This window comes from Micromonospora sp. NPDC049139 (genome assembly GCF_055586845.1).
In genome coordinates this window covers 562720-674764 of record NZ_JBVJHK010000002.1, presented here as the reverse complement: position 1 = coordinate 674764, position 112045 = coordinate 562720, and the positions used below count along the sequence as shown (strand labels likewise).

Annotated in this window: 112 protein-coding genes, 4 tRNA genes, 2 pseudogenes and 1 riboswitch (2 of these 119 running past the window's edge); of the genes and pseudogenes, 98 read left to right on the top strand and 20 right to left on the bottom strand. The window is 71.4% G+C overall.

Going from position 1 to position 112045, the window contains the following annotated elements:
- Together moeZ and ACZ6Q9_RS06705 are read left to right on the top strand one after the other, a co-directional pair.
- On the top strand, window positions 1-1114 hold the 3' portion of the coding sequence (gene moeZ, locus ACZ6Q9_RS06710) for an adenylyltransferase/sulfurtransferase MoeZ (RefSeq protein ID WP_393450381.1). Its footprint begins 68 nt before the window's first position; the window shows 1114 of its 1182 coding nt (coding positions 69-1182); its start codon lies off the left edge, out of view; it ends in the stop codon at window positions 1112-1114.
- A 182-nt stretch (window positions 1115-1296) separates the two neighbouring features.
- Window positions 1297-2130 (top strand): prenyltransferase/squalene oxidase repeat-containing protein, encoded by an 834-nt coding sequence (locus tag ACZ6Q9_RS06705; RefSeq protein WP_396830279.1) that lies wholly within the window; start codon window positions 1297-1299, stop codon window positions 2128-2130.
- Here ACZ6Q9_RS06705 and ACZ6Q9_RS06700 read toward each other — a convergent pair.
- From ACZ6Q9_RS06700 to proB, 5 genes are all read right to left on the bottom strand, one after another.
- Window positions 2114-2629, bottom strand: a complete 516-nt coding sequence (locus tag ACZ6Q9_RS06700; RefSeq protein ID WP_396830270.1) for an SUKH-4 family immunity protein — start codon at window positions 2627-2629, stop codon at window positions 2114-2116. The genes ACZ6Q9_RS06705 and ACZ6Q9_RS06700 overlap by 17 nt on opposite strands.
- 29 nt (window positions 2630-2658) lie before the next feature.
- Window positions 2659-3276, bottom strand: coding sequence for a hypothetical protein (locus ACZ6Q9_RS06695; protein ID WP_396830269.1), 618 nt, complete (start codon window positions 3274-3276; stop codon window positions 2659-2661).
- Window positions 3273-3584, bottom strand: coding sequence for a hypothetical protein (locus ACZ6Q9_RS06690; protein WP_396830268.1), 312 nt, complete (start codon window positions 3582-3584; stop codon window positions 3273-3275). Before ACZ6Q9_RS06690 ends, ACZ6Q9_RS06695 begins: the two co-directional genes overlap by 4 nt.
- Window positions 3585-3619: 35 nt before the next feature.
- Complete coding sequence (locus ACZ6Q9_RS06685; protein WP_396830267.1) at window positions 3620-4864, bottom strand: glutamate-5-semialdehyde dehydrogenase; 1245 nt, start codon at window positions 4862-4864, stop codon at window positions 3620-3622.
- A gap of 72 nt (window positions 4865-4936) precedes the next feature.
- The gene (proB, locus tag ACZ6Q9_RS06680) at window positions 4937-6094 is read right to left on the bottom strand and encodes a glutamate 5-kinase (protein WP_393264917.1); all 1158 of its coding nucleotides are present in this window, start codon (window positions 6092-6094) and stop codon (window positions 4937-4939) included.
- Between the two features lie 13 nt (window positions 6095-6107).
- On the opposite strand from proB, the gene ACZ6Q9_RS06675 reads away from it, so the two are divergent.
- From ACZ6Q9_RS06675 to ACZ6Q9_RS06665, 3 genes are read left to right on the top strand one after another with little or no spacing between them, the layout of a single operon-like run.
- Window positions 6108-6422, top strand: coding sequence for an MGMT family protein (locus ACZ6Q9_RS06675; RefSeq protein ID WP_350711609.1), 315 nt, complete (start codon window positions 6108-6110; stop codon window positions 6420-6422).
- 32 nt (window positions 6423-6454) lie between these two features.
- Entirely contained in the window at window positions 6455-7957 is a 1503-nt protein-coding gene (locus ACZ6Q9_RS06670) for an MFS transporter (protein WP_393450396.1), read from the top strand.
- Window positions 7954-9462, top strand: coding sequence for a pyridoxal phosphate-dependent decarboxylase family protein (locus ACZ6Q9_RS06665; protein ID WP_393450399.1), 1509 nt, complete (start codon window positions 7954-7956; stop codon window positions 9460-9462). Before ACZ6Q9_RS06670 ends, ACZ6Q9_RS06665 begins: the two co-directional genes overlap by 4 nt.
- 37 nt (window positions 9463-9499) lie before the next feature.
- Here ACZ6Q9_RS06665 and ACZ6Q9_RS06660 read toward each other — a convergent pair whose 3' ends face one another.
- From ACZ6Q9_RS06660 to ACZ6Q9_RS06650, 3 genes are read right to left on the bottom strand one after another with little or no spacing between them, the layout of a single operon-like run.
- Entirely contained in the window at window positions 9500-10363 is an 864-nt protein-coding gene (locus ACZ6Q9_RS06660; protein WP_396830266.1) for a hypothetical protein, read from the bottom strand.
- Window position 10364: 1 nt separating this feature from the next.
- Window positions 10365-11003: a SigE family RNA polymerase sigma factor gene (locus ACZ6Q9_RS06655; RefSeq protein WP_393264928.1), complete on the bottom strand. Its 639-nt coding sequence runs from the start codon at window positions 11001-11003 to the stop codon at window positions 10365-10367.
- 5 nt (window positions 11004-11008) lie between these two features.
- The gene (locus ACZ6Q9_RS06650; RefSeq protein ID WP_393450405.1) at window positions 11009-11938 is read right to left on the bottom strand and encodes a hypothetical protein; all 930 of its coding nucleotides are present in this window, start codon (window positions 11936-11938) and stop codon (window positions 11009-11011) included.
- 222 nt (window positions 11939-12160) lie between these two features.
- Here ACZ6Q9_RS06650 and ACZ6Q9_RS06645 point away from each other — a divergent pair, with 222 nt between their 5' ends.
- Together ACZ6Q9_RS06645 and ACZ6Q9_RS06640 are read left to right on the top strand one after the other, a co-directional pair.
- Window positions 12161-12751 (top strand): NADH-quinone oxidoreductase subunit B, encoded by a 591-nt coding sequence (locus ACZ6Q9_RS06645; RefSeq protein ID WP_350711598.1) that lies wholly within the window; start codon window positions 12161-12163, stop codon window positions 12749-12751.
- A gap of 98 nt (window positions 12752-12849) precedes the next feature.
- Entirely contained in the window at window positions 12850-14166 is a 1317-nt protein-coding gene (locus ACZ6Q9_RS06640; RefSeq protein ID WP_393264936.1) for a DUF2252 domain-containing protein, read from the top strand.
- A gap of 6 nt (window positions 14167-14172) precedes the next feature.
- Here ACZ6Q9_RS06640 and ACZ6Q9_RS06635 read toward each other — a convergent pair whose 3' ends face one another.
- Window positions 14173-15219 (bottom strand): glucose 1-dehydrogenase, encoded by a 1047-nt coding sequence (locus ACZ6Q9_RS06635; RefSeq protein WP_396830265.1) that lies wholly within the window; start codon window positions 15217-15219, stop codon window positions 14173-14175.
- Window positions 15220-15367: 148 nt separating this feature from the next.
- Between ACZ6Q9_RS06635 and ACZ6Q9_RS06630 the strand changes: the two are divergent.
- Both ACZ6Q9_RS06630 and ACZ6Q9_RS06625 read left to right on the top strand, forming a co-directional pair.
- A pseudogene (locus ACZ6Q9_RS06630) lies at window positions 15368-15967 on the top strand (NADH-quinone oxidoreductase subunit C); the annotation flags it as partial.
- Between the two features lie 323 nt (window positions 15968-16290).
- On the top strand, window positions 16291-17253 hold the full coding sequence (locus ACZ6Q9_RS06625) for a complex I subunit 1/NuoH family protein (protein ID WP_350818982.1): 963 nt from the start codon (window positions 16291-16293) through the stop codon (window positions 17251-17253).
- Between the two features lie 69 nt (window positions 17254-17322).
- On the opposite strand, the gene ACZ6Q9_RS06620 is transcribed toward ACZ6Q9_RS06625, so the two are convergent.
- Entirely contained in the window at window positions 17323-18342 is a 1020-nt protein-coding gene (locus ACZ6Q9_RS06620) for a glutathione S-transferase family protein (protein WP_396830278.1), read from the bottom strand.
- 212 nt (window positions 18343-18554) lie between these two features.
- Here ACZ6Q9_RS06620 and ACZ6Q9_RS06615 point away from each other — a divergent pair, with 212 nt between their 5' ends.
- Window positions 18555-18989: an ester cyclase gene (locus tag ACZ6Q9_RS06615; RefSeq protein WP_396830264.1), complete on the top strand. Its 435-nt coding sequence runs from the start codon at window positions 18555-18557 to the stop codon at window positions 18987-18989.
- On the opposite strand, the gene ACZ6Q9_RS06610 is transcribed toward ACZ6Q9_RS06615, so the two are convergent.
- Window positions 18970-19542 (bottom strand): Uma2 family endonuclease, encoded by a 573-nt coding sequence (locus ACZ6Q9_RS06610; RefSeq protein ID WP_393450414.1) that lies wholly within the window; start codon window positions 19540-19542, stop codon window positions 18970-18972. The genes ACZ6Q9_RS06615 and ACZ6Q9_RS06610 overlap by 20 nt on opposite strands.
- Before the next feature lie 93 nt (window positions 19543-19635).
- Between ACZ6Q9_RS06610 and ACZ6Q9_RS06605 the strand changes: the two genes are divergently transcribed.
- The 8 genes from ACZ6Q9_RS06605 (at window position 19636) to ACZ6Q9_RS06570 (ending at window position 28823) form a co-directional block, all read left to right on the top strand.
- Entirely contained in the window at window positions 19636-20262 is a 627-nt protein-coding gene (locus ACZ6Q9_RS06605; protein WP_393450417.1) for a NuoI/complex I 23 kDa subunit family protein, read from the top strand.
- The gene (locus tag ACZ6Q9_RS06600) at window positions 20259-20837 is read left to right on the top strand and encodes an NADH-quinone oxidoreductase subunit J family protein (protein WP_393264949.1); all 579 of its coding nucleotides are present in this window, start codon (window positions 20259-20261) and stop codon (window positions 20835-20837) included. Before ACZ6Q9_RS06605 ends, ACZ6Q9_RS06600 begins: the two co-directional genes overlap by 4 nt.
- Window positions 20834-21295, top strand: a complete 462-nt coding sequence (nuoK, locus tag ACZ6Q9_RS06595; protein ID WP_396830263.1) for an NADH-quinone oxidoreductase subunit NuoK — start codon at window positions 20834-20836, stop codon at window positions 21293-21295. The genes ACZ6Q9_RS06600 and nuoK overlap by 4 nt, the downstream gene beginning before the upstream one ends.
- Window positions 21292-23229 carry an NADH-quinone oxidoreductase subunit L gene (locus ACZ6Q9_RS06590; RefSeq protein WP_396830262.1) on the top strand — a complete coding sequence of 646 codons (1938 nt, stop codon included), beginning with the start codon at window positions 21292-21294 and terminating at the stop codon, window positions 23227-23229. The genes nuoK and ACZ6Q9_RS06590 overlap by 4 nt, the downstream gene beginning before the upstream one ends.
- Window positions 23226-24731: a NuoM family protein gene (locus ACZ6Q9_RS06585; protein ID WP_396830261.1), complete on the top strand. Its 1506-nt coding sequence runs from the start codon at window positions 23226-23228 to the stop codon at window positions 24729-24731. The genes ACZ6Q9_RS06590 and ACZ6Q9_RS06585 overlap by 4 nt, the downstream gene beginning before the upstream one ends.
- A gap of 40 nt (window positions 24732-24771) precedes the next feature.
- Complete coding sequence (locus tag ACZ6Q9_RS06580; protein ID WP_396830260.1) at window positions 24772-26307, top strand: NADH-quinone oxidoreductase subunit N; 1536 nt, start codon at window positions 24772-24774, stop codon at window positions 26305-26307.
- Window positions 26308-26542: 235 nt separating this feature from the next.
- Window positions 26543-27418 (top strand): zinc metalloprotease HtpX, encoded by an 876-nt coding sequence (gene htpX, locus ACZ6Q9_RS06575; protein WP_350711578.1) that lies wholly within the window; start codon window positions 26543-26545, stop codon window positions 27416-27418.
- Between the two features lie 145 nt (window positions 27419-27563).
- Complete coding sequence (locus ACZ6Q9_RS06570) at window positions 27564-28823, top strand: MFS transporter (protein WP_396830259.1); 1260 nt, start codon at window positions 27564-27566, stop codon at window positions 28821-28823.
- 102 nt (window positions 28824-28925) lie between these two features.
- Here the strand turns inward: ACZ6Q9_RS06570 and ACZ6Q9_RS06565 are convergent, their stop codons facing one another.
- Window positions 28926-29369 (bottom strand): MarR family winged helix-turn-helix transcriptional regulator, encoded by a 444-nt coding sequence (locus ACZ6Q9_RS06565; protein ID WP_396830258.1) that lies wholly within the window; start codon window positions 29367-29369, stop codon window positions 28926-28928.
- Between the two features lie 75 nt (window positions 29370-29444).
- Between ACZ6Q9_RS06565 and ACZ6Q9_RS06560 the strand changes: the two genes are divergently transcribed.
- On the top strand, window positions 29445-30707 hold the full coding sequence (locus ACZ6Q9_RS06560; RefSeq protein WP_396830257.1) for a multidrug effflux MFS transporter: 1263 nt from the start codon (window positions 29445-29447) through the stop codon (window positions 30705-30707).
- Window positions 30708-31183: 476 nt separating this feature from the next.
- On the opposite strand, the gene ACZ6Q9_RS06555 is transcribed toward ACZ6Q9_RS06560, so the two are convergent.
- Complete coding sequence (locus ACZ6Q9_RS06555) at window positions 31184-31678, bottom strand: YajQ family cyclic di-GMP-binding protein (RefSeq protein ID WP_396830256.1); 495 nt, start codon at window positions 31676-31678, stop codon at window positions 31184-31186.
- A gap of 148 nt (window positions 31679-31826) precedes the next feature.
- Between ACZ6Q9_RS06555 and ACZ6Q9_RS06550 the strand changes: the two genes are divergently transcribed.
- From ACZ6Q9_RS06550 to truA, 66 genes are all read left to right on the top strand, one after another.
- Window positions 31827-31910 (top strand) — tRNA-Tyr (locus ACZ6Q9_RS06550).
- Between the two features lie 923 nt (window positions 31911-32833).
- Window positions 32834-33364: a hypothetical protein gene (locus tag ACZ6Q9_RS06545; RefSeq protein ID WP_396830255.1), complete on the top strand. Its 531-nt coding sequence runs from the start codon at window positions 32834-32836 to the stop codon at window positions 33362-33364.
- 7 nt (window positions 33365-33371) lie between these two features.
- Window positions 33372-35807 carry a hypothetical protein gene (locus ACZ6Q9_RS06540; protein WP_396830254.1) on the top strand — a complete coding sequence of 812 codons (2436 nt, stop codon included), beginning with the start codon at window positions 33372-33374 and terminating at the stop codon, window positions 35805-35807.
- Between the two features lie 50 nt (window positions 35808-35857).
- Window positions 35858-36526 carry a hypothetical protein gene (locus ACZ6Q9_RS06535; RefSeq protein WP_396830253.1) on the top strand — a complete coding sequence of 223 codons (669 nt, stop codon included), beginning with the start codon at window positions 35858-35860 and terminating at the stop codon, window positions 36524-36526.
- Window positions 36527-37278: 752 nt separating this feature from the next.
- Window positions 37279-37854, top strand: coding sequence for a DUF2637 domain-containing protein (locus tag ACZ6Q9_RS06530; RefSeq protein ID WP_396830252.1), 576 nt, complete (start codon window positions 37279-37281; stop codon window positions 37852-37854).
- Between the two features lie 154 nt (window positions 37855-38008).
- Window positions 38009-38422, top strand: a complete 414-nt coding sequence (locus ACZ6Q9_RS06525; RefSeq protein WP_396830251.1) for a hypothetical protein — start codon at window positions 38009-38011, stop codon at window positions 38420-38422.
- Window positions 38423-38475: 53 nt separating this feature from the next.
- Window positions 38476-39210 (top strand): DUF6518 family protein, encoded by a 735-nt coding sequence (locus ACZ6Q9_RS06520; protein WP_466021393.1) that lies wholly within the window; start codon window positions 38476-38478, stop codon window positions 39208-39210.
- Window positions 39211-39625: 415 nt separating this feature from the next.
- Entirely contained in the window at window positions 39626-40684 is a 1059-nt protein-coding gene (locus ACZ6Q9_RS06515; RefSeq protein ID WP_396830249.1) for a hypothetical protein, read from the top strand.
- A gap of 963 nt (window positions 40685-41647) precedes the next feature.
- The gene (locus ACZ6Q9_RS06510; RefSeq protein ID WP_396830248.1) at window positions 41648-42460 is read left to right on the top strand and encodes a tyrosine-type recombinase/integrase; all 813 of its coding nucleotides are present in this window, start codon (window positions 41648-41650) and stop codon (window positions 42458-42460) included.
- 839 nt (window positions 42461-43299) lie between these two features.
- A complete protein-coding gene (locus ACZ6Q9_RS06505) occupies window positions 43300-44520 on the top strand; it encodes a low temperature requirement protein A (protein ID WP_396830247.1) in 1221 nt (406 codons plus the stop codon).
- A gap of 611 nt (window positions 44521-45131) precedes the next feature.
- On the top strand, window positions 45132-45272 hold the full coding sequence (locus ACZ6Q9_RS06500; protein ID WP_350711563.1) for a hypothetical protein: 141 nt from the start codon (window positions 45132-45134) through the stop codon (window positions 45270-45272).
- A 51-nt stretch (window positions 45273-45323) separates the two neighbouring features.
- Window positions 45324-47852: a putative bifunctional diguanylate cyclase/phosphodiesterase gene (locus tag ACZ6Q9_RS06495; protein WP_396830246.1), complete on the top strand. Its 2529-nt coding sequence runs from the start codon at window positions 45324-45326 to the stop codon at window positions 47850-47852.
- A gap of 96 nt (window positions 47853-47948) precedes the next feature.
- A tRNA-Thr gene (locus tag ACZ6Q9_RS06490) sits at window positions 47949-48021 on the top strand.
- Window positions 48022-48046: 25 nt separating this feature from the next.
- Window positions 48047-48119, top strand: a tRNA-Met gene (locus tag ACZ6Q9_RS06485).
- Window positions 48120-48251: 132 nt separating this feature from the next.
- Window positions 48252-48419 carry a 50S ribosomal protein L33 gene (gene rpmG / locus ACZ6Q9_RS06480; protein ID WP_013288652.1) on the top strand — a complete coding sequence of 56 codons (168 nt, stop codon included), beginning with the start codon at window positions 48252-48254 and terminating at the stop codon, window positions 48417-48419.
- Window positions 48420-48544: 125 nt separating this feature from the next.
- Entirely contained in the window at window positions 48545-48991 is a 447-nt protein-coding gene (locus ACZ6Q9_RS06475; protein WP_357692569.1) for a MaoC family dehydratase N-terminal domain-containing protein, read from the top strand.
- A 1-nt stretch (window position 48992) separates the two neighbouring features.
- Complete coding sequence (locus ACZ6Q9_RS06470) at window positions 48993-49385, top strand: MaoC family dehydratase (protein WP_393450474.1); 393 nt, start codon at window positions 48993-48995, stop codon at window positions 49383-49385.
- A gap of 126 nt (window positions 49386-49511) precedes the next feature.
- Window positions 49512-49584: transfer RNA gene (locus tag ACZ6Q9_RS06465), tRNA-Trp, on the top strand.
- Window positions 49585-49796: 212 nt separating this feature from the next.
- A complete protein-coding gene (gene secE, locus ACZ6Q9_RS06460; RefSeq protein ID WP_357692566.1) occupies window positions 49797-50189 on the top strand; it encodes a preprotein translocase subunit SecE in 393 nt (130 codons plus the stop codon).
- A 38-nt stretch (window positions 50190-50227) separates the two neighbouring features.
- On the top strand, window positions 50228-50950 hold the full coding sequence (gene nusG, locus ACZ6Q9_RS06455) for a transcription termination/antitermination protein NusG (protein WP_393105632.1): 723 nt from the start codon (window positions 50228-50230) through the stop codon (window positions 50948-50950).
- 184 nt (window positions 50951-51134) lie between these two features.
- Window positions 51135-51566, top strand: coding sequence for a 50S ribosomal protein L11 (gene rplK / locus ACZ6Q9_RS06450; protein ID WP_350681614.1), 432 nt, complete (start codon window positions 51135-51137; stop codon window positions 51564-51566).
- Window positions 51567-51646: 80 nt separating this feature from the next.
- Window positions 51647-52363 carry a 50S ribosomal protein L1 gene (gene rplA, locus ACZ6Q9_RS06445; protein WP_393264980.1) on the top strand — a complete coding sequence of 239 codons (717 nt, stop codon included), beginning with the start codon at window positions 51647-51649 and terminating at the stop codon, window positions 52361-52363.
- A 77-nt stretch (window positions 52364-52440) separates the two neighbouring features.
- On the top strand, window positions 52441-53274 hold the full coding sequence (locus ACZ6Q9_RS06440; protein ID WP_396830245.1) for an ABC transporter ATP-binding protein: 834 nt from the start codon (window positions 52441-52443) through the stop codon (window positions 53272-53274).
- A complete protein-coding gene (locus tag ACZ6Q9_RS06435; protein ID WP_396830244.1) occupies window positions 53271-53960 on the top strand; it encodes a hypothetical protein in 690 nt (229 codons plus the stop codon). The genes ACZ6Q9_RS06440 and ACZ6Q9_RS06435 overlap by 4 nt, the downstream gene beginning before the upstream one ends.
- 338 nt (window positions 53961-54298) lie before the next feature.
- The gene (gene rplJ, locus ACZ6Q9_RS06430) at window positions 54299-54844 is read left to right on the top strand and encodes a 50S ribosomal protein L10 (protein WP_091102532.1); all 546 of its coding nucleotides are present in this window, start codon (window positions 54299-54301) and stop codon (window positions 54842-54844) included.
- 54 nt (window positions 54845-54898) lie between these two features.
- A complete protein-coding gene (rplL, locus tag ACZ6Q9_RS06425) occupies window positions 54899-55282 on the top strand; it encodes a 50S ribosomal protein L7/L12 (protein WP_393264986.1) in 384 nt (127 codons plus the stop codon).
- 572 nt (window positions 55283-55854) lie between these two features.
- Window positions 55855-59286: a DNA-directed RNA polymerase subunit beta gene (gene rpoB, locus ACZ6Q9_RS06420; RefSeq protein ID WP_393264987.1), complete on the top strand. Its 3432-nt coding sequence runs from the start codon at window positions 55855-55857 to the stop codon at window positions 59284-59286.
- An 80-nt stretch (window positions 59287-59366) separates the two neighbouring features.
- Complete coding sequence (locus tag ACZ6Q9_RS06415) at window positions 59367-63254, top strand: DNA-directed RNA polymerase subunit beta' (protein ID WP_393265052.1); 3888 nt, start codon at window positions 59367-59369, stop codon at window positions 63252-63254.
- A gap of 98 nt (window positions 63255-63352) precedes the next feature.
- Complete coding sequence (locus tag ACZ6Q9_RS06410) at window positions 63353-63724, top strand: hypothetical protein (RefSeq protein WP_393264989.1); 372 nt, start codon at window positions 63353-63355, stop codon at window positions 63722-63724.
- A 470-nt stretch (window positions 63725-64194) separates the two neighbouring features.
- The gene (locus ACZ6Q9_RS06405; protein ID WP_393265054.1) at window positions 64195-64542 is read left to right on the top strand and encodes a hypothetical protein; all 348 of its coding nucleotides are present in this window, start codon (window positions 64195-64197) and stop codon (window positions 64540-64542) included.
- A gap of 495 nt (window positions 64543-65037) precedes the next feature.
- The gene (gene rpsL / locus ACZ6Q9_RS06400) at window positions 65038-65412 is read left to right on the top strand and encodes a 30S ribosomal protein S12 (protein ID WP_007465318.1); all 375 of its coding nucleotides are present in this window, start codon (window positions 65038-65040) and stop codon (window positions 65410-65412) included.
- Between the two features lies 1 nt (window position 65413).
- Entirely contained in the window at window positions 65414-65884 is a 471-nt protein-coding gene (rpsG, locus tag ACZ6Q9_RS06395) for a 30S ribosomal protein S7 (RefSeq protein ID WP_013735957.1), read from the top strand.
- 75 nt (window positions 65885-65959) lie between these two features.
- The gene (gene fusA / locus ACZ6Q9_RS06390; protein WP_393264992.1) at window positions 65960-68056 is read left to right on the top strand and encodes an elongation factor G; all 2097 of its coding nucleotides are present in this window, start codon (window positions 65960-65962) and stop codon (window positions 68054-68056) included.
- A gap of 220 nt (window positions 68057-68276) precedes the next feature.
- Window positions 68277-69470 (top strand): elongation factor Tu, encoded by a 1194-nt coding sequence (gene tuf / locus ACZ6Q9_RS06385; protein ID WP_357692539.1) that lies wholly within the window; start codon window positions 68277-68279, stop codon window positions 69468-69470.
- A gap of 350 nt (window positions 69471-69820) precedes the next feature.
- Window positions 69821-70129, top strand: coding sequence for a 30S ribosomal protein S10 (rpsJ, locus tag ACZ6Q9_RS06380; RefSeq protein WP_007073037.1), 309 nt, complete (start codon window positions 69821-69823; stop codon window positions 70127-70129).
- A gap of 11 nt (window positions 70130-70140) precedes the next feature.
- The gene (gene rplC / locus ACZ6Q9_RS06375) at window positions 70141-70806 is read left to right on the top strand and encodes a 50S ribosomal protein L3 (protein WP_357460245.1); all 666 of its coding nucleotides are present in this window, start codon (window positions 70141-70143) and stop codon (window positions 70804-70806) included.
- The gene (gene rplD / locus ACZ6Q9_RS06370) at window positions 70803-71453 is read left to right on the top strand and encodes a 50S ribosomal protein L4 (RefSeq protein WP_396830243.1); all 651 of its coding nucleotides are present in this window, start codon (window positions 70803-70805) and stop codon (window positions 71451-71453) included. The genes rplC and rplD overlap by 4 nt, the downstream gene beginning before the upstream one ends.
- Complete coding sequence (rplW, locus tag ACZ6Q9_RS06365) at window positions 71450-71752, top strand: 50S ribosomal protein L23 (RefSeq protein WP_076466668.1); 303 nt, start codon at window positions 71450-71452, stop codon at window positions 71750-71752. Before rplD ends, rplW begins: the two co-directional genes overlap by 4 nt.
- 12 nt (window positions 71753-71764) lie before the next feature.
- Window positions 71765-72604 carry a 50S ribosomal protein L2 gene (rplB, locus tag ACZ6Q9_RS06360; protein ID WP_393264995.1) on the top strand — a complete coding sequence of 280 codons (840 nt, stop codon included), beginning with the start codon at window positions 71765-71767 and terminating at the stop codon, window positions 72602-72604.
- A gap of 12 nt (window positions 72605-72616) precedes the next feature.
- A complete protein-coding gene (rpsS, locus tag ACZ6Q9_RS06355) occupies window positions 72617-72898 on the top strand; it encodes a 30S ribosomal protein S19 (RefSeq protein WP_007073032.1) in 282 nt (93 codons plus the stop codon).
- Between the two features lie 40 nt (window positions 72899-72938).
- Window positions 72939-73397: a 50S ribosomal protein L22 gene (gene rplV / locus ACZ6Q9_RS06350; protein ID WP_091102565.1), complete on the top strand. Its 459-nt coding sequence runs from the start codon at window positions 72939-72941 to the stop codon at window positions 73395-73397.
- A complete protein-coding gene (gene rpsC / locus ACZ6Q9_RS06345; RefSeq protein ID WP_091102569.1) occupies window positions 73397-74251 on the top strand; it encodes a 30S ribosomal protein S3 in 855 nt (284 codons plus the stop codon). Before rplV ends, rpsC begins: the two co-directional genes overlap by 1 nt.
- 3 nt (window positions 74252-74254) lie before the next feature.
- Complete coding sequence (rplP, locus tag ACZ6Q9_RS06340; protein ID WP_073834927.1) at window positions 74255-74680, top strand: 50S ribosomal protein L16; 426 nt, start codon at window positions 74255-74257, stop codon at window positions 74678-74680.
- Window positions 74680-74916: a 50S ribosomal protein L29 gene (rpmC, locus tag ACZ6Q9_RS06335; protein WP_013288628.1), complete on the top strand. Its 237-nt coding sequence runs from the start codon at window positions 74680-74682 to the stop codon at window positions 74914-74916. The genes rplP and rpmC overlap by 1 nt, the downstream gene beginning before the upstream one ends.
- A complete protein-coding gene (rpsQ, locus tag ACZ6Q9_RS06330) occupies window positions 74913-75188 on the top strand; it encodes a 30S ribosomal protein S17 (protein WP_088998356.1) in 276 nt (91 codons plus the stop codon). The genes rpmC and rpsQ overlap by 4 nt, the downstream gene beginning before the upstream one ends.
- A gap of 97 nt (window positions 75189-75285) precedes the next feature.
- A complete protein-coding gene (gene rplN, locus ACZ6Q9_RS06325) occupies window positions 75286-75654 on the top strand; it encodes a 50S ribosomal protein L14 (protein WP_007465279.1) in 369 nt (122 codons plus the stop codon).
- On the top strand, window positions 75651-75971 hold the full coding sequence (gene rplX / locus ACZ6Q9_RS06320) for a 50S ribosomal protein L24 (protein ID WP_172896341.1): 321 nt from the start codon (window positions 75651-75653) through the stop codon (window positions 75969-75971). The genes rplN and rplX overlap by 4 nt, the downstream gene beginning before the upstream one ends.
- Complete coding sequence (gene rplE / locus ACZ6Q9_RS06315) at window positions 75971-76540, top strand: 50S ribosomal protein L5 (RefSeq protein WP_350681992.1); 570 nt, start codon at window positions 75971-75973, stop codon at window positions 76538-76540. Before rplX ends, rplE begins: the two co-directional genes overlap by 1 nt.
- Before the next feature lies 1 nt (window position 76541).
- Complete coding sequence (locus ACZ6Q9_RS06310; protein WP_007073023.1) at window positions 76542-76727, top strand: type Z 30S ribosomal protein S14; 186 nt, start codon at window positions 76542-76544, stop codon at window positions 76725-76727.
- A gap of 73 nt (window positions 76728-76800) precedes the next feature.
- The gene (rpsH, locus tag ACZ6Q9_RS06305) at window positions 76801-77208 is read left to right on the top strand and encodes a 30S ribosomal protein S8 (protein ID WP_013288624.1); all 408 of its coding nucleotides are present in this window, start codon (window positions 76801-76803) and stop codon (window positions 77206-77208) included.
- Window positions 77209-77224: 16 nt separating this feature from the next.
- Window positions 77225-77767: a 50S ribosomal protein L6 gene (gene rplF / locus ACZ6Q9_RS06300; RefSeq protein WP_350711533.1), complete on the top strand. Its 543-nt coding sequence runs from the start codon at window positions 77225-77227 to the stop codon at window positions 77765-77767.
- Window positions 77764-78153, top strand: a complete 390-nt coding sequence (rplR, locus tag ACZ6Q9_RS06295; RefSeq protein ID WP_466021392.1) for a 50S ribosomal protein L18 — start codon at window positions 77764-77766, stop codon at window positions 78151-78153. The genes rplF and rplR overlap by 4 nt, the downstream gene beginning before the upstream one ends.
- A 33-nt stretch (window positions 78154-78186) precedes the next feature.
- A complete protein-coding gene (gene rpsE, locus ACZ6Q9_RS06290) occupies window positions 78187-78801 on the top strand; it encodes a 30S ribosomal protein S5 (RefSeq protein WP_007073019.1) in 615 nt (204 codons plus the stop codon).
- Window positions 78801-78983 carry a 50S ribosomal protein L30 gene (rpmD, locus tag ACZ6Q9_RS06285; protein ID WP_007073018.1) on the top strand — a complete coding sequence of 61 codons (183 nt, stop codon included), beginning with the start codon at window positions 78801-78803 and terminating at the stop codon, window positions 78981-78983. Before rpsE ends, rpmD begins: the two co-directional genes overlap by 1 nt.
- On the top strand, window positions 78983-79426 hold the full coding sequence (gene rplO, locus ACZ6Q9_RS06280) for a 50S ribosomal protein L15 (protein WP_350711532.1): 444 nt from the start codon (window positions 78983-78985) through the stop codon (window positions 79424-79426). Before rpmD ends, rplO begins: the two co-directional genes overlap by 1 nt.
- A 235-nt stretch (window positions 79427-79661) precedes the next feature.
- A complete protein-coding gene (gene secY / locus ACZ6Q9_RS06275) occupies window positions 79662-80990 on the top strand; it encodes a preprotein translocase subunit SecY (RefSeq protein ID WP_357692533.1) in 1329 nt (442 codons plus the stop codon).
- Window positions 80991-81644 (top strand): adenylate kinase, encoded by a 654-nt coding sequence (locus ACZ6Q9_RS06270; RefSeq protein WP_357460255.1) that lies wholly within the window; start codon window positions 80991-80993, stop codon window positions 81642-81644.
- 93 nt (window positions 81645-81737) lie between these two features.
- Window positions 81738-82589, top strand: a complete 852-nt coding sequence (gene map / locus ACZ6Q9_RS06265) for a type I methionyl aminopeptidase (RefSeq protein WP_393450486.1) — start codon at window positions 81738-81740, stop codon at window positions 82587-82589.
- Between the two features lie 425 nt (window positions 82590-83014).
- A complete protein-coding gene (infA, locus tag ACZ6Q9_RS06260) occupies window positions 83015-83236 on the top strand; it encodes a translation initiation factor IF-1 (protein ID WP_007073013.1) in 222 nt (73 codons plus the stop codon).
- Between the two features lie 93 nt (window positions 83237-83329).
- On the top strand, window positions 83330-83443 hold the full coding sequence (gene rpmJ / locus ACZ6Q9_RS06255) for a 50S ribosomal protein L36 (RefSeq protein WP_012184307.1): 114 nt from the start codon (window positions 83330-83332) through the stop codon (window positions 83441-83443).
- A 263-nt stretch (window positions 83444-83706) separates the two neighbouring features.
- On the top strand, window positions 83707-84087 hold the full coding sequence (rpsM, locus tag ACZ6Q9_RS06250; RefSeq protein ID WP_043965541.1) for a 30S ribosomal protein S13: 381 nt from the start codon (window positions 83707-83709) through the stop codon (window positions 84085-84087).
- 18 nt (window positions 84088-84105) lie between these two features.
- Complete coding sequence (gene rpsK, locus ACZ6Q9_RS06245) at window positions 84106-84513, top strand: 30S ribosomal protein S11 (RefSeq protein WP_007073011.1); 408 nt, start codon at window positions 84106-84108, stop codon at window positions 84511-84513.
- Window positions 84514-84527: 14 nt separating this feature from the next.
- Entirely contained in the window at window positions 84528-85154 is a 627-nt protein-coding gene (gene rpsD / locus ACZ6Q9_RS06240) for a 30S ribosomal protein S4 (protein ID WP_350711525.1), read from the top strand.
- 98 nt (window positions 85155-85252) lie between these two features.
- On the top strand, window positions 85253-86275 hold the full coding sequence (locus ACZ6Q9_RS06235) for a DNA-directed RNA polymerase subunit alpha (protein WP_091079335.1): 1023 nt from the start codon (window positions 85253-85255) through the stop codon (window positions 86273-86275).
- Between the two features lie 34 nt (window positions 86276-86309).
- Window positions 86310-86870, top strand: a complete 561-nt coding sequence (rplQ, locus tag ACZ6Q9_RS06230) for a 50S ribosomal protein L17 (protein WP_350711523.1) — start codon at window positions 86310-86312, stop codon at window positions 86868-86870.
- 69 nt (window positions 86871-86939) lie between these two features.
- Window positions 86940-87770 (top strand): tRNA pseudouridine(38-40) synthase TruA, encoded by an 831-nt coding sequence (gene truA / locus ACZ6Q9_RS06225; protein WP_350712718.1) that lies wholly within the window; start codon window positions 86940-86942, stop codon window positions 87768-87770.
- A gap of 180 nt (window positions 87771-87950) precedes the next feature.
- Here the strand turns inward: truA and ACZ6Q9_RS06220 are convergent, their stop codons facing one another.
- Window positions 87951-88871: a hypothetical protein gene (locus tag ACZ6Q9_RS06220; RefSeq protein ID WP_396830242.1), complete on the bottom strand. Its 921-nt coding sequence runs from the start codon at window positions 88869-88871 to the stop codon at window positions 87951-87953.
- A gap of 532 nt (window positions 88872-89403) precedes the next feature.
- Between ACZ6Q9_RS06220 and ACZ6Q9_RS06215 the strand changes: the two genes are divergently transcribed.
- From ACZ6Q9_RS06215 to ACZ6Q9_RS06205, 3 genes are read left to right on the top strand one after another with little or no spacing between them, the layout of a single operon-like run.
- Window positions 89404-90009: a class I SAM-dependent methyltransferase gene (locus ACZ6Q9_RS06215; RefSeq protein WP_393450495.1), complete on the top strand. Its 606-nt coding sequence runs from the start codon at window positions 89404-89406 to the stop codon at window positions 90007-90009.
- Window positions 90010-90050: 41 nt separating this feature from the next.
- A complete protein-coding gene (locus tag ACZ6Q9_RS06210; RefSeq protein WP_396830241.1) occupies window positions 90051-91730 on the top strand; it encodes an ABC-F family ATP-binding cassette domain-containing protein in 1680 nt (559 codons plus the stop codon).
- A gap of 29 nt (window positions 91731-91759) precedes the next feature.
- Window positions 91760-92722 (top strand): aldo/keto reductase, encoded by a 963-nt coding sequence (locus tag ACZ6Q9_RS06205; protein ID WP_393450498.1) that lies wholly within the window; start codon window positions 91760-91762, stop codon window positions 92720-92722.
- A 266-nt stretch (window positions 92723-92988) separates the two neighbouring features.
- On the opposite strand, the gene ACZ6Q9_RS06200 is transcribed toward ACZ6Q9_RS06205, so the two are convergent.
- Entirely contained in the window at window positions 92989-93921 is a 933-nt protein-coding gene (locus ACZ6Q9_RS06200; protein ID WP_393450501.1) for a DUF559 domain-containing protein, read from the bottom strand.
- A gap of 122 nt (window positions 93922-94043) precedes the next feature.
- A riboswitch (TPP riboswitch) is annotated at window positions 94044-94152 on the top strand.
- Here ACZ6Q9_RS06200 and thiE point away from each other — a divergent pair.
- From thiE to thiC, 7 genes are all read left to right on the top strand, one after another.
- Window positions 94147-94773, top strand: a complete 627-nt coding sequence (thiE, locus tag ACZ6Q9_RS06195) for a thiamine phosphate synthase (RefSeq protein ID WP_393265010.1) — start codon at window positions 94147-94149, stop codon at window positions 94771-94773. It overlaps the preceding riboswitch by 6 nt.
- The gene (thiO, locus tag ACZ6Q9_RS06190) at window positions 94767-95996 is read left to right on the top strand and encodes a glycine oxidase ThiO (RefSeq protein ID WP_396830240.1); all 1230 of its coding nucleotides are present in this window, start codon (window positions 94767-94769) and stop codon (window positions 95994-95996) included. Before thiE ends, thiO begins: the two co-directional genes overlap by 7 nt.
- Window positions 95987-96187: a sulfur carrier protein ThiS gene (gene thiS, locus ACZ6Q9_RS06185; RefSeq protein ID WP_396830239.1), complete on the top strand. Its 201-nt coding sequence runs from the start codon at window positions 95987-95989 to the stop codon at window positions 96185-96187. Before thiO ends, thiS begins: the two co-directional genes overlap by 10 nt.
- A 4-nt stretch (window positions 96188-96191) precedes the next feature.
- On the top strand, window positions 96192-96962 hold the full coding sequence (locus ACZ6Q9_RS06180; RefSeq protein WP_357692509.1) for a thiazole synthase: 771 nt from the start codon (window positions 96192-96194) through the stop codon (window positions 96960-96962).
- 68 nt (window positions 96963-97030) lie between these two features.
- A complete protein-coding gene (locus ACZ6Q9_RS06175) occupies window positions 97031-97798 on the top strand; it encodes a thiamine phosphate synthase (protein WP_396830277.1) in 768 nt (255 codons plus the stop codon).
- Window positions 97795-98583, top strand: a complete 789-nt coding sequence (gene thiD, locus ACZ6Q9_RS06170; protein ID WP_396830238.1) for a bifunctional hydroxymethylpyrimidine kinase/phosphomethylpyrimidine kinase — start codon at window positions 97795-97797, stop codon at window positions 98581-98583. The genes ACZ6Q9_RS06175 and thiD overlap by 4 nt, the downstream gene beginning before the upstream one ends.
- Window positions 98584-98600: 17 nt before the next feature.
- Window positions 98601-100193, top strand: coding sequence for a phosphomethylpyrimidine synthase ThiC (gene thiC / locus ACZ6Q9_RS06165; RefSeq protein WP_393265060.1), 1593 nt, complete (start codon window positions 98601-98603; stop codon window positions 100191-100193).
- A 66-nt stretch (window positions 100194-100259) separates the two neighbouring features.
- On the opposite strand, the gene ACZ6Q9_RS06160 is transcribed toward thiC, so the two are convergent.
- The 4 genes and pseudogenes from ACZ6Q9_RS06160 to ACZ6Q9_RS06145 form a co-directional block, all read right to left on the bottom strand.
- A complete protein-coding gene (locus ACZ6Q9_RS06160; RefSeq protein ID WP_396828006.1) occupies window positions 100260-103175 on the bottom strand; it encodes a hypothetical protein in 2916 nt (971 codons plus the stop codon).
- Between the two features lie 76 nt (window positions 103176-103251).
- A pseudogene (locus tag ACZ6Q9_RS06155) lies at window positions 103252-103380 on the bottom strand (cupin); the annotation flags it as partial.
- Between the two features lie 11 nt (window positions 103381-103391).
- Window positions 103392-104342, bottom strand: a complete 951-nt coding sequence (locus ACZ6Q9_RS06150; RefSeq protein WP_393261705.1) for an LLM class F420-dependent oxidoreductase — start codon at window positions 104340-104342, stop codon at window positions 103392-103394.
- A 2-nt stretch (window positions 104343-104344) separates the two neighbouring features.
- Window positions 104345-105130, bottom strand: a complete 786-nt coding sequence (locus ACZ6Q9_RS06145; protein ID WP_393261630.1) for an ABC transporter ATP-binding protein — start codon at window positions 105128-105130, stop codon at window positions 104345-104347.
- A gap of 311 nt (window positions 105131-105441) precedes the next feature.
- Here ACZ6Q9_RS06145 and ACZ6Q9_RS06140 point away from each other — a divergent pair, with 311 nt between their 5' ends.
- Both ACZ6Q9_RS06140 and ACZ6Q9_RS06135 read left to right on the top strand, forming a co-directional pair.
- On the top strand, window positions 105442-106470 hold the full coding sequence (locus ACZ6Q9_RS06140) for an ABC transporter substrate-binding protein (RefSeq protein WP_396828005.1): 1029 nt from the start codon (window positions 105442-105444) through the stop codon (window positions 106468-106470).
- 97 nt (window positions 106471-106567) lie between these two features.
- Window positions 106568-107467: an ABC transporter permease gene (locus ACZ6Q9_RS06135; protein WP_393450513.1), complete on the top strand. Its 900-nt coding sequence runs from the start codon at window positions 106568-106570 to the stop codon at window positions 107465-107467.
- 156 nt (window positions 107468-107623) lie between these two features.
- Here ACZ6Q9_RS06135 and ACZ6Q9_RS06130 read toward each other — a convergent pair whose 3' ends face one another.
- Window positions 107624-108805: an ABC transporter substrate-binding protein gene (locus ACZ6Q9_RS06130; protein ID WP_393261622.1), complete on the bottom strand. Its 1182-nt coding sequence runs from the start codon at window positions 108803-108805 to the stop codon at window positions 107624-107626.
- Between the two features lie 447 nt (window positions 108806-109252).
- On the opposite strand from ACZ6Q9_RS06130, the gene ACZ6Q9_RS06125 reads away from it, so the two are divergent.
- Window positions 109253-112045, top strand: the 5' portion of a protein-coding gene (locus ACZ6Q9_RS06125; protein ID WP_393261620.1) for a sensor histidine kinase. 351 nt of this gene lie beyond the right edge of the window; 2793 of the gene's 3144 nt are visible here — the first part of the coding sequence; its start codon is at window positions 109253-109255; its stop codon lies off the right edge, out of view.

The window sequence follows — 112045 nt, the reverse complement described above, 5'->3', positions numbered from 1 at the left end:
CCACCTGATCATTCCGGACGTCGGGGTCGAGGGGCAGAAGCGGCTGAAGAACGCCCGGGTGCTCTGCGTCGGCGCCGGCGGTCTCGGCTCGCCGGCCCTGATGTACCTGGCCGCCGCGGGCGTCGGCACCCTCGGCATCATCGACTTCGACACCGTCGACGAGTCCAACCTCCAGCGCCAGATCATCCACGGCGTCTCCGACATCGGCCGCTCCAAGGCCGAGTCGGCCGCGGCGTCGATCCGGGAGATCAACCCGCTGGTCGACGTGGAGATCCACAACACCGCGCTGGACCGGGACAACGTCCGCGACATCTTCTCCCGGTATGACCTGATCGTCGACGGCACGGACAACTTCGCCACCCGCTACATGGTCAACGACGCGGCGGTGCTGCTCGGCAAGCCGTACGTCTGGGGGTCGATCTACCGCTTCGACGGCCAGGCGTCGGTGTTCTGGGCCGAGCACGGCCCCTGCTACCGCTGCCTCTACCCGGAGCCCCCGCCGCCCGGCATGGTCCCCTCCTGCGCCGAGGGCGGGGTGCTCGGTGTGCTCTGCGCGTCGATCGGCTCGATCCAGGTCAACGAGGCGATCAAGCTGCTCGCCGGCATCGGGGAGCCGCTGGTCGGCCGGCTGATGGTCTACGACGCCCTGGAGATGAGCTACCGCAAGATCAAGGTCCGCAAGGACCCGAACTGCGTGCTCTGCGGCGAGAACCCGACGGTCACCGACCTGCTGGAGGACTACGAGGACTTCTGCGGCGCGGTGTCGGTGGAGGCGCAGGAGGCGGTGGTCGACTCGACCATCACCGCGCTGGAGCTCAAGGAATGGCAGGACGCCGGCAAGGACATCTTCCTCGTCGACGTCCGCGAGCCGGCCGAGTACGAGATCGTCCGGATCCCCGGCGCGACGCTGATCCCCAAGGGCGAGATCATCTCGGGCGAGGCGCTGGCCAAGCTGCCGCAGGACCGGCAGGTCGTGCTGCACTGCAAGTCCGGGGTCCGCTCCGCGGAGGCGCTCGCCGCGCTCAAGGCGGCCGGGTTCCGCGACGCGGTGCACGTGCAGGGCGGCGTGCTCTCCTGGATTAAGCAGATCGACCCGTCACTGCCCGCGTACTGACCGGTCGCACCAGAGGCCCTTCCGCCCGCGCGGGAGGGCCTCTGTGCCGTGCCGCCAGCCCGGCACACCGGACCCGGTCCGCACGTCGCGCCGGTCGACGGTGGCTGCCCGGTGGACCCGGCCGAGCCGTTTCCCGGAGGCGGGACCGACTTTTCGCAGGTAGCGTGTCCGCCGTGATCGACATGGACGCCGCGATCGGCTTCGTCGTGGCGCACGGGGACGCGGTGGACCGCGCCCGTCTCTCCCGGTTGCGCACCGGCGCGCCGGTGCCGGTGGAGCTGCTCGACGAGGCCGAGGCCGGGCAGGCGCCCGGCGGTGGCTGGCCGGCAGTGCTCGGCGGCGAGGTCGCCTCGGTCGACGCGACCTGCTTCCGCCTCGCCGAGCTGGACGACCTCGGCGCGCTCGGCCGTCCCGCCGCCCGGCACGCGCTGGACTGGCTCGCCGCCCGGCAACTGCCCGACGGCGGCTGGGAGGAGGACCCGCGGCTGGCCGGCCTGGCTCCGGAGTGGGCCCGCCCCGGTGACCCGGAGGCCCGGCTCTACCTGACCGCCAACGCCGGCTACTGGCTGACCGTCGCCGGGCTCGACGCCCGGGCCGCCGGCCCGCTGGACCACCGGGTCGGCGGGGCGTACGCCGGGGTGGTGCAGGCGGCGGCGCACGCGCTGGCCGCGGCGCTCGCCCCCGACGGCAGCTGGCCGTCCTTCCTGCCGGCCGGCTGGCTGAGCGCGGCCGTGCTGCACCGGCAGCAGATGTACGACGAGTCGGCGCGTATCCAGGCGGTGCTGGCCGAGCGGGTGCCGAAGATGTCCCCGGCCGACGTGGCCTGGCTGGCCGCCACGCTGCGCCGGGTCGAGGTGGGCGAGGAGCAGTGGTTGCTGGTGTCCGCCCGCAGGCGGCTCACCGAGACCCAGCGCAGCGACGGCGGCTGGGACAGCGACGACGGACACCAGTTCGACGTGCACACCACCCTGACCGCGATCCGGGCCTGCCGCCCGGCGGTCACTTCAGATGGCTGATCACCAGCGGCCACCAGCCGTCCGGGGTGAACGCGGCCGGGTCGATGCTCTCCAGCACCATCCGTAGCTGCTCCGCCCGTTCGGCGCGGCCCGGCTTGCCCTCGTCCGCCTCGACGAAGAGCGCGAACTGGTAGAGGAACTCGAGGAAGGTGCGGAAGTTGCCGTTCACCGGCTGCACGTCCGGCTGCTCCAGGTCGCACTGGAGGATCTCCCCGGTGCGCGGGTCGAGCACGTAGAGCAGGTCGGTGTTGTCGGCCACCGCGCCGACCACGATCAGCCGGACGTCCAGCGAGCCGTCCTCGGTGGTCAGCTGGATGGTGTCGTACAGCTCGATGTCGCCTTCGAGGAAGGCGGTGAAGACCACCGCCACGTCGAGCGGGATCTCGTCGCCCTCGGGGAGCATGTCGGGGGTGAAACCCCCCTCCAGCCACGCCTCGCGCGGGTAGGGGATGAGCTCGTCCTCGTTCCACAGCGCGGTGAACCGGGGATCAGCAGCCATGACGGTCCTTCGCAGGGTCGACGGGTGGGTCAGGAGGACAGGCCGGCGGCGATCAGCAGCCGCCGCCAGTTGTCGGCGTACTCGCCGGCGTGCCGGCCCTTGCGTAGCCGCTGCTCGGGAGCGGCGGGACCGAAGACGGCGGCGACCAGCTCCGGATAACGGGGGCCGAGCACGTGCTCGTCGAAGAACGTGGCGACATCGGGGGCGATGACGGCGAACTCGACGTCCTCGTCGGGGTGCTCGTACTGGTAGACGTAGGCGGTGGACTCCATGTAGTACACGTCCAGGTCTTTCCGGTCGAGGTAGATCGGATCGCCGCCGCGGATCTCGGCGCGTAGGCCGGAGGGGACGCTGTCCATCTCGTAGCCGACGATCAGCGGGCTGCCCATCGGGTCGTTCGGGTTGACCTCGTCCTCCTCCCACGTCTGCGGGGTGAGGATCTCCTTCGGCGCGTGGAACCGGAAGTTGTCGCCCCCGATGCGCCGGAACAGGCTGTAGACCTCGGCGACGCCGGGCAGCTCGGCGATCGGCTCCAACGGAGCCGGCCCCTCGATGCGCACGCCGAAGCCGTGCTCGGCCTCCACCCGGGTGAGCAGCTCCAACTTCTCGGCGATCCGGGCGAGGACGGTCGGGTCCGGGCGGGTCACGCCAGGACCTTCACGACGACCTTCGTGCCCGGGTCGACGTCGCGCAACGCCACGGAGATCTCGCGGCCGATCTCGCGGTTGGTCCAGGCGTCCATCGGCCTGAGGTTAGCGTATTCGTCCTTTCTGTCGAGTTGCAGCTCGTGGACGTGGTCCGGGTCGAGTCCCTCGCCTCGGGCGCTGACCGGCCCCCGGCCGCCGTAGAGGCGGTCGACGAGGTCCTTGTTGGCCAGGTACTGGTTGGTCTCCGGGGTGCCGTGCTGCTGGGTCAGCCGCTTGTTCCCCGTGGCGGCCGTGCCAACCGGGCCCAACGTGGCGATCCGGGACAGCTCTCCACTACGGAGGGTCAGCCGCGCAGGTGGCCGTCCCCGGTGACCACGTACTTGGTGGAGGTCAGCTCGGGCAGGCCCATCGGGCCGCGGGCGTGCAGCTTCTGCGTGGAGATGCCGATCTCGGCGCCGAAGCCGAACTCCCCGCCGTCGGTGAACCGGGTCGAGGCGTTGACCATCACGGCCGCCGCGTCCACCCGGGCCACGAACTCCCGGGCGGCGGCGGCCGAGTCCGTGACGATCGCCTCGGTGTGCCCCGTGCCGTACCGCCGGATGTGCGTGACCGCCGCGTCGAGCGAGTCGACGACGGCGACCGAGATGTCCGCGGAGAGGTATTCGGTGGCGAAGTCCTCGTCGGTGGCCGGCACCACCGCCGGCGAGTGGGCCGCGACACGGTCGTCGCCGTGCACGGTCACGCCCGCGTCGGCGAACGCGGCCAGCACCGGCGGCAGGAAGGCGTCGGCCACCGCCGCGTGCACCAGCAGCGACTCGGCCGTGTTGCAGGTGGACAGCCGCTGCGTCTTGGCGTTCAGCGTGATCGCGACCGCCTTCGCCGGGTCGGCGGCGGCGTCGACGTAGACGTGGCAGTTGCCGACGCCGGTCTCGATGACCGGCACCGTCGACTCCTCCACCACCGTGCGGATCAGGGACGCGCCGCCGCGCGGGATCAGCACGTCAACCAGGCCACGGGCGCGCATCAGTTCCTTGACCGAGTCGCGGCTGCTGGCGTCGAGCAGTTGCACCGCGTCCGCCGGCAGGCCCGCGCCGGAGACGGCGTCGCGCAGCACCGCGACCAGGGCGGCGTTGGAGTGCGCCGCCGACGACGAGCCGCGCAGCAGCGCCGCGTTGCCGGACTTCAGGCAGATGCCGGCGGCGTCGACGGTCACGTTCGGCCGGGCCTCGTAGATGATGCCCACCACGCCGAACGGCACCCGGATCTGGCGCAGCTCCAGCCCGTTGGGCAGGGTCGAGCCGCGGACCACCTCGCCGACCGGGTCCGGCAGCGCGGCCATCTGCCGCAGCGCGTCGGCGATGCCCGCCACCCGCCCCGCGTCGAGGGCGAGTCGGTCCAGCACGGCCGCGCTCAGCCCGGCCGCGCGCCCGGCCGCCAGGTCCGCCTCGTTCGCCGCCAGGATCTCCGGCGTACGCGCCACCAGCGCGTCGGCCATCGCGACCAGCGCGGCGTCCTTGGCCGTACGCGTGGCGACGGCCAGCGCCTCCGCCGCCGTACGCGCCCGCCGGGCCTGCTCGCTCACGCTCATCGCCGCACTCATCTCCTCAGTCGTTAGGAAGGGCCCCTTGCTATACAGAATCCGATAACAAGGTGCCCTTCCTTACAGCAGTACCAGGTCGTCGCGGTGGACGACCTCCCGTTCGTACGCCGGGCCGAGCGCCGCGGCGAGTTCCGAGGTCGACCGGCCGAGCAGCCCGGGCAGCTCGACCGCGTCGTAGTTGACCAGCCCCCGGGCGACCGGCGCGCCCTCGACGTCCACCAGGTCGACCGGGTCGCCGGCGGTGAACGCCCCGTCCACGGCCGTGATCCCGGCGGGCAACAGCGACTTGCGCCGGCCCACCACCGCGGCGACCGCGCCCGGGTCGAGGTGCAGCCGCCCCCGGGGCGAGGTGGCGTGGGCCAGCCAGAAGAGCCGGGCCGCCGGGCGCCGGCGGCTCGGGTGGAACAGGGTGCCGACCGGCTCGCCGGCCAACGCCGGGGCGGCCAGCGGCGCGGCCGTCAGCACCACCGGGATGCCGAAGCCGGTGGCGATCCGGGCCGCCTCCACCTTCGTCACCATGCCGCCCGTGCCCACCCCGGCCCGCCCCGCGCCGCCGATGTCGACGCCGCTGAGGTCCCGCTCGTCGCGCACCTCGCTGATCCGGCTGGAGCCCGGGCGGGTGGGGTCGCCGGTCCAGAGGGCGTCCACGTCCGAGAGGAGCACCAGCAGGTCGGCGTGGACCAGGGCGGCGACGAGGGCGGCCAGCCGGTCGTTGTCGCCGAACCGGATCTCCTCGGTGGCCACCGTGTCGTTCTCGTTGACGATCGGCACCGCCCGCAGGTCGAGCAGCTTGCGCAGGGTGCGGTACGCGTTGCGGTAGTGCGCCCGCCGGGTCACGTCGTCGACGGTGAGCAGCACCTGCCCGACGGTCAGCCCGTGCCGGGCGAAGGCGGTCGCGTACCGGCCGATGAGCAGGCCCTGCCCGACGCTGGCGGCGGCCTGCTGGGTGGCCAGGTCGCGCGGACGCCGGGCCAGCCCGAGCGGGGCGAGGCCGGCGGCGATCGCGCCGGAACTGACCAGCACGACCTCGCGGCCGTCGGCGGCGAGCGCCCCGAGGGTGCCGACGAGCGCGTCGACCCGCTCGTCGTCCAGCCCGCCGGCGGCGGTGGTCAACGAGGAGGATCCGATCTTGACGACGACCCGTCGGGCCGCCGTGACTGCGTCGCGCACCCGCCTATTCTGCGTGGTCGGTGCGGGCGCGCCCCGTCGCGTTCTCATATCGTGGCCGCTCGTGAGACCTGACGAGTACGTCGAGGCGGTGCTGGAACTGGTCGAGCGGATCCCGCCCGGCCGGGTGATGTCGTACGGGGCGGTCGCCGACGCGCTGGCCGAGCGCTCGGGGCGGGCGTCGGCCCGGCTGGTCGGCTCGATCATGGCGCGGCACGGCGGCGGGGTGCCCTGGCACCGGGTGGTGAACGCGGCCGGCCGCCTGCCGCCCGGTCACGAGCGGGAGGCGCGGGCCCGGCTGCGCGCCGAGGGCACGCCGCTGCGCGGCGACGGGGTGGACATGCGGGCGGCGGGCTGGTCCCCGGAAGAGGGGATGTGACCAACGCCATAACGTGAGTAACATTCGGCCCCATGGACGCGCCGCCGGGTGGAGCCGGCTCCCCGGGCGTGGCCGCGCCGGCCGTCCCGGTGCCGCCGGCCGCCGGCCCGCCCGCGCCGGGTGGGCTGCCGCGCCGGGTGCACGCGGGGTACGCGCTCGGGTCGCTGGCCACCGGCGCGTTCGGCACCGTGCCCGGGCTGCTCCTGCTGCCCTACCTGACCGACACCCTCGGGGTCGCGGCGGGCGCGGCCGCCCTGCTGGTGCTCCTGCCGAAGGCGTGGGACGTGCTGGTCAACCCGGTCGCCGGCCGCGTCTCCGACCGCACCCGGTCGCGCTGGGGCGCCCGCCGGCCGTACCTGCTGGGCGCCGGGGTGGCGCTCGGCGTGCTCTTCGCCGCCATCTTCGCCGCGCCGTTCGGGGCCGGGCCGGCCGCCGGGGCGTACGTCGCCGTCGCCTTCCTCGCCACCGCCACCGCGTTCGCCTTCTTCCAGGTGCCGTACGTGGCGATGCCGGCCGAGCTGACCGGCGACCACGCGGAACGTACCCGGCTGATGAGCTGGCGGATCGCGGTGCTGGCGCTGGCCATCCTCGTCTCCGGGGCGGTGGCCCCGCTGGTGCGCGACGCGGGCGGCGGTGGCGTCGCGGGGCACCGCTGGATGGGGCTCTTCGTCGCCGGGCTGATCGTGGCCGGCGCGCTCGGCGCGTTCCTCGGCACCCGGTCCGCCCCCGAGGGCACGGTGGGGGCGAGCGAGCCGACGCTGCGCGCCCAACTCGCCGTCGCCGGGCGCAACCGGCCGTTCCGGGCGTTGCTGGTCTGCTTCGTGGTGCAGTCCGCCGGGGTGGCCACGATCCTCGCCGGGGTCAACTACTTCGCCGACCAGATCCTGCGCGACCCCGAGGGCGGGCCGACCGTCCTGTTCGCCTGCTTCGTCGGGCCGGCGCTGCTGGTGATGCCGGTCTGGACCCGGGTCGGCGCGCGCGTCGGCAAGCCGACCGCCCTGGTCGCCGCGTCGCTGACCTTCGCGGCGGGCGCGCTGGCCCTGGTCGCCGCGCCGGTGCTGCCGGGGGCGGCGGTCTACCTCCTGGTCGCGCTGGTCGGCGTCGGGTACGCGGGCCAGCAGGTCTTCGCCCTCGCCATGCTCCCGGACTGCATCGCGTACGACACGGCGCGCACCGGCCGGCGGCAGGCCGGCGTGTTCACCGGCCTCTGGACGGCGGGAGAGACCCTCGGGCTGGCCCTCGGTCCGGGCATCTTCGGCCTCGTGCTCCAGCTCAGCGGCTACGTCTCCGCCGACACCGGCACCGCCGCCGCCCAGTCCGACGGCGCCCGCCTCGGCATCCTGCTCGGCTTCACCGTCCTGCCCGCCCTCCTGGTGGCCCTGGCCGTTCTCCTCCTGCGCCCCTACGACCTCACCCCCGCCCGCCTCGCCGAAGCCGAGGCCCAAGCCCAGGCCGCCCGTCGCCCCGCCGTCGATGCGGTCGGGGCGGGGACAAAAGCCGCTGAATCCCACGGAAAGGGCATTACGACTCCATGATCGACGAGAGGTCGGGCCGGAGCGCGCTGCCCGGGAGCGGGGTGCCCGCCGAGCGGGTGCTGGCCGAGCTGCGGGCGCTGCGGGGCGCCGACCGGCCCACGCACGGGGGGCGGCTCTTCGCGTACGTCTACGACCCGGCGGTGCCGGGGCTGGACGAGCTGGCCGCCGCCGCGCACGCCGGGAGCGCGCACGTCAACGGGCTCGACCCGACCGCCTTCCCGTCGCTGTTGGCGATGGAGAACGCGCTGGTCGGCGCGGCGGCCCGGCTGCTCGGCGGCGGCCCGGGCGGCACCGCGCCGGACGCCGTCGGCAGCGTCACCAGCGGCGGGACGGAGTCGCTGATCCTGGCCGTGAAGGCCGCCCGGGACGCCCACCCGGCGATCACCGCGCCCCGGATCGTGGTGCCGGCCAGCGCGCACGCCGCGTTCGCCAAGGCGGCGCACTACCTGCGGGTCGCGGTGGACCCGGTGCCCGTGTCGGCGGCCACGCTCCGGCCCGCCGCCGCCGACGTGGCCGCCGCCATCGGCCCGGAGACCGTCCTCGTGGCCTGCTCCGCCCCCTCGTACGCGCACGGCGTCGTCGACCCGGTCACCGAGATCGCCGGGGCGGCCGCCGAGGCCGGGGTGCGCTGCCACGTCGACGCCTGCTTCGGCGGCTGGACCCTGCCGTACCTGCGCCGGCTCGGGGCGTCCGTGCCGCCGTTCGACTTCGCCGTCCCCGGGGTCACCTCGATCTCGGTCGACCTGCACAAGTACGCGTACGCCCCGAAGGGCGTGTCGGTGCTGCTGCACCGCGACCCGGCGCTGCGCGCCCCGCAGTACTTCGCGTACGCGGACTGGCCCGGCTACACGATGGTCAACCCGGTCATCGCCTCGACCCGCTCCGGCGGCCCGATCGCCGCCGCGTACGCCACCCTGCGCCACCTCGGCGACGACGGCTACCTGCGGCTCGCGGCGGCGACGCGGGACGCCGTGGCCGGGCTGGCCGACGCCGTCCGGGCGGTCGACGGGCTGCGGCTGATGGCCGAGCCGGAGTCGACCGTCGTCTGCTTCACCGCCACCGACCCGGGGCTGGACCTCTTCGTGCTGGTCGACGAGCTGACCGCCCGGGGCTGGCACACCCAGCCCCAGCTCGCGTACGCCGACCTGCCGCCGAGCGTGCACCTGACCGTGACCGCCGCGGTGGCGCCCCGGGTGGCCGAGTTCGGCCCGGCCCTGGCCGACGCGGTGGCCGCCGCCCGGGCGGCCGGGCCGGTCGCGCTCCCCGGCGAGCTGCTCGCCCTCGCCACCACGCTGACCCCCGACGCGCTCACCCCGGACCTGGTCGCCGGACTGGCCGCGGGGCTGGGCCTGGGCGACCCGGCCCCGACCGGTGCGGACGCCCCGGCGCGCCCGGTGCCGGGGCGGACGGCGGTGGTGAACACGCTGCTCAACGCCGCGCCGCCCGCGCTGCGGGAACGGCTGCTCGTGGAGTTCGTCGGCCTGCTGCAACGCCCGACCTGGTGACCGGCAACGCCGCCGGTCACCCACGCGGCCGACGCGGTCACGCGGCGGGCAGCCTGAGGTCGGTCGGAGCGGTGTTGTCGGCGGGGGTGCGGTCGGCGGGGAAGGCGCCCCGCACGTTTGCCCGGACGGTCAGCGCGAAGCCGGTGAGTGTGCGCGCCGGCCCGCCCGGCGCGACGTCCACCCGCACCCGGAACCGGTACGACCGGGAGCCGCCCGCCGGGATCTGGCTGTCCCCGGTGCAGAACATCGTCTTCGTGTCGTCGTCCCCGCCCTGGTGGAAGCAGCCGCCGACGCCGGTGCCGTCGAGGTTGATCGTCGCCTCCACCGGCAGCACCACGATCAGGTCCCCGCTGTCGTAGGCGCGGGTGCCGGCGTTGGCCATGGTGACGTCGAGCCAGCCGGCGTAGGCGCCGCCGGACGGTTGCAGGGTGAGGGTGCGCGGGGCGTCGATCGACAGGTCGACGTACCGGGCCGAGGTCGCCGACGGCGTGCCGCCGGGGCGGGGCCCGGACGGGGCCGGCGCGCCGGTGGTCGGCGCCGGCGTCGCCGTGCGGCTCGGCGTCGCCGAGGGGGTGCCGCTCGGGGCCGCGGACGGGCTGGACGGTGACGGGTCGGGCGGGGTCGATCCGGTCGAGGGCCAGGCGGAGGGAAGGTCGGTGGGGTCGGTCGCCGTCACCGGCGCGGGCGGCAGACGGACCGCGCTCCCGGCCAGCCCCACCGCGCCGGCCAGCAGGACGACCGCCGTCGCCACCGCCGGGACGGCGGTCCGGTTGCGCAGTCGGCGGTACGCCCGACGGCGCGGCTCGTCCGGATCAGGGTCGGTGACCTGACGCAGACTGGCGGAGCGCAGTTCGGCGAAGGCGCCCGCCAGCCGGTCAGGACCCAGGTCCCGCTGGTCCATCTCAGTCCACCGTCCTTCGGGTCGGGGGTGCCGCCGGGCGGCTGCCGTCCGGATGCTCCGGGCCGTTGTCGGAGAGGCTGGCGGCGAGTGTCGTGCGGGCGCGGTGCAGCCAGGACTTGACCGTCCCGGGGGCCACCGCGCATTCCTCGGCGATCTCGCCGACAGTCAGTTCGGCCAGGTAGTACAGCACCACCGCGCGTCGCTGCTGGGCCGGCAGCGTACGGAGTGCGGTGGCGAGCGCGACCCGGTCCGGGCCCGGACCGTCCACCACCTCCAGCCGTTGGCGCTGGTGGAACAGCCGGGCCGTGCGCAGCCGGCGCCACCGGCTGACGCCCGCGTTCCAGGCCACCCGGCGGACCCAGGCCACCGGGTCGTCGTAGCGGGCGATCCGGTGCCAGCGCGGCCACGCCCGGCTGAACGCCTCCTGCACCAGGTCCTGGGCCTCGCCCATGTCGCCGACGAACGCGTACAACTGCACCACCAGGGGCTGGAAGTGGTGGCGGTAGACGTCGTCGAAGCCGGGACCGGCATCCTCCACCACCGCGGCCCTCACCTCGATCGTCGGTCGCTCCGTCCCGCGTGGCGGAGGGGTGGTGCGCGGCCGTGGGGTCACCCACGGCCGCGCATCGGTCTGCGTCATTGTCGTCAGTCGACGGCGGTGACGGTGAACGCGGCGGTGTTGTCGGCCGGGTCGACGTCGAGCCGCTCGCCGTCCCAGCCGAAGACGGCGTACAGCCGTACCGAGCCCGTGCCCAGGTCGCCCGGGGCGACCTCCGCGGGCGCGCGGAGCAGCAGCGACACGGTGCGCTCCTCACCCGGCACGAACCGCCCGCCGGGCACGGTGCAGGCGCCGGCGCAGGTCTCCTCCGGCTCGATGCCGGCGAGGCTGACCCCGGCCGGCAGCGTCGGCTCCAGCCAGTACGCGTCGTGCGCGGCGTCGCCCGCGACCCGTACGGTCACCGGCAGCCGGCCCCGCCAGCTCCCGTCCTCCTGCCGGGTCATGGTTGCCGCCCCCACCGCCAGCGACGCGTCCGTCAGGGTGTCCCAGACGTACGGCTGCGGGTCGCGCAGCGAGCCGGTGGTGGAGCGGAACAGCGTGCTGAACTCGCTGGTGTCGTTGGTCGGGTTGGCGTCCCCGGTCTCCACCGTCACCCGACCCGCCGGGGCGGACATGGCGTGGTCGCGCAGGGTGGTCGACACCCGGAAGTCGACGGTGAACCGTCGGCGCTCACCCGGCTGGAGGGCTCCGCCGGGAACCGTGCAGTAGATCGTGCGCACCGGGTTCGGGCTGCCGGAGAAGCACGGTTCCGCCGGGGTGAGCCCGGCAAAGGCGCCCGGCACCGGTTCGGTGACGGTCAGGTTGAGAGAGCTCGCCTGGGCGCCCCGGTAGGTGACGGTCACCGGCAGGCCGCCGGCGTACCCACGATCGGTCGGTTCGAGCACCAATTGGCCGACCGACACCGACGTGTCGGCGGGCACGGCTGCGGCCTGCGCGGCGGGCGCTGCCGCGCCGAGCAGGGCGAGCCCCGCGCCCAGAACGCCGGCGGCGAGCCGACGGGCGATGGTACGTGCCATGTCCGTGTCCTCCAGTTCCCCGTGGTTCCGCCCGCGGCCCTTGCCGTCGGGCGGTGTTACGGGCAAGACACCTGCCACCCCCGGGAACGGTTGCGGCCGGACGAACACGAACCGACGTCGCCTAGCCGACAGTGGGCGGCCGAGGTCGCGCGGACCGAGCGACCGGTCGGCGTGCCCCGGGGCTGTGGTTGACTGGTGGCGGGCTCGGGGAAGGGGGCGGTCGTGCAGGTGCCGGGAGTGCTCGGCGAGCCGATCCGGTTCGTGCTGAACTGGGGCCGCCGCTACTCGCTCTGGGTCTTCAACTTCGGCCTGGCCTGCTGCGCGATCGAGTTCATCGCCACCAGCATGGGCCGGCACGACTTCATGCGGCTCGGCGTGATCCCGTTCGCGCACGGCCCCCGGCAGGCCGACCTCATGGTCGTCTCCGGGACGGTCACCGACAAGATGGCCCCCGCGATCAAGCGGCTCTACGACCAGATGCCCGAGCCGAAGTACGTGATCTCGTTCGGCGCCTGCTCCAACTGCGGCGGCCCCTACTGGGACTCCTACTCGGTGACCAAGGGCGTCGACCAGCTCATCCCGGTCGACGTCTACGTGCCCGGCTGCCCGCCCCGGCCAGAGGCGCTGCTGCACGGCATCCTGCGCCTCCAGGAGAAGATCGCCGCCGAGCAGTCCGGGATCGGCGGGGTGCCCCGGCCGGACGCGCTCGCCGCGCCGGTCGACGCCCCGCCCGCCGACGCCGGGTCCACCGGCGCGGTCCCGCGCTCGGCGGAGTCGTTGACCGCCCCGCCGGTCCGCCCGCCCACCCGCTGAGGCGCGTCCCCGCCCGCGCCGACTCCGGCCGTCGGGTCGGGAAGGCCGGTCGGTCGGACGACACCCCCGGGTGGTCGGCGGGGGCTAGCCTGCGCACCATGAGCCAGTCCGCGGACCAGCGTTCCGCCCACATCGTCCACGTGCTCACCGAGGAGTTCGGCGAGTCGATGGCGCTCGACCCGGCCGCCTTCCGGCGCAAGTTCCGCAAGATGGCCGCGTCGCCGTTCGCCTTCTACCGGGGCAGCGCCTCGCTGTTCTACGCCGACCAGCTCGGCGACTTCGCCGACGACCGGTTCCTCGACGAGCGGACCAGCCGGGTGTGGATCCACGGCGACCTGCACGCGGAGAACTTCGGCACGTACATGAACGCCTCCGGGCAGCTCGTGTTCAACGTGAACGACTTCGACGAGGCGTACGTCGGGCCGTTCAGCTGGGACCTCAAGCGCCTGGCGGCCAGCGTGGCCCTGCTCGGCTACGCCAAGGCGCTCTCCGACCGGGCGATCAGCGACCTGGTCGCCGGCTTCGCCGGGTCGTACCTGACGGAGCTGCGGGCCATCGCCGCCGGCGGCGACGACGCGATTGGCTCGATCACCCTGGACAACGCCGACGGGGTGCTGCGCCGGGTGCTCCAGCAGGCCCGGCTCAACACCCGGGTCGACCTGCTCGCCACGCAGACCACCATCGACAACTACGAGCGGCGGTTCTCCCTCGGCGACGGCGTCTTCGAGGTCGACGGTGAGACCCGGGCGAAGGTGTGCGCCGCGTTCGAGCACTACCTCGGCACGTTGCCGGTCTCCTCGGCCCGGCTGCGCCCGGTGGCGGCACACATCAAGGACGTGGTGCTGCGCAAGGGGGTGGGCATCGGCTCGGCCGGGCTGCCGTCGTACAACCTGCTGCTGGAGGGGCACACCCAGGCGCTGGAGAACGACGTCGTCATCTACATGAAGCAGGCCCAGGTGCCGGCGGTCGCCCGGCACATCGCCGACGAGTCGATCGCGGGCTACTTCCAGCACCAGGGGCACCGCACCGCCGAGTCGCAGCGGGCGCTCCAGGCGCACGCCGACCCGTGGCTGGGCTTCACCGAGCTGGACGGGGTCGGCCAGCTCGTCGCCGAGGTCTCCCCGTACGCGGCCGACCTCGACTGGGCCGACGTGAACGAGCCGGAGGAGCTGGCCGGGGTGCTGGCCGACCTGGGCCGGGCGGTCGCCCGGATGCACTCGGTCGCCGACGACGAGTCGAGCCACGACCTGGTGGACTACTCCACCGAGGAGGCCATCGTGGCGGCGGTGGACGCCGACGAGGCGGGTTTCGTCGCACACCTCGTCGACTTCGCCCACGCGTACGGGGTGCGGGCCCGGCAGGACCACCAGCTCTTCGTCGACCTGTTCCGCAACGGCCGGCTGCCCGGCCTCTGAGCGGCGTCAGGAGGCGAACTCCAGCACCACCTTGATGTCGTCCGGTTCGGAGGTGTACGCCTCGGCGTACACCTCCACCGGCACGCGGCGGGTGATCAGCGAGCTGAGCCACGACTGGTCGGCGCGGGTCAGCGCCTCCGCGGCCATGTCCCAGTGCCGCCGGTTGGCGTTCACCGACCCGAACACCACGTTGTTCTCCAGCACCAGGGCGCGGTTGAGCGCCCCCGCGTCGAAGTCGATGGTCCGCCCGCCGCTGGACACCCCGGTCAGGCAGACGATGCCGGTCGGCCCGGCCTGGCACATCACGTCCAGGACGACGACCGGCGCCCCGGTGCACTCCAGCACCACGTCCGGTGCGAAGTCCAGCTCGCTGACCGGCCCGGTGTGGTAGGTCGCCCCGAGCGCCCGGACCAGCTCCGGCTTCGGCCCGGTGGTGCTGCGGTCCAGCACGTGCACGGCGAGCCCGCGCTGCGTGGCCAGCAACGCGGCCAGCAGGCCGATCGGCCCGGCCCCCGTGACCAGCACGGTCTGCGGTTGCCACTCGGCGCGGGCGCCGATCCGCTCGATGTGGTCCCACGCCTTCGCCACCACGCTGGTCGGCTCCAGCAGCATGCCGACCGGGGCGAGCGCCCGGTCCAGGCCGACGGCGAACCGGGGTTGCACCCGCCACCGGTCCCGGGCGAAGCCGGGCAGCGCCTTGATGCCGTGCTCGGTGAACTGCCCGTTGCGGCACATGTCCCACTCGCCGACCGCGCAGTTCGGGCAGGGCACCGGGTCGGGGTGCCGGACGATGCCGGCCACCAGGTCACCCGGTTGCAGGGTGCCGGTCGGGTCCTCCAGCACCCGGCCCAGCGACTCGTGCCCCAGCACCAGCCGGTCCGTGCCGGGCGGAGCCTCGCCGTACTCGCCCGCGATGATCTCGTGGTCGGTGCCGCAGATCCCGACCGACAGCGCCTCGACCAGGATCGAGCCCTCCTCGGGCGACGGCTCGGGATGGTCCTCCACCAGCCGCAGGGAGTCGGCGACACCAGGGGCGACAGTCACAGCACGCACGGCCTCATCCTCTCCCGCCGGCCGGCCAGCCGCCGGGCAAAGCGGCCAGATCGCCCGCGAACCGGCGGGACCGGCCGGGGCCGTCCGCCGTCCGGGGGCCTCGGCTCGCTCCGGCGGGCCCCACGGGAGAGGCCCTAGGATCAGCGGCATGACTCCGGAAGAGGTCGGCCAGCGGATGGTCGCGCTGCTCGCGCCCGCCGAGGCCACCCCGTCGGTCTCCGGCGGTCAGGCGCACGCCCGCGCCACCGTCGACGTACCCCCGGCGACCTGGCCGGACGCGCTCCGCGCGGCCCGCGACGACGCGGAGCTGGCCTGCGACTTCTTCGACTGGCTCTCCGCCGTCGACGAGCTGGCCGGCGGCTTCGACGTGGTGGCGCACCTCTGGTCCACCACCCACCGGCACGGCCTCCTGCTGCGCACCCGCGTGCCCCGCGAGGCGCCGGCCGTCGCCTCGGTGGTCGACGTCTACCCGGGCGCCGCCTGGCACGAGCGGGAGACGCACGAGATGTTCGGCATCGACTTCCCCGGCCACGCCGGGCTGGCGCCGCTGCTGCTGCCGCCCGAGTTCGAGGGGCACCCGCTGCGCAAGGAGTTCGTCCTCGCCTCGCGGGTGGCCAAGCCGTGGCCGGGTGCCAAGGAACCGGGCGAGTCCGAGGCCGGAGGCGGGCGCCGACCGATCCGCCCGCCGGGCGTACCCGCGCCGGGGGAGTGGGGGACGACGCCGACGCCGGCCGGCGCGGGCGGCGCCGGCGAGGGTCCGCGCGGCGGCGTCCCGGCCCGCCCGGCCCGGGAGCGGCCCGCCCGGCCGGCCCCGGGGGCCCGTCCGGCCCGTACCGCCCGGCCCGCCGGCGCCGCCGACGGCCCCGCGCCGGCCGGCCCGACCGCCGAGGCTCCGGCGCCGGCCGACCAGACCGCTGCCGACGGTCCGGGGGCAGCCGGCCCGACCGGTCCACTGCCGGGTGCGCCCGGCGGTCGCGGCGAGGGGGCCGCCCGCTCCGGACCGCCGGCCGACCGGCCGTCCCGGCAGGGCCCGGCCGCGACCGAGCGGGCCGACGACGGAGGTACGCCCTGATGCCGCTGTGGTTGGAGCTGGTGATCCGGGTGGGCGGTGTGCTCGTCGCCTTCCTGACCCTGCCGCTGCTGGTCGGCCAGGCCGAGCACAAGGTGATGGCGCACATGCAGGGCCGGCTCGGCCCGATGTACGCGGGCGGCTTCCACGGCTGGGCCCAGTTGGTCGCCGACGGCGTGAAGTTCGTGCAGAAGGAGGACGTCACGCCCCGGGAGGCGGACCGGGCGGTCTTCCGGCTCGCCCCGGCGGTCGCCCTCGTGCCCTACCTGCTGGTCCTGCTGGTGATCCCGCTCGGCCCGGACGACCTGGTCGGGCAGCCGCTCGACATCGGCCTCTTCTTCGTGCTGGCCGTCGTCGGGGTGGGCGTGCTGGCGGTGCTGATGTCGGCGTGGGCGTCGGCCAACAAGTACAGCCTGCTCGGCGGGCTGCGCGGGGCGGCCCAGCTGCTCGGCTACGAACTGCCGCTGGTGCTGGCCGCCGCGTCGGTGGCGATGGCGGCCGGCACGCTCAGCCTTTCCGGCATTGTCGAGGCGTGGCAGCCGTGGTGGCTGCTCTGGCAGGCCCCCGCCATGGTCGTCTTCTTCCTCGCCGGGCTCGCCGAGATCCGCCGCCCGCCGTTCGACATGCCGGTCGCCGACTCGGAGCTGGTCTTCGGCTACATGACCGAGTACACGGGCCTGCGGTTCGCCTTCTTCCTGCTCGCGGAGTACGTCGGCATCGTCGTGATCGCCGCGCTCACCACCGTGCTCTTCCTCGGCGGCTGGCAGGGCCCGTTCGCCGACGCGCAGCTCGGCTGGCTGTGGACCCTGCTGAAGGTCTTCGCCGTCTCCTTCGTGATCATCTGGCTCCGGGTGTCCTATCCCCGCCTGCGCGAGGACCAGCTCCAGCGCCTCTGCTGGCTCGTCCTGGTCCCCGTCTCCCTGGGCCAACTCGTCCTCACCGCCGCCGTCCGCGTCGCGCTGTAAGGAAGGGCACCTTCCTAACGTATTCGGTATAGGAAGGGCCCCTTCCTTACACCTCGGCCGGGTGCCGGCTCAGCGCAGCGGGGTGTGGGCGGGGTCGACCCGCTCCTCGGGCGGGGGCGGCGGGGGCGGGGTGCCGTCGCCGAAGGGGCGACCGCCGAGGGCCTCCCGGCCGTGCGGGGTGAGCCAGCTCGCCAGGTCAGGGCCGAGCGGCACCACCCCGGTCGGGTTGATGTCGCGGTGCACCTCGTAGTAGTGCCGCTTGATGTGGTCGAAGTCGACCGTGTCGCCGAAGCCGGGGGTCTGGAACAGGTCCCGGGCGTACGCCCAGAGCACCGGCATCTCGGTCAGCTTGCTCCGGTTGCACTTGAAGTGGCCGTGGTAGACCGGGTCGAAGCGGACCAGCGTGGTGAACAGCCGCACGTCGGCCTCGGTGATGGTGTCGCCGACCAGGTAGCGCTGCCCGGCCAGCCGGTCGCTCAGCCAGTCCAGCCGGTCGAAGAGCCGGTGGTACGCCTTCTCGTACGCCCCCTGGTCGCCGGCGAAGCCGCACCGGTAGACGCCGTTGTTGACGTCCCGGAACAGGATCGCGCTCAGCTCGTCGATCTCGTCGCGCAGCCGCTCCGGGTAGAGCTCGGGCGCGCCCGCCCGGTGGTACGCCGTCCACTCGGTGGACAGGTCGAGGCTCATCTGCCCGAAGTCGTTGGTGACCACCTGCCCGGTCGGCACGTCCACGATCGCCGGCACGGTGATGCCGCGCTCGTAGCCGGGGAACCGCGCGAAGTACGCCTCCGCCAGCCGCTCGATGCCGAGCACCGGGTCGCGCCCGCCCGGGTCCAGGTCGAACGTCCAGCTCCGCTTGTCGTGGGTCGGGCCGGCCACCGCCATCGAGATCGCGTCCTCCAGGCCGAGCAGCCGCCGGACGATGATCAGCCGGTTCGCCCACGGGCAGGCGCGGCTGACGGCGAGCCGGTACCGGCCGGGCTGCACCGGCCAGCCGTCCCGGCCGTCGGCGGTGATCCGGGTGGCGATGTAACGCTGGTCCCGGGTGAACTCGCCGCCCGGCTCGACGTACCTGCCGCCGGTCCGCATCAGCACCTCGTCGCCGCTGGCCGTGCCGCCGCCGCGGTCCTCGGTGGTGTCGCCCACGCCCGCTCCCTCCGCCGTCGCCTGTCGCTCGTCCCATCATGGCGGGTTCCGCCGCCCGCCGGTGTACCGAGCGCCAGCCCACTGCGCCCGCGGGCTCCTCCCCGGTGCGGCCGGCGTCCGGGTCGGGCGGCGCGGCCGGCGGTTACGCTGCCGCGGTGACCGATGTGGAGGCGACGGCCCGGCGCTTCATCGCCGACGTGTGGAACGCCGCGCGGGAGGAGTCGGCGTACGAGCTGGTCGCGCCGGAGTGCCCGGGGCTGGGCGGCGCCGGCCCGGAGGCGACGCTCGCGTGGCACCGGGAACGCCGCGCCGCCTTCCCCGACCTGCGCTACAAGATCGTGGACGTGGTGGCCGCCGGGGACCGGGTGGCGGTGCACTGGCGGGCGGCCGGCACCCAGGTCGGCCGGTTCGGGCCGGTGCCGCCGACCGGACAGGTCGTCAGCTACTCGGGGGCGAGTTTCCTGCGCTTCGACGACGCCGGCCGGATCGTCGACGTGTGGAGCTGCAACGAGCTGTTCCAACTCCTCCAGCAGCTCGGCGTCGAGATGCTCCCGCCCGCCGCGGGTGGGATCAGCGGGACCTCGGCATGATCCTGCTGAGCGGGATGTCGATCTCCCAAGGCTCCGGAACCAGGATGCCGTCGGTCATCCGGGCCTGCTCGACGTAGACGCGCTTCGCCGGGTCGAGCTTGTGGGCATGCACGACGATCCCTGACTCGGTCTCGATGCGCCAGAAGTAGGGGATGTCCGCCTCGGCGTAGAGCGCGGGCTTGAGCACCCGGTCGATGCTCCGCGATCCCTCCGAGACGATCTCGACCACCAGCATCACCTCGTGGGGCCGGTAGTGCGAGGGGTTGCGCGAGGCCGCGTCCAGCTCGGTGACCAGCACGTCGGGGATGAACGCGCGGGTCCGGGACAGTCGCACCTCGACGGCCTGGGTGACGTCGAGGTCGGCGGGGCAGCTCTCCTGGAGAGCAGCACCGAGCATCAGGGCGATCGACTGGTGGAGTCGCGTGGGGGAGGGCGACATGATGAGGTTTCCGTCCAGGAGTTCGTGGCGGCGGCCGTCGTCGGGCAGGCGGTCGAGATCGTCGGCCGTCCACTCGCCCGGCGGCGGAAAGTCGTCGTGCAGCGCGGCGGTCATGGCGAGCCCTTTCCGGTGCGTCGTTCTCCCCACGCTCACGGTACGCCGGTCAACCCCGGGTGGTGGTCGCGCGCGCCGGGGCCACAGGGCAGGATGGTCGGCATGACCGACCGCAGCGAGCGCAGCGAGCCGGGCGGCGCCGGCCCAGATCGTGGCCTGCCGGGCGCGGGCCTGGTCAAGGGGCTCGCGGTCACGCTGAAGACGATGACCCGCCGCTCGACCACCCAGCAGTACCCGGACGTCGCCCCCGAGCTGCCGCCCCGCTCGCGCGGGGTGATCGCGCTGCTGGAGGAGAACTGCACGGTCTGCATGCTCTGCGCGCGGGAGTGCCCGGACTGGTGCATCTACATCGACTCGCACAAGGAGGAGGTGGCGGTGCCCGGCGCCGCCCGCCCCCGCCAGCGCAACGTGCTCGACCGGTTCGACATCGACTTCTCGCTCTGCATGTACTGCGGCATCTGCGTGGAGGTCTGCCCCTTCGACGCGCTCTACTGGTCGCCCGAGTTCGAGTACGCCGAGTACGACATCAAGGACCTGCTGCACGACAAGGACCACCTGGGGCAGTGGATGGGCACCGTGCCGCCGCCGCCCGCGCACGACCCGAACGGCGAGCCGGCCAAGGAGGAGACCACCGCCGCGCGTAAGGCCGCGGTCCCGGCGGCCCCCGCCGCCCGTCCCGCCGCCCCGCCCGTACGCCCCGAGCCCGAGGCCGGCGCATGACCGGTGCGGACGTGCTGCTGCTCGCCCTCGGCGCGGTGGCGGTCGGTTCGGGGGTGCTGGTGGTGGCTACCCGGCACCTGGTGCGGGCCGGCCTCTACCTCGTGGTCTGCCTCGGCGCGCTGGCCGGGATGTACCTGGTGCTCACCGCCGAGCTGGTGGCCTGGGTGCAGGTGCTCATCTACGTCGGCGCGGTGGTGGTGCTCCTGCTGTTCGCGGTGATGCTCACCCGCGCCCCGATCGGCGCCTCCGACGACCTGGACCGGCCCGGCTGGCCCGCGGCGCTGATCGGCGGTGGCACCGGGTTGGGCCTGGCGGCCCTGCTGGTCGACGCCTACCGCTGGACGGCCGTGGACCTGCCCGACGCGGGCACCGCGGAACGCCTGGGCGACCAGATCTTCCGGAGCTGGGTGCTCCCGTTCGAGGTGCTCTCGGTGCTGCTGCTGGCCGCCCTGGTCGGCGCGATCGTGCTCTCCCGCCCCGACATCGGCCGACCGGGCACCGACCGGTCCGGCGGGCGGCCGGGGACGGCGACCACCGGGAGCGGTCCGGGCGGCGATGGCGGGCGGTCGCGGTGAGGCCGGTCATCCCGTACGTCACCGCCGCGCTGCTGTTCGGCCTCGGCGTCTACGGCGTGCTGCGCCGGCGCAACGCGGTGCTGGTGCTGATGGCCGTCGAGCTGATGCTCAACGCGGTCAACCTGATCCTGGTCACCGCCGACACCACCGTGCGGGCGCAGTTGCCGCACGGCGGGCAGGTCTTCGCGCTCTTCGTGATCGTGCTGGCCGCCGCCGAGATCGGGGTCGGCCTGGCGATCGTGCTCCAGCTCTACCGGCTGCGGGCCAGCGTCGCCGTCGACGAGGTCCCGCTGACCGAGCGCCCGCCGACCGCACGTCCGGCCGGGCCGGCCGTGGCCGGGGTCGCCGCCGGGACCGACGCCCGGCCCGGGTCCGGCGCCGGGACCGACGCCCGGCCCGGGTCCGCCGCCGGGACCGGCGCCCGGCCCGGGTCCGGCCGTCCGGAGGGGGAGCGGTGAGCACGACCACGACGCTCGGCGCGTTGCTGCCGGCCGTACCGCTGGTCGCGGGCCTGCTCGGCCTGCTGCTGCCGCCCTCGCCGCGCGGCGCCGGGACGGGCGGGGACCGGGCCCGCCGGGTGGCGATCGCGCTCGGCGTGGCCGGGGCGGCCGGCGCGCTGGCGCTCGCCGTCGCCCTGCTGGTCGCCCTCGACCGGCCGGCCGAGGCGTCCACCACCTGGGTCGACCTGGGCGGGCTGACCGTGACCCTCGGGGTCCGGCTCGACTCGGCCGCCGCGCTGGTGGCCGTCGCGGTCGCCGCGGTGGCCCTGGCCGTGCAGGTCTACTCGATCGGCTACCTGCGCCGGGGCCCGCACGACGACGTCGACGCCGACCACCGCTACCCGCCGTACGCGGCGCAGATCAGCCTCTTCACCGCCGCCATGCTGCTGGTGGTGGTCGCCGGCGACCTGATCCTGCTGCTGGTCGGCTGGGAGGTGATGGGCATCTGCTCCTACCTGCTCATCGCCCACGACCGCCGGCTCCCCGAGGCGCCGGCCGCCGCGATGAAGGCGTTCCTGGTGACCCGCGTCGGCGACGTCGGCTTCCTGCTCGGCATCGCGCTGCTGGGCGTCTCGGCCGGCAGCTTCCGGATCGCCGACGTGCTCGCGCACGACCACGGCACCGGCACGCTGACCGCCGCCTGCCTGCTGCTGCTCGCCGGGGTGGCCGGCAAGAGCGCCCAGTTCCCGCTGCACACCTGGCTGCCGGACGCGATGGCCGGCCCGACGCCGATCTCGGCGCTGATCCACGCCGCCACGATGGTCGCCGCCGGCGTGTACGCGGTGACCCGCCTCTACCCGCTGTTCGAGGCCACCCCGGTCGCGCTGGCCGTGCTGGGGGTCATGGCCTCGGTCACCCTGCTGCTCGGCGCCTTCGCCGCCACCGCCCAGGACGACCTCAAGCGGGTGCTGGCCTGGTCGACGGTCTCCCAGATCGGCTACATGACCGGCGCGCTCGCGGTCGGCTCGGCTCCCGCCGCGCTGTTCCACCTGCTCACCCACGCCGCGTTCAAGGCGCTGCTCTTCCTCGCCGCCGGCGCGGTGATCCACGCGGTGGGCACCACGCTGATGTCCCGGATGGGTGGGCTGCGCCGCGCCATGCCGGTCACCTTCTGGTGCACGGTGGTCGGCCTGGGCGCCCTGGCCGGGCTGCCCCCACTGTCCGGCTTCTGGAGCAAGGACGGCGTGCTCGCCGCCGCCGGGGACGCCGCCCTGCACGGCGCCGGCCCGGCCCCGTCCTGGGTGGGCTGGCTGGTCTGGCTCGCCGGGCTGGTCGGCGTCGCCGTCACCGCCTGGTACGCCACCCGCCTGCTGCTGCGCACCTTCTTCGGCGAGACGCGGATCCCGCTGGCCCACCCGCACGACCCGCCCGCCGTGATGCGCTGGCCGGTGCTGCTGCTCGCCGTGCCGGCCGCCCTGCTCGGCCTCGCCGGCTTCGACTGGGCCTTCGCCCGCCGGCTGCTGCTCACGCCCACCGCCGGCGCGCCGGCCGGGGAGCACGCCCTGATCCACGTCGGCCCGGAACTGCTGCTGCCGCTGGCGCTGCTGGCCGTCGGGGCGGGGCTGGCCTGGCTCCGCTGGCGGCGGGACCCGGCCGCCGACCCGGCGGCCGCGCTGGGTCCGCTCCGGCCGGTGTTCGCCGCCGCGTTCCGGCTCGACGACGTTCAGCGTGCCCTGGTCGTACGCCCGACGACGGCGTTGGCCCGGGCGACGCGTACGGCGGACGAGGTGGTGGTGGACGGCGCGGTCGAGGGCAGCGGCCGGGCCGCGCTCGGCCTCGGCGGCGGGCTGGCGGCCCTGCACCGGGCCGCGCTGCCGCGCGCGGCAGCCGGGGTGCTCGCCGGCGCGCTGCTGATCGGGCTGGCCGCCGCCCTGATCGGAGTGGCCGCATGAGGTTCGGGGAGTTCCTGCTGGTCGCGGTGCTGGCGCTGCCGGCGCTGGGCGCGCTCGCGGTGGCCGCGACCCCTCGGGAGCGGGGGGCCCGGGCGCTCGGCACGGCCGTCGCCGCGCTGACCCTGGTGGCCGCCGCGCTGCTCTTCCTCGGTGAGCGCGGTTGGACCACCTACGCGGCCGGCGTGCCCGCCGTGCGCCCGTGGCACCGGCTCGACCTGCCCTGGGTGCCCGGTCTGGACCTGCGCTTCCACCTCGGGGTGGACGGCATCTCCTGGCCGCTGGTCGTGCTGACGGCCCTGCTCACCCTGCTCTGCTGCGCCTACACCCTGTGGCGGGTGCCCGAGGGCGGCAGCGGGCGGGCGCTGGTGGCGCTGCTGCTGGTCGTCGAGGTCGGCATCCTCGGCACCTTCCTCGCCCTCGACCTCGTGCTGTTCTTCGTGTTCTTCGAGGTCGTCCTCCTGCCGATGTACGCGATCATCGCCGGCTGGGGCGGCGCGGACCGGCGACGGGCGGCGGCGAAGTTCGCCCTCTACACGCTGTTCGGCTCGGTGCTGCTGCTGGTCGGCGTCTACACGGTGGTGGCCGCCGCGGGCACCGCCGACATCGTGGCGCTCACCGGCGGAGCCGGGCTGTCCCGGGGCACCCAGCTCGCCGCGTTCACCCTGCTCGCGCTGGCGTTCGCGGTGAAGAGCCCGCTCTGGCCGCTGCACTCCTGGCTGCCCGACGCGCACACCCAGGCGCCCACCGTCGGCAGCGTCGTCCTCGCCGGGGTGCTGCTCAAGATGGGCACGTACGGGCTGATCCGGATCGCGGTCGGAGTGGCGCCGGAGGGCGCCCGCTGGGCCGCCCCGGTGCTCGGCGTGCTCGCGGTCGCGGCGATCCTGGTCGGGTCGCTGGTCTGCCTCGCGCAGCGCGAGCTGAAACGGCTGATCGCGTACTCCAGCGTGGGGCACATGGGCTTCGTGCTGCTCGGGGTCGCCACGCTCACCACCACCGGCATCCAGGCGGCCCTGATCGGCAACGTCGCGCACGGGGTGATCACCGGCCTGCTGTTCTTCCTCGCCGGCGCGATCAAGGACCGTACGCACACCGGCTCGCTCGACGAGCTGTCCGGGCTGCGGGAGACCGCGCCCCGGCTCGCCGGGCTGCTCGGCTTCGCCGCCGTCGCCTCGCTCGGCCTGCCCGGGCTCGCCGGATTCTGGGGCGAGGCGTTCGCGGTGGTGGCCGCCGTCGAGGTCGGTGGGGCGCTCTGGACCACCCTGGGCGTGCTGGCCGCGCTCGGCGGGGCGCTCACCGCGGCGTACTTCCTGCGGCTGCTGCGGCGGGTGACGCACGGGCGGCCCAGCCCGGCGGTCGGGCGGCTGACCCCCGGCCTGGCTGGCGCGGAACTGGCCGCGTGGGCGCCGCTGGTGCTGCTGGCTCTCGCGGTCGGTCTGGCCCCGACCCTGGTGCTCGGCGTCGCCGAGGCCCCCGTGGACGCCCTGGTGGAGGTGCTGCGATGAGCGAGCCGGGCCGGCGGAACCGACGCGGCGGAGTGCCGGCATGAGCGTGGTGCAGAGCGTCGACAACGTGGCGCTGCTCCCGGCGTACCTGGCCGCCGGGACGGCCGTGCTGGTGCTGCTCGCCGACCTGCTGGTGGCCCGCTCCCGGGTCACGTTGGCGACGGCCGCCGTCGGCGCGGTCGCCACGGCGCTCGGCGCGGCCCTGGTCGGCGCCGGGGACGAGCGGCGGACGTTCTGCGTCGGCCCCGACTGCTCGTACGTCTTCGGCGGCCGGGCCGCCCTGGTGGCGGCGGTCGTCGCCCTGCTCACGCTCGGGGTGCTCGCACTGTCGGGGCCGCTGCTGCGGGCGGGGCAGTCGCCGACGGGGGAGTACTGCTTCCTGCTCGCCTGCTCGATGACGGGCGGCGTGGTGCTCGGCGCGGCCGGCGACCTGATCACCCTGGTCGTGGCGCTGGAGACGCTCACCCTGCCGCTCTACGTGCTCGTCGGGCTGCGCCGGGGCAGCCTGGCCAGCGCCGAGGCGGCCGTCACCTTCTTCGTGGTCAGCGTGGTCGCCACCACGCTGACCCTGCTGGGGGCGGCGCTGCTCTACGCGGCCACGGGCGGGCTGCACCTGGGCCGGCTCGGCGCGATCCTGACCGACCGGCCGGACCTGCTCGACCTGCCGTTGACCACCGCCGCCGTGGCGCTGGTCGTGCTGGGGCTGGCGTTCAAGGTGGCGGCGGTGCCCTTCCACGCGTGGGCGCCGGCCACCTACGACGGCGCGCCGCTGCCGGTGGCGGCATACCTCTCCACCGCCTCCAAGCTGGGCGGCGTGGTCGCCCTGCTGGCCGTCGTGCAGCACGCGCTGCCGGCCGACGTGACGGGGCCGGTGCTCGCCCTGCTCGCGGTGCTGACGATGACCGTGGGCAACCTGGTGGCGCTGCGCCAGCGGCGTACGGTCCGGCTGCTCGCCTGGTCCTCGGTGGCCCAGGCCGGCTACATCCTCGCCCCGCTGGGCGCGTTGGCGCTGGCCGCCGGACGCACCGCCGACGCCCGCACCGTCGCGTACGCGGCCGCCGTCGCGTACGCCGTCTTCTTCGTGGTGCTGGAGCTGGCGGCCTTCGCGGCCGTGGTGGCGTTGCGCCCGGCCGGCGCAGACGGCGGCACCGTCGACGACCTGCGCGGCGCGGGCCGGCGGCACCCGTGGCGGGCGGCGGCGCTGGGACTGGCGCTGATCGGGCTCGCCGGTCTGCCGCCGGGCCTGGCCGGTCTCTTCGCCAAGGTGACCGTGGTCCGTTCGCTGCTGGACGGCGGCGCGGGCTGGCTGGCCCTGGTGGTGGCCGTGAACGCGGTGCTCGGCCTCGCCTACTACCTGCGCCTCACCGCCGCCCTCTGGGCCGCCCCGCCCGTGGCTCCGACGGCCCCGGTCGCCGGGCCCACCGCCCCCGCCGGTGGGGACGCCACGCCGGTCGGTGCCCCGGCCATCGCCGCCGTGCGGGCCGGGGCGGTCGGCGCGGCGCTGGTCGTGGCAACCGTGGTGGCAGTGGTGATCGGTTTCGCTCCGCAACTCGTGCTCGACCTCGCCGCCCGCTGAGCGAACCAGTCAGCCGGCGGCTCCCGCGCTGCGAACCCGTCAGCCGGCGGGCTCCGCGCCCGGATTCCAGGCGGCGGGCTCCGCGCCCGGATTCCCGCTGATCGTGGCGGTAATCGCAGGCGGGCACTCCGGACATCCCAGGCAACTCACAGCCATGAGACGGATGGTTGACGGGTACCGGGTTGTTGAAACGGTCAGCGGGTCCCGCGTGGATCCGCGCACCGAAGGAGTGATCGTGCACCACAACCGTCTGAAGACCGCCGCGTTGCTCGGCCTGCTCACCTCGCTGATCCTGGCGGTGGGCTACTGGTTCGGCGGCAGTGGCGGACTGGTCATCGCCGTCGTCGTCTCGCTGCTGATGAACGGCGTCACCTACTTCTACTCCGACAAGCTCGCGCTGCGCTCGATGCGGGCGCAACCGGTCAGCGAGGCACAGTTCCCCGAGCTGTACCGGATGGTCCGCGAGCTGGCCACCGAGGCCGGGCAGCCGATGCCGCGCCTCTACGTGAGCCCGACGTCCCAGCCCAACGCGTTCGCCACCGGGCGGAACCCGCAGCACGCGGCCGTCTGCGTGACCCAGGGGATCACCGAGATCCTCGACTACCGGGAGCTGCGCGGGGTGATCGGGCACGAGCTGTCGCACGTCTACAACCGGGACATCCTCATCTCCAGCGTGGCGGCCGGTCTGGCCGGCATCATCACCATGCTGGCGAACATCGCCTGGTTCATCCCGCTCGGCGGTGGCGACGACGAGGACTCCCCGAACCCGATCGTGCTGCTGCTCACCATCGTCCTGGGCCCGATCGCGGCCACCGTCATCCAGCTCGCGATCAGCCGCAGCCGGGAGTTCCAGGCGGACGCCTCCGGCGCCCGGCTGACCCGGGACCCGCTGGCCCTGGCCAGCGCTCTACGGAAGATCCACATGGGCACCCAGCGCCGGCCGCTGCCGGCCCAGGGGCAGCTCACCAGCACCGCCCACCTGATGATCGACAACCCGTTCCGGGGCGGCGGCGTGGCCGCGCTCTTCTCCACCCACCCGCGGATGGAGGAGCGGGTCGCGCGCCTGGAGCAGATGGCCGCGAGCAGCGGCCCGGTGCAGTTCCAGCGCTGAGGCGTTGATCACCTCTCCGCCCGTGCCCGGCCCCGCCGGGCACGGGCGGACCGCTGTGTGAGCGTGTTAACCGTTTCGTCCCGAGGCTGGCCGGCGTTAGGGTCGGAAGGGGTTCCCGCTCATTACACTCCCTTGGAGGTCGACCGTGGCCGCACTGCGCCAGTACCTGGGCGTCTGGCGGATCCCCGGGGCACCGATGCTGCTGGTCACCGGCATCATCGGGCGGCTCGGGATCGGGATGACGCCGCTGGCGCTGCTGCTGGTCGTCGAGCAGGTCACCGGGCGATACTCGCTGGCCGCCGTCGCCGGGGGCATCTACGCCCTGGCCGGTGCCGCGCTCAGCCCCGTGGCCGGCCGGATCGCCGACCGGATCGGCCCCAGCCCCGTGCTGCTCGGCACGGCGGTCGCCCACCCGCTCGCCCTGATCGGCCTGCTCTGGTCCGCCCGCGCCGACGCCGGCAGCCTGGCGCTGGTCTTCGTGGCCTCCGGCGTGGCCGGGGCGACGTACCCGCCGCTGACCGCCGCGATCCGGGGCGCCTGGAACGACCTGACCTCGCCCGCATCGGGCCGGCGACAGCTGCGCAACACCGCGCTCGCCGCCGAGACCACCCTCTTCGAGATCGTCTTCGTGCTCGGCCCGCTGCTGGTCGCCGGCTTCATCCTGGTCGCCGACGCCGGGGCCGCCCTGGTCGGTTCGGCCGTGGTGACCCTCGTCGGCACCACCGCCGTGGCGCTGGGCCGGGTGATGCGGGGGTGGCAGCCGCACCCGCGCGAGCACCACACCAGGGGGCTCGGGCCGCTGCGCGCCCCCGGTTTCCCGGCGCTGCTGCTCTGCGTGGCCAGCCTCGGCATCGCCTTCGGCGCGGCCGGCGTGACCGTGCCCGCGTTCGCGACCGACTACACCTCCGACGACCCGGACAGCCTCGCCGGCGTGCTGCTGGCAGTCTGGGGCGTCGGCAGCGCGGTAGGCGGGTTCTGGTTCGGTGTCCGCAAGCCGGCCCGGAACATGACCCGGCAGTTCGCGCTGCTGCTCGCCGCGGTGGCCGGCAGCTTCGCCGTCTTCGCGGTGATGCCCACCCCGGCGGCGCTGGGCACCGCCCTGGTGATCGGCGGCGCCACGATCGCGCCCGCGCTCACCCTGGAGAACACCCTGGTCGGCCGGATCTCGCCGACCAGCATGCTCAACGAGGCGTACACCTGGGTGGTGACCATGTCGGTGGGCGCCAGCGCCGCCGGCGGCGCGGTGGCCGGCCTGATCGTCGACCACGCCGGCGGGGTGCCGTGGGCGTTCCTCTTCGCCGGGGCGGCGGTCGCCGTCGGGGCCGGGATCGCGGCCCTGCCCACCGGCCCCATCGCCCGCGCGGAGGCCACCGCGGTACGCGCCGAGGATCTCGTGCCCGCCTGACCCGCACCACCGGCCGCCGCTGTTCAGGTCACCGGTTCTTCCGGCACCGGCTGTTCCGGCCGCCGGTTGTCCCGGCACCGGCTGTCCCGGCCGCCGGCGGGGTCAGCGCTGCTGCGTCATCCGGTCGGCGAGGCGACGCAGCGCCGGCGCGGCGGCGAGCAGCGCCTCCCGGTCGGCGTCGTCCAGGCCCGCCAGCGCGGCGCCGAGCAGGTCCCGCCGGTGCCGCCCGTACGCGGCGATCCGCTCCCGCGCCGCGTCGGTCAGTTCCAGGCGGACGGTCCGCCGGTCGACCGGGTCCCGGTCCCGGTGCAGCAGCCCGGCGGAGGTCAGCTCACCGACCAGCGTGCTGACCGTGTTGGGCGCGGTGCCCAGCCGCTCCGCGGCCTCACGGACGCCGACGCCCGGCTGCCGCTGCACCAGCCGCAGCACCTCCACCTGCGCGTCCGGCAGGGCGACGCTGCCGGCCCGCTGGCTGGCCGCGCGGCGCAGCACCCGGTGCAGATCGCCGAGGGCTCCGCTGAGCTGGTCCACCGTCTCGTCCGTCACAGGACACTCTCCCCGCTTCAACAACTCTGTTGGCAGAGCTATCGTATGCGGGCCGCCGCCACGGAGGGGACCGCCATGCCGCACGCCACCGCGCCGCCCGTACGCCCGGACGAGCGCGTCGCCGTGCCGACGGGACGGGCCGCCGCGGTGCTGCTGGTGCTGCTCGGCACGATCACCGCGTTCGGGCCGCTCTCCCTGGACACCTACCTGCCGGCGTTCCCCGAGATGACCCGCGACCTGGCCGCCAGCCAGGCACAGATCCAGCTCTCCCTCACCACCTGCCTGATCGGCATGGCGCTCGGCAAACTCGTCACCGGTCCGCTCAGCGACCGCTGGGGCCGGCGCCGACCGGTGCTCGTGGGCGTCGGCGCGTACACCCTGCTGTCGCTGCTCTGCGCGGCCGTGCCGTCGGCCGAGGCCCTGGCCGCGGCGCGGTTCGCGCAGGGCTTCGCCGGCGGCATGGGTGTGGTAGTCGCCCGCGCCGTCGTCCGCGACCTCTACGCCGGCCGGGACGCAGCGAAGTACTTCTCCCGGCTCACCCTGGTCTTCGGCATCGCCCCGATGGCCGCGCCGGCCTTCGGCAGCCTGGTGCTGCGCTTCGGCTCCTGGCGTACCGTCTTCGTCGCCCTCGCGGTGATCGGCGCGCTGCTCGCCGCCGCCGTCGCGTGGCGGCTGCCGGAGACGCTGCCCGCATCCCGGCGCAGCACCGGCGGCCTCGCCGCCACGGCCGCCGCCGGCCGCTCGCTCTTCACCGACCGGATCTTCCTGGGGTACGCGTTGGCGCAGGGCCTCGCCTTCGCCGGACTGTTCGCCTACATCTCCGGATCGTCCTTCGTCTTCCAGGACGTCTTCGGCGTCTCGGCCGGCACGTTCAGCCTGATCTTCGGCGTCAACGCGCTCGCCCTGGTCGCCGTCGGCCAGGCGAACGCCCGCCTGCTGGACCGCTTCGAGCCCCGCAGGCTGCTGATCGGGCCGCTCGGGGTGGGGGTGCTGGCCGCCGCCGCGGTGCTCGCGGGCGCACTACTCGACGCCCTGCCGCTGGTGGCGGTGGCCCTGTTCGTCTTCGTCGGATCGCTCGGCATGGTGACGCCGAACGGCACCGCGCTCGCCCTGGACCGGCACGCCGCCCACGCCGGCACCGCCGCCGCCCTGCTGGGCGCCATCCAGTCGGTGGTGGGGGCGGCAGCGGCGCCGCTGGTCGGGCTGGGCGGGGAGGGCAGCGCCGTCCCGATGGCCGTGGTGATCACCGGTGCGACGATCGCCTCCCTCGCCGTCGTCCTCACCCTGGCCCGCCCGCGCCGGTCCACCACGGCGACCTCTGCCGAGGGCAGCCTGTGAGCATGGCGGGGCCGGTTCCGGCGGTGGTGGGTGGCGGCGTCAGAAGGTGAAGTCCCGGATCGCGGCGCCGCCCGACGCGTAGAGGTTGACCCCCACCTCTGCCCCGTCCAGCAGGAACTGGAGGCCGGCCCAGGCTTGTCGAGGCAGCAAACCGGCCGATCCTCGTCGTCGACCACGTGCTCCGCGGCCCACTCCGGGGCGCCCGGCCCGGCTCCTCCGGGGTCACCCGGAACGACAGCACACTCCCCATGGATCGACCACTCCACATCGGCCCGGTCGAATCGGCGGCCAGTCTGACAGCCTCCTTCGACGACCGGCGGGCACCGGGCGAGCACCACGGAGCCCGACCGCAGAGGTCCAGGCCGTCGCCGGGCCGCCGGCCATCAGACGGAAATACCGAACGACGACCGACGGCAACGACGTCTGCCAGGCTGCAGCAGGTCGACGACCTGATGATCAGCCAGGGCGGCTGAGGCTTACCGGTAGTTCGTGAACTGGAGGGCGACGCCGAAGTCCTCGCCCTTGAGCAGCGCGATGACGGCCTGGAGGTCATCCTTCTTCTTGCCGGTGACGCGGAGCTGGTCGCCCTGGATCTGCGCCTGGACGCCCTTCGGGCCCTCGTCGCGGATCTTCTTGCTGATCGCCTTGGCCTTGTCCGAGTCGATGCCCTGGATGACCCTACAGTCGATCTTGAAGGTCTTGCCCGACGAGCGTGGGTCGCCGGCGTCCAGCGACTTCAGCGAGATGTTCCGCTTGACCAGTTTCTCCTTGAAGACCTCCAGCGCGGCCCGTACCCGCTCCTCGGTCTCCGCCTGGAGGCTGATCGCCTCCTCGCCGGACCAGGAGATCTCGGCGCCGGTGCCCCGGAAGTCGAACCGCGTCGCGAGCTCCTTCTCCACCTGGCGGAGGGCGTTGTCGACCTCCTGGCGCTCGACCTTGCTCACGATGTCGAACGACGGGTTCGCTGCCATGCTCATGCTCCTGCTGTCCGGCGGTTTGTGGTCCTGTGTCCCCCGCTGACCAGCGGTACGACCCCCTGACGGTACCCGGTTGCGCTCCTGCCGGGGGGAGCCGCTATCCTTGCTTCCGCTACCGCGTTACGACGCGGTGGGGTGCCCTGGCGGGTTGCCCGAGCGGCCAATGGGAGCGGACTGTAAATCCGTCGCGAAAGCTACAGAGGTTCGAATCCTCTACCCGCCACCAGGTGCGAGAACGGCCCCTGACCAGCAGGAATGCTGATCGGGGGCCGTTGTCGTTCGTCTGACCGAGTCTGGCTCAGTCCAGCCGTTGACGACTGGCTGTGGGCAGATGGTGGGCAGGTCGATCTTGCCGCTGAGGGCTCTTCTGGGCTGCGCCTGTTGGTGTTGGCGGCGCTTGCTGGGCTGGCGCGGGCCGTGAGCATAGGGGCTGCCTGAGGACTCCGGGCTGGCGTGTCGCTGACTACGGGAGGCAGGCCGGGGGCAAGCCAGTCCCGGGGTTGGACTGGCGCGGCAGTCGGAAGCCCCGACTATCGATCACGGCGGCCCCTTCGGCTTCCGTACCGCTTGGCCGTGCTCGTGCCGCTCTTGTACATCAGCTGAGTTCGGGGGCGGCGGTCCGGCGGCAGTCGGTGGCTCTCCGCGCCGGCGCCGAAGGCGGCCGGGGCGGCTTGCCGCCGGCCGGCTCACCGCCCCCGCGCCGCGCGGAGCGCGGCGCCTTGATTCAAAAAAGACCAATTCGGCAATTGATCGACTCGCTGACTCGCTGATCCTCCAGCAGAAGGCCCACTTTCGCCTGCTGCCGCGGGGGTGGTTTTGTCCGTGGACGGTGAGCAGCCACTGTTGAGGGCTTGTGGTTGTGTGGACCAAAGAAGACGACTCACAGCTGCCGCTGTTGGCCGCGCAGACCCGAGCGCGAGTGTCGGCAACTCGACAAATCCAATGAGCCGAGTCCTATCGAGGCCAGTCTTCCCAGGTCAGACGCTTAAAAAGTCTGATCTTCGTCGATCTATGGCAAGGATGGGGAACCAAAGGTGCCGTATTGTCGCGTACTGAGCTGCTTGCACGGGATGAGCCGCGCAGTTGTGGCGTTTGGTCTGAGCGAAGCTACATGGTTGCCCAACGAATATGGCTACGGGAGGAGACCCAGTGGAAGAGATTGCCTTCCCGGTCTTGGTAGGCGCTGCGTTGGTTGAGGGCGTCAAGTTCACCTACCATCAATTCGACCTCTTTCTTGAGCGTCGGCGTTCGAGCCGACAGGGCGAACAACCGCCGGCGCTGGAGGCTCCGGAAGTTCCTCCATCGATTGAGGTCAACGGGCCACTGCAACTCAATGATGATGTCGTGGAGCAACGCGAGTCTGAAATCGAAATCCTGCATGCGTTGCTGAAGGTTTCGCAGAGTTACGAGAACCTCGACGGAAGGGAAGCCCAACTCCGAATAGTTCTAGGCAAAGCGAAGTCGATCCTTGACGCTGTTTATGGCCAGGAATTCAAGTTCGGCAAGGGCGATGACGCAACGTTTAAGGTGCAGAACCGCCTCGAAGATGTGCATGGAAGAGTTGTCGGTGCAGATGTGGGTGAAATCAACCACGGCGGTCATGCAGAAGTAGACAACCAAGTCGCGCGGGTCCATGAGTCGGGCGAATTCACCGGGGCCCGCATCGATCGGATCGGGTGATTCAGCGATGCTCGCACAGGCGATTCACGAATTTGGCGATCTGGCGAAGCAGTTGAGCGTCAAGGTGGATGTCGGTACGCAAAGTGGCGGCACCACGATTGGGGCCCAGGTAGTTCTTGGGTTTATCCAAAAAGACCATGCCTCCGAGACCATAACGCCGAGTCAGCTTCAATCGGTAGGGTCCATCTTTGCGCGGTCGGCGAGTTATTACGAGCTCCTATTGGACTTTCTGGCTCCTGGGTCCATTGTCGTAGTAACCGGTGCACCGGGTGTCGGCAAGTCGATTACGGCCCTTGCATTGCTGTCTGACATAAGCGAGATCGTGCCAGGGCTGGGGCGATTTAGGAGGCTCGGCTACGGCGCGGAACGCCTCATCGACGTAGACCGACTAAGAGATTCCAGCGACGTCTGCACAATCCTCGAGTTGCCGCCAGACGACGATGGGCGCAGCGGGGAACGGTCTTCAGCGTCGCCAGGATTTATGGTATCGAGTAAATTCGGGGACCATCTGAATTCGATGGCCGCCATCATGTCCAAAAGTGGTGGTCGGCTCGTAGTCGTTGTTGATGAAAATCAGTGGGACAGGATCGGCGTTGGTTCGCCTTTCAAGGCGCACCATGTTGTCCCGGCCCCCGGCGCAGAAATCATGCGAGGCTGGCTCGAACGGTACGGGAACAGGGACGTTGACCGCTGGCTCCGTGATGATGAGATCGTGCGCCTCATAAGGGATGAATCGCCCAGAGGCGTGATGAGCGTAATGCAACTGATCATGCGAGCCGACCGAGCTCCTGTGGAGCAGCTTCCTGCCGTCTTGCATGATCGCTCACTTGCGGAACTGGAAGTCGGCGACGAAATATTCCAGCGACGCGTTCTTAGCGTGGTTGCGGCGCGGCGCAGTTGGCACAAAGAACTCCTTGCATGGCATTCGCAACCTGGAAGGAGTAGTTTCGAGCGCAACTTCATGCTCATCGCGGCCGCGTATGGTAATGCCCCTGTGGGCGACGTGTACGACGCCGCTCAACGTTTGGGTAAGCATTTCGGGGAGCCTTCTGCGGAATTTTCTACGAACGGTCAAGAGGGAGTTGGCGTTCTTCAAGTAGTCGACCGAGTCGGGGCGGACCTGGCAGAGGACGTAGTCTCTTTTACCCGTCCAGGCTGGGAAGATGCTGTTGTTAAGTACTTCTGGGCAGACCGCCCGCGCTGCCGCGACGAATTTCTTAGTTGGCTAGTGAACGACGTAGTCCGTCCGGCCAATGGCGAGACAGAAAGCAAGGAATCCAGAGCCAAGAGGGTAGTAGAGTTCTCATTAGCATTCATGGTCCGTTTTGACAAGCTGGATCTTCTCGACACAATCGTCAAGTCTTGGCATGGTGACGAAACCCTCTACGAAGAATCCATTCGGTTGGTGTCGCTGGCGTGCTTCGATCAATCAATTGATCGAAAAGTGCACCATAAGCTGCGCCTGTGGGCTTCTGGAGGGGACGCGAGATTGATAGAGGCGAGCGCCCGCGTGTGTGCCGGGGCATTCGGACTCGCTTACCCCGGAAAGGCTCTGGTTCGACTTCGGCATGCGGCGAGGTCGAGTGACCCTTCTGTTCTTAAAGCAGTTAAAGAGGCTGTCAAGGCTCTGTGGAATGAAAAGACAACGCGGTCAACCCTTCTAAAGCAGGTCGAAGCCTGGTGTAGCGGCAACGACTCGGCTGGTCCGCATATCTTCGGCGCGCTAGCGGCAATCATGGATGATGTGCACCACAAGCCGTCCGTCCTTATAGCTGGCCGAGATAACAGCTCAACCGCGAACTTGACAGCAATTTTGAGGTGCTGGCAGACGTTCCTGGCTGCGCCCGTTGATGAGAATGAGTTAGACGAAAGCATTTGGAGTTGGTTCGAGGCGTGCCTAGCCTCCACCGATGAACGCAGTTTCGTCCTCCAGCTTTTCAGAGATGTAGTCAATGGATCTACCACACCAACTTTGCTTCGTCATCGACTGGACGACTCGTTGCAGCGCTGGTCTCTGGCATTGAACCTCAGCCCGGGGCGCAAGGACCTTCGTCGAGAGCTAGACGAGCTGCTCTATGCGGACCGTTACGCTGCAGGTCAGCGTGACGCCTCTGTATACGCGACTCTCCATGGGCGGTCTACAGACTACCCCACGGATGATGCGGTGAGTCACTCCACTACCGCCACTGCAGCCACGTCTTGGTTCGAAGAGGATTCATCCGGATGTGATGCCCCGCCATCGGGGCCGCCGGACGTATCGATGGTGGGCAGACAGCTATCTAGCGCCGGACCGGATCTATCACAAGGTATCGCGCGGGCAGATATGGGTGCCGTAGTGCCACCACCGGTAGTCGAGTTACTTCCGACGAGGCATGTTTCGTCCCTTGGCGGGAAGGATGAGAGCGGCACTACTGGGATTCACGACCCAACTCGCACACCGTGAACCTAAAGGCCCTTCTTGGCATTCGGGCCCGTCCTCGATTCGGTGACACTTTGACTTTTGAGTTCACGGATCAGGCAGACAGCACTCGAAAGGGTTTTCCTTTCGACGTCCATGTGACGTTGTCTTGTCGTTCGGCCGCTGAGATGAGTCGTCAGCAAACTGTTGCTCTGGCAGCTCGTCGTGCACGGCAGATAGTCGAGCCAGTTGCGGAGCGCTTCAATGTGCTGCGCTCCTCAGCGACAGAGCAGGAGATCAACTATGTGCTGGGCCGCGATTTCCCTGGGACCACGGAACAAGTAATATTTGGTTCTGCTCATGTCGTTGTCTCCGTGGCTGACGCTGTCCAAAGGGCTGCTGAGCTTTATGAGGAGTCGGTCCGCGAGATTTCTCGGGAAAGGCTCGATAGGGACAGAGTTCGAGCCGAGTTGACCTTTCTTAGGGACGATGTTTTCTGTGATCCTGCAACAGCCCGGCTGTACTGGATCACAAAGCATGGCAACCTTCCGGTGCCAGACGACTTCCACGAGATCATGCGGTCGGTAAGTCAGTGGGCGCCTGGTAGTGAATGGGTGGTCATTGCGCAATGCATCCAAAAATTTCTCGAGCAGTTTCCGAGGCAGAACGCGCGCGATCTAGTTCGCATGCTGGAACGACTCTTTCGTGAGAACGACAGGACGGACTTGGCTCAAGAGTTGGCGAGAGTATTGGATCAAGCGTAGCTGACCCCACTGGACCTTCGGCTAGAGGCTCCGAGGGCCGCCAAACGCGTACCGTTCCCACGTAACGATGCAGAAGTTTGCTAGATGCGCAGCAAGCCCGGCTGAGCCTTTGTAGTTGAAGTCGGCCAGGGTGGGCAGGTCCAATTCGGTGAGCGCCCTTGGGCCGTCACCTGATGATGCGGAGGATCCTTCTGGTCGGAGGGCCGCCCTGCACCCATGGCGTCGCTATGCCACCAGCGCTGGCGCTGACTAGCCTTCGCAGGCGCGACAAAATTACCACTGTACGCGCCAACCGGCCGCCCTTGCGCATTTAGCAACAGGGGAAGTGTCGGACGCGCGCCAACGCGTTAGAGAGTGTGGCCCACCCAGGGGTCGCCTTAAAGCCGCATCGAGGGCGTGGACGAACGCTATTGCCCTGGTCGAAGCAGCCGGTAAGTTCTGATTACTGGCGCGACCGCTCCATCTGTTCAAGTAATGCTTTGTTGCTCGAACAGGAGGGTCCCGACTTCGACAGCGAATAGGGTTGCAAGCTCTGAGTCAGCGGCGACTTGGCGTCGTCGTGTCTCCGTTTTGGAATCCTCGTCTGGTCTATTGTCGTCCTGACTCAAGCCGCTGCACATCGAGCTGAACGACTCCCCGGACCGGCTCGCCGCCGCCCTGCACGGACTGGCGCACATGGTCAACCGCCGCCGCGACCTCGACGGGCAGCACATTCACATCACCCTCACCGTCCGCAGCCCCCGGGGTGGCCGATGATCCGCCACCGGGCCGAGTCCGGCGTACGGGTGCTGATCCTGCTCGCCATCGGCACCATGGCCGGCGCTGCCGCCTTCACCCACGTCCACGATCTGACCGTTGCCCACGGACAGCCCGACTGGATCGGCTGGGCCAACGCCGTAGCGGTCGAGCTGATGGCCATCTACCTCGGCTTGGAGATCCGCGCACGCCGTCGCGACGGTCGTCCCGTCGGCTTGGTCGGCGTGCTCCTGGTCGCGTTCGCGCTGCTCTCCCTCGCTGCCCAGGTCGCGGAAGCCGAACCGTCGGTGTGGGGCTGGATCGTGGCGGCCGTTCCGTCCCTGGCGTTCCTCGCCCTGGTGAAGGTCGTCCTGTCCAGCGCACCCGCGGCCGTCCCGGCTCCCGAGCCGGACCAACCGCCGGTCGACTGGACCTACGACGTCCCGGAGCAGATCGTCACCGAGCCTGAGCCGCAGCGACCGGCTGAGCCGATCGTGTCCGCCCCGGCGGCCCGCCCGGCCCCGTCGGCGGTGCTGCCTCCGCTCGGCGTCGTCCAGCCCAACCGGCCCCAGGTCGTCGGGATCATCCGATGACCGCCATGCCCGCCGCCGACCGGCTACCGGAACTCGTGTATGACCTCGATCAGCCCGACGAGGTGCTCGTCCTGCGATCACGAGAAGGTCGAATACCGCTGGGGCCGCCTGGTGCTCGCCGGAACCGCCCCGCGCGCCGGCTCGCACTGGACCGATGACGGCGGCTCCCACGAGCGGCGCGGACTCAAGCACCGGGGCCGGCAGGAAACCCGAACGGTCCCCATCCCACCCCGGCTCGTCGAGCTGCTGTGCGCGCACGTCGAGAATCACGGCGTCGGCCCGGATTGGCCTGCACGGTGGGCCGCTCTCCGAGTCGGTCTACGACCGGTGGTGGAAGCTCGCCCGCGAGAAGGCGCTGACCGAATCACAGGTCGCCTCGCCCCTCGTACGCCGTCCCTACGACCTGCGTCACGCGGCGGCCTCGCTGTGGCTGAACGCTGGCGTCCCGCCGACCGAGGTCGCCCGCCGCCTGGGCCACGGCGTCGCCGTCCTGCTCCGCGTCTACGCCAACTGCATCGACGGGGGAGACGACACCATGAACGACAAGATCGGCGACGCGCTCGGATGATTCAACGCGTTTTCGTTGTCGCTGACACCGCCGTGTCAGGCGAGAATGTCCGAGTGTCCGGCGGTATCCAGGTGACGGAGTTGAAGGCCGTCGGCAGACGGTCGGCGCGGCGTGAACTTTCTCCGCTTCTTGCGGGAGTAGCCCTGGGGATGGCGGCTTTCGCTGCCGACCTCGTGCCGGAAGCTGTGGGTAGGTTCCTCGTGCCAGCCTTCAGCTCGGGATTCGCCTGGGGCGTGGTGGCCCTCGCCGTGAGCTACTACGCCCCGACCTTGAGATCGGCTCTCGTCGCTGGGGTCGGAACACTCGCCCTGGCGACTCTTACCTACTACGGCCTCGTTGCCTCGCTGAGTCGGCAGTGGCTCAGCGGTTCGGGGTCAGCGCTGCCACCCGACGGGCTTTACTCCATCGCGCGTGCGTCTGCCTTCTGGCTGGCTGGCGCGTTGTTCGGCGGACTGGTCCTGGGCTGCCTCGCGCACGTCGTCCGGGTCGGCGCAGCCCGTAATGCCAGCATTGCTCTCGGCGTTGCCTTCGGGCTGCTCACCGGTGAGGCTGCCTACGCCATCTTTCACGTCGTCTTCGTCTGGGTCGGTCCCATGGATTCCTTCGTCTGGGCCAGGCTTGGGGCGGCGGCAGTGCAGCTCCTTCTTGCGGCAGCAGCCGCGCTCGTTGCGTTACGGCTCCGCCGACGATCGGTCTCACTGCGGGTCTTCCTGATGACCGCCATGGCGTTGACGGCGGCGAGCACCGCGAGTTGGCATCTCATCGAGTCGGTCCGGACGACGCTGTAGCGTGCGAGCGGCGGTCCGGGGGCAGAATTCCGTACGTGGGCAGATGGTGGGCGGCCCACCGTCGGACGGCCGATTGGCAAGGAGAAGCGGCAGCTCAGCGGGGTTGTCCCAGCCAAGATCGCGGACGCCCTGTAAATCCGTCGCGAAAGCTACAGAGGTTCGAATACTCTACCCGCCACCAGGTGCACGAACGGCCCCGTGAGCTGCGGAAACGCACTCCGGGGCCGTTCTCGTTCAGTCCAACGGAGTCCAGCCCGATCCGGCGCTCTGTGGCTGGTTGCGGGAACATAGCGGGAACGGATGATCTTGGCTGCGGCACTCCCCGGCCCTACGAGCTTGATCGGCTGACGCTGACCGGCGGCGGCGCGCTTGTCCAACCACCTCCACCGAGCCCGCGTGGAGTATCGTCCTCGATGTGCTGCCAAGCCTCCAGTTCACCGAATATCACAAGTTTCTTGTCAGTGTTGGCGGCCTTTCAGTGGGGCTTGCGGCGGCACTCCCAATCTTCCTCCTTAGGACCCAGAAAGTCCCAACAATCAAGGCAGAAGATATTGGGAAGCTTGACCCTGCTTCTCAAAAAGCCTTAGCTCTCCAGCAAGAGCAGACCCTTTGGTTGTTGAAAGTCTGGCCGATAATCTCGGCATTATTGTTGGTCGTCGGTCTGGTGCTCGTGTGGCGTGGCGCGACGATATGGCGTAAGCGGCAGCGCGTGCTGAATAGCCGAGAGGACGCCGAGATTAAGCGCATTGCCGCCGAGGAAAGCAAGTTAACGCAGGAGGCTGCTTCCTTCATGCGCGCTCACCAGCTGTCGCCGGATGAGCAAGCGCGGGTGGCAGAGGAGAAGATCGAAGAGGATGGCGAACTGCTGGCCGTACCGGTCGGGTCGGAGCTTCAGGAGGCCGAGCCGTCGGCAGTGCCGCACCCACGCCCTGCATCCAACGTAGATGCTTCTTGGACTGAGTCTCTCGAGATCCCGGCTGATGCACCTTCGAACGTCCGGGGGCTCCTGACGTACCTCGTCAACCAGAACCGGCTGCTAGATCGCCTAGCGAGACCCTTCCAAGGTCAAGTTGACGTTGCGCGCGGCGTTCGTCTAGGCCGCGCAGAGATGGACGCGGTCTTCACCTCCTCACATCCCCAGTTGCCCAGCCTGGTTGTCGAAGTCAAAACTCTCCGGAGTGCGGGCGCGAAACAATCGGCCTGGTCGGGCATCTTGGCGGCCGACGAGGCGAAAGCAACTGCGGAACGCGAGGTGAAGCGGGAGTTCCGACCAGTTGTGGTGTATCTTCTTCCTGACACTGACACTGACAGCAAGCGGTTTTACGTAGCCATTGGCGAGGCGCTGCGCCAGAGAGCTATTATCTCAACGTCACCGTTAACCGTCATCGCGGTGCAGGCGCGGGATATTTTGCGGCTCAGCGTTGACCCATCTTGGCTTCAGACGGACACGCCGTACTTCCACTGGCAAGAGTAAGCGCTGGCGATCCTGCCATCCCATCTGCCGCCGACCCACACACCCTGGCCCTGGTCTGCTCGGCTTGCCTGGGTCGGTGGCTGGCGGGATGGCATCCCACCCCAACCACCCACGGACCGGAACCCTTCGGCAACTCCATCCTGGAGTCGTTGCGCCCCCGCCGGAGGCAGCTCTAACCCCAACCCCGCCCTCGCCCTCCGCCCCTTCTCCTACCTCCAACCCTTCCCCACCTCGGACCCGTGAGCGGCCTGACGGATTCCGTTCGGCAACTCGATCCGACCGACCATCGACCCGGTCCGCGGTGAGGCGTTACGAGGCTGGAAGGGGCAGGAGGTAGAGGCTGTCGCATGGTTCCGGTCAGTCCGGGACTTGTCACCGGGTCCCTTCACGGGCCCAGGGGTGACGCGCGGGGCGGGGCGTGGTTTGCGGGCCGGCTGACTTTCCGCCCCGGCGCCGTAGGCGGCCGGGGCGGCGGCTCCGTAGGAGCCGGTTGCCGCGCCCCGGCCCGCGCCGCGCGGAGCGCCTTGATCTAGTACAGGCGAATTCGGCAACAGATCACAGGAAGCGTCCGAGTCGACCTAGCCGGCACGAACACAACACCACCCGGGCCCTCGCCGTCCGGTATCGCCTCAGAGTGCCGCTACGCTCACCTCGCGTAGACACCGGCCGCCTATGTCGCTGCGCACATGCCGCCTGCCATCCTTCTCCATCAACGGCCCCTCGCGGTTCCCTCCTGGCCTGCCTGCCGGCCCACCCCCTCACGCTGCTTCACCACCAGCAAATTAGAACTCTTGTACGATCATCGGGTGGGCAAGGAGTTGGTGGCGCGATGGTGGAATGGCACCTGGGGTCGACTGACCCGGCGTGACGTGTGGCTTGCCCGCGAGGTCCGGTGGCACGTGGTTGCCAGGGCTGGGGACTCGGAGACGGGCAAGACGCTTCGGTGGGAGTTCGACACCGAGGATGGAGCTCGGCCGCCTGGACGCCAACCCCATCGACCGCATCCAGTGGACCGCCCCCGAGGTTGCCTCCGCCGTCGACCGTCGCGTGGTAGCCAACCCGACCCAAGCGGCGGCCCTGCTCGACGCTGTGACCGCGCTCGGCAAGCGGGCCGACCGGGTGACCGCCTTCTTCGGCTGCCTCTACTACGCCGGGACTCGCCCGTCGGAGGCAGCCGACCTGCGTCACGCTGACTGTGAGCTTCCTGGCCGCTGTCTCGCCTGCGGGGCCGAGCTGCCTGACGTGACGGTGCCAGCGACCGGCGCGTGTCGACACGAGAAGATCGAATACGGGTGGGGTCGAATCACCCTGGCCGGCACTGCTCCCCGCGCTGGCTCGGCCTGGACTGACGATGGTCAGACACACGAGCGGCGCGGCCTCAAGCATCGGGCCCGCAAGGACACCCGTGTCGTGCCGATCCCGTCGCAGCTCGTCGCGCTGCTGCACCGGCACATCACCGACCACGAGACTGCTCCTGACGGTCGGCTGTTCCGGGGCCTGCACGGTGGTCCGCTGTCTGAGTCGGTCTATGACCGCTGGTGGAAGCTTGCCCGCGAGAACGCGCTCACCCCGGCCCAGGTCGCCTCACCGCTCGCCCGCCGGCCGTACGACCTGCGCCATGCTGCCGCCTCGCTCTGGCTCAACGCAGGTGTCCCGGCGACCGAGGTAGCCCGCCGCCTGGGGCACAGCGTCGCCGTCCTGCTGCGGGTATACGCGAACTGCATCAATGGGGGAGAGGACGGGGTGAACGACCGGATCGGGAACGCCCTGCGGTGACGGTGTTCCCGCTGCGGGAACATCACGGGAACACGACCGGATCGGCGCTCAAGATCGCAGGAAAACCGCTGGTCACGGGCGGTGCAGCACCCAAGATTCCGCGCTCTCTGTAAATCCGTCGCGAAAGCTACAGAGGTTCGGATCCTCTACCCGCCACCAGGTGCAGAAAGAGGCCCCTGACCAGCGAAAACGCCGGTCAGGGGCCTCTTTTGTCGGTCTCGCTCAGTCCCGCCATGGCCCACGCAGTCTCGCTGGCTGTGTCGTATGCGTGTCGGCGCCTGCGGCGCGAACGGGTGCACGTGCGCGAACCTCCCAGGTATAGGGCTCGCACATCCTGGAACAACGGTAGTCTCGGCACCTGCGGGCGGCCTTCCTCACTGGTAGGTGCGTCAGCGAGGGCGATGAACGCGCCAGGCGACGGCCGAGCCGGTCCGCAAGCTGCTGCAGCGGGATAGGCCGGTCGGGGTGATACGTATGACTTCGTCAGGATCCTGGCCGCCCGGTTGCGATTGAGAGTCGCCGCATCACTGACCTGCGGTGTTCGATGGTGGCCGCGCAGATCGATCACGACGCGCCAGGCCGAGGGTCTGAACTGCAGGGAAAGTTGCGGCCCCTGTGTCGCAGCGGTGTCGCCGTACCCCTGTTGGGTCGGCGTTCATGCTGGTCAGAGGCTTCGGGTGCATCGTGGTCGGCGTTGCGGACCTGGTGCCGTTCGCCCATTCGTACGACATCCTGGTCGGGCCAGGAGCCGTTGCCGGTCACCGTTGTGCGGCTTTCCCTCCGGGTGTACGACGTCCAACCCCCGGTGAGCCGGGCAGGTGGCGGTGAGTATGAGCGGTATGGGACATCCGGAAGGCGGTGGAGAGGGTCAGGACCTGTTGCAACGTCGCGAGAACGTGCGGCAGGCCAACTTCCTGGAACTGTTCGTCGACCTGGTGTTGGTGTTCGCCCTGGCCGGGGTGGTCAGCCGCGTCGCGCGGGACATCGTCAGCGAAGACGCTGTCGTCCGGTGGCGGTCGATGGCCTTCCTGCTGGTGCTGTCGCTGCCGCTGATCTGGTTGTGGATCACGACCGCGCACATCACCAGCTGGTTCGACCCCCGCCGCCGCAAGATCCAGTGGATTGTGCTGGCCAGTGCCTTCGGATTGCTGGTCATGTCGACCTCGCTGCCGTACGCGTTCGTGGGCCGCGGGTGGGCGTTCGCGCTGCCGTACGTGATCCTGCAGCTCGGCCGGCCGCTCATCCTGATGCCCGCGCTGCGCGGGCACCCCCTTCGGCGGCTCTACCTCCGGTCAGTGCTGTGGTACGCGGCCACGGCGGTGATCTGGCTCGCCGGCGCGGCCGTCAGTGGCAGCGCCCGGGCCACCCTGTGGGGGGTCGCCGTGACCATTGACATCGTCGCCGGGCAGTTGCGCTGGCCGGTGCCGGGGATGGCCCGGCCAGCGCAGGTCAGTGCGTGGGCCATGGACAGCCGCCACCACCTGCCCGAGCGATACCAGCAGTTCCTGATGATCGCCCTCGGGGAAACCGTCCTCGCCGTCGGCCTCACGCTGACCAACCAGCCGGTCACCGCGGCGGCCGCCGCGGGGCTCGTGGTGGCGTTCCTGTCGACCGTGCTGTTGTGGCGCATCTACTTTTACCGCTCCGGCCAGGTCCTCGCCGAAGCTGTCGCCGCGGCGGGGGACCGGTACGCCGCCGGCCGCGCCACCGGCACCGCCCACGTCGTCATGGTGGCGGGCATCGTCGCCGCCGCAGTCGGGTTCGAGATCGTACTGCAGCACCCGGACGGCCGGCCCGAGGCGGTGTGGCTCGTCGCGATCCTCGGCGGCCCGGCATTGTTCCTCTACGGCCGCATCCGTCTGGAACGCATCGTGTTCGACCGACTTTCCGTCCGCCGCATCGTCGCCATCGCCGCCCTGGCGGTCGCCGCCGTCCCCCTGTATTTCGCCTCGTCGCTGGCCGCTGCGGTCGTGGCCGCGCTCGTGCTGCTCGCCGTCGCCCTGGCCGACGCCCGCCACGCCGCCGGCCGTCCTCCCGAGGCGCCCTCCCCGGCGCACTAGGTGTACTGCCCAGGGAGGTTGGTCAACCTGGTGATAGGCGTCCCGCCGGCGGAGGTTGCCCGGCGTCTGGGCCACGGCCTCGTGCTCCTTCGGGTCTACGCCGACTGCATCGACGGGGAGACGTACGTCGGACGGCCGGCGAAGCCCGTGCGGCGCCGGGCGGGAGGCGCTCACTCCCGCGGTCCCCTTCGTGACCGGCTTGTCCGGATCCGCCGCTCCAGCCGCATTGCCCTCCACCGATCGGACGCATCATGTCTCGACACTGGTGCGATGGCGCAGACCGGGTATGGTGGTCGATGCCCGGGCGCGTGTCCGGATGGGTGGTGCGGCTCCCCGGGCGACTGATGGACGATAGCCGTAGGGTCGGCCGGCCCTGCCGGCCTCGTCGCCGGGCGGAATGCGCCGAAGGTCGTATTCGGCACTGTACGAAGTGGGTGGTGGCCGTCGCAGGCTCGTGATCTGGCCTGCTGCGACGAGGGTGGTGGTCCGAACGGCGGAACGTCACCGACGCTCGGGCCGCCGGCAGGCGCACGGCTTTTCTGGGTACCTGCCTTGTGGCACGATCGTGGAACCTCCACCATCCCCGTGACACTTCCCCGACAGGAGCAAACATGTCTGGTCGAAGGCTGGGCCGGCTGCTTGGCTCGTTTTTCGTACTCGCCGCTGTGGCTGGTGGCGTCTTCGTCGGTGACGCCTCGAACGTCGGCGACGCTCAGTTGTTGGATTTCGTCTGGAACATGCCCAAGCTCTGACGAACCACCACGTCGATGATGTGAGCCGGCGCGGCCGGTGAGGGGAGCGGCATGGCGGGTCGAGGCCGCACCGGTCCCCGCTCGACGGAGTACGCCTGGCTGATCACCGGGCCGTTGGCGATGCTCGCGGTCGTCTGCGCCACGGTCGTCGGCCTGGTCGCCCCGGAGCCGTTCGGCGAATGGCCACTGGCAGTGCTGCTGCTGGTGGCCATGGTGGCTGCCGGCATGCCGGTGCTGAACTTCACGGTCCGGCGGCAGTCCATCGGGATGACGCTCAACGAGATCCCGCTCGTCCTGGCGTTCTTCCTCGTCCGGCCGCTCACGGTCGTCGCCATCTACACACTCTCGGCGATCATCACCCACCTGCGGCACCCCTCCACCGCCACGAAGTTCTGGTTCAACGTGGCCCGGGCCGCCGCCGGCTCGTCGCTGGCCGTCCTGGTGCTCCAGGCGTTCCCGCCGGTGCAGGGCGTGGGCCCGGCCACCTGGCTGACCCTGTTCGTCGCGGCGAGCATGGTGAACCTGGTGAGCCTCACCGCGATCGCCGGGGTGCACACGCTGCTCCAGGGCTGGCAGGCCGGGCGCGAGGTCTTCCGGAAGTCCCCGCCGGGACTGCTGGCCGCGGCGATCAACATCGCCTGCGGGATGATCGTCCTGATCCTCATCGCGGCCACCTGGTGGTCGTTGCTGCTGCTGGCGGTCCTGGTCGCCGCGCTGGCGCTCGTCTACCGGGCGTACGCCCAGTTCTTCCGGCAGCACCGCACGCTCGCCGACATGTACGAACTGAGCCGCGCGGTGAGCGAGAGCGGTCAGTACGGCACCCTGCCCGACGCCCTCCTCGGGCGGGTACGGGCCCTGATGCAGGCCGAGTACGCCACCCTCTGGTTGCCCGCCCAGGGCCGGCACCCGGAGGTGCTGCTCACCGCGCGCAACGACGACCCGGGCCTGCTCGACTTCGCCAAGACGCCGGCCGCGCTGCGCGAACGCGCCCGCGACGAGGGCCGTACGGTGGCCGTCGGGCGGGGCCTGATGACCGACGGCGACCTGCGCGCGGCGCTGTCGGCGGAGCGCGTCAAGGACGTGATCGTCATCCCGTTGCGGTCCGGCCAGGCGGTCATCGGGACGCTGGAGGTCGCCAACCGCCTCGGTGACAGCAACCACTTCGTCCGCACCGACGTGCCCCTGTTCGAGACGGTGGCGGCGCACGCGGCGGTGGCGTTGGAGAATTCCCGGCTGGTCGACCGGCTGCGGCACGACGCGTACCACGACGCGTTGACCAAGCTGCCCAACCGGCGGCGGATCACCGGCGCGCTGGACGAGGCGGTCAAGATCCGGGCGCCCGGCGAGGTGGTGGCGCTCCTGCTGTTCGACGTCGACCGGCTGCGGCAGGTCAACGAGTCCCTGGGGCACGCGGCGGGCGACAAGGTCCTCGCCGAGGTCGCCGACCGGCTGCGCGCCTGCGCCCCGTCGTCGGCCCTGGTCGGCCGAGCCGGCGGGGACGAGTTCCTGGTCACGCTGCGGCTGGAGAGCGCCGAGGCGGCGGTGGAGTTGGCCGCGCAGTTGCGCGAGCAGATCCGCGACGAGATGGTCTTCGACGCGCTCACCCTGGACGTGGACACGGCGGTCGGCGTCGCCGTACACCCGGATCACGGCAGCGACGCCGCCTCCCTGTTGCAACGGGTGGACCTGGCGGCGACGGCGGCCAAGTCCGTGCCGGGCAGCGTGCAGCTGTTCAGCCCGGCGCTGGAGTCCCGGTCGCTGCGGCGGCTGGGCCTCGCCGGTGACCTGCGGCGGGCGCTGGACGACGGCGAGTTGAAGGTCTACTTCCAGCCGAAGGTGACGCTGCGGGACCGCCGGCTGGTCGGCGTGGAGTGCCTGGCCCGGTGGGAGCACCCGGCCCACGGGTCGGTCGCCCCGGAGGACTTCGTCGCGGTGGCCGAGCACACCGGCCAGCTCGGCCGGTTCACCGAGTTCGTGCTCCGCGAGGGGCTGCGGCGCAGCCGGGACTGGTCGCACGCCGGCCAGCCGCTCTCCGTCGCGGTCAACCTCTCCGCCCGTACGCTCACCGACCAGCACTTCCCGGCCCGTGTGCAGGAGTTGCTCGACGAGTACGGCGTACCGCCGCAACGGCTCACGCTGGAGATCAAGGAGGCCGGGGTGCTGGACGGCACCGACCGGCCCATCCCGACGCTGCGGCGGCTGCGGGACCTCGGCGTACGGCTGTCGGTGGACGACTTCGGCACGGGGGATTCGTCCCTGGCGCACCTGCGCCGGCTGCCCGTGCACGAGGTGAAGGTCGACCGCTCATTCGTGCAGGGCATGGCGACGGACCCGGGCGACCTGGCGATCGTGAACGCCGTGGTCACCCTCTCCCAGCAGTTCGGCCTGGCCGTGGTCGCCGAGGGCGTGGAGAGCGAGCTGACCCTGGAGCTGCTCCAGGACATCGGCTGCGAGATCGGCCAGGGCTTCCTGTTCAGCCGGCCACTGCCGTACGAGCGGCTGGAGGCCTGGTTCGGCGCCCAGGTGGATCCGGAGACGATCTCCGCCGGAGAGCTGCCCCGGCTGCGCGTCGTGCCCTGAGCTGTGGAAATACGGCTCTGGGGGATCCGATTTCATCTCCGCCGCACGGCCGTGTAATGTATCCCCTGCGCGTCACCCCCCGGGGAGATCGCGCAGGCCCCCTTAGCTCAGTCGGCAGAGCGTCTCCATGGTAAGGAGAAGGTCTACGGTTCGATTCCGTAAGGGGGCTCAGAGGGTCCGGCTGGACCCGCCACGGCGGTGTAGCTCAGATGGTAGAGCAAGCGGCTCATAATCGCTGTGTCGCCGGTTCAAGTCCGGCCACCGCTACTCTCGTCCACCGGGCCTGTTCCCGGTGGCCGGTGGGATGGGCGCCACAGGCGCCCACTTTGCATGTCCGCGTGGTCAGCGCGTAGGCTGATGCGCCGTAGTTGTTACCCGTAGCGAGGAAGGCACTCCGCCGTGGCGAAGGCGACCGATGTCCGGCCGAAGATCACTTTGGCGTGTGTGGAGTGCAAGGAGCGCAACTACATCACGCGCAAGAACCGTCGTAACGACCCGGACCGCATCGAGCTGAAGAAGTTCTGCCCGCGGGACGGCAAGCACACGGTCCACCGCGAGACCCGCTGACCCACGGCCGGCTCCGCCGGCCCGGTCCCCGCACTTCCCGATCGCCGGTCCGTCAGGACGGCGCGGCTCCGGCCGCCGCCGCCCCGTACGGATCGGCGATCTTGTTTTGCGTGTAGGTTCGCGGCATGTCCCTGGACCCGTCCTTCGTCGGCCGGACGTACCCGCCGACCGCCCCCTACCAGGTGGGCCGAGAAAAGATCCGTGAGTTCGCGACGGCGATCGGCGCCGCCGACCCGGCCCACCACGACCCGGAGGCCGCCCGCGCGCTCGGCCACCCGGACGTGGTCGCCCCGCCGACCTTCCCCGTGGTGGTCAGCATGGCCGCCAGCCAGCAGATCATCGACGACCCGGCCCTCGGCGTGGACTACAGCCGGGTCGTCCACGGCGACCAGCGCTTCGCCTACACCCGCCCCGTGGTGGCGGGGGACGAGTTGGTCTGCGTCTGCGTCGTCGAGGACGTCAGCAGCCGCGGCGGGCACGACTTCCTGACCACCCGCACCGAGGTCGGCACGTCGGCCGGGGAGCCGGTGGTGACCGTCTGGTCGAAGCTCGTCGTACGCGGGGAGGGCTGAGATGGAGCTGCCAGCCAAGACGTTCCGGGTGACGCGCGCGGACCTGGTCCGCTACGCCGGCGCCTCGGGGGACTTCAACCCGATCCACTGGAGCGACCGGTTCGCCACCAAGGTGGGTCTGCCCGGCGTGATCGCCCACGGCATGTTCACCATGGCGCTGGTCGGCCGCGCGCTGACGGATTGGGCCGGCAGGCCGGACGCGGTGGTCGACTACAACGTCCGCTTCACCCGGCCGGTGGTCGTCCCAGACGACGACGAGGGCACCGAGATCGAGGTCACGGCGGTCGTCCGGGAGGTCACCGAGGAGGGCCTGACCAGGCTCGACGTGACCGCGACCTGCCTGGGGGAGAAGGTGCTCTCGCAGGCCCGGGCGACCGTCCGGACGGCCCGCTGACCAGGCCCGCGACGCGCGATGGGCAGACCGGTTGGGAAAGTCGTGCGACTACCCGTACACTGGTCCGCCGTGGGGCAAGTGACCCCTGCACGGTCCTGTGACCGGGCGGGGTGAGCGTTGCCGCACAGGGGTGTAGCTCAATTGGCAGAGCAGCGGTCTCCAAAACCGCAGGCTGCAGGTTCAAGTCCTGTCACCCCTGCGCCTCAGGCCTGACCGTTCCCGTGGGTCGCGCCGCCGTAGGGCGGCGTCCGGCCCGTGGTGGTGGTATCGGCGGGGTGGTTCCGAGGCATTCGGGTCCGTCCGGCCGGTCCACCGGCCGCGGCCCGTCGCGGGACGGTTGGTCCGGCCGGCGTGACCAAGCGCTGCGCACGCCCACCGCGTGCGACCCGACATCCCGCGACGGAGGGCGAAGTGGCCGACAAGAAGCGGCGCGGCGAGGACGCCGGCGACGACCGTCTGCACGACGAGGTCGTCGACGACGTGGCCGACGACGACGCCACCGACGCCGAGGAGCCGGTCTCCCGGGGCGGCACCGCGACGCGGTCGCGGGCGAAGGCCGAGTCGGCCGACAGCCGGCCCAAGACCAAGACGGACACCGATCGCGTGGGTCTGTTCGGCCGCATCGCCCGATTCATCCGCGAGGTCGTGGCCGAGCTGCGTAAGGTCATCTGGCCGACCCGCAAGGAGCTGCTGACCTACACGGCCGTGGTGGTCGCCTTCGTCACGGTGATGCTGACGATCGTGGCCGGCCTGGACTACGCCTTCGCGAAGGGCGTGCTGTGGGTCTTCGGCAACCCCAGCTGACCGGCCGACTGAGCCGATAGTGACGGAAGTGAGCGAGCGTGCCTGAGTACGACGAGACCGCCGAGACCACGGACGAGCAGTCCACGGTGGCGACGGCGGCTGGTGACGAGTCGGTCGAGGCCGCCAGCGAGCCGGAGTTCCCCACCACCGAGCCCGCCCCGGACGAGGACTACGACCCGGTCGCCGAGCTGCGGCAGAAGCTGCGCTACGCGCCGGGCGACTGGTACGTGGTGCACTCGTACGCCGGCTACGAGAACAAGGTCAAGACCAACCTCGAGACCCGGATCACGAGCCTCGACATGGAGGACTACATCTACCAGGTCGAGGTGCCGACCCGGGAAGAGGTCGAGGTCAAGAACGGGAAGCGGTCGCAGGTGCAGGCCAAGGTCTTCCCGGGCTACATCCTGGTCCGGATGGAGCTGACCGCGGAGTCCTACTCCTGCGTGCGCAACACGCCGGGCGTGACCGGCTTCGTGGGCGCGACGGACCGGGCCGACCGCCCGGCTCCGCTCTCCCTCGACGAGGTGCTGAAGTGGCTGGCGCCGGCCGTCGAGACCGAGCAGAAGAAGGCCAAGCCCGAGATCAAGGTCCTCGACTTCGAGGTCGGCGACTCGGTCACGGTCACCGACGGTGCCTTCGCCTCGCTGCCGGCGACGATCAGCGAGATCAACGCCGACCAGCAGAAGCTCAAGGTGCTCGTGTCGATCTTCGGCCGCGAGACGCCGGTGGAGCTCAACTTCAACCAGGTCACCAAGATCTGAGGTCCCGGTCGCCGGCGGTGGGCAGCGGCCCGCCGCCGGCGTACTCGTTCCACCCGTCCGTGCGACCTCGGCGGGAGGGGCGGCGGGACGCTGCGCTACCCTAGAACGTCGCCGCTGTCGCATCGCGCTGACCGTGCGCGCCCGCGGCCGGCACCTTTCCCAGTTCCAAGCCCCAGGAAGAGACATGCCTCCGAAGAAGAAGCTCGTCAAGACTTTCACGCTTCAGCTGCCGGCGGGCCAGGCCACCCCGGCGCCGCCGGTCGGCCCTGCGCTCGGCCAGCACGGCGTGAACATCATGGAGTTCTGCAAGTCCTACAACGCGCAGACCGAGTCCCAGCGGGGCGACATCGTCCCCGCCGAGATCAGCGTCTACGAGGACCGCAGCTTCACGTTCGTGCTGAAGACCCCGCCCGCCGCCCGGCTGCTGATCAAGGCCGCCGGCGTGCAGAAGGGCTCGGGCGTCCCGCACAAGGAGAAGGTCGGCTCGGTCACCCGCGCCCAGGTGCGCGAGATCGCCGAGAAGAAGATGGCCGACCTCAACGCCAACGACATCGACCAGGCCGAGAAGATCATCGCCGGCACCGCCCGGTCGATGGGCCTCAACGTCACCGACTGACCCCGGTCACCGTCAGATCCAGTTCGTGGGAGGGCGCGCGGACGCCGCGGCCCGCCATAGACCACAGGAGTTACCAGACCATGCAGCGCAGCAAGAGCTACCGCAAGGCCGCCGATGTCATCGACCGGTCCAAGCTCTACACCCCCGCCGAGGCCGTGAAGCTGGCCAAGGAGACCACCAACGTCAAGTTCGACGCCACGGTCGAGGTCGCGATGCGCCTCGGCGTCGACCCCCGCAAGGCGGACCAGATGGTCCGCGGCACGGTCAACCTGCCGCACGGCACCGGTAAGACCGCCCGCGTGATCGTCTTCGCCGCCGGCGCGAAGGCCGAGGAGGCCGTCGCCGCCGGTGCGGACGAGGTGGGCACCGACGAGCTGGTCGCCCGGATCCAGGGTGGTTGGCTCGACTTCGACGCGGCGATCGCCACGCCGGACCAGATGGCCAAGATCGGCCGGATCGCGCGGATCCTGGGCCCGCGCGGTCTCATGCCGAACCCGAAGACCGGCACGGTGACCATGGACGTCACCAAGGCCGTCTCGGACATCAAGGGCGGCAAGATCACCTTCCGGGTGGACAAGCACTCCAACCTGCACCTGATCATCGGCAAGGCCTCGTTCTCCGAGACCCAGCTGATCGACAACTACGCGGCGGTCCTCGACGAGGTCCTGCGGGCCAAGCCGTCCGCCGCGAAGGGCAAGTACCTCAAGAAGGTCACCCTCACCACCACCATGGGCCCGGGCGTCCCGGTCGACCCGAACCTGGTGAAGAACCTGCAGGAGGGCTCGGCCGAGGGCTGAGCACCCGCACCCGTGACGGGGCGTCGCCACACCGTGGCGGCGCCCCGTTCCCTTTCCGCTGTGGCATGCTCGGCCGGGTGCGACTGGAGAACGTCTGGCTGCGGTACCGGCGGCGCGGGCCGTGGGTGCTGCGGGAGACGGATGTGCGGGTCGGTTCCGGTGAGGTCGTGGTCGTGCTCGGCCGCAACGGCGTGGGCAAGTCGACCCTGCTCCAGGTGGCGGCCGGGGTGCTGCGGCCGAGCCGGGGGCGCGTGATCGACCGGCCCCGACATGTCGGTTGGGTCCCGGAGCGTTTCCCGGCCGACCAGCCCTTCACCGTCGAGCGCTACCTGACCGCCATGGGTCGGGTCGCTGGCCTCGATCCGGCGGCGACGGGCCGGGCGGTCGACCACTGGACCGACCAGCTGGGCCTGGCCCGGTTCCGCCGGGTCCGGCTGCCGGAGCTGTCCAAGGGCACCGCCCAGAAGGTCGGCCTGGCCCAGGCGATGCTGCGTACCCCCGGCCTGCTGGTGCTCGACGAGCCGTGGGAGGGCCTCGACGCCGCCACCCGGGAGCTGGTGCCCGCGGTGATCGCCGAGGTGTTGGCAACGGGCGGGTCGGTGCTGGTCAGCGACCACCGCGGCGAGATCGCCCGGCTGCCCGGCGCCCGCCGCTGGACGGTGGCCGACGGCACCGTCACCGAGGGTGCGCCACCGGCCGACGCGGCGATGGTGGTGGTCGAGGTCGCGGTGCCGGCCGCGCGGGTCGCCGGCACCGTCGCCCGGTTGCGCGCCGAGGGCCATCACGTCCTGCGCGTACGCCCCGAGGCGCCGACCCCTTCCGGCGCCCCGGACGGGGTCGCGACCGCCGAGGGGACGGCGGAGGTCGGCGCGGCGGAGCCGACCGGTCCGGCCACCGGGGGAGCGCGGTGACCGCCCTGCTCCGGCTGCGGCTGGCCGGCTTCCTGCGGACGGGGCGGGCCTTGGCGCCGCTGCTCGCGGGCCTGGTGGCCCTCGGCGTCCTCTACGGCGGCGGCCGGGCCCAGCCGGGAGAGGCGTACGGCGTCTCGGCGGTGGTGCTCTTCCCGGTGCTGGCCTGGCAGACCAAGGTGCTGCTGGACGTGGAGCCCGACGTGCAGCGCCGGTTGGCCCAGGCGCTGGTCGGGGTGCGCCGGGAGCGGCTGGCCGGCCTGCTCGCCGCCGGCGTGGCCGGGCTCGGCACGGTGGTCGTCGCGCTGGTCTTCCCCTGGCTGGTCGGCGGAGTCGCCGGCCCCGTGGGGCCGGACGACCGCTCGGTGCCCCTCGGCATCGCCGTCGGCCTGTGGGCGCACCTGCTGGCCGTACCCGCCGCGGTGGCGCTCGGGGCGCTGGCCAGCCGCGCCTGCGCGGGCAGCGCCGGCTACGGCGTCGCGGTGCTGGCGCTCGGCGGGGTCGGCGCGGTCGCCCTCGGCCTGAGCGGCTCGGTGGCGCCCTGGTTGGCGCCGCCGGTGATGGCGACCGCGCGGGCCGCCGCCGGCGACCTGGCCGCGCCGACCGTGGCGCTGCTGACCGGCTGGGCCGCGGCGTGGAGCGCGAGCGCCGGGGCGGCCTACCTGTGGCGGCGTCGCACCCGGCCCTGACCGGCGGCGCACCCCGGGTCCCACCGGAGGGGTGACGTGGCGCACCCGGGGGGCGATTTGGTGGTCAGGGCACTCTTCGCGTAACCTTGGCGCGAAGTTCCACCCAGAGACCGCTGGTCACCGTGCCCCGGCACGGTCGAAGGTCCCGCGACGACGGGCGACCCGCGCAGGGCGGTAAGCGAAATCGGTGCTGAGCACGGTCCGCCGACTGTGCCCGCGTCCGGCCCTCGCCCCGTGCGCCCTGCGCCGGGGCTTTCTCGTTCTCGTGATGCCTCCGCTCCCGTCGAAAGCTCCGGCCGACGACGGTGACCAGCCTCGAGCAACGAGAGAGGAGGGACATGGCGGACAAGCCGATCCGGGCCGACAAGGCCACGGCCGTCGCTGAGCTGACCGAGAGCTTCCGCAACGCGGGTGCCACGGTGCTGACCGAGTACCGCGGTCTGACGGTTTCCCAGCTCACCCAGCTGCGGCGCTCGCTCGGTAAGGAGACCAGCTACACGGTCGCGAAGAACACGCTCGCGAAGCGTGCCGCGTCCGACGCTGGCATCTCCGGTCTCGACGAGATGTTCACCGGTCCTACCGCGCTGACTTTCGTTTCGGGCGACGTCGTCGAGGCGGCGAAGGGGCTTCGCGACTTCGCGAAGGCCAACCCGAAGCTCGTCATCAAGGGCGGTGTCTTCGAGGGCAAGGCCATTTCCGCGGCCGAGGTCACGAAGCTCGCCGACCTGGAGTCCCGTGAGGTGCTGCTGGCCAAGCTGGCCGGCGCGATGAAGGGCAACCTGAGCAAGGCCGCGGCCCTGTTCCAGGCCCCGCTCTCCAAGGCCGCCCGTGCGGCGGCCGCCCTGGCGGACAAGCGCGAGAAGGAGGGCGCCGAGGCGGCCTGAGGCCCCGCGGCGCACCCAGTTCTTACCTAACAGATTCAGGAAAGGACGCCAGACATGGCGAAGCTCAGCACCGACGAGCTGCTCGACGCGTTCAAGGAGATGACGCTGATCGAGCTCTCCGAGTTCGTGAAGCAGTTCGAGGAGACCTTCGAGGTCACCGCCGCGGCTCCGGTCGCCGTCGCGGGCCCGGCCGGCCCGACCACGGCCGCCCCGGTCGAGGAGGAGAAGGACGAGTTCGACGTCATCCTCGAGGCTGACGGCGGCAAGAAGATCCAGGTCATCAAGGTCGTGCGCGAGCTGACCGGCCTGGGCCTCAAGGAGGCCAAGGACCTCGTCGAGGCCGCTCCGAAGGCCGTCCTGGAGAAGGCCAACAAGGAGACCGCCGAGAAGGCCAAGGCCAAGCTCGAGGGTGAGGGCGCCAAGGTCACCCTCAAGTGACCTGAGGTCGACCAGGCGCGCGTCCGGCTCACGTGAGCCGGGGCACACCGCGTCACGGCGGGCGGTGATCCGACAGTGGATCGCCGCCCGCCGTCTTGGTGGCCCCGGTCGCAGCGCGGTGAGCAGGGCGTCCACGCCTGGCGTCGGCGCGTACGCGGTGCGTGGCGATAGCCCGTGGGTGGGAAAGACGGGGCGACCCGGATGCCGGCCCTTGACGCGGCCCCGGGCTGACAGGCACGCTGACACCAGCAAGACCTTCCGCGCTTGCAACGGCCACCACTTGGGTAATGGCAGCGGCAGCACCATCGGCCGCCACACCCGAGCGGCCCGGCAGGAACGTCGCGTTCCGAGCGGCCCGGTGAGACCCGGTTCCTGGGGGTCCCGAGGCACGTTCCGCGACGACCTGCGGGGTGGGCTGGACAGCGGTTAGCCTCTCGGCTACACTGCTAGTTTGCGCTGCCTTCCGACTTGACCCCTGCTCGGAAATGTCCGTTTACGGATAATTCTGGTGGGGTCATTGGAGTGCACGCGTACCAGCCGTTCTGCAGCACCGGTCCTCGGAAGGACGCATCTTGGCAGCTTCCCGCCCTGCGAAGACCAGTCGTACGTCGAGCGCATTCGCTCCCCGCCGAGTCTCATTCGGCAGGATCACCGAACACCTCGAGGTCCCCAACCTCCTCGCCATCCAGAACGAGTCCTTCGACTGGCTCGTCGGCAACGAGGCTTGGCAGGGCCGGTCGGCGGACGACCCGCACGCACGCTCGGGTCTCGCGGAGATCCTCGACGAGATCAGTCCCATTGAGGACTTCTCCGGCACCATGTCGCTCTCCTTCTCGGCTCCGCGCTTCGACGAGGTCAAGGCCTCGATCGAGGAGTGCAAGGAGAAGGACCTGACCTACTGCGCCCCGCTGTTCGTGACCGCGGAGTTCACCAACAACACCACCGGCGAGATCAAGAGCCAGACGGTGTTCATGGGTGACTTCCCGATGATGACGCCGAAGGGCACCTTCATCATCAACGGCACCGAGCGCGTCGTGGTCAGCCAGCTCGTCCGGTCCCCGGGCGTCTACTTCGACAAGCAGCCGGACAAGACCTCCGACCGCGACCTCTCCAGCGTCAAGGTCATCCCCAGCCGGGGTGCCTGGCTGGAGTTCGACATCGACAAGCGCGAGACGGTCGGCGTTCGCATCGACCGCAAGCGCCGGCAGGCCGTCACGGTGCTGCTCAAGGCCATCGGTTGGTCGGCCGAGCGGATCCGCGAGCGGTTCGGCTGGTCCGAGCTGATGATGACCACGCTCGAGAAGGACCACATCGCCGGCCAGGACGAGGCGCTTCTCGACATCTACCGGAAGCTCCGCCCTGGCGAGCCGCCGACCCGCGAGAACGCCCAGACCCTGCTCGACAACCTCTTCTTCAACCCGAAGCGGTACGACGTCGCCAAGGTCGGGCGTTACAAGTTCAACAAGAAGCTCGAGCTGAACGTGCCGATCACCACCGGCACGCTGACCGAGGACGACATCGTCGCCACCGTGGAGTACCTCTGCCGGCTGCACGCCGGTGAGGAGGGCTACGAGGCCGACGACATCGACCACTTCGGCAACCGGCGTCTGCGTACGGTGGGCGAGCTGATCCAGAACCAGGTCCGGGTCGGGCTGTCCCGGATGGAGCGGGTCGTCCGCGAGCGGATGACCACCCAGGACGTCGAGGCGATCACGCCGCAGACCCTGATCAACATCCGCCCGGTCGTGGCGGCGATCAAGGAGTTCTTCGGCACCTCGCAGCTGTCCCAGTTCATGGACCAGACGAACCCGCTGGCGGGCCTGACCCACCGGCGCCGGCTGAGCGCGCTCGGCCCGGGTGGTCTGTCCCGGGAGCGGGCCGGCTTCGAGGTCCGCGACGTGCACCCGTCCCACTACGGCCGGATGTGCCCGATCGAGACGCCGGAAGGCCCGAACATCGGTCTGATCGGCGCGCTGTCCACCTTCGCCCGGGTCAACCCGTTCGGCTTCATCGAGACGCCGTACCGGAAGGTCGTCGACGGTCGGGTCACCGACCAGATCGACTACCTGACCGCGGACGAGGAGGACCGGTTCGTCAAGGCGCAGGCCAACGCGCCGCTGACGGCCGACGGGTCGTTCGCCGAGGACCGCGTCCTGGTCCGCCGTAAGGGCGGCGAGACCGAGGACGTCCCGCCGGCGGCCGTGGACTACATGGACGTGTCGCCGCGGCAGATGACCTCGGTCGCGACCGCGATGATCCCGTTCCTCGAGCACGACGACGCCAACCGGGCGCTCATGGGCGCGAACATGCAGCGCCAGGCGGTGCCGCTGGTCAAGGCCGAGTCGCCGCTGGTCGGCACCGGCATGGAATACCGTGCCGCGGTCGACGCCGGTGACGTGGTGGTCGCCGAGGTCGGTGGCGTCATCGAGGACCTCTGCGCCGACTACATCACCATCCACCAGGACGACGGCCACCGCCGCACGTACCTGCTGCACAAGTTCCGCCGCTCCAACGCCGGCTCCTGCGTCAACCAGAAGCCGGTGGTCTTCGAGGGCGACCGCGTCGAGGCCGGCCAGGTCATCGCCGACGGTCCGTGCACCGACGAGGGCGAGATGGCGCTCGGGCGCAACCTGCTCGTGGCGTTCATGTGCTGGGAGGGCCACAACTACGAGGACGCGATCATCCTGTCGCAGCGCCTCGTGCAGCAGGACGTGCTCACCTCGATCCACATCGAGGAGCACGAGGTCGACGCCCGGGACACCAAGCTGGGCCCGGAGGAGATCACCCGCGACATCCCGAACGTCAGCGAGGAGATGCTCGCCGACCTCGACGAGCGCGGCATCATCCGGATCGGCGCCGAGGTCGTCCCCGGCGACATCCTGGTCGGCAAGGTCACGCCCAAGGGCGAGACCGAGCTGACCCCGGAGGAGCGGCTGCTCCGCGCGATCTTCGGTGAGAAGGCGCGCGAGGTCCGCGACACCTCGCTGAAGGTGCCGCACGGCGAGACCGGCACGGTCATCGGCGTGCGTACCTTCTCCCGCGAGGACGGCGACGAGTTGCCGCCGGGCGTCAACGAGCTGGTCCGGGTCTACGTCGCCCAGAAGCGGAAGATCCAGGACGGTGACAAGCTCGCCGGCCGGCACGGCAACAAGGGCGTCATCTCCAAGATCCTGCCGATCGAGGACATGCCGTTCCTGGAGGACGGCACGCCGGTCGACATCGTGCTCAACCCGCTGGGTGTGCCGAGCCGGATGAACATCGGCCAGGTGCTGGAGACCCACCTCGGCTGGGTGGCCAAGACGGGGTGGAGCGTCGACGGCGACGACGCCGAGTGGAAGCGTCAGCTCCGCTCGATCGAGGCCCACGAGTCCGAGCCGGACACCAACGTGGCCACGCCGGTGTTCGACGGCGCCCGTGAGGAGGAGATCTCCGGCCTGCTCGCGTCGACCCTGCCCAACCGGGACGGCAAGCAGCTCATCGGCTCTTCCGGAAAGGCACAGCTGTTCGACGGCCGCTCCGGCGAGCCGCTGCCGGACCCGATCGCGGTCGGCTACATCTACATCCTGAAGCTCAACCACCTGGTCGACGACAAGATCCACGCCCGGTCGACCGGCCCGTACTCGATGATCACGCAGCAGCCGCTGGGTGGTAAGGCGCAGTTCGGTGGCCAGCGCTTCGGTGAGATGGAGTGCTGGGCGATGCAGGCGTACGGCGCCGCGTACGCCCTGCAGGAACTGCTGACGATCAAGTCCGACGACGTCCTCGGCCGGGTCAAGGTCTACGAGGCGATCGTCAAGGGCGAGAACATCCCCGAGCCGGGCATCCCCGAGTCGTTCAAGGTGCTGCTCAAGGAGCTGCAGTCGCTGTGCCTCAACGTCGAGGTGCTCTCCAGCGACGGTGTGGCCCTCGAGATGCGCGAGACCGACGACGAGGTGTTCCGGGCCGCGGAGGAGCTGGGCATCGACCTGTCCCGGCGCGAGCCGAGCTCGGTCGAAGAGGTCTGAGGTGAGCGGTCGGGGGCCGGCTCGCCGGCTCCCGACCCCACCCACTAGCTAGCAGTACAGACGACGACATAGGGGACATGGTGCTCGACGTCAACTTCTTCGACGAGCTGCGCATTGGCCTCGCCACCGCCGACGACATCCGTCAGTGGTCGCACGGCGAGGTCAAGAAGCCTGAAACGATCAACTACCGCACCCTGAAGCCGGAAAAGGACGGGCTCTTCTGCGAGAAGATCTTCGGTCCGCAGCGGGACTGGGAGTGCTACTGCGGTAAGTACAAGCGGGTCCGCTTCAAGGGCATCATCTGCGAGCGCTGCGGCGTCGAGGTGACCCGGTCGAAGGTCCGCCGTGAGCGCATGGGCCACATCGAGCTCGCCGCTCCGGTGACCCACATCTGGTACTTCAAGGGCGTGCCGAGCCGGCTGGGCTACCTGCTGGACCTCGCCCCCAAGGACCTCGAGAAGATCATCTACTTCGCCTCGTACGTCGTGACGAGCGTGGACGCCGAGGCGCGTCACCGCGACCTCTCGACGATCGAGAACGAGATCCTGGCCGAGAAGCGGCAGGCCGAGAACAGCCGCGACTCGGAGATCGAGAAGCGTGCCGCCAAGCTCGAGGCCGACCTGGCCGAGCTGGAGGCCGAGGGTGCCAAGGCGGACGTCCGGCGCAAGGTCAAGGAGGGCGGAGAGCGCGAGATGCGCCAGATCCGCGACCGGGCCCAGCGCGAGATCGACCGCCTGGACGAGGTGCTCGACACCTTCCGCAAGCTGGAGCCGAAGCAGCTGGTCACCGACGAACTGCTCTACCGCGAGCTGCGGGACCGGTTCGGCGAGTACTTCACCGGCGGCATGGGCGCCGAGGCCATCAAGGCGCTGGTCCAGAACATGGACCTCGACGCCGAGGCCGAGAGCCTGCGCGAGACCATCCGCTCCGGCAAGGGCCAGCGGAAGATCCGGGCGCTCAAGCGGCTGAAGGTCGTCGCGGCGTTCCTGAACACCCGCAACTCGCCGCTCGGCATGGTGCTGGACTGCGTCCCGGTCATCCCGCCGGACCTGCGCCCGATGGTGCAGCTCGACGGTGGCCGCTTCGCGACCTCCGACCTGAACGACCTGTACCGCCGCGTGATCAACCGGAACAACCGTCTCAAGCGGCTGATCGACCTCGGCGCGCCCGAGATCATCGTCAACAACGAGAAGCGGATGCTCCAGGAGGCCGTCGACGCGCTGTTCGACAACGGCCGTCGCGGCCGGCCGGTCACCGGCCCGGGCAACCGCCCGCTCAAGTCGCTGTCCGACATGCTCAAGGGCAAGCAGGGCCGGTTCCGCCAGAACCTGCTGGGCAAGCGCGTCGACTACTCCGGCCGTTCGGTCATCGTGGTCGGCCCGAAGCTCAAGCTGCACCAGTGCGGCCTGCCCAAGCAGATGGCGCTGGAGCTGTTCAAGCCGTTCGTGATGAAGCGGCTGGTGGACCTCAACCACGCGCAGAACATCAAGTCCGCCAAGCGGATGGTCGAGCGGCAGCGGCCGGTCGTGTGGGACGTGCTGGAAGAGGTCATCGGCGAGCACCCCGTCCTGCTGAACCGGGCGCCGACCCTGCACCGGCTGGGCATCCAGGCCTTCGAGCCGCAGCTGGTCGAGGGCAAGGCCATCCAGATCCACCCGCTGGTCTGCACCGCGTTCAACGCCGACTTCGACGGTGACCAGATGGCGGTCCACGTGCCGCTCTCCGCCGAGGCCCAGGCCGAGGCGCGGATCCTGATGCTGTCGTCGAACAACATCCTCAAGCCGGCCGACGGCAAGCCGGTCACCATGCCCACCCAGGACATGGTCATCGGGCTCTACCACCTCACCCACCTCACCGCCGGTGAGCGGGGCGAGGGCCGGGCGTTCAGCTCGGACGCCGAGGCCCGGATGGCCTTCGACAACGGCGAGCTGCACCTGCAGGCCCCGGTGAAGATCCGGCTGCGTGGCGTGGTCGGGGTCGACAACGGCGCCGGCGCCGAGCCGTGGACCGCCCCGGAGGGCTGGGTCGAGGGCGACCCGCTGACCGTGGAGACCACCCTCGGCCGGGTGCTGTTCAACGAGACGCTGCCGCAGGGCTACCGCTTCGTGAACTACGAGATCCGCAAGGGTCAGCTCTCCGCGATCGTCAACGACCTCGCCGAGCGCTTCCCCAAGGTGGCGCTGGCCGCCACCCTGGACGGGCTCAAGGAGGCCGGTTTCCACTGGGCCACCTGGTCCGGCGTGACGATCGGCATGGAGGACGTCATCGCTCCGCCGCGCAAGCGGGAGATCCTGGAGCGGTACGAGAAGGAAGCCGACCGGATCGACAAGCAGTACCAGCGTGGTCTGATGACCGCCGAGGAGCGCCGCGGCGAGCTCATCGAGATCTGGACCAAGGCGACCAACGAGGTCGCCAAGGAGATGGACACCGCGCTGCCGCAGGAGAACCCGCTGTGGAAGATGATCAACTCGGGTGCCCGCGGTAACCTGCTCCAGCTCCGGCAGATCGCGGCGATCCGTGGTCTGGTGGCCAACCCGAAGGGCGAGATCATCCCGCGGCCCATCAAGGCCAGCTACCGGGAGGGTCTCTCCGTGCTGGAGTACTTCATCTCCACGCACGGTGCCCGGAAGGGTCTCGCGGACACCGCCCTGCGTACCGCCGACTCGGGTTACCTGACCCGTCGTCTGGTGGACGTCTCGCAGGACGTGATCATCCGCGAGGAGGACTGCGGCACCGACCGCGCCATCCCGATGCAGATCGGCGAGCGGATCGACGGCAAGCTGGTCGTGCACGAGCACGCCGAGACCAGCGTGCATGCCCGGACGCTGGCCGACGACATCAAGGGGCCGGACGGCACTGTCGTCGCCGAGCGGGGTCAGGACATCAACTCCATCGGGGTCGACAAGATCGTCGCCGCCGGGGTGGAGACGGTCCGGGTGCGCAGCGTGCTCACCTGCGAGTCGAAGCTGGGCGTCTGCGGTGCGTGCTACGGCCGTTCGCTGCCGACCGGCAAGACCGTGGACGTCGGCGAGGCGGTCGGCATCATCGCCGCCCAGTCGATCGGTGAGCCGGGTACGCAGCTGACGATGCGTACCTTCCACACCGGTGGTGTCGCGGGTGAGGACATCACCCAGGGTCTGCCCCGTGTCCAGGAGATCTTCGAGGCCCGGGTCCCGAAGGGCAAGGCGCCCATCGCCGACACCCCGGGTCGGATCCGGATCGAGGACGGCGAGCGGTCGCGGAAGATCATCGTGGTGCCGGACGACGGTAGCGACGAGATCGTCTACGACAAGATCTCCAAGCGGGTCCGGCTGCGGACCCACGACGGCGACCACGTCGAGGTCGGCGAGAAGCTCACCGAGGGCACCATCGACCCGCATGAGCTGCTGCGCATCCTCGGCCCGCGCGCGGTCCAGGTCCACCTGACCCAGGAGGTCCAGGAGGTCTACCGCTCGCAGGGTGTGCTCATCCACGACAAGCACATCGAGATCATCATCCGCCAGATGCTCAAGCGGGTGACGGTCATCGACTCCGGCTCGACCGAGTTCCTGCCGGGCGTGCTGGTCGACCGGGCGCTGTTCGAGTCGGAGAACCGCCGACTCGTCTCCGAGGGCGGCGAGCCCGCCGCCGGTCGCCCGGTGCTGATGGGTATCACCAAGGCCTCGCTGGCCACCGACTCCTGGCTCTCGGCGGCCTCCTTCCAGGAGACCACCCGGGTGCTGACCGACGCGGCGATCAACTCGCGCAGCGACTCGCTCGTCGGCCTCAAGGAGAACGTGATCATCGGTAAGCTCATCCCGGCCGGTACGGGCATCAGCAAGTACCGCAACGTCCGGGTCGAGCCGACCGAGGAGGCGAAGGCCAAGGTCTACTCGATGACCGGCTACCCGGAGACCGACTACGGCTTCGGGCCGGCCAGCGGCCAGGCGGTTCCGCTGGACGACTTCGACTTCGGGTCGTACCGCTAAACAGCACGGACGACGAGGCCCCCGGCAGCCGCCGGGGGCCTCGTCGTGTCCCGGGATCGGCCGGCCCGATCCGGCGGGGCCGGGGCATGATGGAGGGCATGACGACCGCACCCGGGCAGGCGCCCGTCGCCCCGCCGGTGCCGCCGCGCCACCCGCTCGACCCGGACCCGGCCCGGGCCACCAAGGCGAAGGCGGTCTTCGCGCTGGGCCTGATCGGCGCGCTGACCGGCCTGTTCGTCGGCGGCGTGGTGCCCGCCACGGTGGCGCTCCAGCTCGCCCGGCAGGCGCGCCGGGAGGCGTACGCGTCGGGGGGTTTCCTGACCGGTGCGGCCTGGCTGCGCCAGGGGGAGCGGCTGGCCTGGACGGGCCTGGTCCTGGCCGCGGTCACCGTGGTGGCCGCGGTGGTGGTCGGGGTGGTCCGCCTCGCCGACGCGCCCTACGGGCAGGACTTCGCGCCGAACGTGGACTGACCGCCCGGGGGAACGGGTCCCGCCGGGAGTGGGCCGTCCGCCCGCCGGCGGTAGCCTGGCCCGGTGTCCGTCGCGCGGCGGTGGACGCCGAGACGTCGACAGGAGGACCCGTGACGGAACCGGCGCGCTTCCCGGGCAGCGACCCCGCGGCGCCCCCCGCCACGCACCCGGACGCCGCCCCGTCCGACGCGGGGCAGTGGGCGCGGCCCGACGCGGCTGCCCCGTCCGCCCCGACGGGATACCCGCCACCGCCCACGGCCGTCGGCTGGGGCACGCCTTCGGGCCCGGGTCCCGGCACGCCTCCCGGGGCGGCTCCAGGCCCGGGTCCCGGCACGCCTCCGGGCACGGCTCCCGGTTCGGGTCCCGGCTGGGGTGGCGGCTCCGCCTTCCCGGCACCGACGCCTCCGCCGCCGCGGGAGCCGGGTCGGCCGCCGAAGCGGGTCGAGGCGGTCGCCGGCACGCCGTTCGGCGTGGTGCACCTGGACGTGCCCCCGGTCACCTCCGGCCTCGCCGTCGGTTCCCTGGTGGCCGGGATCGTCTCGATCCTCGTCGCGCTGCTGGTGGTCTGCTTCGGCGCGGTCGCCGGCATGGGCGGCGCCTGGGCGGCCGGCGCCTTCACCGTGCTGGGCGTCCTGTCGGGGGCGGGCGCGGTCGTCGCCGGCCTGTTCGGGCTGCGACAGATCCGCCGTGCGGCGCCGCCGCCGGCGGTCCGGTTCACCGGGCGGGGGCTGGCGGTGGCCGGCGTGAGCTGCGGCGGAGCGGGACTGCTGCTCAGCCTGCTCGGGCTGGGGCTGGCGTTGCTGGTGGCGCTGGCGTGACGCGGAGCCGCGACGGCCGGGCGTGAGCGGAGCCGCCCCGGGGTCGACGGGCCGGTTCCTGGGGAAGCCGGTACACTTGTGACCGTAGGTGCCCATCACGGGCGGGCAGGCGCGACGGGTTCGATCGGCGGGCGGGTGAGACGCTACGCCGGCCACTCCGTTTTGACCTGTGCGGTTGTGGTAGGTACTCTTTCCCCTTGTGCCCGGGCAGGCCCGGGCAACTCGTGCGTGCGCTGGATCCGGCGAGCCGGAGATCGCGCGGGAGCACGACAAAGCCAAAGACCCGGCGCGCGGCCTGCCGTGTGCCGGTGAAAGACCCCGGTCGACACGCGTGAGCGCCGACGCCGGGACCGTGAGCTGGGCGACACGCCCGACCGCGGGTGCCGGGACCTCCGCGAGGTGGCCCTGGTCGGAATGTAGGAGAGCCGGTCATCAGGTCGGCTACGGCAGAAGGCGCGGCCGCCACACAGCGGCCGAAGGGAGCGGAGAAGCCCGGTGCCCACCATTCAGCAGTTGGTCCGAAAGGGCCGTCAGGCCAAGACGACCAAGACGAAGACCCCGGCGCTCAAGGGGTCTCCCCAGCGGCGCGGCGTGTGCACCCGCGTGTACACCACCACCCCGAAGAAGCCGAACTCGGCGCTCCGCAAGGTCGCTCGTGTCAAGCTCAGCAGCCAGATCGAGGTGACCGCCTACATCCCGGGCGTCGGCCACAACCTGCAGGAGCACTCGATCGTGCTCGTCCGCGGCGGCCGTGTGAAGGACCTCCCCGGCGTGCGGTACAAGATCGTTCGCGGCTCGCTGGACACCCAGGGTGTCCGCAACCGCAAGCAGGCTCGCAGCCGTTACGGCGCGAAGAAGGAGAAGAGCTGAGATGCCGCGTAAGGGACCCGCTCCGCGGAAGCCGCTGGTCGCTGACCCGGTGTACAACTCGCCGCTGGTCACCCAGCTGGTGAACAAGATCCTGCTGCGTGGTAAGCGTCAGCTCGCCGAGCGCATCGTCTACGCGGCCCTCGAGGGCTGCCGCGAGAAGTCCGGCACCGACCCGGTCGTCACCCTCAAGCGGGCGATGGACAACGTCAAGCCGACCCTCGAGGTGCGCAGCCGCCGCGTCGGTGGCGCCACCTACCAGGTCCCGGTCGAGGTCCGCCCGGCCCGGGCGACCACCCTGGGCCTGCGTTGGCTGGTCACCTACTCCCGCGCCCGTCGCGAGAAGACCATGGTCGAGCGGCTGATGAACGAGCTGCTGGACGCGAGCAACGGCCTCGGCGCCGCCGTCAAGCGGCGCGAGGACACGCACAAGATGGCCGAGTCCAACAAGGCCTTCGCGCACTACCGCTGGTAACACCCTGGTTCCGGCGTCCGCGTGACGCCGGAACCGCCACCAGTTGTGTCGAGACGACGATAAGTAGGGATTGAAGTGGCCGCCGCAGACGCGCTCGCCAACGTACGCAACATCGGCATCATGGCCCACATCGATGCCGGTAAGACCACCACCACCGAGCGGATCCTGTTCTACACCGGCATCACGTACAAGATCGGTGAGGTCCACGAGGGCGGTGCCGTCATGGACTGGATGGAGCAGGAGCAGGAGCGTGGTATCACCATCACCTCCGCTGCTACCAAGTGTGAGTGGAAGGGCCACACGATCCAGATCATCGACACGCCCGGCCACGTCGACTTCACGGTCGAGGTCGAGCGGTCGCTGCGGGTGCTGGACGGCGCGGTCGCGGTCTACGACGGCGTCGCCGGCGTGGAGCCGCAGACGGAGAACGTCTGGCGGCAGGCGGACAAGTACAACGTCCCCCGGATGTGCTTCGTCAACAAGCTCGACCGGACCGGTGCCGACTTCTTCCGCTGCGTGCAGATGATGATCGACCGGCTCAACGCCACCCCGCTGGTGCTCCAGATCCCGATCGGCGCCGAGTCCGACTTCATCGGTGTGGTCGACCTGGTCGAGATGCGGGCGCTGACCTGGCGCGGGGAGACCCAGAAGGGTGAGGACTACGCGGTCGAGGAGATCCCGGCCGACCTCGCCGACTCCGCCGCCGAGTGGCGCGAGAAGCTGATGGAGACCCTGGCCGACGTCGACGACGCGGTGATGGAGAAGTACCTGGAGGGCGAGGAGATCTCCGTCGAGGAGATCAAGGCCGCCATCCGTCGGGCCACCATCGCCGGCAAGGCCAACCCGGTCCTCACCGGCACCGCCTTCAAGAACAAGGGCATCCAGCCGATGCTGGACGCGGTCATCGCGTACCTGCCGTCGCCGCTGGACATCCCGGCGATCGAGGGCACGGCCACCGACGGCGAGACGCCGATGCAGCGCAAGCCGTCCGTCTCGGAGCCGTTCTCCGGCCTGGCCTTCAAGATCCAGACGGACAAGCACCTCGGCAAGCTCACCTACGTCCGGATCTACTCCGGCACGCTCGAGTCCGGCTCCCAGGTGGTCAACTCCACCAAGGACCGCAAGGAGCGGATCGGCAAGATCTACCAGATGCACGCCAACAAGCGGGAAGAGCGCAGCTCGGCCCAGGCCGGCGACATCATCGCGGTGCAGGGTCTCAAGCAGACCACCACCGGTGACACCCTGTGCGACTCGGCGAACCCGGTCATCCTGGAGTCGATGACCTTCCCGGAGCCGGTCATCGAGGTCGCCATCGAGCCGAAGACCAAGGCCGACCAGGAGAAGCTCAGCACCGCCATCCAGCGGCTGGCCGAGGAGGACCCGACCTTCCGCGTCAAGCTGGACGACCAGACCGGCCAGACGGTCATCTCCGGCATGGGCGAGCTGCACCTGGACATCCTGGTCGACCGGATGCGCCGCGAGTTCAACGTCGAGGCCAACATCGGTAAGCCGCAGGTGGCGTACCGCGAGACCATCCGCCGCAAGGTGGAGAAGGTCGAGTACACCCACAAGAAGCAGACCGGCGGTTCCGGCCAGTACGCCCGGGTGATCATCAGCCTGGAGCCGCTGCCGCTGGGCAACGACGCCCCGACCTACGAGTTCGCCAACGCCGTGACCGGTGGCCGCATCCCCCGGGAGTTCATCCCGTCGGTGGACGCGGGTGCGCAGGACGCCATGCAGTACGGCATCCTCGCCGGCTTCCCCCTGGTGGGCGTCAAGCTCACCCTGGTGGACGGCCAGTACCACGAGGTCGACTCGTCGGAAATGGCATTCAAGATCGCCGGCTCGATGGCGATGAAGGAGGCGGCCCGCAAGGCCGACCCCGCGCTGCTCGAGCCGATGATGGCCGTTGAGGTCACCACTCCCGAGGAGAACATGGGTGACGTCATCGGCGACCTCAACTCCCGCCGTGGCATCATCCAGGCGATGGAGGAGCGCAGCGGCGCCCGCGTCGTCCGGGCCCTGGTGCCGTTGTCGGAGATGTTCGGCTACGTCGGCGACCTGCGGTCGAAGACCCAGGGCCGGGCTAGCTACAGCATGCAGTTCGACTCCTACGCCGAGGTTCCGGCCTCGGTCGCGAAGGAGATCATCGCCAAGGCGACGGGTGAGTGACCTCACCTGACGTGCTCCGATGATCCGGGGCGGTCGCGGGAGGGTGCTCCCCGCCCGCGGCCACCTCGGTCGGGATGCGTGAGACCGGGCCTGTAGGCTTCATCGCCGCAGAACCCACCAAAGCTCTCCGGCCGCCAGGCCGGAAAGGCTGTCGACAGAGTCCTAAGCGCCGACCGGCGCGCCGGGGCGAACGAACCAAGAAGTCCACAGGAGGACACCAGTGGCGAAGGCGAAGTTCGAGCGGACTAAGCCGCACGTCAACATCGGCACCATTGGTCACATCGACCACGGTAAGACGACGCTGACGGCGGCCATCACCAAGGTCCTGCACGACCAGTACCCGGACCTGAACCCGTACACGCCGTTCGACGAGATCGACAAGGCGCCGGAGGAGAAGGCCCGCGGCATCACGATCTCCATCGCGCACGTCGAGTACCAGACCGAGGCGCGGCACTACGCGCACGTCGACTGCCCCGGTCACGCCGACTACATCAAGAACATGATCACCGGTGCCGCGCAGATGGACGGCGCGATCCTGGTGGTCGCGGCGACCGACGGCCCGATGCCGCAGACCCGCGAGCACGTGCTGCTGGCCCGCCAGGTCGGCGTGCCCTACATCGTCGTGGCGCTCAACAAGAGCGACATGGTCGACGACGAGGAGCTCCTGGAGCTCGTCGAGCTCGAGGTCCGCGAGCTGCTCTCGTCGCAGGAGTACCCGGGTGACGACCTGCCGGTCGTCCGGGTCTCGGCGCTGAAGGCCCTCGAGGGTGACCCCGAGTGGACCGGCAAGCTGCTGGACCTGATGACCGCTGTCGACACCGCGATCCCGCAGCCGGAGCGCGAGACCGAGAAGCCGTTCCTCATGCCGATCGAGGACGTCTTCACGATCACCGGCCGCGGCACCGTGGTCACCGGCCGCGCCGAGCGTGGCATCCTCAAGCCGAACGAGGAGGTGGAGATCGTCGGCATCCGCGAGAAGTCGATGAAGACCACCTGCACCGGCATCGAGATGTTCCGCAAGCTGCTCGACGAGGCCCGCGCGGGTGAGAACGTCGGTCTGCTGCTGCGTGGCATCAAGCGCGAGGACGTCGAGCGCGGCATGGTCGTCATCAAGCCGGGCACCACGACCCCGCACACGGAGTTCGAGGCGACGGTCTACATCCTCTCCAAGGAGGAGGGCGGCCGGCACACCCCGTTCTTCCAGAACTACCGTCCGCAGTTCTACTTCCGGACCACGGACGTCACCGGTGTCGTCACGCTCCCCGAGGGCACCGAGATGGTCATGCCGGGTGACAACACCACCATGACGGTGAAGCTGATCCAGCCCATCGCCATGGAGGAGAACCTCAAGTTCGCGATCCGCGAGGGTGGCCGCACCGTCGGCGCCGGGTTCGTCACCAAGATCATCAAGTGAGCTAGGTAACCCCGATTAGACCCGCCGCCGGTCGTGCGGCATACTAGTCAGGTTGCGTAACGACAGTTCGCTGCCCGTGTTCGGCTTTCGTCGAACCTCCGGGCTGCAGGACAGTCGGGCGTAGGGTGGTTGGCGGCCCGTCCGCCAACCACCCTCGCACGGCGTTCAGGTCGCGGTAGCGCGATCGGCGCCTTGACCCACCGCGCGGTCAGAATCGCTCCGGAGTCCCGGGGCGGAGCCTGGCCCGAGGGCGCGACACGCCCGACCGCGGGGGTCGGCGAAGTGGGCCTGTACCAGCCGGTACAGGCGCCCGCAACACAGCGGCATCGAGAGAAGGAACAGAAGCCACCATGGCGGGACAGAAGATCCGCATCCGGCTCAAGGCCTATGACCACGAGGTCGTCGACTCCTCGGCTCGGAAGATCGTCGAGACGGTGACGCGTACCGGGGCGCAGGTCGCAGGCCCGGTGCCGCTGCCCACGGAGATCAACCGTTTCTGCGTTATCCGCTCGCCGCACAAGTACAAGGACTCGCGCGAGCACTTCGAGATGCGCACGCACAAGCGGCTGATCGACATCATCGACCCGACCCCGAAGACGGTCGACTCGCTCATGCGCCTCGACCTGCCGGCTGGCGTCGACATCGAGATCAAGCTGTAGGGACCGGACAAATGGACAGGCAAGTCAAGGGGATCCTGGGCGCAAAGCTCGGCATGACCCAGGTCTGGGACAACAACCGCGTTGTCCCGGTGACCGTGGTTCAGGCCGGCCCGTGCGTCATCAGCCAGGTTCGTAGCGCCGACAAGGACGGTTACTCCGCGGTCCAGCTGGCGTACGGCACGATCGACCCGCGCAAGGTCAAGAAGCCGATCAGCGGGCACTACGCGAAGGCCGACGTCGCGCCGCGCCGGCACATCGTCGAGCTGCGCACCGCCGACGCGGCGGACTACTCGCTCGGCCAGGAGATCACGGTCGAGGAGTTCCCGGCCGGTGTCTCGATCGACGTGACCGGCAAGACCAAGGGCAAGGGCTACGCCGGCCCGATGAAGCGTCACGGCTTCCACGGTCTGCGCGCCAGCCACGGCGTCGAGCGCAAGCACCGCTCGCCGGGCTCCATCGGCGCCTGCGCCACCCCGGGTCGTGTCTTCAAGGGCACCCGGATGGCCGGCCGGATGGGTGGCGTGCGCTACACCGTCCAGAACCTGACCGTCCAGGCGGTCGACACCGAGAACAACCTCCTGCTCGTCCGCGGCGCCATTCCCGGCCCCAAGGGCGCGCTGGTCCTGGTCCGCACCGCGGCCAAGACCAAGGTGAAGAAGGGCGGTGTGGCCAAGTGACCACCGTTGACGTCCTCTCCGTCGAAGGCAACAAGAGCGGCTCCGTCGAGCTGCCCGCCGACATCTTCGACGTCCAGGCCAACGTCGCGCTGATGCACCAGGTCGTGGTGGCCCAGCTCGCGGCGGCCCGGCAGGGCACGCACAAGGTCAAGACCCGCGGCGAGGTCGCCGGTGGCGGCAAGAAGCCGTACAAGCAGAAGGGCACCGGTCGTGCCCGGCAGGGCTCGATCCGCGCGCCGCAGTTCGCCGGCGGTGGCGTGGTGCACGGTCCCGTGCCGCGCGACTACAGCCAGCGCACCCCGAAGAAGATGAAGGCCGCCGCCCTGCGTGGCGCCCTGTCGGACCGGGCCCGCGCCGGGCAGGTGCACGTCGTCGAGGCGTTCGTCCCGGGCGAGAAGCCGTCGACCAAGGCCGCCCTGGCCACGCTGGCCAAGCTGACCGAGGCCCGCCGGGTCCTGGTCGTGCTGAGCAGCACCGACGAGCTGAACTGGGTGTCGCTGCGCAATGAGCCGCGGGTGCACCTGATCGAGGCCGGCCAGCTCAACACGTACGACGTGCTGGTGGCCGACGACGTGGTCTTCACGAAGGACGCCCTGGACGAGTTCCTCGGTGTTCCCGCCGAGACCACCGAGGAGGGTGGCAAGTGAGCACGATCGCCGACCCGCGCGACATCATCGTGGCGCCGGTCGTCTCGGAGAAGAGCTACAGCGAGCTGAACCGCAACTGGTACACCTTCCTGGTGCACCCGGACGCGAACAAGACCGAGATCAAGATCGCTATCCAGCAGATCTTCAACGTCCGCGTCCTGACGGTCAACACGCTCAACCGCGAGGGCAAGCGCAAGCGGACCCGCACCGGGTTCGGCAAGCGCAAGGACACCAAGCGGGCGATGGTGAAGCTGGCTGACGGTGACCGTATCGAGGCCTTCGGCGGCCCGGTCAGCTGAGGGGTGTAGACAATGGCTATCCGTAAGTACAAGCCGACGACGCCGGGCCGGCGTGGCTCGAGCGTCGCCGACTTCGCCGAGATCACCCGGTCGACGCCCGAGAAGTCGCTGCTGGCTCCGCTGCCGAAGAAGGGCGGACGCAACGCCCACGGCCGGATCACCACGCGGCACCACGGTGGCGGTCACAAGCGCCAGTACCGTCTGATCGACTTCAAGCGGGTCGACAAGGACGGCGTGCCGGCGAAGGTCGCCCACATCGAGTACGACCCGAACCGCACCGCGCGCATCGCGCTGCTGCACTACGCCGACGGCGAGAAGCGCTACATCATCGCGCCGAAGGACCTGAAGCAGGGCGACGTGGTCGAGTCCGGTCCGGGCGCCGACATCAAGCCGGGCAACAACCTGCCGCTGCGCAACATCCCGGTCGGTACCACCATCCACAACGTGGAGCTGCGCCCGGGCGGCGGCGCCAAGCTGGCCCGCTCGGCCGGCGTCGGCATCCAGCTGCTCGGCCGCGAGGGCGCGTACGCGACCCTGCGCATGCCGTCCGGTGAGATCCGGCGGGTCGACGTCCGCTGCCGCGCCAGCATCGGCGAGATCGGCAACGCCGACCAGTCGAACATCAACTGGGGCAAGGCCGGCCGGATGCGGTGGAAGGGCAAGCGCCCGACCGTCCGTGGTGTCGCGATGAACCCGGTCGACCACCCGCACGGTGGTGGTGAGGGTAAGACCTCCGGCGGTCGCCACCCGGTCAACCCGCAGGGTAAGCCCGAGGGCCGCACCCGTCGTAAGGGCCAGCCGAGTGACCGGCTGATCGTCCGCCGCCGCTACGCCACGCGTAAGCGCGGCTGAGGGAGATAAGACATGCCTCGCAGCCTGAAGAAGGGCCCGTTCGTCGACGACCACCTGCTCAAGAAGGTGGAGACGCAGAACGACAAGGGCTCGAAGAACGTCATCAAGACCTGGTCGCGGCGCTCGACGATCATCCCGGAGATGCTGGGTCACACGATCGCCGTGCACGACGGACGCAAGCACGTCCCGGTGTTCGTGACCGAGGCGATGGTCGGGCACAAGCTCGGCGAGTTCGCGCTGACCCGCACGTTCAAGGGTCACGAGAAGGACGACCGGAAGAGCCGTCGGCGCTGACGCCGCGGGCATACGGATAGAGGAACAAGGGGTTACAGCGATGCCAGGAAAGGGCGACGCTCCGGTGCTTCCGGGCGCGCGGGCGGTTGCGCGGCACGTGCGCATCTCGCCGATGAAGGCGCGCCGGGTGGTCAACCTCGTCCGCGGCCTGCCCGCGAAGGAGGCGCTCACGGTGCTGCAGTTCGCGCCGCAGGCTGCGAGCGAGCAGGTGTATAAGGTGCTCGCGAGCGCGATCGCCAACGCGGAGAACAACGAGCGGCTGGACCCCGACGCGCTGCTCGTCAGCGAGGCGTACGTGGACGAGGGCCCGACCATGAAGCGGTTCCAGCCGCGGGCGCAGGGCCGGGCGTACCGGATCCGCAAGCGCACCTGCCACATCACCGTCGCGGTCGAGGCCGTGGCGCCGGCCGCGCCGAAGAAGGCCGCGGCGAAGAAGGCGGCCCCGGCGAAGCAGGCGGAGCCGGCTGAGACGCAGAGCAAGACGGAGGGCGCCGAGTAATGGGTCAGAAGGTTCACCCGCACGGGTTCCGGCTCGGCATCTCGACCGACTGGAAGTCCCGCTGGTTCGCGGACAAGCTCTACAAGGACTACATCGGCGAGGACGTCAAGATCCGCCGCATGATGTCCAAGGGCCTCGAGCGTGCCGGCATCTCCAAGGTCGACATCGAGCGCACCCGGGACCGGGTCCGCGTCGACATCCACACCGCCCGGCCGGGCATCGTCATCGGCCGCAAGGGTGCGGAGGCCGACCGGATCCGTGGCGAGCTCGAGAAGCTGACCGGCAAGCAGGTCCAGCTGAACATCATCGAGGTGAAGAGCCCCGAGTCGGACGCGCAGCTCGTCGCCCAGGGCGTCGCCGAGCAGCTGTCCAGCCGGGTCAGCTTCCGTCGGGCGATGCGCAAGGCCATGCAGTCCGCGATGAAGAACCCGGTCTGCAAGGGCATCCGGGTCCAGGTCTCGGGCCGTCTCGGCGGCGCCGAGATGAGCCGGACCGAGTTCTACCGCGAGGGCCGGGTCCCGCTGCACACGCTGCGGGCCAACATCGAGTACGGCTTCTTCGAGGCCCGTACCACCTTCGGCCGGATCGGCGTGAAGGTCTGGATCTACAAGGGCGACGCGGTGCCGGGTCGGGAGACCCCGGCCGAGGCTCCGTCGCGCCCGCGCCGTGAGCGCGGCGACCGCCCCGAGCGGCCGCGCCGTGGTCGGTCCGGCTCGTCCGGCACGACCGCCGGCGGCACCGAGGCCGGCCGGGCCGCCGCGACCACCATCGCGCAGCAGGCCGAGACGCCGAGTGGTGACGCGGTGGATCCCGCCGCCGTCTCCGCCGCGGCAGAAACGCAGCAGGAGGGCTGACAGATGCTGATGCCGCGCAAGCCCCCGAAGGGCTTCCGCAAGCCGCACCACCCGGACCGCCACGGCGCGTCCAAGGGTGGTAACCGGGTGGTGTTCGGCGAGTTCGGGATCCAGGCTCTCGAGCCGGCGTACGTGACCAACCGCCAGATCGAGTCGGCGCGTATCGCGATGACCCGCCACATCAAGCGTGGTGGCAAGGTCTGGATCACGATCTTCCCGGACCAGGCCCTCACCAAGAAGCCGGCCGAGACCCGGATGGGTTCCGGTAAGGGTTCGCCCGAGTGGTGGGTCGCCAACGTGAAGCCGGGGCGGGTCCTCTTCGAGATGTCCTTCCCCAACGAGCAGATCGCGCGAGAGGCGATGCGTCGCGCGATCCACAAGCTCCCGATGAAGTGCCGGATTGTTACGCGCGAAGTGGGTGAATCCTGATGGCAGCGGGCGTCAAGCCTTCCGAGCTGCGTGAGCTCTCCGAGGAGGAGCTGGTCACGAAGCTGCGTGAGGCCAAGGCGGAGCTGTTCAACCTCCGCGTGCAGGCCGCAACCGGGCAGCTGGACAACAACCGGCGGCTGCAGGTCATCCGTCGGGAGATCGCCCGGATCTACACGATCATGCGTGAGCGCGAGCTGGGTCTCTCGGCCGCGCCGACTGAGGTGACTGCATCATGAGCGAGAACACCACCGCCGCCGCGCGGGCCCGCCGCAAGGTGCGTGAGGGCCTCGTGGTCAGCGACAAGATGGAAAAGACCGTCGTCGTCGAGGTCGAGGACCGGGTCAAGCACGCGCTGTACGGCAAGATCATGCGCCGTACCAGCAAGCTGAAGGTGCACGACGAGCAGAACACCGCCGGCATCGGCGACCGGGTCCTGATCATGGAGACCCGGCCGCTGTCCGCCACCAAGCGGTGGCGGCTCGTGGAGATCCTGGAAAAGGCCAAGTAGCGAAGGCTCAAGCTCGCCCGGCGTCAGTCGGGCGCGGGTTCCGCCAGGCTCCGGCCGCCCCGTGCGGCCGGAGAACCGGCAGACATAGGAGATAGACGTGATTCAGCAGGAGTCGCGACTGCGCGTCGCCGACAACACGGGTGCTCGGGAGATCCTGTGCATCCGGGTTCTCGGTGGCTCCGGTCGGCGCTACGCGAGCATCGGCGACGTCATCGTGGCCACCGTCAAGGACGCGATCCCGGGTGCCGGTGTGAAGAAGGGCGACGTCGTCAAGGCCGTCGTCGTTCGCACCGCCAAGGAGAGGCGGCGGCCGGACGGTTCGTACATCCGTTTCGACGAGAACGCCGCCGTCATCATCAAGGACGGCGGGGACCCGCGCGGCACCCGTATCTTCGGCCCGGTGGGTCGGGAGCTGCGGGACAAGCGGTTCATGAAGATCATCTCTCTCGCGCCGGAGGTGTTGTGACCGTGAAGGTCAAGAAGGGCGACACGGTCGTCGTCATCGCCGGCAAGGACAAGGGTGCCAAGGGCAAGGTCATCGCGGCCTACCCGCGGCAGGACAAGGTCCTGGTCGAGGGCGTGAACCGGGTCAAGAAGCACACCCGCATCAGCACCACCCAGCGTGGCGCCAAGACCGGTGGCATCGTCACCCAGGAGGCCCCGATCCACGTCTCGAACGTGCAGGTCCTGGACTCCGACGGCAAGCCGACCCGCGTCGGTTACCGGATCGACGAAAACGGCCAGAAGGTCCGCATCGCGCGTAGCACCGGTAAGGACCTGTGATGACCACGGCTACCGAAACCAAGACCATGCCGCGCCTCAAGGAGCGGTACCGCAACGAGATCGTGGCCCAGCTGCAGGAGCAGCACAAGTACGGCAACCCGATGCAGGTGCCGCGGCTGGTCAAGATCGTCGTCAACATGGGTGTCGGCGAGGCTGCCCGGGACGCCAAGCTGATCGACGGCGCCGTCCGCGACCTGGCCACCATCACCGGCCAGAAGCCGCAGGTGCGGCGGGCGACCAAGTCCATCGCGCAGTTCAAGCTCCGCGAGGGCATGCCGATCGGCGCGAAGGTGACCCTCCGCGGCGACCGGATGTGGGAGTTCCTGGACCGGCTGCTGTCGATCGCGCTGCCGCGTATCCGCGACTTCCGCGGTCTCGACGGGCGCAAGCTCGACGGGCACGGCAACTACACGTTCGGCCTGACCGAGCAGTCGGTGTTCCACGAGATCGACCAGGACAAGATCGATCGGCAGCGGGGCATGGACATCACGGTGGTCACGACCGCCACGACCGACGACGAGGGCCGGGCGCTGCTCAAGCTCCTGGGCTTCCCGTTCAAGGAGAACTGAGATGGCCAAGAAGGCGCTGATCCTCAAGGCGGCCGCGAAGCCGAAGTTCTCGGTTCGCGCGTACACCCGCTGCCAGCGGTGCGGGCGTCCCAAGGCGGTCTACCGCAAGTTCGGTCTCTGCCGGGTGTGCATCCGGGAGATGGCCCACCGCGGTGAGCTGCCCGGCGTGTCCAAGGCTTCCTGGTAATAGCTATTGCTCTTCGCCGTAGGCCCGGGGCTCACCGCCCCGGGAACCCCGGCGAGAAAGGCTGACGAATTCCATGACGATGACCGACCCGATCGCAGACATGCTCACGCGTCTGCGTAACGCCAACCAGGCGTACCACGACCGGGTGACGATGCCCTACTCGAAGATCAAGGCGAACATCGCCGAGGTCCTCAAGGCCGAGGGTTACATCGCCACCTGGTCGGTCGAGGAGCCCGAGGAGGGCGCCGTCGGCAAGCGACTGGTCGTCGAGCTGAAGTACGGCCAGAACCGGGAGCGGAGCCTGGCCGGCATCAAGCGCGTGTCCAAGCCCGGTCTGCGGGTTTACGCCAAGTCGGACGGGCTCCCGCGGGTGCTCGGCGGGCTGGGCGTGGCGATCATTTCGACGTCCCAGGGGCTGCTCACCGACCGGCAGGCCCGCAAGCGGAGCGTTGGCGGGGAAGTCCTCGCCTTCGTCTGGTAACGGGAGACAGGTAGAAATGTCGCGTATTGGACGTAAGTCGATCCCGGTGCCAGCCGGCGTCGACATCACGATCGACGGGCAGACCGTCAAGGTCAAGGGCCCGAAGGGCGAGCTCTCGCACACCCTGGCCGAGCCGATCACGATCGACCGGGCCGAGGACGGGCAGCTGAACGTCAACCGCCCGAACGACGAGCGCAAGGCCAAGGAACTGCACGGCCTCAGCCGTACCCTGGTCGCCAACATGATCGTCGGCGTCACCGAGGGCTACCGCAAGAGCCTGGAGATCGCCGGCACCGGTTACCGCGTGACCGCCAAGGGCAAGGACCTGGAGTTCGCGCTCGGGTTCTCGCACCCCGTGCTGGTTCCGGCGCCGGACGGCATCACCTTCACGGTGGAGAAGCCGACGCTGTTCCACGTGGCCGGCATCGACAAGCAGCTCGTCGGTGAGGTTGCCGCCAACATCCGGAAGATCCGCCCGCCGGAGCCCTACAAGGGCAAGGGCGTGAAGTACCAGGGCGAGGTCATCCGCCGCAAGGCTGGAAAGGCAGGTAAGAAGTGAGCGCCACGCTGCTCAAGCGCCGCCGCGGCGTCGCCGCCAAGCGTGCCGTCGGGCGTGCGCGTCGGCACTTCCGGGTCCGCAAGAACATCAGCGGCACCGCCGAGCGTCCCCGCCTCGTGGTCACCCGCTCCCTGCGGCACATCGTCGCCCAGATCGTGGACGACACCAAGGGTCACACCCTGGCGTCGGCCTCGACCCTGGACGCCTCGGTGCGCGGCTCGGAGGGCGACAAGAGCGCCCTGGCCGGCAAGGTCGGCGCCCTGCTCGCCGAGCGGGCCAAGGCCGCCGGCATCTCCAAGGTCGTCTTCGACCGCGGTGGCAACCGGTACGCGGGGCGGGTCGCCGCGCTTGCCGACGCCGCCCGCGAAGCCGGGCTCGAGTTCTAGAAACCCCGTCACGAGAGAGAAGGAAGGCTGCTGATGCCAGGTCAACAGCGCCGTGGCGGCGGGTCCGGTGGCAACGAGGGTGGTCGCCGCGACAACCGCCGTGAGGGCGGCCGCGGAAACGCGCCCGTCGAGAAGACCCCGCACCTCGAGCGGGTCGTCGCGATCAACCGCGTCGCCAAGGTCGTGAAGGGTGGTCGTCGCTTCAGCTTCACCGCCCTGGTGATCGTGGGCGACGGCGACGGCACCGTCGGTGTGGGCTACGGAAAGGCCAAGGAGGTGCCCGCGGCGATCGCCAAGGGCGTCGAGGAGGCCAAGAAGCACTTCTTCAAGGTTCCGCGGATCGCCTCCTCCATCCCGCACCCGGTGACGGGTGAGGCGGCGGCCGGTGTGGTGCTGCTCAAGCCGGCTTCCGCCGGTACGGGTGTCATCGCCGGTGGTCCGGTGCGCGCCGTGCTGGAGTGCGCGGGTATCCACGACGTGCTCTCCAAGAGCCTCGGTTCGTCGAACCCGATCAACATCGTGCACGCCACGGTGGCGGCGCTGAAGGGGCTCGAGTCCCCCGAGGCCGTCGCCGCCCGCCGTGGCCTGCCGGTCGAGGACGTCGCGCCGGCCGCCATGCTGGCGTCGCGGGCGGGGGTGGCTTCCTGATGGCTCGCCTGAAGGTCACCCAGGTCCGGTCCGAGATCGGGACCAAGCAGAACCAGCGTGACTCGCTGCGCTCGCTCGGTCTCAAGCGGATCAACGACGTGGTGGTCAAGGAGGACCGTCCGGAGATCCGCGGCATGATCTTCGCGGTCAACCACCTCGTGAAGGTCGAGGAGGTCGAGTAATGACGATCAAGGTCCACCACCTGCGCCCGGCGCCCGGTGCCAAGACCGCGAAGACCCGCGTGGGTCGCGGTGAGGGCTCGAAGGGCAAGACCGCCGGTCGCGGTACCAAGGGTTCCAAGGCCCGCAAGAACATCTCGGCGGCATTCGAGGGTGGGCAGATGCCCATCCACATGCGCCTGCCGAAGATGAAGGGCTTCAAGAACAAGTTCAAGGTGGTCTTCCAGGTGGTCAACCTGGACCGGCTCGCCGAGCTGTTCCCGAACGGCGGCCAGGTCGGCCCGCTGGAGCTCGTCGAGGCCGGCGCGGTCCGCAAGGGCCAGCCGGTCAAGGTCCTCGGCACCGGGGACCTCGGCGGGGTCGCCCTCCAGGTGTCGGCGCACGCGTTCAGCGCGTCGGCCAAGGAGAAGATCGCCGCCGCCGGTGGCACCGTCACCGAGCTGTAAGAGCTGTACGACACATGGCGCCCGCTCAGTTGTCCCAACTGGGCGGGCGCCATGGTCTCCCCGGCATGTGTGCGCCGGGTAACATCGGATTCGGTTTATGTAGCCGGGCACATCTGCCCGGACCGGGATCGGGCTGTTAGAGTCCCTTCCCAGCTATGGATATCGGGCGCTCGCCCGGCACCCACCCCGACCCGCCCGGGATCACCGGCGGCCCGCCGCGCGCAGGAGGAAGAAGTTGCTGTCCGCCTTTCTCAGTGCGTTCCGTACGCCTGACCTGCGCAAGAAGCTGCTGTTCACAGTAGGCATCATCGCGGTCTACCGGCTCGGGGCTACGCTGCCCAGCCCGGGTGTCTCGTACGGCAACGTGCAGAAGTGCCTCGACACCCTGGAGAACGGCTCCACCGGGGTCCTCAACCTGCTCAACCTCTTCTCCGGCGGCGCGCTGCTGCAGCTCTCGGTCTTCGCGCTGGGCATCATGCCCTACATCACCGCGTCGATCATCCTGCAGCTGCTGACCGTGGTCATCCCGCGGCTCGAGCAGCTCCGCAAGGAGGGCCAGGCCGGGCAGGCGAAGATCACCCAGTACACCCGCTACCTGACGCTGGGCCTGGGCGTCCTCCAGGCGTCGGCGTTCGTGGCGCTGGCCCGCTCCGGGCAGCTGTTCCAGAACCAGTGCGACCAGTTCCCGATCATCCCCGAGGGCACCGGGATCCCGGACTGGCTGACGCTGACCCTCCTGGTCATGACGATGACCGCCGGCACCGGCGTGGTGATGTGGCTCGGTGAGCTGATCACCGACCGGGGCGTCGGCAACGGCATGTCCGTCCTGATCTTCACCTCGATCGCGGCCCGGCTTCCCAGCGAGGGCTGGCAGATCAAGCAGACCGGCGGCTGGGGCAAGTTCATCCTCGTCATCGCGCTGGTCCTGGTGGTCATCACCGCGGTCACCTTCATCGAGCAGGCGCAGCGCCGGATCCCGGTGCAGTACGCCAAGCGGATGATCGGCCGGCGCATGTACGGCGGCACCTCGACCTACATCCCGCTGAAGGTCAACCAGGCGGGTGTCATCCCGGTCATCTTCGGCTCGTCGCTGCTCTACCTGCCCCAGTTGGCGCTGCAGTTCTTCGACCAGACCAACCCGGGCAAGACCCAGGCGTGGATCCAGAACAACCTGGTCGACCCGACCAGCCCGATCTACATCTCGGTCTACTTCCTGCTGATCATCTTCTTCACGTACTTCTACGTCTCGATCACGTTCAACCCGACCGAGGTCGCGGACAACATGAAGAAGTACGGCGGCTTCGTGCCGGGCATCCGCCCCGGCAAGCCGACCGCCGACTACCTCGACTTCATCCTCAGCCGGATCACTCTGCCGGGCGCCCTCTACCTGGGCATCATCTCGATCCTGCCGAACTTCTTCTTCATCTGGCTGGACAAGCAGCAGTACCTGAACTTCCCGTTCGGCGGCACCGCTGTCCTGATCATGGTCGGCGTCGGTCTGGAAACCACCAAGCAGATCGAGAGCCAACTGATGCAGCGGAACTACGAAGGGTTCCTGCGGTAGATGAGACTCGTTCTGGTTGGCCCGCCGGGTGCGGGCAAGGGTACGCAGGCCGAGTTCGTCGCCGCGCACCTCTCGGTCCCGAAGATCTCGACCGGTGACATCTTCCGGTCGAACGTCTCCCAGGGCACGCCGCTGGGGATCGAGGCGAAGCGCTACATGGACGCCGGCGAGCTGGTGCCCGACGAGGTCACGATCAACATGGTGCGGGACCGGCTCGCCGAGCCGGACGCCGCCGAGGGTTTCCTGCTCGACGGCTTCCCGCGCACCACGCCGCAGGCCGCCGCGCTGGACAAGCTCCTCGCCGACCTGGGCACCGCGCTCGACCTGGTGCTGGAACTCGTCGTCGACGACGACGAGGTGATCCGGCGGCTCTCCGGCCGGCGTACGTGCCGGGGCTGCGGCAAGATCTGGCACGTCGAGTTCGACGCGACCACCCGCGAGGGCATCTGCGACCGGTGCGGCGCCGAGCTGTTCCAGCGCGACGACGACAAGCCGGAGACCATCGCCACCCGCCTGCGGGAGTACGCGGACAAGACCGCGCCGCTGGTCGACTACTACGGCGCCCAGGGCAAGCTGGTGGGCATCGACGCCACCGGCCCGGTGGAGGACGTCACGCTCCGCGCCATCGACGCTCTGCGGTCGTACGGCGGCTGACGTCCCGCCGGGCTCCGGCGGATAGAGTGCGAAGAGCGGGGTACGTCCGACGTGCCCCGCTCTTCGGCTTCGGCAACGAAAGGTAACGGCTCCATGCGTCGTCCCCAGCTGGACATCCAGCTGAAGACCCCTGACCAGATCGAGAAGATGCGGGCCGCCGGGCTGGTGGTCGCCGAGGCGCTGCGTCGGATGCGGGAGGCGGTCGCCCCCGGGGTCAGCACCGCCGACCTGGACGCCATCGCCGAGTCGACCATCCGCGAGGCCGGCGCCGTCCCCTCGTTCAAGGGCTACCACGGCTTCCCGGCATCGATCTGCTCGTCAGTGAACGAGCAGGTCGTGCACGCCATCCCGGCACCGCAGCAGGTGCTCCGCGACGGGGACCTGATCTCGATCGACTGCGGCGCGGTGCTCGACGGTTGGCACGGCGACGCCGCGATCACGGTCGGCGTGGGCGAGGTCGACCCGGCGCTGCTCAAGATGGCCGAGGTGGCCGAGGACGCCATGTGGGCGGGCATCGCCGCCGCCGCCCGCGGGGCGGCCAGCGGCAGGGGCCGGCTCACCGACATCTCGCACGCCGTGGAGAACGCCGTCCGCAAGGGCGGCCGGTACGGCATCGTCGACGGCTACGGCGGCCACGGCATCGGCACCGAGATGCACCAGGACCCGCACGTGCTCAACCACGGACGCCCGGGCAAGGGCCCCCGCCTGGTGCCGGGCATGGCGCTGGCGATCGAGCCGATGATCACCATGGGCTCGCCCCGGACGGTGGAGCTCTCCGACGGCTGGACCGTGGTCACCCGGGACCGGTCGATGGCGGTGCACGTCGAGCACACGATGGCGCTGCTCCCGGACGGCGTCTGGGTGTTGACCGCGCCGGACGGCGGCCGCGCCCGGCTCGGTGAACTCGTCACCTCCCGCCAGCCCGCCGACTCGCCGGCCGTCTGATCCGACAGGGCCGGCTGGAGCCGCCCGACACGACGAGCGGTCGCCGCGGGCGTACGGGGAGCGGGACGCCCTCGTCACCGGCCCGCCGGCGCCCGCCGTCCTGCGGCGGGAGGTTCGCGACGCCGGCGGGCCCTGCCCTGTACCTGGTCGGGGCACCGCCGGACCGGAACGCCGGGCGGGTGACCTGGATGCCTGATTGTCGCCTTTTCGGGTGGTCCGACGCTCCCGAGGGTGGCCGGTTTGGCGACCGCCCGCAGGCGGGCGTACACTTTCTGATCGGCGCACAGCGTCCACTCCGGCATGCCCACCCCGCGCTTCGGTGGGAGTCGGAGCCGCGGCTGGCGCGGGCTTCCTGATCTTGATCGGTCGCCCGTGTAAGACGTTGTGGGCCGTCCGGAGTAACCGACGTCAGGACAGCGGAGGACATGCCGAAAAAAGACGGAGCCATCGAGATCGAGGGTCGGGTCATCGAGCCCCTGCCGAACGCAATGTTCCGCGTGGAGCTCGCGAACGGTCACAAGGTGCTGGCTCACATCAGCGGCAAGATGCGGCAGCACTACATCCGCATCCTGCCGGAGGACCGGGTCGTCGTCGAACTCTCGCCGTACGACCTGACCCGCGGGCGCATCGTCTACCGCTACAAGTAAGCCTGACGACGGCCGGGACGTCCCCGTGTCCGTCTTCGACGTCCGGTGTCGCGCTTCGGCGCGTCGTCGGGCCAGATGGGAAGTAAGGCAACCGTGAAGGTCAAGCCGAGCGTCAAGAGGATCTGCAACAAGTGCCGGGTCATCCGCCGGCACGGCCGGGTCATGGTCATCTGCACCGACCCGCGCCACAAGCAGCGCCAGGGCTGAACCAGTTCCGACCGGCCGTGTGACAACGGTCGGTCGTAATCGGTCCGGGCCGCGGATCCAGACAACGAATCAATTGCTCGTCCCAGCCGCGGGCGGTGCGCGTCGCGTACCTCTTCGTGGTTGACCCCCGGTCGGAGGCCGGGGCCCGCTCGGGCAGCGACCGTTTCCGGTCGCCGGCGCACGACGCCGGAGGCGGAACGGTCGGTAGCGGGGTGGGACGGGTCCACACCTCCGCCAGAACACCACGAGGAGCACGCCCGCACATGGCACGTCTAGTCGGCGTCGACCTCCCCCGCGAGAAGCGGATGGAGATCGCGCTCACCTACATCTTCGGCGTGGGTCGGACCCGCGCCCTGGAGACGCTCGCCGCCACCGGCATCTCGCCGGACAAGCGCGCCCGGGACCTCACGGACGAGGAGCTGGTCCAGCTCCGCGACCACATCGAGGGCAACTACAAGGTTGAAGGCGACCTGCGCCGCGAGGTCGCCGCTGACATCCGCCGCAAGGTCGAGATCGGCTGCTACGCCGGCATCCGGCACCGCCGGGGCCTGCCCGTGCGTGGCCAGCGGACCCGGACCAACGCGCGGACCCGCAAGGGCCCGAAGCGGACCGTGGCCGGCAAGAAGAAGCCCGGCAAGAAGTAAATAGGAGCGCACAGACTTATGCCACCGAAGGCTCGTGCCGGAGCCGCTGTCAAGAAGGTCCGGCGCAAGGAACGCAAGAACGTCGCCCACGGGCAGGCGCACATCAAGAGCACCTTCAACAACACCATCGTGTCCATCACGGACCCGACCGGTGCGGTCATCTCCTGGGCCTCCGCGGGCCAGGTGGGCTTCAAGGGCTCCCGCAAGTCGACCCCGTTCGCCGCGCAGCTCGCCGCCGAGGCCGCCGCGCGCCGGGCGATGGAGCACGGCATGCGCAAGGTCGACGTGTTCGTCAAGGGCCCCGGCTCCGGCCGGGAGACCGCCATCCGTTCGCTGCAGGCCGTGGGCCTGGAGGTCGGTCAGATCTCCGACGTGACCCCGCAGCCGCACAACGGGTGCCGTCCGCCGAAGCGTCGCCGGGTCTGAGAGGTTAGAGAGAGATGGCTCGTTACACCGGTGCTGACTGCCGCCGTTGCCGGCGGGAGAAGATGAAGCTGTTCCTCAAGGGCAGCAAGTGCGATGGCCCGAAGTGCCCGTTCGAGTCCCGGCCGTTCCCGCCCGGGCAGCACGGCCGCGGCCGCACGAAGGAGACGGAGTACCTGCTCCAGCTCCGTGAGAAGCAGAAGGCCCGCCGTGTCTACGGCGTGCTGGAGAAGCAGTTCCGCGGTTACTACGAGGAGGCCGTGGCCAAGCAGGCCAAGACCGGTGAGGTCCTCCTGCAGATCCTCGAGTCGCGGCTGGACAACGTGGTCTACCGGGCCGGCTACGCCAAGTCCCGGGACATGGCCCGCCAGCTGGTCAAGCACGGTCACTTCACGGTGAACGGCAAGAAGGTCGACATCCCGTCGTACCGCGTCAAGGAGCACGACATCATCGAGGTCCGGGGCAAGAGCAAGGAGCTCACCCCGTTCATCGTGGCGCAGGCCGAGGCCGGCTCGCGGTCGGTTCCGGCGTGGCTCGAGGCGATCCCCAGCCAGATGAAGATCCTCGTGCACTCGCTCCCGGCTCGCCAGGTCATCGACACGCAGGTCCAGGAGCAGCTGATCGTCGAGCTCTACTCCAAGTAGTCGGAGCTCGTTGCGGTGGCCCGCCCGACACGGGCGGGCCACCGGAACAGTTTGTCGTGGGCGTCATATGGCGGGCGCCCCGGAAGAGAAGAGAAGACATGCTCATCAGCCAGCGACCGACCCTCTCCGAGGAGTCGATCAACGAGACCCGGTCCCGGTTCACCATCGAGCCGCTGGAGCCGGGCTTCGGCTACACCCTGGGCAACTCGCTGCGGCGTACGCTGCTGTCGTCGATCCCGGGTGCGGCGGTCACCTCGATCAAGATCGACGGTGTGCTGCACGAGTTCACCACGATCCCCGGTGTCAAGGAGGACGTGGTCGAGCTCGTCATGAACATCAAGGAGCTCTGCGTCAGCTCCGAGCACGACGAGCCGGTCAGCATGTACCTGCGCAAGCAGGGCCCCGGCGACGTGACCGCGGGTGACATCCAGCCGCCGGCCGGCGTCTCGGTGCACAACCCCGACCTGAAGCTCGCCACCCTCAACGGCAAGGGCCGGCTCGACATGGAGCTGACCGTCGAGCGGGGTCGCGGCTACGTCACGGCGGCGCAGAACAAGCAGGCCGGCGCCGAGATCGGCCGGATCCCGGTCGACTCGATCTACTCGCCGGTGCTCAAGGTGACCTACCGCGTCGAGGCGACCCGTGTCGAGCAGCGGACGGACTTCGACCGGCTGATCATCGACGTCGAGACCAAGCCGTCGATGGGCCCGCGTACCGCGCTGGCCTCGGCCGGCTCGACGCTGGTGGAGCTGTTCGGCCTGGCCCGGGAGCTGGACGAGACCGCCGAGGGCATCGACATCGGGCCGTCCCCGCAGGACGCCCAGCTCGCGGCGGACCTGGCGCTGCCGATCGAGGAGCTGGACCTGACCGTCCGCTCCTACAACTGCCTCAAGCGCGAGGGCATCAACTCCGTTGGTGAGCTCATCGGGCGTACCGAGGCCGACCTCCTCGACATCCGCAACTTCGGTCAGAAGTCGATCGACGAGGTCAAGATGAAGCTCGCCGGGATGGGACTGGGGCTGAAGGACTCGGCCCCGAACTTCGACCCGGCGCACGTCGTGGACACCTTCGGCGAGGCCGACTACGACACCGACGACTACCGCGAGACCGAGCAGCTCTAGTCCGCGCTGCCGCCACACCTGAGGAGCACCAAGCATGCCCACGCCCACCAAGGGCCCCCGCCTCGGCGGCAGCCCCGCGCACGAGCGGCTGATGCTGGCCAACCTGGCCACCGCGCTGTTCCAGCACGGCAAGATCCAGACCACCGAGACGAAGGCCCGGCGGCTGCGTCCGCTGGCCGAGCAGCTCATCACCAAGGCCAAGCGCGGCGACCTGGCGTCCCGCCGGCGGGTGCTGGGCGTCGTCAAGGACAAGGACGTGGTCTACGCCCTGTTCGACCAGATCGCGCCCCGGTACGCCAACCGCAACGGTGGCTACACCCGGATCGTGAAGACCGGTCCGCGCAAGGGTGACGCCGCGCCGATGGCGATCATCGAGCTGGTCGAGGAGCTTCAGGTCGCCGAGCCGAAGGCGAACAAGAAGACCGCCGCCCGCAAGGCCGCGCAGCAGGACAAGGTCGAGGCGCTCGCCCCGGCCGAGGAGGCCCCGAAGTCGAACTCGGGCGACCAGGACGCCGAGGCGCCCGTGTCGGCGTCCGGCGACACCGCCGCCGCCCGCGAGGACAGCGACGAGGCCGGCGAGAACGACAAGGCCTGATCCAGGCCACCGTCGGGCCCGGCACCCCTTGTGGGGTGCCGGGCCCGACCCCGTGAGGCGGAGGTACGAGTGGACGAGCGCACCCGACTGCGGCTGGACGTCGCGTACGACGGCACCGGCTTTTCCGGCTGGGCCGCCCAGCCGACGCGGCGTACGGTCGCCGGGGTGCTCGTGGAGACCCTCGACCTGGTGCTCGGCGCGGGGACGGCGACGGGGTTGACCGTGGCGGGCCGCACCGACGCCGGGGTGCACGCCACCGGGCAGGTCTGCCACGTGGACCTGCCCACCGCCGTGTGGCGGGAGCACGAGGGGCGGCTGCTGCGCCGGCTGGCCCGGCTGCTCCCCACCGACGTGCGGGTGCGGGCGATGACCGAGGTGCCCGCCGACTTCGACGCCCGGTTCTCGGCCACCTTCCGCCGCTACGAGTACCGGGTCACCGACGCGCCGTGGGGCGCCGAGCCGCTGCGCCGGCACGAGGTGCTGGCCTGGCCGAAGCCGCTCGACCTGGACGCGTTGAACGCCGCCGCGGCGGGGCTGGTGGGGGAGCACGACTTCGCCGCGTACTGCCGGCGCAAGGAGAACGCCACCACGCTGCGCGAGGTGACCAGGCTGGACTGGCGGCGGGATCCCGACGGGCTCCTCGTGGCCACCGTGCAGGCCGACGCGTTCTGCCAGGCGATGGTGCGCAGCCTGGTCGGCGCGATGCTGGTCGCGGGGGACGGGCGCCGTCCGGTCGGGTGGCCGGGCAGCCTGCTGACCCGCCGGGAACGCTCCAGCGAGGTGACCGTGGCCCCGGCGCACGGGCTGACCCTGGTCGCCGTGGGCTACCCCGACGACCCGGCCGAGTACGCCCGCCGCGCCGAGGCGACCCGCCGGCTGCGCGTCCCCGTGGAGGGTTGACCGCAGGGACGCGTCCGGCGTACGCCATCTCGGCGGGTCGGCGCCGAACCGGCCAGGGTGCCGGCCGTTGGCGCTGCTGCGGACGTACCGGGTCGACCTGGGCGGTGACCCCGTCGGGGTGCCGAAGGGAACGGGTGCGCGGCCCGGTGGCCCGCGCACCCGTCCAGACCCGGGGGCTCGTCACGCGCCCGGCAGTTCGCTCCCGTCCTGTGTGCCGGTGCGGTCCGCGCCCTCATCGGTCGGCTGGCCGGCCGTCCCACCGTTCGCCCGGCGCTCCAGCACGCCCTGGTTGAGGTGCAGCTCGATCATGTCGAAGAGGATCTCTCTGGCCTTCGTGTCGCCCGACCTGATCGTCTCGCCGTCGGCGCGGGCGACCACCGCGTACGCGAGGTAGTGGCCGCGCACCTGCCAGCCGACCCGCGCCGGCGCGGTGGCGATCGCCTCGGTGCCGTTGTCGGCCGGCATGCCCCGGAATCGGCCCTGCCGCTCGTCGAGCATCTGCCGGATCCGGTCGCGGGCGCGTTCGGCGCTGGCGCGGTCGGTCAGGTTGAACAGGCCGGCGGTCACCAGGTGGTCGCCGTCGGGCGTGCGCAGGGTGGCCCGGACCACCTGGTTGCAGCCGAGCCGGACCAGCAGGTCGGCGACCTCCCCGGTGGCCGCGACCGCGCAGCTGGCGCTGGAGTGGGTCTTCAGCACCCGGTACGCGGGCTGCCCGTCGGCGACGACGAGCTGCGTGCCGGGGAACAGCTCCTTGGCCGTCAGCGGCCCCTGGTCGGTGTCCCGGGAGTCGAGGTCGTGCGCCCCGGCCTCGGCCGACTCGGCCACCTGGGGCTGGCCGGTGGGCGTGGCCTGCGGCGTCCGGTCGCGCTCGACCAGCAGGGCGGCGGCGCCGAGGCCGCAGAGCGCGAGCAGCACGAGGACGGCCGCGCCGCCGACGAGCACCTGCCACAGCCGGCCGCCGCTTCGCTGCGGCACGGGGCGCTCGACCGCCACGGGTGCCTCGACCGCTACGGGTGCCTCGGTGGCCACGGGCGCCTCGGCCGCTACGGCCGGCTCGGCCGGTGCCGGCGACACCTGCACGTCCGGCCGCGCCGGCGACACCTGCACGTCCGGCGGGGCCTGCGCGTCCGGCGGGGCTTGCGCGTCCGGCGGGGCTTGCGGGGCCGGCGGAGCCTGCGGGGCCGGTGGGGCTGGCGGAGCCTGCGGGTCGGGCGGTACCTCTGCCTGTGGCGCTGACGGCGCCTGTGGCGCTGGTGGCGGCGTCTGCGGCGCCTGTGGTGCTGGCGTGTGCCGCGCGGGGGACACCGGGGCCGAGGCGCGGACCGGCTCCGGCTCGGCGGGGGGCGGCGCGACCCGGTTGGGCCGGGGCAGCGACGGCGTCGGGAAGCGGGACGGGGAGGGACCGGCCGGCGGACCGGCACCGAGCACCGAGCGGCCGGACCGGGGCTCCGGGTACTCCATGAATGCTTCCTCATCGGACTCGTACCGATACACCATGTCGCCCAGGGTAGGAGGCATTGTCCCTTTAGGGGGTAATAACGGGAAATTGGGTGCCTGACTGTTTCGTGTCGTGCTGTGTCCGCTCCTCGGCCCCGGACCAGCCGGTGGCGAGGGCGGTGCGAGAATTGCCCGCGTGACCGGCGACCACTACTTCACCGCTGAACCCGCGACTGCCGCCCACCCGCGTGAGGTCGAGTTCGCCGTCGCCGGCCGCGACTACACCCTGACCTCCTCCGGCGGGGTCTTCTCCGCCACCCGCCTCGACCCCGGCACGGCGGTGCTGCTGCGCAAGGCCGAGCTGCCGCCCGCCGACACGGCCGGCGCCCTGCTCGACCTCGGCTGTGGCTTCGGGCCGATCACCTGCGTGCTGGCCACCTCGGCGCCGTCGGCGACCGTCTGGGCCGTCGACGTCAACGAGCGGGCCCGGGAGCTGACCGCGGCCAACGCGGCGCGGGTCGGCGCGGCCGACCGGGTACGCGTCGCCGAGCCGGACGACGTGCCCGCCGACGTGACGTTCGCCCAGCTCTGGTCCAACCCGCCGATCCGGGTCGGCAAGGACGACCTGCACCGGATGCTGCTGCGCTGGCTGCCCCGGCTCGCCCCGGACGGCGTCGCCTGGCTGGTGGTCGCCCGCCACCTCGGCGGCGACTCGCTGCACCGCTGGCTGGCCGAGCAGGGCTGGCAGGTCGAGCGGCACGCCAGCCAGAAGGGCTACCGGGTGCTGCGCGTCACCCGGTAATTGGTTGGGCCGCCCGGCGGGTGCTCGGGCAGGATGCCGACGTGGGATACGTGGACGTGGCAGCCGTCGGGCACCTCCTCCCCGACGGGCGGGAACTCTTCACCGACGTCTCGTTCCGGGTCGGGGAGGGCGCCAAGGTGGCCCTGGTCGGGCCGAACGGCGCCGGCAAGACGACGCTGCTGCGGATGGTCGCCGGCGACCTGCCGGTGAAGACCGGCGCGATCGCGCGGGCCGGCGGGCTGGGCGTGATGCGCCAGTTCATCGGCATGATCGGCGACGAGTCCACACTGGCCGACCTGGCGCTGTCGCTCGCCCCGCCGGCGCTGCGCGACGCCGGCCGCCGGCTCGCCGAGACCGAGGCGGCCATGCGGGCGGCCGAGGTCCGCGGCAAGTACAGCACCGCCGCCGGCAAGGCCCAGCTGGCGTACGCGGACGCGCTCGCGGCCTGGGGCGAGGCCGGCGGGTACGACGCCGAGGTGCTCTTCGACACCGTCGCCACCATCGTGCTCGGCCTGCCGTGGGACGGTGCCCGGGAGCGGCCCGTCCGGACCCTCTCCGGCGGCCAGCAGAAGCGCTTCGCCCTCGAACTGCTGCTGCGCGGCCCCGACGAGGTGCTGCTCCTCGACGAGCCGGACAACTTCCTCGACGTGCCAGGCAAGCGCTGGCTGGAGGGGCGGCTGCGCGAGTCGGCCAAGTCGGTGCTCTACGTCTCGCACGACCGGGAGCTGCTGGCACACACCGCCGACCGGGTCGTCGCCGTGGAGGGCGGCAGCGCCTGGGTGCACCCCGGCGGCTTCGCGAGCTGGCACTCCGCGCGCGTGGCCCGGCACGCCCGCCTCGACGAGCTGCGCAAACGCTGGGACGAGGAACACCAGAAGCTGCGCGAGCTGATGCTGATGTACAAGCAGAAGGCCGCGTACAACGACGGGATGGCCTCGCGCTACCAGGCCGCACAGACCCGGTTGCGCAAGTTCGAGGAGGCCGGGCCGCCGCCCGTACCGCCGAAGGACCAGGACATCCGGATGCGCCTGACCGGCGGGCGGACCGGCAAGCGCGCGGTGGTCTGCGAGCAGCTGGAGCTCGACGGCCTGACCTACCCGTTCGACCTGGAGATCTGGCACGGCGACCGGGTGGCGGTGCTCGGCGCCAACGGCACGGGGAAGTCGCACTTCCTCCGGCTGCTCGCCCGCGGCGGCAGTGACCCCGACCCGGCCAACGGCCCGGTCGACGGCGCGGCGGCGCTCGCGCCGGTCGCGCACGACGGGGTGGCCCGGCTCGGCGCGCGGGTGCGCCCCGGGCACTTCTCGCAGACCCACGACCGGCCGGAGCTGATGGCGAAGACCCTCGTGGAGATCCTCTGGCGGGGGGACGACCACCGGGCCGGCATGGACCGGCACGCGGCGATGGCGGCGTTGTCCCGGTACGAGTTGGCGGGGCAGGGCGACCAGCGCTTCGGCACCCTCTCCGGCGGGCAGCAGGCGCGGTTCCTGGTGCTGCTGCTGGAGTTGTCCGGCGCGACGCTGCTGCTGCTCGACGAGCCCACCGACAACCTCGACCTGGCGTCGGCGGAGGCGCTGGAGGCAGGGCTGACGGCGTTCGAGGGAACTGTGGTCGCGGTGACCCACGACCGCTGGTTCACCCGATCGTTCGACCGGTTCGTCCTCTTCCGCGGCGACAACGAGGTGGTGGAGACCCCCGAGCCGGTCTGGGACGTTGGCTGAGGCGTCCCCGGGCGGCCGGCCGGCATAGGGTGGATCTCGTGACTGAGATGACCTACCGCCGGTTGGGCGACTCCGGGCTCGTGGTGTCCGTCGTCGGCATCGGCTGCAACAACTTCGGCCGCAAGCTCGACCTCGACGGGACCCGGGCGGTGGTCGACGCCGCGCTGGACGCCGGGATCAACTTCTTCGACACCGCCGACATCTACGGCGAGCCGCAGGGCGGCTCCGAGGAACTGCTGGGCCAGGCGCTCAAGGGCCGCCGCGACGACGTGGTGGTGGCCACCAAGTTCGGCATGGACATGCACGGCCTCAACGGCCCCGACTTCGGCGCCCGGGGCGCGCGGCGCTACATCGCCCGCGCCGTGGAGGCGTCGCTGCGCCGGCTCGGCACCGACCACATCGACCTGTACCAGATGCACGAGCCCGACCCAGGCACCCCGATCGACGAGACCCTCGCCGCGCTGGACGACCTGGTCCGCGCCGGCAAGGTGCGCTACCTGGGCAACTCCAACTTCGCCGGGTGGCAGATCGCCGACGCGGACTGGGTGGCGTCGTCCACCGGCCGGTCCCGGTTCATCAGCGCGCAGAACCACTACAGCCTGCTGGAACGCTCCGCCGAGGCCGAGGTGGTGCCGGCCTGCGAGCGGTTCGGCCTCGGGCTGCTGCCGTTCTTCCCGCTGGCCAACGGCCTGCTGACCGGCAAGTACAAGCGCGACCAGGCCCCGCCCGCCGGCAGCCGCCTCGCCGGAGGCGGCCGGTACGCCCAGCGCTTTGCCGCCGCCGACTGGGACACCATCGAGGCGATCGAGGCGTACGCGAACGAGCGGGGGCTGTCGATGCTCCAGGTGGCCATCGGCGGGCTGGCCGCCCTGCCGGCGGTGACCTCGGTGATTGCCGGCGCCACCACGCCCGAGCAGGTGCGCTCCAACGCGGAGGCGGGCGCGTGGCAGCCCACCGACGAGGACGTCGACGCCCTCCGCGCCATCCTCTGACCCACGTCGACACCGCCCCGGCACCGCATCGCGGTGCCGGGGCGGTGTCGACGTCGCGCCCGCCCAGGCCCGGGCTGCCACGGGTGGAACACCACGCACGTCTCCGACACTGGGAGGCAGCCCTGGTGTTCCACCCGTCCCCGTCACCCTTCCCCGCGCGCCCGTCTCGGCCGGCTGCGGGGCGGTTGTCCCGTGGGCCTGCCGGGCGGGCGCTGGTTACCTGGCCGGGGGGAACGTGCGCCGGCGCGGGTGGAACGGGACGGCTGTCACCGTGGGCGGGTGACAGCCGTGCTGTTCCGCTCGTCGGCGCGTTCGCGCAGGGCGGCGGTGACGAGGCGTACCGTCCGGGTCCGGTGCCGGAGCACATCGTCGGCGGTGAAGCGGAGGACGATCCAGCCGGCCGCGCGCAGCGCGTTCAGCCGGGCGACATCCTGGCGGAAGTGGGCGCGCTCGCGGTGGTGGTCGCCGTCGTACTCGACCGCGACGCGCAGGGCGGGCCAGGCCAGGTCGACCCGACCGACGAACCGCCCCCGGGCGTCGCGCACGTCGTGCTGCGCCGTGGGTGGGGGCAGCCCGGCGTCGAGCAGGAGGAGCCGCAACCGGGTCTCCATCGGGGACTCGCTCAGCGGCTCGGCCAGCGCCAGCACCTCGCGCAGCAGCGGCAGCCCGGGCCAGCGGGGCCGCGTCTCGGCGTACGCCCGCAGGGCCGGCAGCCCGACCACCCGGCGGTGCAGCAGGGCGTCGAGGGCGACGAGGGCCTCGTCGCGCGGCCCTCGTCGCGCGAGGTCGAACGCCGTACGCAGCGGTGTGGTGACCGGTAGGCCACCGAAGCGGGTCAGGTCGCTGGCCGGTAGCGCCGAGCGGGTGACGGCCAGTTGTGGGTGCGGGCGCAGCCGTGCCGGCCGAGAAAGAAGCACGCTGACCGCCGCGCCTCGGGGCAGCAGGTCGACGCCCCACAGGTACGCGGCGCTCGGCCCGGCGATCGCGGCACCGGCGGGCAGGAGCAGGGCGACCGCGTCGCACCAGAGCCGATGGTCGGCTGCGCGCAGGGCGTCCCGGTGCACGTACACGTCGGGGAGCAGGCGTTGCCAGGTCGGACCGCGCAGCATGGCGCGGGTCAGCAGCCCCTGCGTGATCGCGGTGCTGCCGCGGAACGGCAGGAAGGCGAGCCGGGGCGGGACCCGGGCGGGGGAGGGCATCCGGACAGCATCGCGTGACGGGCCGGTCACGCGCCGCCCCGATCGTCGGCTTCGGACGGTCGGTGTGAAATCCGCGTCCCGCCCTTGGCGGATCCGGCGATCCGTCGTACGGTGACACGCGCAAGTGACCCACGGGAGCCCGGTGCACCGGGCTGAGAGGGGGGCTGAGAGCCCCCGACCGTCGAACCTGATCCGGGTAATGCCGGCGCAGGGAGGAGTGTTGCCGTGCCGTCCCTTGGGCGACTGCATCTGATCACCGACACCCGACCCGGGCGGGATCCGCTGGCCGTGCTGCGGGCTGCCCTCCCCGTGGCCCGCGCCGAGCTGGTCGTGCAGGTCCGCGTCACCGACGACGCCACCGACCGGGAGGCGTACGACCTGGCCCGCCGGGTGGTCGCGCTCTGCGCGCCGTACGACGTCCCCTGCCTCGTCAACGACCGGCTGCACGTGGCGCTGGCGGTGGGCGCCGCCGGCGGGCACGTCGGCGCGGACGACCTGCCGGTCGGGGCGGCCCGCCGGGTGCTCGGCGCGACCGCCGTGCTCGGGGCCACCGCCCGCGAGCCGGGGACGGCCGCCGAGGCGGTCGCCGCCGGGGCCAGCTACCTGGGCGTGGGCCCCTGCCACGCCACGAGCACCAAGACCGGCCTGCCGGCGCCGATCGGCCCGGCCGGGGTGCGCGCCGTCACCGCCGCCGTGGACGTACCGGTGGTCGCGATCGGCGGGGTGACCGCCGCGAACACGCCCGCGCTGCTGGCCGCCGGGGCGTACGGGGTGGCGGTGGTGGGGGCGCTGTCCGGGGCGGCCGATCCGGCCCGGGCGACGGCGGAGCTGCTGGGAGCGCTGGGGTGCTGAGCCGGCCGGACGTCGCCGTGGTGGGGGCGGGACCGGTCGGGCTGGCGATCGCCTGGCGTTGCGCGGCGCGCGGCCTCCGGGTCGCCGTGCACGACCCCGCCCCGGGCTCCGGCGCGTCGCACGTCGCCGCCGGGATGCTCGCCCCGGTCGCCGAGGCGTACTTCGGCGAGCATGAGCTGACCGGGCTGCTGACCGCCTCCGCCGCCCGCTGGCCGGCCTTCGCCGCCGAGCTGACCGCCGCCACCGGCGCGGACGTCGGCTACCGCACCGAGGGCACGCTGATGGTCGGGCTCACCGCCGACGACCTGGCCGAGGCGCGCCGGCTGTGGGCGTACCAGCAGGGTCTCGGGCTGCCGGTGACGCCGCTGCGCCCCTCGGTGCTGCGGGACCGCGAGCCGGCGTTGGCGCCCCGGGTGCGCGGCGGCGCGCTCGCCGCCACCGACCACCAGGTCGACCCGCGCCGGCTGGTGCCGGCGCTGCGCACGGCCGCCGAACGGGCCGGCGCCACGCTGGTGCCCGCCGCCGTGCGCCGGCTGTCCGACCTGGACGCGCGCGTCACGGTGGTGGCGGCCGGCTGCGGGGCGGCGGCCCTGACCGGGCTGCCGGTGCGGCCGGTGAAGGGCCAGGTGCTGCGGCTCCGCGCGCCCGGCGGCGGCGCGCCGGGCTTCCGACACGTCATCCGGGGGTACGCCGACGGCGAGCACGTCTATCTCGTGCCCCGCGACAGCGGGGAGGTGGTGGTGGGCGCGACCGTCGAGGAGCGCGCCGACACCGACGTCTCCGCCGGGGCGGTGCTGCGCCTGCTCCGCGCCGCCGTCGACCTGCTGCCGGAGCTGGCCGAGTACGACCTCGTCGAGACCCTCGCCGGCCTGCGCCCCGGCACCCCGGACAACGCCCCGATCCTCGGCCCGCTGCCCGGCCGGCCGGGCGTGCTCGCCGCGACCGGGCACCACCGGCACGGCATCGTGCTCACCCCCGTCACCGCCGACCTGGTCGCCGACCTGGTGGTCACCGGTACGGCGGACCCGCTGCTCGCCCCCTTCACCCCGAACCGGTTCGCGCCGGCCGCCACCGCCGATCCGGCTGTCACCGCCGATCCGGCTGTCACCGCTGGGCAGGCCGGCACCGCTGGGCAGGCCGGCAGCGTCGGGCCGGTGGTCCGGGCCGCCGCCGACGACCGGTCCGGCGCCTACGCACCCGAGGAGGAGCACACGTGGAACTGACGGTGAACGGCGCCGAGCGCAGCCTGCCCGGCGGCTCGACCGTGGCGGACCTGGTCCGCGCGGTCACCGACCAGCGGCGCGGCCTCGCCGTCGCGGTCAACGGGGAGGTCGTGCCGCGTACCGGCTGGCCGGCGACCGTGCTGCGCGACGGCGACCGGGTCGAGGTGCTCAGCGCCGCCCAGGGCGGGTGACGCGGTGAGCCTCGACCTGGGCGGCGTGCGCCTCACGTCCCGGCTGATCCTCGGCACCGGTGGCGCGGCCAACCTGCGCGTGCTGGAGGACGCGATCCGCGCCTCCGGCACCGAACTGGTCACCCTGGCCCTGCGCCGCGTCGACACCGCCCCCGGCACCGCCGGCGGGCTGCTGGACCTGCTCGACCGGTGCGGGGTGCGGCTGCTGCCGAACACCGCCGGCTGCTACACGGCGGGCGAGGCGGTCAAGGTGGCCCACCTGGCGCGGGAGGCGTTCGGCACCGACTGGGTGAAGCTGGAGGTGATCGGCGACGAGCGCACGCTGCTGCCCGACGGGGTGGAGCTGCTGCGCGCCGCCGAGGAACTCGTTGCGGACGGGTTCGTGGTGCTGCCGTACACGTCGGACGACCCGATTCTGGCGCGGCGGCTGGCCGACGTCGGCTGCGCCGCGGTGATGCCGGCGGGCGCGCCGATCGGCTCCGGGCTGGGCGTGTCGAACCCGCACCACATCCGGCTGATCCGGCAGAGCGTCGACGTGCCGGTGATCCTGGACGCCGGCATCGGCACCGCCTCCGACGCGGCGCTGGCGATGGAGCTGGGCTGCGACGCGGTGCTGCTGGCCAGCGCGGTCACCAGGGCCGCCGACCCGGTGGCGATGGCCACCGCGATGCGGTACGCGGTCGAGGCGGGGCGGCTCGCGTACGGGGCGGGCCGGATCGCCCGTCGCTTCCACGCCCTGGCATCCACCCCCGACGACGGACGGCCGGACCTGTGACCCGCCCCGGTCCCGTTCCGGCGGATCCTGGTGCGGAAGCGCCCCTGGCGGGGCCGTTTCCTACCAGGATTCCGCGTGGGCCGTCCGGCGTCGTTCTGCTGACCGACCGGTGGCAGGCGGGGCGGCCGTTGACCGAGGTGGTCGCCGGGGCGGTGGCCGGGGGAGTGCGGTGGGTGGTGCTGCGGGAGAAGGACCTGCCCCGCGCCGACCGCGTCGCCATCGCCGCCGACCTGCGTTCGATCCTCGCCGAGGCGGGCGGCACCCTGGTCGTCGCCGGGCTCGACCCGCTCGACGGGGACGCGGTGCACCTGCCGTCGGCCGGCCCGTACCCGCCGCCGCGTCTCGGCCTGGTCGGCCGCTCCTGCCACAGCCGCCCCGAGCTGGCCCGATTGACCACCGAGGACTACGCGACCCTGTCGCCGGTCTTCTCCAGCCGCACCAAACCCGGCTACGGTCCACCGCTACGTCCGGACGGGCTGTGGGAACTGATCGAGGCCAGCCCCGTGCCGGTCCTCGCGCTGGGCGGGGTGGAGACCCCGGAGCACCTGCACGCCTGCATCGCGGCCGGAGCGGCGGGAGTGGCGGTGCTCGGCGCGATCATGCGCGCCGACGACCCGACCGAGGTGGCCGCCACGCTCACCGCCGCCTTCCGGTCGACGGTCTCCCCGCCGCCGCGTACCGCGCAGGACCGCGCGGAGGTCTCCGGTACGGGGCTGCGGCCGACCGTGCCCACGGAGGGATCAAGCTTGACCGCCCGGAGTGGGCACGGTCGGCCGCAGCCCCCCAGCGCCACCATGCCGCGGTCCCCGACCCCAACCATCCTGGGGGGCCGATGACACCCACCACCGTGCTCACCATCGCCGGCTCGGACTCCGGCGGCGGAGCGGGCATCCAGGCCGACCTCAAGGTCTTCGCCGCCCTCGGCGCGTACGGCACCAGCGTGATCACCGCGGTCACCGCGCAGAACACGAGGGGCGTCGACGCCGTCCTGCCGCTGCCGCCGCGCACGGTCACCGAGCAGCTCGACAGCGTGCTCGCCGACTTCGCCGTGCGGGCCGTCAAGACGGGCATGCTGGGCACCCCGGCCATCGCCGACGCGGTCGCCGACGCCGCCCGGGACGGTCGGCTGCCGCACCTCGTTGTCGACCCGGTGCTCGTCGCCACCAGCGGGCACCGGCTGGGCACGGTCGCCGCAGCCGAGCGGTTGCTGCCGTACGCCCGGGTGGCGACGCCGAACTGCGCGGAGGCGGCGGTCCTCCTCGGACGCCCGGTGACCACGGTCGAGGAGATGGTGGCCGCCGCCGAGGCGCTGGCCGCCGGCGGGCCGGAGCACGTGGTGGTGACCGGCGGCGACGTGGACTCCGACGGCGAGGCGGTCGACGTGCTGCACGGCGACGGGGTCACCACGCTGCTCCGCGCGCCCCGGGTCGCCACCCGGCACAACCACGGCACGGGGTGCACGTTCTCGGCGGCCGTCGCCGTCCGGCTGGCGCTGGGCGACCCGGTGCCGACGGCGGTCGCCGCCGCCAAGGAGTACGTCTTCCGCGCGCTGACCGGCGGGCGGGACTGGGAGTTGGGCGCGGGACGCGGCCCGCTGGACCACTTCGGGTGGTCCGCATGAGCACAGGGGAGGCTGTCGTGCAGGCACGTCGCAAGGTCCATGTGGAGGGGTCCCGGCCGGATGTCCGGGTGCCCTTCGCCGAGGTGGAGTTGACCGGCGACAACGCGCCGGTCCGGCTCTACGACACATCCGGGCCCGGGTCCGACCCGGAGGTCGGGCTGCCGCCGTTGCGCGGGCCGTGGATCGCCGAGCGCGGGGACGTGGCCCCGGTGCGCGGCGCGGGCACGCCGCTGGCCGGGGCGTACGGGAAGCGCCCGACGCAGCTCGCCTACGCCCGGGCGGGAGTCGTCACGCCGGAGATGGAGTTCGTGGCGATCCGGGAGGGCATGGCGCCGGAGTTCGTCCGGGACGAGATCGCCGCCGGGCGGGCGGTGCTGCCGCTCAACGTCAACCACCCCGAGTGCGAGCCGGCGATCATCGGCAAGGCGTTCCTGGTCAAGGTGAACGCCAACATCGGCACGTCGGCGGTCACCTCCTCGGTCGCTGAGGAGGTGGAGAAGCTGACCTGGGCGACCCGGTGGGGCGCGGACACGGTGATGGACCTGTCGACGGGCAGGCGGATCCACGAGACCCGTGAGGCGATCGTGCGGAACTCGCCGGTGCCGATCGGCACCGTGCCGATCTACCAGGCGCTGGAGAAGGTCGGTGGCGACCCGGTGAAGCTGAGCTGGGAGGTGTTCCGGGAGACCGTCGTCGAGCAGGCCGAGCAGGGCGTCGACTACATGACGGTGCACGCGGGGGTGCTGCTGCCGTACGTGCCGCTGGCGGTGGACCGGGTCACCGGGATCGTGTCGCGGGGCGGTTCGATCATGGCCGCCTGGTGCCTGGCCCACCACGAGGAGAACTTCCTCTACACGAACTTCGCCGAGCTGTGCGAGATCCTGGCCCGCTACGACGTGACGTTCTCGCTCGGCGACGGGCTGCGCCCCGGCTCGATCGCGGACGCCAACGACGAGGCGCAGTTCGCCGAGCTGCGCACCCTGGGCGAGTTGACGAAGGTCGCCTGGGAGCACGACGTCCAGGTGATGATCGAGGGCCCGGGACACGTGCCCATGCACAAGATCAAGGAGAACGTGGACCTCCAGCAGGAGTGGTGCCACGAGGCGCCGTTCTACACGCTCGGCCCGCTGACCACGGACATCGCCCCGGCGTACGACCACATCACCTCGGCCATCGGCGCCGCCATGATCGGCATGTTCGGAACCGCGATGCTCTGCTACGTGACCCCGAAGGAGCACCTCGGGCTGCCGGACCGGGACGACGTGAAGGCCGGCGTGATCGCGTACAAGATCGCGGCGCACGCGGCCGACCTGGCCAAGGGGCACCCCGGCGCGCAGGCGTGGGACGACGCGCTCTCCAAGGCGCGGTTCGAGTTCCGGTGGGAGGACCAGTTCAACCTTTCGCTGGACCCGGAGACCGCGCGGTCGTACCACGACGCGACCCTGCCCGCCGAGCCGGCGAAGACGGCCCACTTCTGCTCGATGTGCGGGCCGAAGTTCTGCTCCATGAAGATCACCCAGGAGCTCAAGGAGTACGCGGCGCGCGGCATGAAGGACAAGTCGGAAGAGTTCGTCTCCTCGGGCGGCCGGGTCTACCTGCCGCTGGCCTGACCCGAAGCGGGGGGGGCGCCCCCCCGGGGGGGGGGGGGGGGCCCCGCCGCTCGGGTCGGGTCCGGGTCAGTCGCGATGGTGGCGGCCGGTGGACCGCAACGACCGCCGACCGTTCTCCTGCTCGGGTTCGTTGTCCGCGATCGGACCGCTCAGGCCGGCGACCCAGTCCACGTACTCCTCGTCCTGTGCCGTCAGCGGCTCGGACTCCCGGTCCGCCGGAGCGTCCTCGGCCCGGGGCCGGTTGCGCCGGAACAGCCCCAGCCGACCACGGTTCCGTCCCCCGGGCTGCTCGGCCGGGCCGGCCGACGCCGCGCCGTCGGCCGGCGTCCCGGGTCCCTCTGCGGCAGCGGTCCCGTTCCCCGACGCGGCGTCCACCGGCGTCGGCGCGGGGCCCCCGGGCCGCGCGGTGGCGAGGGCGTCCCAGTTCGCCGCCCGGGCCAGGTCGGGCAGCGGGGCCCGGTGTCGGGGCCGGGGCGCCGGCTCGGGCGTGGGCTCCGCGGCGGCCGGGCGGGGCGCGTCGAGGGCGTCGTCGGGCCCGACCCGGGGCGCTGCCGGCCACGCCGGTGCGGGTCGCCAGGCCGGCCGGGGCGCCGGGTCCGGCTCACCGCCCGGACCAGCCGCCGGCTCGTCGCTGGGCAGGAGTGGCACCGCGCGGGGACCGCTGTCGTCCGGATCCGGCGCGTGGGAGCCGACCCCGGACGTCGTGCCGAACACGCCGGCGGTCGGGGCGGCCTTGTCGATCCGATCCGCTCCGGCGGCCGGACGGACTTCGGTGGTGGGACGGACTTCGGCGGTCGGACGGACTTGGGTGGTGGGAACTGCCTCGGCCGCGGGACCGACTTCGGCGGTCGGGCCTACCTCGGTGGTCGGGGCCGGTTCGGCGGCACTGCTCGCCGTCTGAGCGGTTGCGGTGGCCCCGGCCGGCCGTGTCCCTGCCGCAGCGGCGGTGGCCGGTGCCGTGGCCTGAGCGCCGGCACGCGGTGCCGCCGGTGGGGTCGCCGGATCGGCGGGGGAGTCGATGACCGCGGGCGTCGGGTCGGCGCTGTTCGCCGCCGCGGCCGCCGGCTGTTTCGTCGACCGGGGCTTGCGGGTGCGGCGGGGCTTGGGGGCGGCCGGGACGGCCGGCTGCGCGGGGGGCGCGGCGGCCTCGGCCGCAGCCGGTGGGTGCTCGGCCGCAGCCGGTGGTTGCTCGGCCGCAACCGGTGGTTGCTCGCCCGCAGCCGTAGTGGCCTGGGCGCCCTCGTCGGCGCGGTCCCGCCTGGCGGCGGGCACGGCCTCCACCGGGGGCGGCGATCCGGCCGCTCCCGTCGCGTCCGTAGCCGCCGGGACCGGCGATCCCGCCGCATCCGTTGCGGCTGGCGGCTCGGCCGATCGCGCCGCATCCGTCGCCGCCGACGGCGCGGCGGAAGCCGCCGCATCCGTTGTCGTCCGCGACCTGGCCGGTTGTGCCGTATCGGCGACCGGCGGGGCCGGCGATCGTGGCGGCGGCGCCGTATCCGTTGCCGGGTGCGCCGCATCCGAAACCGGCGGGGGTGGCGATCCGGCAGACGCCGCCCCGTCTGTGACCGGTGCTGACTCGGCGGGTTGTGCCGCGTCCGTGACCGGTGGTGATTCGGCAGAGGCCGCCGCGTCTGTGACCGGTGGGGGTGGCGATCCGGCGGAGCGCGGGGCGTCCGTCGTCGCCGCTGACCCGACCGGGTGCGCCGCGTCCGTGACCGGCGGGGGCGACGATCCGGCAGAAGCCGCAGAGGCCGCCGCGTCCGTCGTCGCCGGTGCCCCGGCCGGGTGTGCCGCGCCCGTGACCGCCGGGGGCGGCGATCCCGCGGTCCGGCCCCGGGCCACGGACGTCGAGGCCGGAGCGGCGGCGGGTGTCGTCGGGACGGTGGTGCCGTCGGCCGGCCAGTCCCAGTGCGCCGGGACGGCCCGGGGCGGCGGGGCGTCGTCGCCGGCGGTCCCGCCGGGGTCCGTACCCCCGGGCCGGTCGGCGGCCACGCGCCCGGCGTCGGTCAGGTCGACCGTCGCCGGCTCGTCGGCGCCGGCGGCCGGCTCCGGGGCGTGCGGCAGCGCGGGACCGGTGGGCAGCGGGCGCAGGATGTCGGTCGGCTCGATGGCGCCGCCGGGGGCGGTGCGCGTGACGAGCGGCCAGCGCAGCAGCGCGGCGGCGGCCGAACCGAGCGCGCCGGCGGCCACCGCGAACAACGCTCCGTAGTACGGCGTGAGCTGGTAGCGGTCGGTCGCGTCGCCCGGACCGGCGGTCAGGTAGGCGAACGCCACCAGCACCGGACCTGCCACCCCGATCGCGCCGTTGACCAGCGGCGGGTGGCCGCGCCACCGGGCCAGCCCGCCGGTCGCCGCGCCGGCGAGCAGCGCCACCAGAGGCAGGAGCACCAGGGCCAGTCGCTGGGCCGCGCCGGCGTCGAGCCAGGCCGGCTCCAGCACCCCGAGTCGTACGCTGGGCAGCGGCCCGGTCGAGGCGACCGACGGCGCCGTCGACAGCAGCGCCAGCAGCCAGACCGCGCCCGCGACCGCCGCCATGTTCCATCCCACCGGCGGCCGGAGCAGGACGGCGAGTGCGGCGCCCGCGCCGGCCAGCGCGCCGAGGACGGCGCAGATGCCGACGGCCCAGACCGGGTCCATCGCGACGAGTTCGGCGGCCCGGGCGGGCTGCATGCAGAGCGGCGCGACGACGGTCGCGCCCAGCGCGGCGCCGCTGGCGACGGCGAGGTGGCGGCCGGTGCCGGCCACCATGCCGTCCCGGCGGGCGAGGCGTTCGGTGAGCACCGCGCCGACCACGGCGGCGTTGGCGGCGAACCAGCCCGCCCAGACGAGCTGGGCCGGCCACTGGTTGACGGTGGCGCCGGTGAAGGTGCCGGCGAGCCGGACGATGCCGAAGCCGAACGCGACGCCGAGCTGACCGGCCCCGGCCAGCAGGCTCACCCCGAGCGCCGTGAGCAGCAGTCTGCCCCAGGTCCGATAGGCCATGTCCGGCACGTTACGCACCTGTTGGGCAGGCCGCCACCGGCGCGCCGCGAGCGGGGTCGGCCCGCCCGGCCAGCGGTTACTTCAGCTCGACCAGCCGCGCCAGGTACGTCGTGTCGCCGACGTTGGTCAGCATGTGCACGGCGCCCGGGTCCCGGTAGACCACCCCACCGGTCGGCTCGTCGGCGTCGATCGTGGTCCCGTCGAGCTGCGTGTCGGTCATCGGGTGCCGTCCAGCCGGGGGAGCACCTCGGCTGCGATGAGCTCCAGGTGGTCGAGGTCCGCGACGTCGATCAGCCGCAGGTGCACCCGGGTGGCGCCGATCGCGGCGAACTCCCCGATCCGGTCGACGAGCTGCGCGGGCGAGCCGACCACCGGGTCCTCCGGCGGCAGCGCGCTCTTGACGTGCAGCGGGGCGGCCCGGCGCTGCGCCTCGGCGTCGGTACGGCCGATCGCGACCACGATCCCGGCGGAGAGCGTCAGCGGGCCGCGCCCGGACTCGGCCCGGCCGACCCGGTCGCAGGCCTCCCGCACCCGGTCGTACGCCTCGGCGGTCTCCTCGACGGTCTTGAACGGCATGTTGAACTCGTCGGCGTACCGGGCGGCGAGTTCGGGGGTGCGCTTCGGGCCGCGCCCGCCGACGATGACCGGCGGGCCGGGCACCTGCACCGGCTTCGGCAGGGCCGGGGCGTCGACCAGCCGGTAGTGGTCGCCGGTGAAGCTGTACGTCTCGCCCGGCGGGGTCCGCCACAGCCCGGTGATGACCTCCAGCTGCTCGGCCAGCCGGTCGAAGCGCTCGCCGACCCGGGGGAACGGGATGCCGTACGAGGTGTGCTCCCGCTCGTACCAGCCGGCGCCGATGCCCAGCTCGACCCGGCCGCCGCTCATCTGGTCGACCTGGGCCACCATCACCGCCAGCGGGCCGGGCAGCCGGAAGGTCGCCGAGGTGACCAGGGTGCCGAGCCGGATCCGGGTGGTCTCCCGGGCCAGCGCGGCCAGGGTCAGCCAGGCGTCGGTCGGGCCGGGCAGCCCCGGCTCGTCGCCCATCGCCTGGTAGTGGTCGGCGCGGAGGAAGCCCTCGAAGCCGCCGTCCTCGGCCAGCCGGGCGAAGCGGAGCTGGTCGTCGTAGGTGGCGCCCCGGTGCGGCTCCGTGAAGACGGAAACCCGCATGCTCATCGTCCCTCCGCGCCGGCCGGCGCCGGCAGGTCCCGTTCCATGAGGAGTTCGTGCAGGTCGGCGCTGACCCGGGCGACGTCCGCCAGGTGCGCGTTGCGGCCGAGGGTGCGCGGTCGGGGGATGTCCACGTCGACCACCTTGCGGATCCGGCCGGGCCGGGGGCTGAGTACGACCACCCGGTCGGCCAGCAGCACCGCCTCGTCGATCGAGTGGGTGACGAAGACGACGGTGGCCCCGGACGTCATGTGCACGCGTTGCAGCTCTCCGGAGAGTTCCTCGCGGGTGAGCGCGTCGAGCGCGGAGAACGGCTCGTCCATCAGCATCACCCGGGGCTCGCCGATCAGCGACCGGCACAGCGACACCCGCTGTTGCATGCCACCGGAGAGCTCGTGCGGCAGCCGCTTCTCGAAGCCGCCCAGCCCGGCGAGGTCCAGCAGCTCCCGGGCACGGTCGCGGTGCTTGGCCCGCTTCCAGCCGAACATCTCGACGGGGAGCAGGACGTTGTCCAGCACCGTGCGCCAGGGGAGCAGGGCCGGCCGCTGGAACAGCATGGCGATGTCGCGGCGGGGCTTGGTGATCGGCGTGCCGGCCACGGTGATCTCGCCGTCGGACACCGGCAGGAGGCCGGCGACCAGGCGCAGCAGTGTGGACTTGCCGCACCCGGAGCGGCCGAGGACCGCCACGAACTCGCCCTCGGCGACGTGCAGGTCGATGCCGCGCAGCGCCTCCACCCGGCCACCGCGGCCGTCGAAGGTGCGGGACACCCCGGACAGGCGGATCATCTCCGGCGGCCTCCCTGATTCGACGATCAGCAGTCGCGGCACAGGGTAGCCGGCCTGCCTCCGTGTCGCACCGTCCGGGGTGGATCACCTGACCAACCGCGGTGGATGACGGCGAGCCGTCACAGGTGGACACGAGTTGTGTCCGTACCGCAACCCGATACGGCTGGCACCGCAAAGGTTGTTTTCTCGTACGCTGTGCCCGCGATGGATCCCCTCACGACGGTGGAGCCGGCAACCCCTCCGCCGGCCCGCCAGACAACCCCCACCGGGCGGCGGCGAGCCGTACCGGTCGGAAAGGACATGGTGCACTGATGAGAAGGCTGACCCGTACGGTCGCCACAGCCGCGCTGGCCACCGCCCTCGCCCTGGTCTCCGCGTGCAGCGGCTCGGACTCCGGCGACGACGCCAAGGGCGGCAACGGCAGGGCGCTGGAGAAGGTGACCTACCTCACCTCGTTCGGCAACTTCGGCCGTGACTCCTACGCCTGGGTGGCGAAGGAGAAGGGCTTCTTCAAGGAGGCCGGGTTCGACGTCGAGATCAAGCCGGGGCAGGGCACCGGCATGGTGATCCAGACGATCGTCGGCGGGCAGGCCCACTTCGGCCCGATCGACCTCACCGGTGGGCTGCTCCAGTTCGGCAACGGCCAGGCCAAGGACTTCGTCGCGGTCGCCGCCATCCAGCAGCGCACCATGGCCGCCATCGCGACCGTCGAGGGCAAGGGCATCGCGTCGCCGAAGGACCTGGAGGGCAAGAAGCTCGCCGACACCCCCACCTCCGTCGTCCGCAACCTCTTCCCGACGTACGCCCGGATGGCCGGCGTGGACGCGAGCAAGGTCACCTGGGTCAACGGCGACGCGCAGACCCTGATGGGCACGCTCGCCTCCGGCGCGGTGGACGGCATCGGCCAGTTCGTCGTCGGCCAGCCGACCATCGAGACGGTGACCAAGAAGAAGGCCGTCCTGCTGCCCTACAGCAACGTGATGCAGGACCTCTACGGCAACGTGCTGATCACCTCCTCGAAGATCGCCAAAGAGAAGCCGGAGATGGTCAAGCGATTCACCGCGGCCCTGATGAAGGGCCTGGAGTACTCGCTGGCCAACCCGCAGGAGGCGGGCAACATTCTGAAGAAGAACGTCGACGCCGCCAACCCGGCCTCCGCCGCCGCCGAGCTGCAGCTGATGGCCGGCTACGTGCGGTCCAGCAACTCCGGCACCCAGCTCGGCACCCTGGACAGCGGCCGGGTGGCCAAGAGCATCGCGATCCTGCAGGGCGCCGGCCAGCTCAAGCAGAACATCACCCCCGACCAGATCATCGACTTCAGCCTCGCGCCGAAGGCCTGACCGACGCCGACCGTGCCGCGGGGGTGCGACCCACCGGGATGACCGGAGGGCGCACCCCCGCCGCGTGCCGGCCCCGGCCGGCAGGAGAGGAGGACCCGTGACGGAGACGACAGGTACCCGGTCCGGCCCCACCGAGGCGGGGCGCGAGTCCGCCGTCCCGGCCCCGGCGAGCGCGCCCGGGGTGGCGACGCCCACCACGCCGCCGGTTTCGGCGGCTGCCCGCCGGTCCGGCGTACGCCCGGCGGCCGTCGGTCTGCCGCTGCTCGGCGCGGTGATCGCGCTGATCGTCTGGTGGCTGGTCACGTCGGTGCTGGAGCTGGTGCACCCGGCGTCCCTGCCGCCGCCGCAGGCGGTGTGGAATTCGTTGACCGCGTCGGCCGACGTGCTGCTGCCGGCGCTGGGGGTGACCACCCTGCTGACGCTGGTCGGCTTCCTGCTCTCGGCGGTCGCCGGGGTGCTGATCGGGATGGCCCTGGCCGCGTCCCGCCGCGTCGAGCGGATGTTCGCGCCGCTGCTGGTGGCGGTCAACGCGGTGCCGAAGATCGCCCTCGGCCCGCTGCTGGTGGTCTCGGTCGGCTGGGGGGAGAAGCCCATCCTGACCATGGTGTTCCTGCTGTGCTTCTTCCCGATCGTGCTCTCCACCGCGACGGGTCTCACCACCACCCCGGCGGACCTGGCCGAGCTGGCCAGGTCGCTGAACGCGTCGTGGTGGCAGGCGTTCCGCAAGGTGCGCTTCCCGGCCGCGCTGCCGCAGGTCTTCGTCGGCCTCAAGGTGGCGATGCCGCTGGCGGCGATCGGCGCGGTGATCGGCGAGTTCTACTCGGACAAGCCGGGGCTTGGCTACCAGATCCTGCAGTACAACGGCATCGGCGACACCGCGACCGCCTGGGCGGCGATCGTGCTGATCGCGCTGATGAGCATCCTGCTCTACAGCGCCCTCTCCCTGGTCGAGCGGCTCGCGCTGCCCTGGGTCCGGGCCACCACGTCGGCCCGGTGACCGTCGTCAACGGGTGACCGGTGACCCGCGTCGACCGATGGCCCGCGTCGACGGATGGCCCGCTGGACAGCCAAGGTGTGGCCCGCCGTACCCGGCGCAGGGATCAAGCCTGACCGCCCGGAGCCGGGTACGGCGGGCCACACCGCCCAACCACCCTCACCCCGCGAGGCGCCACCGGCCGTTGCGGGCGACCAGGGTGGTCAGGGCCTGGGGCATCAGGCCGGAGTGGTTGTCCGGCGTCATCCGGATCGGGCCGGACAGGCCGTCCATCTGCGACGTCTCCAGCACGTCGCGGATGCCGTCGCGGTCGACCCGGCCGGGCTCGCCGCCGGCGCGCAGTTCGGCGTCGGCGATGAGCTGCACGGCGTCGGCCGCGAACGAGGACGAGCCGTTGTAGCCGCCGAACCGGGCGGTGTAGTCCTGGAACCACTGCCGGCGGGCCGCCTTCGCCGGGGTGGTGGCGATGACGTCGTCGATCACCATGGTCTGGGTGAAGACCATGGTCGCCCGCTCGGTCGCCCGGGCGGCGGCCCCGAGGAAGAGGTCGCCGGCGGCCGCCGCGTCGAAAAAGAGTGATCCCTTGAACTTGGCCTGCTGGGCCGCGGTGGCGGCCAGCGCCGCCTGCTCCGGCGGGGTCCACACCACCAGTGCGTCCGGCTCGTCCTCGGTCAGCGCCTTGACCTGCTCGCCGACCTCGGTGTCGGTGGTCTTGACCGACTCCGCACGCGGTGGCTTGATGCCGCTCTTCGCGAACTCGCTGCGCAGCGCGGCCAGACCCTCGCGGCCGTAGTCGTCGTCGCTGTGCAGCACGCCGGCCGTCTTGACGCCGTTGCGTCGCATCTCGACGGCGAGGGCGGCGGCGCTGTCGGCCGCGTTCGGGGCGAGCTTGAACACGTACCGCCGGTCGGCGATCGGGCTGGCCACCGCGCCGGACGAGGCGAGCGCAATGGTGGGAATTCGCTTCTCGTTGATGGCCCGGACGGCGCCGACCGCGCAATCGTTGCAGCCGCCCATGATGATCGCGCTGACTTGGGAATCGGCGCTGAAGTCACCGATGTTGCGCAGCGACTCGGCCGCATCCGACCGGTTGTCCTTCACCTTGAGTTCGATCCTCCGGCCGTTCAGCGCGCCCGAGGAGTTAAGTTGCTCGATCTTCAGTTCCAGCGCCCGCTGGTACGTCTTGCCGACGGTCGCCGCCGCGCCGGAGAGTTCGAGGTCCGCCGCGATGACGATGGGACTGGTGTCCTGCTCGTCCGCGCCGAACTGGCAGCCGGTGAGCGTGGTGGCCAGCACGGCCGATGCGAGCGCCGCGGCGGTCGCGGAGCGGATGGTGCTCAACTCAGTCCTCCAGATGCGGCCCGGGCGCTGCCCGGTCACCGCCGGTTGTTTCCGTCCTCAGTGGAGAAACGGTATCGGTCTGCCGTACGGTGTGCGCGAAGCCTGCAAAACCTTGCCAACGCCGGGCCCTGTGGTCAAGCGCGGGCGTCGGAGGCGTTTCGGGACGCGTATCCCACATGGTGGGGCTGCGAGAAGTCTGCCAGCGCTTACTAATCCGACATGGCTGACCACCCTGGAGTTACATGCCCTGTTCACGGGCGTGGAGAATTGAAGGTATTAGTTGACCGGATCACGGGATGCGTGCCCTCCGACCGTTTCCTTCCCCACTGCGACTTCCCAAACAGGATCGCTTCTGATGAAATCGCGGCCGTGCCGCGTGTGGCGCAGTCCGCTGCACCGGGCGCGAGTCGGCGGGGCAGGCGTGGAAGAAACGACGGAGGCGATGTCGTGAGCACCGGACCGACGACCCTGCCCGACGGCGGCGAGAGGGAGCAGGCGAAGCGCCGGCGCATGCCCCGGCTGCGCGACGCGCGGATCCGCTCCAAGCTCGCGCTGATCCTGGTGGTGCCGGTCGCCGCGGTGATCGCGCTGGCCGCCGTCCGGCTCATCTCCGTCGGTGAGGGCGCCTACGACGCGACCCGGGCCCGGTCCCTGACCGCGCTCTCCATCGACATTTCCGCGATGACCCAGGACCTGCACGCCGAGCGGATGGCGGCGTCCGCCTTCCTGGCCGCGCCGCAGCAGAAGGCCGACACCTACAACCTGCGGGTGCGCAGCACCGACGAGCGGATCAACGCCTACCGGGCGGAGCGCGGGCGGATCGGCGACGTCCCGGCAGCCGTCGGGGACCGGCTGGCGACCATCGACGAGCACCTGGAGACGCTGGCCGCCACCCGGCAGAAGGTGCTGGACCGCCAGCAGATGGCGGTCGCCGAGGCGGCGCTGCGCTACGGGGTCATCATCACCGACCTGGTCGCGTACGGCGACGGGCTCGCCCAGCTGCCCGGCGAGGAGCAGCTCGCCGACGCCCGGCGTGCGGTCGCCGCGTTCGCCCGCGCCAAGGCGGCCGTCGCCGAGGAGCAGTCGGTCGCCTTCACCGCGCTGAGCGCCGGCGCGCTCGACGAGGAGCAGTTCTCCTCCTTCGTCGCCACCCTGACCAGCCAGCAGGAGGCGCTGCTCGCCTTCTCCCTGGCCGCCGACCCGACCCAGCGCGCACTCGTCGACGGCACCGTCTCCGGCGACGCGGTCACCCTCGCCGACCGGGTCGCGGCCGACATCACCCGCTCGGTCGGGCAGCGCCCGCTGGTGACCGCCCAGGACGCCACCGCCGCCTTCGGCGCGGTCAACGACCTCATGCGGTGGGCCGAGATCCGGCTCCAGGACCGGCTTCTCGACCAGGCCGACCAGGCCCTCTCGGACGTCATCCGGCAGGCCGTCGTCGAGTCGGTGCTGGTGCTGCTCACGCTCGCCATCGCGGTCAGCCTCGCCGTGGTGCTGGCCCGCTCGCTCAACCGCTCGCTGCGCCGGCTGCGGGAGGGTGCCCTCTCGGTGGCCAACCACGACCTGCCGGACGCGGTGAAGCGGCTCCAGAACGTCGGCAATGTCGGCGACGGCGGCGTCGACGAGATCGTCCGGGAGGTGCGCGACCCGATCCGGCTCGACAGCCGCGACGAGGTCGGGCAGGTGGCGCTCGCCTTCAACGTCGTGCACCGCGAGGCGGTCCGCGTGGCCGCCGAGCAGGCCGCGCTGCGTACCAGCGTCTCGGCGATGTTCCTCAACCTGGCCCGGCGCAGTCAGACCCTGGTCGACCGGATGATCGGCGAGCTGGACGCGATCGAGCGCGGCGAGGAGGACCCGAAGCGGCTGGCGCAGCTCTTCGAGCTGGACCACCTCGCCACCCGGATGCGCCGCAACGACGAGAACCTGCTCGTCCTGGCCGGCGCCGACTCGGCCGTGCCGCGCCGCGACGACGCCCTCCTGGTGGACGTGCTGCGCGCCGCGCAGTCCGAGGTCGAGCTCTACAACCGGATCGAGTTCGGCACCGTCGACACCGACATCTCGGTGGCCGCGCACGCGGTCAACGACGTGGTCCGGCTGGTCGCCGAGCTGCTCGACAACGCCACCCGCTTCTCGCCGCCGACGACGACCGTGGTCGCCGACGGCCGGCGCATCCGGGACTACGTGCTGATCCAGGTGGAGGACCGGGGCCTCGGCCTGACCGACGAGCAGCTGGACTCGCTGAACCGCCGGCTGGCGGCCCCGCCGAGCGTCGACGTCGCGGCGTTCCGGCTGATGGGTCTGGCCGTGGTCAGTCGGCTCGCCTCCCGCTACGGCATCCGGGTGGAGCTGCGCCGCAACGTGGAGGGCGGCACCGTCGCCCAGGTGACGCTCCCCGCCGCGACGGTGGTGCTGCCGCAGCTTCCCAGCCGCGACCAGCAGATCACCCGGCCCCGGCAGCCGCTCGCCGTCGAGCAGACGCCGCTCACCCCCGTCGGTCTCGGCGAGCCGCTCGCCGGAACGGGACGTACCGCCACCCTCACCGACCAGTGGCGGTCCGCGCCGGCACCGTGGCAGGCGCCCGAGCAGGCGCGGGACGCCGCGTCCCCGGTGCAGGCCGGCGGCCTGACCGGGACGCCGTCGTCGGCCCCTCCGGCGACGCCGGCCCAGCCGACCTTCACCGGCGGCGGGGTCTCGGTCGGCACGCCGACCGTCGCCTACCCTGCCGTCGAGCCGCTGCCCAAGCGTGTCCCCGCGGCGGAGGCCGCCGCGCCGGCCGCGCCGGTGCTGCCGGCCGGCCCGGTCGCCGGCCAGCCGGCCGCCACCCCGCTGCCGGCCGGTCCCGCCGCGGCGGGCGGATTCGGAGCGGGTGCGGGCCGTGGCCTCGGGGCCAACCTGGCTGCCACCGCCCCGGCCGCACCGGTCACCCCGGCCGCGCCGATCACCCCGCGCGCCGAGCTGCCGGCCGAGGCGCCCATCTTCCGCGAGATGGAGGCGGTGTGGTTCCGTTCGCACGGCAACGACGCCACCGCCATCTTCACCCGCCCGGACTTCAGCCAGCCGCCGCAGGCCCAGCCGTCCGCCGGCCAGCCGGCTGCGGCCCAGCCGACGACGGGCGAGTCACGCCCGCCACGGCTGCCCACGCGTACGCCGGGCAGCACGGCCACCCCGCCGCCCGCGCAGCCGCCGCCGCCGTCGTACACCCCGCCGGCCCCGGCCCCGGCCCCGGCACGGCCCGTGACG

Bases quoted from the DNA above. Each gene is read 5' to 3' on its own strand.
- ACZ6Q9_RS06705 (WP_396830279.1), top strand. From the start codon at position 1,297: ATGGACGCCGCGATCGGCTTCGTCGTGGCGCACGGGGACGCGGTGGAC.
- ACZ6Q9_RS06700 (WP_396830270.1), bottom strand. From the start codon at position 2,629: ATGGCTGCTGATCCCCGGTTCACCGCGCTGTGGAACGAGGACGAGCTC.
- ACZ6Q9_RS06685 (WP_396830267.1), bottom strand. From the start codon at position 4,864: ATGAGCGTGAGCGAGCAGGCCCGGCGGGCGCGTACGGCGGCGGAGGCG.
- proB (WP_393264917.1), bottom strand. From the start codon at position 6,094: ATGAGAACGCGACGGGGCGCGCCCGCACCGACCACGCAGAATAGGCGG.
- ACZ6Q9_RS06670 (WP_393450396.1), top strand. From the start codon at position 6,455: ATGGACGCGCCGCCGGGTGGAGCCGGCTCCCCGGGCGTGGCCGCGCCG.
- ACZ6Q9_RS06665 (WP_393450399.1), top strand. From the start codon at position 7,954: ATGATCGACGAGAGGTCGGGCCGGAGCGCGCTGCCCGGGAGCGGGGTG.
- ACZ6Q9_RS06660 (WP_396830266.1), bottom strand. From the start codon at position 10,363: ATGGACCAGCGGGACCTGGGTCCTGACCGGCTGGCGGGCGCCTTCGCC.
- ACZ6Q9_RS06655 (WP_393264928.1), bottom strand. From the start codon at position 11,003: ATGACGCAGACCGATGCGCGGCCGTGGGTGACCCCACGGCCGCGCACC.
- ACZ6Q9_RS06650 (WP_393450405.1), bottom strand. From the start codon at position 11,938: ATGGCACGTACCATCGCCCGTCGGCTCGCCGCCGGCGTTCTGGGCGCG.
- ACZ6Q9_RS06640 (WP_393264936.1), top strand. From the start codon at position 12,850: ATGAGCCAGTCCGCGGACCAGCGTTCCGCCCACATCGTCCACGTGCTC.
- ACZ6Q9_RS06625 (WP_350818982.1), top strand. From the start codon at position 16,291: ATGCCGCTGTGGTTGGAGCTGGTGATCCGGGTGGGCGGTGTGCTCGTC.
- ACZ6Q9_RS06620 (WP_396830278.1), bottom strand. From the start codon at position 18,342: ATGCGGACCGGCGGCAGGTACGTCGAGCCGGGCGGCGAGTTCACCCGG.
- ACZ6Q9_RS06610 (WP_393450414.1), bottom strand. From the start codon at position 19,542: ATGACCGCCGCGCTGCACGACGACTTTCCGCCGCCGGGCGAGTGGACG.
- ACZ6Q9_RS06605 (WP_393450417.1), top strand. From the start codon at position 19,636: ATGGTCGGCATGACCGACCGCAGCGAGCGCAGCGAGCCGGGCGGCGCC.
- ACZ6Q9_RS06600 (WP_393264949.1), top strand. From the start codon at position 20,259: ATGACCGGTGCGGACGTGCTGCTGCTCGCCCTCGGCGCGGTGGCGGTC.
- ACZ6Q9_RS06585 (WP_396830261.1), top strand. From the start codon at position 23,226: ATGAGGTTCGGGGAGTTCCTGCTGGTCGCGGTGCTGGCGCTGCCGGCG.
- ACZ6Q9_RS06580 (WP_396830260.1), top strand. From the start codon at position 24,772: ATGAGCGTGGTGCAGAGCGTCGACAACGTGGCGCTGCTCCCGGCGTAC.
- ACZ6Q9_RS06560 (WP_396830257.1), top strand. From the start codon at position 29,445: ATGCCGCACGCCACCGCGCCGCCCGTACGCCCGGACGAGCGCGTCGCC.
- ACZ6Q9_RS06555 (WP_396830256.1), bottom strand. From the start codon at position 31,678: ATGGCAGCGAACCCGTCGTTCGACATCGTGAGCAAGGTCGAGCGCCAG.
- ACZ6Q9_RS06540 (WP_396830254.1), top strand. From the start codon at position 33,372: ATGCTCGCACAGGCGATTCACGAATTTGGCGATCTGGCGAAGCAGTTG.
- ACZ6Q9_RS06530 (WP_396830252.1), top strand. From the start codon at position 37,279: ATGATCCGCCACCGGGCCGAGTCCGGCGTACGGGTGCTGATCCTGCTC.
- ACZ6Q9_RS06525 (WP_396830251.1), top strand. From the start codon at position 38,009: ATGACGGCGGCTCCCACGAGCGGCGCGGACTCAAGCACCGGGGCCGGC.
- ACZ6Q9_RS06510 (WP_396830248.1), top strand. From the start codon at position 41,648: ATGGAGCTCGGCCGCCTGGACGCCAACCCCATCGACCGCATCCAGTGG.
- ACZ6Q9_RS06505 (WP_396830247.1), top strand. From the start codon at position 43,300: ATGGGACATCCGGAAGGCGGTGGAGAGGGTCAGGACCTGTTGCAACGT.
- ACZ6Q9_RS06500 (WP_350711563.1), top strand. From the start codon at position 45,132: ATGTCTGGTCGAAGGCTGGGCCGGCTGCTTGGCTCGTTTTTCGTACTC.
- ACZ6Q9_RS06495 (WP_396830246.1), top strand. From the start codon at position 45,324: ATGGCGGGTCGAGGCCGCACCGGTCCCCGCTCGACGGAGTACGCCTGG.
- ACZ6Q9_RS06475 (WP_357692569.1), top strand. From the start codon at position 48,545: ATGTCCCTGGACCCGTCCTTCGTCGGCCGGACGTACCCGCCGACCGCC.
- ACZ6Q9_RS06470 (WP_393450474.1), top strand. From the start codon at position 48,993: ATGGAGCTGCCAGCCAAGACGTTCCGGGTGACGCGCGCGGACCTGGTC.
- rplK (WP_350681614.1), top strand. From the start codon at position 51,135: ATGCCTCCGAAGAAGAAGCTCGTCAAGACTTTCACGCTTCAGCTGCCG.
- rplA (WP_393264980.1), top strand. From the start codon at position 51,647: ATGCAGCGCAGCAAGAGCTACCGCAAGGCCGCCGATGTCATCGACCGG.
- rplJ (WP_091102532.1), top strand. From the start codon at position 54,299: ATGGCGGACAAGCCGATCCGGGCCGACAAGGCCACGGCCGTCGCTGAG.
- rplL (WP_393264986.1), top strand. From the start codon at position 54,899: ATGGCGAAGCTCAGCACCGACGAGCTGCTCGACGCGTTCAAGGAGATG.
- ACZ6Q9_RS06410 (WP_393264989.1), top strand. From the start codon at position 63,353: ATGACGACCGCACCCGGGCAGGCGCCCGTCGCCCCGCCGGTGCCGCCG.
- rpsG (WP_013735957.1), top strand. From the start codon at position 65,414: ATGCCGCGTAAGGGACCCGCTCCGCGGAAGCCGCTGGTCGCTGACCCG.
- rpsJ (WP_007073037.1), top strand. From the start codon at position 69,821: ATGGCGGGACAGAAGATCCGCATCCGGCTCAAGGCCTATGACCACGAG.
- rplC (WP_357460245.1), top strand. From the start codon at position 70,141: ATGGACAGGCAAGTCAAGGGGATCCTGGGCGCAAAGCTCGGCATGACC.
- rplB (WP_393264995.1), top strand. From the start codon at position 71,765: ATGGCTATCCGTAAGTACAAGCCGACGACGCCGGGCCGGCGTGGCTCG.
- rpsS (WP_007073032.1), top strand. From the start codon at position 72,617: ATGCCTCGCAGCCTGAAGAAGGGCCCGTTCGTCGACGACCACCTGCTC.
- rplV (WP_091102565.1), top strand. From the start codon at position 72,939: ATGCCAGGAAAGGGCGACGCTCCGGTGCTTCCGGGCGCGCGGGCGGTT.
- rpsC (WP_091102569.1), top strand. From the start codon at position 73,397: ATGGGTCAGAAGGTTCACCCGCACGGGTTCCGGCTCGGCATCTCGACC.
- rplP (WP_073834927.1), top strand. From the start codon at position 74,255: ATGCTGATGCCGCGCAAGCCCCCGAAGGGCTTCCGCAAGCCGCACCAC.
- rpmC (WP_013288628.1), top strand. From the start codon at position 74,680: ATGGCAGCGGGCGTCAAGCCTTCCGAGCTGCGTGAGCTCTCCGAGGAG.
- rpsQ (WP_088998356.1), top strand. From the start codon at position 74,913: ATGAGCGAGAACACCACCGCCGCCGCGCGGGCCCGCCGCAAGGTGCGT.
- rplE (WP_350681992.1), top strand. From the start codon at position 75,971: ATGACCACGGCTACCGAAACCAAGACCATGCCGCGCCTCAAGGAGCGG.
- ACZ6Q9_RS06310 (WP_007073023.1), top strand. From the start codon at position 76,542: ATGGCCAAGAAGGCGCTGATCCTCAAGGCGGCCGCGAAGCCGAAGTTC.
- rpsH (WP_013288624.1), top strand. From the start codon at position 76,801: ATGACGATGACCGACCCGATCGCAGACATGCTCACGCGTCTGCGTAAC.
- rplF (WP_350711533.1), top strand. From the start codon at position 77,225: ATGTCGCGTATTGGACGTAAGTCGATCCCGGTGCCAGCCGGCGTCGAC.
- rpsE (WP_007073019.1), top strand. From the start codon at position 78,187: ATGCCAGGTCAACAGCGCCGTGGCGGCGGGTCCGGTGGCAACGAGGGT.
- rpmD (WP_007073018.1), top strand. From the start codon at position 78,801: ATGGCTCGCCTGAAGGTCACCCAGGTCCGGTCCGAGATCGGGACCAAG.
- rplO (WP_350711532.1), top strand. From the start codon at position 78,983: ATGACGATCAAGGTCCACCACCTGCGCCCGGCGCCCGGTGCCAAGACC.
- ACZ6Q9_RS06270 (WP_357460255.1), top strand. From the start codon at position 80,991: ATGAGACTCGTTCTGGTTGGCCCGCCGGGTGCGGGCAAGGGTACGCAG.
- map (WP_393450486.1), top strand. From the start codon at position 81,738: ATGCGTCGTCCCCAGCTGGACATCCAGCTGAAGACCCCTGACCAGATC.
- infA (WP_007073013.1), top strand. From the start codon at position 83,015: ATGCCGAAAAAAGACGGAGCCATCGAGATCGAGGGTCGGGTCATCGAG.
- rpsM (WP_043965541.1), top strand. From the start codon at position 83,707: ATGGCACGTCTAGTCGGCGTCGACCTCCCCCGCGAGAAGCGGATGGAG.
- rpsK (WP_007073011.1), top strand. From the start codon at position 84,106: ATGCCACCGAAGGCTCGTGCCGGAGCCGCTGTCAAGAAGGTCCGGCGC.
- rpsD (WP_350711525.1), top strand. From the start codon at position 84,528: ATGGCTCGTTACACCGGTGCTGACTGCCGCCGTTGCCGGCGGGAGAAG.
- ACZ6Q9_RS06235 (WP_091079335.1), top strand. From the start codon at position 85,253: ATGCTCATCAGCCAGCGACCGACCCTCTCCGAGGAGTCGATCAACGAG.
- rplQ (WP_350711523.1), top strand. From the start codon at position 86,310: ATGCCCACGCCCACCAAGGGCCCCCGCCTCGGCGGCAGCCCCGCGCAC.
- ACZ6Q9_RS06200 (WP_393450501.1), bottom strand. From the start codon at position 93,921: ATGCCCTCCCCCGCCCGGGTCCCGCCCCGGCTCGCCTTCCTGCCGTTC.
- thiD (WP_396830238.1), top strand. From the start codon at position 97,795: ATGACACCCACCACCGTGCTCACCATCGCCGGCTCGGACTCCGGCGGC.
- ACZ6Q9_RS06160 (WP_396828006.1), bottom strand. From the start codon at position 103,175: ATGGCCTATCGGACCTGGGGCAGACTGCTGCTCACGGCGCTCGGGGTG.
- ACZ6Q9_RS06150 (WP_393261705.1), bottom strand. From the start codon at position 104,342: ATGCGGGTTTCCGTCTTCACGGAGCCGCACCGGGGCGCCACCTACGAC.
- ACZ6Q9_RS06145 (WP_393261630.1), bottom strand. From the start codon at position 105,130: ATGATCCGCCTGTCCGGGGTGTCCCGCACCTTCGACGGCCGCGGTGGC.
- ACZ6Q9_RS06140 (WP_396828005.1), top strand. From the start codon at position 105,442: ATGAGAAGGCTGACCCGTACGGTCGCCACAGCCGCGCTGGCCACCGCC.